This is a genomic window from Shinella fusca (assembly GCF_014203155.1).
GTDB lineage: Bacteria > Pseudomonadota > Alphaproteobacteria > Rhizobiales > Rhizobiaceae > Shinella > Shinella fusca.
Window position 1 is genome coordinate 55,591 of the sequence record NZ_JACHIK010000007.1, and the last position, 110,165, is coordinate 165,755.

The following is a 110,165-nucleotide window of genomic DNA, read 5'->3' on the forward strand; positions in this document are numbered from 1 at the left end:
ATCGCCTTGGCCCGGCGGCGGATTTCCGAAGGCATGCCCTCGACCGGCACGCCGAACATCTCGGAGGCCGTCATGGCATGGATGTCGATGCCGTCGGCGAAGGCCTGCTTCAGTTGCGGGATGTCTGCGACATGGGCGAGCACGCGCAGCTCGATCTGGCTGTAGTCGGCCGAGACCAGCTTGTGGCCGGGCGTCGAGATGAAGGCCGTGCGGATCTTGCGCCCTTCTGCCGTGCGCACCGGAATGTTCTGGAGGTTCGGATCGGAGGAGGAAAGGCGGCCGGTCGTCGTCGCGGCGAGCGCGTAGGACGTGTGCACGCGCTTCGTGTCGGGATGCACGAAGCCGGGCAGCGCGTCGGTATAGGTGGATTTCAGCTTGGTGAGCTGGCGCCAGTCGACGATCTTGCGCGGCAGGGGAAGGCCCTGCGCGGCAAGGTCCTCCAGCACCTGCGCGGAGGTCGACCATTGGCCGGTCTTCGTCTTGGAGGCGCCGGGAAGGCCCATCTTGCCGAAGAGGATGTCGCCGAGCTGCTTGGGCGAGCCGATGTTGAAGCGCTCGCCGGCAAGCTCGTAGATTTCCTCCTCGAAGCCTGCCGCGCCCTGCGCGAGCTCGCCGGAAAGGCGCGAGAGCACCTGCCGGTCGATGGTGATGCCGCGTTCCTCCATGCGGGCGAGCACGGGCACCAGAGGGCGTTCCAGCCGCTCGTAGACGGCCGTCATGCGCTCGGCCGCAAGGCGCGGCTTCAGCACATGCCAGAGGCGAAGCGTCACGTCGGCGTCTTCCGCCGCATAGGCGGTGGCGCGGGAGATGTCGACCATGTCGAAGGTCTGCGCGCCCTTCCCGGAGCCGGCCACCTCCTTGTAGGAAATCGGCTTGTGGCCGAGCCAGCGTTCGGAGAGCGTGTCCATGCCGTGCGTGCCCGCGCCCGCATCCAGCGCATAGGACATCAGCATCGTGTCGTCGAAGCCCTGAACGGTGATGCCGTGCCGGCGCATGACGAGGTAGTCGTATTTGAGGTTCTGCGCGACCTTGAGGACCGACGGGTCCTCCAGCAGGCCCTTCAGCCGCTCCAGCGCCGCGCGGATGGGGATCTGCCCATCGGCCATGCCGCCGCCGAGGAGGTCGCCGACGCCCGTCTTGTGGTTGAGCGGCACGTAGCAGGCGCGGATCACGGTGCCGGAAGGGTCCTTCGCATTGTCGGCGATGGCGAGCGAGAAGCCGCACAGTTCCGCCTGCATGGCGTCGAGCGAGGTCGTCTCCGTGTCGAAGCCGACGAGGCCGGCCTCGCGCGCGGCGGCGATCCAGCGGTCGAGCGCTTCGAGGTCGCGCACCGTCTCGTAGGTGGAATGGTCGATCGGCGCCGCCGAAAAACGCTCCGCGCGGCTCCTTGCCAGCGCTGTGGGCGAAAGGTCGCCGGCAACGGCGGCCGGCAGCAGCGTCGCGGCGGCTTCCGCCGCCGTCTCCGTGCCGTCGAGGGCGGAAGGCCGGCCGGCGGCCTCGCCCTTGTCGAGGTCCGGGCCGTGCGCCGCAGCGCCCCATTCCACCGGCACGCTCGCCGCCTCGATGGCGCCGGCGTCGCAGTCGCACGCTTCGGCCACGCGCCGCGTCAGCGTGGTGAACTCCATGGCTTTCAGGAAGGCGATGAGCTTCGGGCCGTCCTGCGGATGCAGGATCAGCTCGTCCAGCGGCGTGTCGAGGGGCGTGTCCGTCTTCAGCGTGACGAGCTGGCGCGAGAGCCGCACGAGCTCGCGGCTGGCGATGATGTTCTCGCGGCGCTTGACCTGCTTGATCTCCTCAGCGCGCGCGAGCAGCGTGTCGAGATCGCCGTATTCTTCGAGAAGCTGGGCGGCGGTCTTCGGGCCGATGCCGGGGACGCCCGGCACGTTGTCGGTCGAATCGCCGGTCAGCGACTGGAGGTCGATCATCTTCTCCGGCGGCACGCCCCATTTCTCGATCACCTCGGGAATGGAGATCTGCTTGTCCTTCATGCCGTCATACATCGAGACGTTCTCGGTCACGAGCTGCATGAGGTCCTTGTCGGAGGAGACGATGGTGACGTCCGCGCCGTCCTGCTCGGCAAGGCGGGCATAGGTGGCGATCAGGTCGTCGGCCTCGAAGCCTTCCTTTTCGATGCAGGGCAGGTTGAAGGCGCGGGTCGCGTGGCGGATGAGGCCGAACTGCGGAATCAGGTCTTCCGGCGGCGCGGTGCGGTTCGCCTTGTACTGGTCATAGAGATCGTTGCGGAAGGTTTTTGAGGAATAGTCGAAGATGACCGCGAAATGGGTCGGCGTCACGCCCACGTCGGTGTTGCGCGCATCCTTCAGGAGCTTCCACAGCATGTTGCAGAAGCCCGAGACGGCATTGACCGGCAAACCGTCCGACTTTCGGTTGAGCGGCGGGATGGCGTGGAAGGCGCGGAAGATGAAGCCGGAGCCGTCGACGAGGAAGAGATGATCACCTTTTTTCATGGGGTGAATGGATAGCGCGGGCGGCCTGTCGCGTCCATCTTTCATTGCGGGCGAAGGGTGCCCGGAAGCCTCACGCGAACGTTACCGATTTGTAATTTTCGCGGGCCTTCGAATCCCTTGAAAAGCCACATTCGGACCCACAGATATTCCTCATCGGCACCTGATCAAGCCGTGTCTGGCATAACGGCCTGTCCCCCGCCGCGCCAGACAAGGACAAAGGCCTTATCCCCCTCTCCGGGCCTTTGTCCAACATTTGCGAAGAAGCCGCCGCGACAAGCCTCCTGTCGTCGGCGGCTTCCCGCGTTTGAGGGGTTGCATCGCCTGCGATCCATCGTTGTCATCGTCTGAAAACCGGCATAGCTTCTTGCCATGGAGTTTGACCGGAAGGATTCGGCAGCCTACCTCGCCAATCTCCTGGCGAAGGGGGCCTCCCGCGCGCTGCAGGCGCGGGCGGACGGGGCCGGCTTTGCGCCCGGCCAGTTCCCGGTTCTGCTGGAACTATGGGGCGGCGACGGCCTCACCCAGCGCGAACTCCTCGACAGGCTCGACATCGAACAGGCGACCATGGCCAACACGCTTGCGCGCATGGAGCGCGACGGGCTTATCTCGCGCCGCCGCCACCCCCGGGACAGGCGTGCGCAGCTGGTTTTCCTGACGGCGCGCGGCAAGGCGCTGCGCGAGAGCGCGATGGCCGCGGCGAGCGCCACGGAGGACGCGCTTTTCCAGGGCTTCCGCCGCTTCGAGCGGGAACTCCTGCTCGAATACATGCGCATGGTGCTGGCCAATCTCGGACGCGACGTTCGCCCCTGACCGTCGCAGGGCCGTCATACGATTTGCCCTTGCCGACGGGATCGGTCTAATGTCGCCGCGAAAATCATTCTGATTTGCCGCATGCCGCCGCCGCGGGGCCGCCTTCGCGCAGCATGCATTGAAGGATACCGACATGACCAACATTCTGCCCGTCCTCGATCGCGCCAGCGCCGATATCCCGGCCAGCCTCGAACGCCTGTTCGAGCTGGTGCGCATCAAATCCATCTCCACCGATCCGGCCTTCAAGGCGGATTGCCGCCGGGCGGCCGAATGGCTGGTCAAGGAGCTGCGCTCGCTGGGCTTCGACGCGACGGTGCGCGATACCCCCGGCCATCCCATGGTCGTCGCCCACCACGAGGGTGCCAAGGCCGATGCGCCGCATGTCCTCTTCTACGGCCATTACGACGTGCAGCCGGTCGATCCGCTGAACCTGTGGGACCACGATCCCTTCGATCCGGCGGTGCGCGAGGTCGAGGGCGGCCGGCGCATCATCACCGGCCGCGGCACCTCCGACGACAAGGGCCAGCTCCTCACCTTCGTGGAAGCCTGCCGCGCCTACAAGGAAACCGTCGGCGCGCTGCCCTGCCGCGTCACCATCCTCTTCGAGGGCGAGGAGGAGTCCGGCTCTCCCTCGCTGAAGCCCTTCCTCGAAGCCAATGCCGCCGAGCTGACGGCCGATTTCGCCCTCGTCTGCGACACCAGCATGTGGGACGCCGATACGCCGGCGATCTCGGCGGGCCTGCGCGGCCTCGTCGGCGAGGAGATCGTCGTCAAGGCGGCCGACCGGGACCTGCATTCCGGCTATTTCGGCGGCGCGGCGGCCAACCCGATCCACATCCTCGCCGACGTGCTTGCGGGCCTCCACGACGAGACCGGCCGCGTGACGCTTCCCGGCTTCTACGACGGCGTCGAGGAAACGCCGACGCAGATCAAGGCCGCCTGGGAAAAGCTCGGCAGCTCGGCCGAAAGCTTCCTCGGCGAGATCGGCCTGTCGATCCCTTCGGGCGAGAAGGGCCGGTCCGTGCTGGAGCTCACCTGGGCGCGCCCGACCGCCGAGGTCAACGGCATCACCGGCGGCTATACCGGCGAAGGCTTCAAGACGGTGATCGCGGCGGAAGCCTCGGCCAAGGTCTCCTTCCGCCTCGTCGGCAAGCAGGATCCGGCGAAGATCCGCGACGCCTTCCGCGCCTATGTGCGTGCGAAGATCCCGGCCGACTGCTCGGTCTCCTTCCACGCCCATGGCGGCTCGCCGGCCATCCAGCTTCCCTACGATTCGGCTCTGCTCGGCAAGGCGAAGGACGCGCTCTCCGACGAATGGCCGAAGCCCGCCGTCGTCATCGGCATGGGCGGCTCGATCCCGATCGTCGGCGACTTCCAGAAGATGCTCGGCATGGAATCCCTGCTCGTCGGCTTCGCGCTGTCGGACGACCGCATCCATTCGCCGAACGAGAAATACGATCTCCGGTCCTTCGAGAAGGGCATCCGCTCCTGGGTGCGCATCCTTGCGGCGCTTGCCGCCCGTTGAGGGCGGACAGACGGGCCGGGCCGGCTTCGACCGGCCCGAAGCCCGCGGATGGGAACGGTACGCGATGGCATTGAAGACCGGGGGCAGGATGGAATGAAGCGGCTGGGGAAACTCTTCTGGCCGCTTGTCAGCACTGCGGCGATCGTCCTTTCCGTCTATATCCTCTACCGGGACCTGAGGGGTCTTTCGCTCGACGCGTTCATGGCGAGCCTCCAGGCGATCCCGCTGTCGGGCTGGCTGCTTTCCTGCCTCGCCACGCTCGTCGCTTACGCGGCGCTTGCCGCCTACGACCACCTGGCGCTGGAACATCTCGGCCACCGCATCTCGCTGTGGTTCATCACGGTCACCTCCTTCACCACCTATGCGCTGTCGCACAATATCGGCGCCTCGGTCTTCTCCGGCGCGCTGGTGCGCTACCGCGCCTATACGTCGAAGGGGCTTGCCGGCTCGGAGGTCGGCCTGCTCGTCGCCTTCTGTTCCTTCACCTTCGTCCTCGGCACCTTGATGCTGTTCGGCCTCGTCCTCGTCTTCGAGCCGCAGATCGTCGAGCGCTTCGCCGATTTCCTGCCCATCGAGGCGGCCTTCTCGACGGGGCTCTTCATCCTCGCGCTCGTCGCGCTCTATGTCGTCGGCAGCCTCGTCGGCTTCCGGCCGATCAACACGCGCTGGCTCAAGCTCGAATATCCGAAGCCCTCGCTCGCCTTCCGCCAGCTCGTCATCGCGCCCATCGAGCTCATCGGCGCGGCGGCGATCATCTATTTCGTGCTGCCGGCGGCGGGCAATCCGGGCTATTTCGTCGTGCTCGGCATCTTCCTCGCCTCCTTTTCCGTCGCCCTGCTCTCGCATGCGCCGGGCGGCATCGGCGTCCTGGAGCTCGTCTTCATCGCCGGCCTGCCGGACATGGACCCGGCGGCGGTGCTGGCTGCGCTCGCCGTCTTCCGCCTCTTCTACCTCATCATTCCCTTCGTCATGGCGCTGGTGGTCATCCTCGTCTTCGAGCGGCAGCGCTATCTCGCCCGGGCGCGTGAAACCGAAGATTGAAACGGGTGGATCCTTCCCGGTTCATTCCGCGTTCAGGCGAATGGTTTCATGCTATGAACCGTCTGAACAAGTGTGAGACGACAACCCAAGGGAGACCGACATGAAGATATCGATCAAGACGGGCCTTTCCACCGCGGTGGCGGTTGCCATGTTCGCCACGTCCTTCGTATCCGCACCGGCCTTCGCCATGCCGATGGCAAAGGTCGACGCGTCGCGCGCGTCCGACGTCGTGGACGTGCAGTATCGCCATCGCGGCGGCTGGTATCACGGCCATCGCGGCTACCGGCATTCTCGCCACGGCTACCGGCGCCATTCGGACGGCTGGTGGTATCCGCTGGCCGCCTTCGGCGCGGGCGCGATCATCGGCGGGGCAATCGCCAACGACGGCTATTCCCGTCCGCGCGAAGCCGGCATCAACCCGCGCCATACCGAATGGTGCTATGCGCGCTATCGCTCGTACCGGGCCTACGACAACACGTTCCAGCCCAATTACGGCCCGCGCAAGCAGTGCTATTCGCCCTACTTCTGAGGCGAGGATACGGGCGGCCTTCGGGCCGCCCGGTTCCGTTAAAATCGCCCGGAGCGCGTTCACCGCTTCTTAACGACCCCTTAAATCGCCGCATTTAAGGTCCACCGGACGGGCATATTCCCAGAGGGCTCATCCGACCGCTTATGGCAGGCAACCGAAAATCCCAGCGCATCGAACCGTCCTTCCACGAAAGCGAAGGGCGCGAGGACGACGATTTCCACGTCGGCGCCGACGATCGCGTGACCGGCGGCGGCGGGCGCAAGGGGCGGGGCAAGCCGGCGAAGGCCTCCCGCGGAAGGCGCGGCGCCGGCCGTCGGCGAGAACCCTCCCTTGGCTTCTTCGGCCTCGTGCGCAGGCTCTTCTACTGGTGCATCGTGCTGGGCATCTGGGGCGCCATCGGCGTCGGCGGGCTCGTGCTCTACTACGGCGCACGCATGCCGAGCGCCACGAGCTGGGCCATTCCCGCCCGTCCGCCGAACGTCAAGATCCTCGCGGTCGACGGCGCCATCATCGCCAACCGGGGCCTTACCGGCGGCGAGGCGCTCTCGCTGGAGGACATGTCGCCCTATATCCCGCAGGCCGTCATCGCCATCGAGGACCGGCGCTTCTATTCCCATTTCGGCATCGATCCGCTCGGCCTTGCCCGCGCGGTGATCACCAACATCGCCTCGGGCCGCACGGTGCAGGGCGGCTCCACGCTGACGCAGCAGCTCGCCAAGAACATGTTCCTCTCGCCCGAGCGCACGCTGGAGCGCAAGGTGCAGGAGGTGCTGCTTTCCCTCTGGCTGGAGCACAAGTACACCAAGGACCAGATCCTTGCGATGTATCTCAACCGCGTCTTCTTCGGCTCCAATTCCTATGGCGTGGAGGCGGCCTCGCGGCGCTATTTCAACAAGTCGGCGCGCGACGTGAACCTCGGCGAGGCGGCGGTTCTCGCCGGTCTCCTCAAGGCGCCGTCGCGCCTTTCGCCCGCCCGCGACCCGGAGGCGGCGGAAGCGCGCGCGCAGGTCGTCCTCGGCGCGATGCGCGAGGAGGGCTACGTTACCGACGCCGAGATCAAGACCGCCATGTCGCAGACGCCGGCGCGCGCCAAGCGCTACTGGTCCGGCGCCGAGCACTATGCCGCCGACATGGTCATGTCGCAGCTTCCCGGCATGATCGGCGACGTCACCGAGGACCTCGTCATCGACACGACGATCGACCTCGACCTCGAGAAGAAGGCCGACGAGGCCATCAAGGCGACGCTCGACAAGGACGGCGCCAAGCTCAACGCCTCGCAGGCCGCGCTCGTCTCCATCGACGGCACGGGCGCGATCCGGGCGCTGGTCGGCGGGCGCGACTATGCCGACAGCCAGTTCGACCGCGCCTCGAAGGCCAAGCGCCAGCCGGGCTCGGCGTTCAAGCCCTTCGTCTATGCGACGGCGCTCGAACAGGGCCGCTCGCCGCTCTCCGTGCGCAACGACGCGCCTGTGAAGATCGGCAAGTGGACGCCGGAGAACTACGACCAGAAATACCGCGGCGAGGTGACGCTCGCCAACGCGCTCGCCCATTCGCTGAACACCATCGCCGCCCAGCTCGTCATGGAGGTGGGGCCGTCGGAGGTGGTCAAGCTTGCCAAGCGGCTCGGCATCGAATCGGAGCTGCAGGCGAACGCCTCCATCGCGCTCGGCACCTCGGAGGTGACGCTGGTGGAGCTGACCTCCGCCTACGCCCCCTTCATGAACGGCGGCTACAAGGCGACGCCCCACATCATCCGCCGCATCTCGACCGCCGACGGCAAGGTGCTCTACGAGAACACCTACGACAACCCGCCGCGCGTGCTTTCACCGGAGATCGTCTCCATGATGAACGGCATGATGGAGCGCGTCATCACCGAGGGCACCGGCAAGAACGCCCGCATCCCCGGCTGGCAGGCCGCCGGCAAGACCGGCACGACCCAGTCCTTCCGCGACGCGCTCTTCGTCGGCTACACGTCCAACCTGACGACGGGCGTGTGGTTCGGCAACGACGACGGCAAGTCGATGCGGCAGGTGACGGGCGGCGGGCTGCCCGCGAGGGCCTGGAGCCAGTTCATGATCGCCGCCCACAAGGGGCTTTCGCCCTCGCCGCTCTTCGGCACGGGCATCGGCCAGACGCCCGCGAACGAGGATACGAGGCCGGCGCCGGAGGGCGACCAGCTCTTCGACATCATCTCGCGCACGCTCGGCACCGAGGAGCGGCCGACCGACACCGGCGCGGCGGTGGCGACCGGCGAAGGCGGCGCCGTGGCGGTGGACGACGGGCTCGTGCCGCCGGCCGATGTCGGCAGCCGGCGGCAAACCGGCACCCACCGCACGACCCTTCTCGACGTTCTTCTCGGAGGCTGACGCCCGGCGCCGTCTTGACGCCCGTCAGGAAGCCCACCACATTGCCGGCGGAGCGTGCCGCATCGCGGCCGGAACGCTGATTTTGCGCGCCTTGCGGCCCTTCGATGTCTTGCAGTCGTCCGGAGGGCTCCTTATATACGCCGCAAAGCTAAGGGTTTGCCCCTCGGCTTTCTGGAAGACCATACCATTAGGGGCTGCCGAACGAATGCCTGAATGGGTTCCGGCAGTTCGCTTGAAGGAGAGAATGACATGGCTAAAGTAATCGGTATCGACCTCGGGACCACCAATTCCTGCGTCGCCGTCATGGACGGCAAGGACGCCAAGGTTATCGAAAATGCCGAAGGCGCGCGCACCACGCCTTCCATGGTCGCCTTCACCGACGACGGTGAGCGGCTGACCGGCCAGCCGGCCAAGCGCCAGGCGGTCACCAACCCGGAAAACACCCTGTTCGCGGTCAAGCGCCTCATCGGCCGCCGCTACGACGACAAGACCGTCGAGAAGGACAAGGGCCTCGTTCCCTACAAGATCGTCAAGGGCGACAACGGCGATGCCTGGGTCGAGGCGCAGGGCAAGGATTATTCCCCCTCGCAGATCTCCGCGATGATCCTTCAGAAGATGAAGGAAACCGCCGAATCCTATCTCGGCGAGAAGGTCACGCAGGCCGTCATCACGGTTCCCGCCTACTTCAACGACGCCCAGCGCCAGGCCACCAAGGACGCCGGCAAGATCGCCGGCCTCGAAGTGCTGCGCATCATCAACGAGCCGACGGCTGCAGCGCTTGCCTACGGCCTCGACAAGAAGGACGGCAAGACCATTGCCGTCTACGACCTTGGCGGCGGCACGTTCGACATCTCGGTCCTGGAAATCGGCGACGGCGTCTTCGAGGTGAAGTCGACGAACGGCGACACCTTCCTCGGCGGTGAAGACTTCGACATGCGCCTCGTCGAATATCTCGCAGCCGAGTTCAAGAAGGACCAGGGCATCGACCTGAAGAACGACAAGCTCGCCCTGCAGCGTCTCAAGGAAGCTGCCGAAAAGGCCAAGATCGAGCTGTCCTCCTCGCAGCAGACGGAAATCAACCTGCCGTTCATCACGGCGGACGCTTCCGGCCCGAAGCACCTGACGATGAAGCTGACCCGCGCCAAGTTCGAAGCGCTCGTCGACGACCTCATCCAGCGCACCGTCGCGCCCTGCAAGGCAGCCCTCAAGGATGCCGGCGTCACGGCGGGCGAGATCGACGAAGTCGTCCTCGTCGGCGGCATGAGCCGCATGCCGAAGGTGCAGGAAACCGTCAAGCAGCTCTTCGGCAAGGAGCCGCACAAGGGCGTGAACCCGGATGAAGTGGTCGCCATGGGCGCGGCCATCCAGGCCGGTGTCCTGCAGGGCGACGTCAAGGACGTCCTCCTCCTCGACGTGACCCCGCTGTCTCTCGGCATCGAAACGCTGGGCGGTGTCTTCACCCGTCTGATCGAGCGCAACACGACGATCCCGACGAAGAAGAGCCAGACCTTCTCGACCGCCGAGGACAACCAGTCGGCCGTGACCATCCGCGTCTCGCAGGGCGAGCGTGAAATGGCTGCGGACAACAAGCTGCTCGGCCAGTTCGACCTCGTCGGCATCGCCCCGGCCCCGCGCGGCATGCCGCAGATCGAAGTCACCTTCGACATCGACGCCAACGGCATCGTGCAGGTCTCGGCCAAGGACAAGGGCACCGGCAAGGAGCACCAGATCCGCATCCAGGCCTCCGGCGGCCTCTCCGACGCCGACATCGAGAAGATGGTGAAGGACGCCGAGGCCAATGCCGAAAGCGACAAGAAGCGCCGCGAGGCCGTCGAGGCGAAGAACCAGGCCGAAAGCCTTGTCCACTCGTCCGAGAAGTCGCTGAAGGACTATGGCGACAAGGTCTCCGCCGATGACCGCAAGGCCATCGAGGATGCGATTGCCGCCCTCAAGACCGCCGTCGAGGCTTCCGAGCCCGATGCCGAGGACATCAAGGCCAAGACCAACACGCTCATGGAAGTCTCCATGAAGCTCGGCCAGGCCATCTACGAGGCGCAGCAGGCCGAGGCCGGCGCCTCCACGGACGAGGCCGGCGACAACGTCGTCGATGCCGACTACGAGGAAGTCAAGGACGACGACGACCGCAAGAAGTCGGCCTAAAGCCTCCTGAACTGCCGGCCGCGCATGGCGCGGCCGGTGCAACGGATAGCAAAAAGGCGGAAGTCAGCGCGAAGGGAAACAAGGCACCATGATCACTCCCGTTTACCGCGGTGGCGACATCATGGCCTTTCCTTCGCCCCGGCTTCCGCCTTTTCGCATGTGTAGCGCAAGGCAGTTCCGCAATAACAAGACCGTTCCCGCGAAACGGACGTGACCCGAATGGCAAAAGCTGATTTTTACGAGACGCTGGGTGTCTCCAAGACCGCCGACGAGAAGGAGCTGAAAAGCGCCTTCCGCAAGATGGCGATGAAATACCATCCCGACAAGAATCCGGGCGATGCCTCCGCCGAGCAGAAGTTCAAGGACGTCAACGAAGCCTACGAGATGCTGAAGGACCCGCAGAAGCGCGCGGCCTACGATCGCTACGGCCATGCGGCCTTCGAGCAGGGCGGCATGGGCGGCGGCTTCGGCGGCGGCGGTTTCGGTGGCGGCGGCTTTTCCGACATCTTCGAGGACATCTTCGGCGAGATGATGGGCGGCGGGCGCCAGCGGCGCTCTTCGGGCGGGCGCGAGCGCGGCGGCGATCTTCGCTACAACATGGAGATCTCGCTGGAAGAGGCCTATGCCGGCAAGACCGCGCAGATCCGCGTGCCGACGTCGATCACCTGCGACGTCTGTTCCGGCTCGGGTGCCAAGCCCGGCACCAGCCCCAAGACCTGCGCCACCTGCCACGGCGCCGGCCGCGTGCGCGCCGCTCAGGGGTTCTTCTCCATCGAGCGCACCTGCCCGACCTGCCACGGCCGCGGCCAGACGATCAGCGACCCCTGCACGAAGTGCCACGGCCAGGGCCGCGTCACGGAAGAGCGCTCGCTGTCGGTCAACATCCCGGCCGGCATCGAGGACGGCACGCGCATCCGCCTTGCCGGCGAAGGCGAGGCGGGCCTGCGCGGCGGGCCGGCGGGCGACCTCTACATCTTCCTGTCGGTCAAGCCGCACGAGTTCTTCCAGCGCGACGGGGCGGACCTCTACTGCGCCGTGCCGATCTCGATGACGACGGCGGCCCTCGGCGGCACCTTCGACGTGGCGACGCTCGACGGCACGAAGTCGCGCGTCTCGGTGCCGGAAGGCACCCAGGCCGGAAAGCAGTTCCGCCTGAAGGGCAAGGGCATGCCGGTGCTGCGCTCCGCGCAGGTCGGCGACCTCTATATCCAGATCCAGATCGAGACGCCGCAGAAGCTCACCAAGCGCCAGCGCGAGCTCCTGAAGGAATTCGAGGAGATCTCCTCCAAGGAGAACAACCCCGAATCTGCCGGTTTCTTCGCGCGGATGAAGGAGTTCTTCGAGGGGTGAACACCTTCGGGACGCGTCTTCCAGATGGAGCCGGGGTGCAGAGCACCCCGGCTTTTTTCATGCCGCGCGCAGGATGAAGTTCGCAAAGCGCTTCTGCACGAAGGGCGTGATGACGAAGACCATCGCGAAGACCATGATCGGTGCGATGAGCGCCGTGCGCTGCCAGGTCGTCCAGCCGTCGGTGAGCGGCAGCACGATATAGAGGATCGCGGTGATCAGCGGATAGACCGGCAGGAGCAGGGCGAGCGCGAGGTGCAGTTTCGAGAGCTTGCGGGGAGCGGGACTGGTCATGGGAGCAACCTTTATAAAAACGGAACGTTTCGTTTATATAGAAACGAAACGTTCCGTTCAAGCCCTTTCCGTGCTAGAAGCGGGAAAAAGGAAAAGGCCATGACCGAGACAGACGAAGCCAGCCCCGCCCGCCGCTCCATCGGCGCAACGCGCAATCCGGCGAGCCAGGACGCGATTCTCGCGGCCGCGGAGGCGGTGCTTCTGGAAAACGGGCTCGGCGGCTTCTCCATCGAGGCGGTGGCGCGGCGCGCGCGCGCAGGCAAGCCGACGATCTATCGCTGGTGGCCCTCGCAGGCCGCCCTTTTGTTCGACGTCTACCACAACCGCAAGCGCATCAATTTCATTCACCCCGACACGGGCAATGTGCGCGACGACCTGCGCGCCTATCTCTCCGGCCTGTTGCAGACATGGCGGGAGGGCGGCAGCGGCGAGGTCTTCCGCAGCCTCGTCGCCAAGGCGCAGGGCGAGCCCGCCGCGCTTGCCGCGCTTTCGGCCTATATGGCGGAGCGGCGCGAACAGAGCGGCAGGATCATCGAGAAGGCGCAGACGCGCGGCGAGGTGCGGGCGGACGTGGCGCCCACGCTGGTCCCCGAGTTGCTCTCCAGCTTCGCCTGGGGGCGGCTGCTCACCGAGCGGCTGGACGTTTCCGATGCCGAGATCGACGCGGTGGTCGATGCGGTGCTGTCCGGCATCAAGCCCTGAGGCTTCAATTATCGCCTTGCAGCAGCACCAGCGTCCCGTCGGCGTTCACCCGGGTCGTGACGCCCTCGTAGCTCTTCAGCCGCGGATGGCTCGTCTCGATCGGGTGGTGGTGCGTCGCCGTCATCACCGCGACATGGGCGCCCGCGCCTTCGCCCGCCAGGATGCCGGCCGGCACGTCCTCGAAGACGAGGCAGTCGGCCGGGTCGACGCCGAGCTTTCCGGCGCCGAGGATATAGCCGTCCGGCGCGGGCTTGCCCTTCGTGATGTCGTCGGCCGTCACGATGACGGTCGGCAGCGGGATGCCGGCGGCGGCAAGGCGGCGATGGGCAAGCGCCACCGGCGCGGAGGTGACGATGCCCCAGCGCCCGGCCGGAAGGGCGGAAAGGAAGGCGATCGCGCCGTCGATCGGCACGATGCCGTCCACGTCCTCCAGTTCGGCCATCTCCACCTCCTTCGCTTCCGTCACGGGATCGACGCCGGGCAGGCCGAGCCGCGTGATCGTGTCGATGCCGCGAACGCCGTGCATGGTCGGCAGGAAGGTGGCGACGTCCAGCCCGTGCTTCAGCGCCCAGCGCGTCCACACCCGCTCGGTGGCGGGGATGGAGTTGATGATCGTGCCGTCCATGTCGAAGAGGAAGGCGGCGAAGCTGCGGTCGAAGACGGGACGGGGGGAAGAGGACAAGGCGGAGGACCTGCTGGCTGGGAGGGGAGGACGCAAGGCGCGGGCGGGCCCTCCGCTTACCGCCTCCCGCCCGCGCCGGCAACCGCCCGCCCGTCCGCGCGATGCCGTTCCGGCTTTGCTGTTGCCCGATCCCCACGAATACTCTAGCTCTCAGCCCATGCCGCACAAGGTCTCCCTCTCCCGCCTCAAGCTCACGGATTTCCGCAACTATGCGGGCCTGTCGCTTGCGCTCGACGGCCGGCATGTCGTGCTGACGGGGCAGAACGGGGCGGGCAAGACGAACCTCATGGAGGCCGTCTCCTTCCTCTCGCCCGGCCGGGGCCTGCGCCGCGCGGCCTATGGCGACGTGCCGCGCGCCGGGGGCGAGGGCGGTTTTTCCGTCTTCGCCACGGTCGACGGCATGATGGGCGAGGTCGATATCGGCACCGGCACGGAAGGCGGCGAGGACGGCCAGGCGCGCAAGCTCCGCCTCAACGGCACGCCGGCACGGACGGTCGACGAACTGCTGGAGCACCTGCGCGTCCTCTGGCTGACGCCGTCGATGGACGGGCTCTTCACCGGCCCCTCGGCCGACCGCCGCCGCTTCCTCGACCGCCTCGTCCTCTCGCTCGATCCGGGCCACGGGCGCCGGGCGGCGGATTTCGAGAAGGCGATGCGCGGCCGCAACCGGCTGCTCTCCGAAGGAAGGCCGGACCCCGCCTGGCTGACGGCGCTGGAAAGGCAGATGGCCGAGCTCGGCATTGCCATGGCCCATGCCCGCCACGAGCTCGTCAGCCTCCTCTCCGGCCTCGTCGAGGCCGCGCGCGACGACGGGCCGTTCCCCTCCGCCACCATGCGCCTTTCCGGTTTCCTCGACGAGGAGTGGCAGCGGCCGGCCTACGAGATCGAGGAGATCTACCTCGCCCTGCTGCAGGAGGGCCGCTACCGCGATGCGGCTGCCGGCCGCACGCTGGAAGGGCCGCACCGCGCCGATCTCCTCATCCGCCACCGTGAGAAGGACATGGAGGCCGAGCGCTGCTCGACGGGCGAGCAGAAGGCGCTGCTCGTCGGCCTTATCCTCGCCCATGCCGGGCTCGTCACCGGCATAACGGGCCATGCCCCGGTGCTGCTGCTCGATGAGATCGCCGCCCATCTCGACGAAGGCCGGCGCGCGGCGCTGTTCGACCGGGTGGACGCGCTCGGCGGCCAGGCCTTCATGACCGGCACGGACCGGGCGATGTTCGATGCGCTGGGCGAGCGTGCGCAATTCCTCACCGTCGCGAACGGAGGCATCCTGCCATGACCGATCCCCTGAGCCCCGAAGAGATCGACCGCTACCGCCGCCACATCGTGCTCGCCGAGATCGGCGGGGCGGGGCAGCAGAAGCTGAAGGCCGCCAATGTGCTGATCGTCGGCGCCGGAGGCCTCGGCGCGCCGGTCATCCAGTATCTCGCCGCCGCCGGCATCGGCCATATCGGCGTCCTCGACGACGACACGGTCTCGCTCTCCAACCTCCAGCGCCAGGTGATCCACGACACCGCCGGCCTCGGCACGGCGAAGATCGAAAGCGCCGAAGCCGCCGTCGCCCGGCTCAACCCGCATGTGCGCTTTTCCGGCATGCCCGAGCGGCTGACGGCGGAAAACGCGCCGCGCCTCCTTGCCGGCTACGATCTCCTCATCGACGGTTCGGACAATTTCGACACGCGCTATGCGTCTGCGGACGCGGCCGAGGCCGCGCGCATCCCCCTCGTCACCGGCGCCGTCGGCCGTTTCGACGGCTCGCTGACGGTACTGAAGCCCTACGAGGCCGGCCCGGACGGCACGCTGAACCCCGGCTACCGCGATCTCTTCCCGTCCGCCCCGCCGCCCGGCGTCGTGCCCGCCTGCGCCGAAGCCGGCATCGTCGGCGCGCTGACGGGCGTCATCGGCACGCTGATGGCGATGGAAGTGATCAAGCTCGTCACGGGCGCCGGCGAGCCGCTGGTCGGCCGGCTGCTGCTCTACGACGGGCTGGCGGCGCGGTTCGAGACGCTGAAATACCGGCGGCGGAAGGGCTGATTGAATTTTGCGGGTGTAAGCGGCACGGCCGCCTATACCCGCCCCGGCAGCACGCGGTCCGGCGGGCGGTGGCCGTCGAAGAAGGTGCGGATGTTGATCACCACCTTCTCGCCCATGTCGATGCGCCCCTCGATCGTCGCCGAGCTCATATGCGGCAGCAGCACGACCTTGCCCTCGGCGGCGAGCTTCAGGAGCTTGGGGTTGACCGAGGGCTCGTGCTCGAACACGTCGAGGCCGGCCCCGGCGATGCGGCCCTCGCGCAGGCACTTGATCAGCGCCGCCTCGTCGATGATGCCGCCGCGCGCCGTGTTGACGATGTAGCTCGTCGGCTGCATCAGCTCCAGCCGCCGGGCCGAGAGCAGGTGGAAGGTGGCGGGCGTCGACGGGCAGTTGACCGAGACGATGTCGACGCGGGCGAGCATCTGGTCGAGGCTGTCCCAGTAGGTCGCCTCCAAGGCGTCCTCGGTGTCCGGGCGCACGCGGTTGCGGTTGTGGTAGTGGATGGAAAGGCCGAAGGCCTTGGCGCGCTTGGCGACGGCCGTGCCGATACGGCCCATGCCGACGATGCCGAGCCGCTTGCCCGAGATGCGCCGGCCGAGCATCCAGGTCGGCGACCAGCCGGCCCATTCGCCCTTGCGGTCGGTGAGGATGCGCGCGCCCTCGGCAAGCCGGCGCGGCACGGCGAGCATCAGCGCCATGGTCATGTCGGCCGTGTCCTCGGTCAGCACGTTCGGCGTGTTGGTGACGGTGATGCCCTTTCGCGCGGCCGCCTCCACGTCGACATTGTCGACGCCGTTGGAAAAGCAGGCGATCAGCTTCAGTTGCGGGCCGGCCTGCTCGATCAGCGCGGCGTCGATCCGGTCGGTCAGCGTCGGCACCAGCACGTCCGCGCTCTTGACCGCGGCGACGAGCTCGGGCTGGCTGCGCGGGGTGTCGTCGATGTTGAGTTCGGCGTCGAACAGCTCGCGCATCCGGGTCTCCACCACCTCGGGCAGGCGGCGGGTGATGTAGACCTTCGGTTTTTTCTTCTGCGTCATGGGATGTTCCGGCGTCCTGTTGACGGGTCCTTAACCAAGTTGGGCAAGGATTGCTTCATCAGGGGCATTTTCTACCAGACCCGGTCGCGAAGACAATCCGCCCTCTTGGCGGTTCCGGCGATTTGCCACCGCTGACCGGCCCGGCAGCCTGATGCCCTTTTCAGTCTAGTGCGGATTTTCCATGCGTAACCTCGTCGTGCGTCTCAGCCTCGTCGCCCTCGCGGGCATCCTCGTTTCCGTCGCGGGCATCGAATTCGCCCATGCCCAGGCGGCCAAGGGGCCGAGCGGCCTGCCGCTGCCCCGCTTCGTCAGCCTCAAGGCGAAAAGCGTCAACCTGCGCGTCGGCCCCAGCGTCGACTATGCGGTGGCCTGGCGCTATCTCAAATCCGGCGTCCCGGTGGAGATCGTCCAGGAATACGACAACTGGCGCCGCATCCGCGATGCGGACGGCACGGAGGGCTGGGTCAACCAGGCGCTGCTCTCCGGCGAGCGCACCGCCCTGACCGCGCCGTGGATGCGCGGCAAGGGCGAGGATATCTTCGTCAACATGCGCCGCGAGGCCTCCTCCAACAGCGCCGTCGTCGCCAGGCTCCAGCCGGGCGTCGTCGTCAAGGTCGGCGAATGCAACGGCGACTGGTGCCGCGCCGAGGTGGACGGCACGAGCGGATGGGTCGCGCAGGCCGAGATATGGGGCGCCTATCCGGGCGAAGCCTTCAAATAAGGCCGACCTTGCGGGCCTCTTCCGCAAGCGACAGCAGCGGGCGGGGGCCGACCTGCTGGATGACGAGGCCGGCGGCAAGGCTGCCGAGCCGGCCGCAATCGGCAAGCGACCGACCGGCCGTATAGCCGTAGAGGAAGCCGGCGGCATAGAGGTCGCCCGCGCCCGTCGTGTCGACGACGCTCGGCACGCTGATCGCGTCCACCTTCGTGCGCTCGCCCTTCGAGAGGATGACGGAGCCTTCCTCGCTCATCGTCACGGCGGCAAGCCGGCAGTCCTGCGAAATGCGCGCCAGCGCCTCTTCGAAATCGTCCGTCTCGTAGAGCGCCAGTGCCTCGGCCTTGTTGGCGAAGACGATATCGACCGTGCCCGAGCGCATGAGGTCGAGGAATTCGCCGCGGTAGCGGTGGACGCAGAAACTGTCGGAAAGCGTCATCGACATCTCGCGGCCATGGGCATGGGCGATGCGCGCGCATTCGCGGATCGCGTCCTTGGCGCGCGGCGGGTCCCACAGATACCCTTCGAAATAGGTGACCTTGGCCTCGGCGACGACCTTCTCTTCCACGTCCTCCGGGCCGAGCTCCACGCAGGCGCCGAGATAGGTGTTCATCGAGCGCTCGCCGTCCGGCGTCACGAAGATCATCGAGCGGGCGGTCGGCGGGGTGCCCGCGAGCGGCCTCGTCTCGAAATGGACGCCCTGCGCGCGGATGTCGTGGATGAAGATGTCGCCGAGCTGGTCGCTCGCGACCTTGCCGAAATAGGCGGCCCTGCCGCCGAAGCTCGCAACGCCCGCGCCCGTATTGCCGGCGCTGCCGCCGGAGGCTTCGAGCGCCGGGCCCATGCGCGAATAGAGCAGTTCCGCCCGCTCCGCGTCGATGAGGTTCATCGCGCCCTTGATGATGCCGTTGTCCGCAATGAAGCTGTCGTCGCAGCGCGCGATGATGTCGACGATGGCGTTGCCGACCGTCAGCACGTCGAATGTCGTCATGAGGGGGATTCCCTTCCTGGAAGGTGAGGAGACCGGGGCAGCCCCTCATCCCGCTGCCGCGACCTTCTCCCCGCAAGCGGGGAGAAGGGATTTGTGGACAACCTGTGCATCCTTTCCTTCACCCCGCTTGCGGGGAGAAGGTGCCGGCAGGCGGATGAGGGGCCGCCTGAACCGCTTCGTCAGTCCTTGGCGCGTTCCACGTAGGAACCGTCTTCCGTCGCGATGACGACGCGCGTGCCGGCCGTGATGTGCGGCGGCACCAGCGTGCGAACGCCGTTCGAGAGGATCGCCGGCTTGTAGGAGGAGGAGGCCGTCTGGCCCTTGACGACCGGCTCGGTCTCGACGATCTCGAGCGTGACGTGGCGCGGCAGGTCGATGGCGATGGCGATGCCCTCGTGCACCGAGAGCACCACGGTCATGCCTTCCTGGAGATAGACCTTCAGGTCGCCGATGTCCTCGGAGGACATGGTGAGCTGGTCGTAGGTCTCCGGGTTCATGAAGTGGTAGCCGTCGCCGTCTTCGTAAAGATAGTTGTGCTCGCGGTCTTCCACGAAGGCGCGCTCGACCTGCTCGGTCGTGCGGTAGCGCTCGGAGACCTTGGTGCCGTCGGAGATGCGGCGCATGTCGATCTGGGTGACCGGCGTGCCCTTGCCCGGATGGAAGTTCTGCGCCGTCAGCACGACATAGAGCTTGCCGTCGACGTCGAGCACATTGCCCTTGCGGACGGAAGAAGCGATGATCTTTACCATAAGTCTTCCTTGTAACTGAATGGATCGCGTCGTAGAGGACCCTCGCAAGGCGTCTTCCCGAGCGCTGGAAAAAGCGTTTTCGGGGCCGCAACTATCCTATATTCCGGCAAAAGACCAGACTTACCGCCGGTAAGGCCGAAGAAACCGTCACGGAAAAGCCATGAACCGCAAGCCCTCGCCCTGGTGGACGCCCGACGTCCATGCCGATCGCCGGCCGTTCCTGCTTGCAAGGAACCGCATCCAGGCGGCGCTCAGGGCATGGTTCGCCATGCGCGATTTCATCGAGGTCGATACGGCGACGCTCCAGGTCTCGCCCGGCAACGAGGCGCACCTGCACGCCTTCGAGACGGCCGCCATCGGCCATGCCGGCACGAAGACGCCGCTCTATCTCCACACCTCGCCGGAATTCGCCTGCAAGAAGCTGCTGGCCGCAGGCGAAAAGCGCATCGCCTGCTTTGCCCATGTCTACCGCAACCGCGAGCGCGGGCCCCTGCACCATCCCGAGTTCACCATGCTGGAATGGTATCGCGCGGGCGAGGCCTATGACGTGCTGATGGAGGATTGCGCGCTGATCCTCGCGCTTGCCGCCGAGGTGGCGGGCGCCCCGATGCTCGTCTGGCGCGGCGCAACCTGCGATCCCGCGCTCCCGCCGGAGCGGCTGACGGTGGCCGAGGCCTTCCGTCGTCATGCCGGCATCGACCTCCTCTCGACGTTGGAGCCGGACGGCGCGACGGATCGCGGCCGCCTTGCCGCCGCCATGCAGGCGGCGGGTCTTCGCGTTGCGGAAGACGATACCTGGGCCGACCTCTTCAGCCGCGTGCTGGTGGAGAAGGTGGAACCGGCGCTCGGCTTCGGCCGCGCCACCATCCTTTGCGAATATCCCGTGGCCGAGGCGGCGCTTGCCCGCCCCGCCGCGCACGACCGGCGCGTCGCCGAGCGTTTCGAGCTCTATGCCTGCGGCGTGGAACTGGCGAATGCCTTCGGCGAGCTGACGGACGCGGCCGAGCAGCGCCGCCGCTTCGAGCTGGAAATGGCGGAGAAGGCCCGCGTCTACGGCGAGACCTATCCGCTCGACGAGGATTTCCTCGCCGCCCTTGCCGCGATGCCGGAGGCGAGCGGCATCGCGCTCGGCTTCGACCGGCTCGTCATGCTGGCGACCGGCGCCTCGCGCATCGACCAGGTGCTGTGGGCGCCCGTCGCGGAGACCGCGCCATGACCGCCGCGCGCAGCCTGACGACGATCGGCGAGCTCAGCGCCGCCGGCCTCGTTCCCGAGGAGAAGCAGGCCGGCATGGCCGCCGTCGCCGCGCGCTATGCCGTCGCCGTCACCCCCGCGCTCGTCTCGCTGATCGACGGCGGCGATCCGGAAGATCCCATCGCCCGCCAGTTCATCCCCGACGCGGCCGAGCTCACCACCCTGCCGGAGGAACGCGCCGATCCGATCGGTGACCTCGCGCACAGTCCGGTCGAGGGCATCGTGCACCGCTATCCGGACCGGGTGCTCCTGAAGGCCGTGCATGTCTGCCCGGTCTATTGCCGCTTCTGCTTCCGCCGCGAGATGGTCGGGCCGGAAGGGCTCGGCACGCTCTCGGCAAAGGCGCTCGATACGGCCATCGGCTATATCGCCGGGCGGCCGGAAATCTGGGAAGTGATCCTGACAGGCGGCGATCCGCTCGTCCTTTCGCCGCGCCGCCTGCAGGCCATCATGGAGCGGCTGTCCGCCGTCCCGCATGTCAAGGTCGTGCGCTTCCACACCCGCGTGCCGGTGGTCGATCCCGCGCGCATCGACGCCGCGCTGGTCGAGGCCCTGAAGGCCTCCGGCAAGGCGACCTATCTGGCGCTCCATGCCAACCATCCGCGCGAATTCACCGCCGAGGCCCGCGCCGCCATCGCCCGCATCGTCGATGCCGGCATCGCGATGATCAGCCAGACGGTGCTGCTGAGGGGCGTCAACGACGACGCGGCGGTGCTCGCCGATCTGATGCGGACCTTCGTCGAAAACCGGATAAAGCCCTATTACCTGCACCATCCGGACCTTGCGCCCGGCACCGCGCATTTCCGCCTCACGCTCGCTGAGGGCAGCGCGCTGGTCGAGAGCCTGCGCGGCCGTATCTCCGGCCTCTGCCAGCCGGCCTATATCCTCGACATTCCCGGCGGCCACGGCAAGGTGCGAGCGGATTCCATGGCCGTCGAGGAGGCCGACGACGGCTGCTTCCGCCTGCGCGATTTTCGCGGCATGACGCATGTCTATCCGCCGGAAGAGGGGGCGGTCTAGCGCCGGTTCCAGTCTCGCCCTCTGTCGTCATCCTCGGGCTTGACCCGAGGATCCAGCGCCGCGCCTGGAGCGTGGATGGTCGGGTCAGGCCCGACCATGACGAAAAGAAAGCGTGTGCCGGGAGAACCGGCGAGGCGTATGCCGGCTCTCTCCGCCAGCCTCAAAACTCTTCCCAGTTCCCTTCCGCACCCGTCTCCTGCCGCACGCCGAGCGCGCCGGCGAGCTTTTCGCTGAGGGCGAGGGCCGGGGAACCGACCGGGCGGGAGGTGTTCGAGGCGGGCTTGACGTTCCACTGGCCGGGGGACTTGCGGGCGACCTTCGGTTCGGGTGCGGCCATGGCAGGCGGCGTCGGGGCGGCGGGCACGACGTGGAGGTGCGGCGCATGCATCGTGCGGCCGGCTGCCGCGCCGGCGCCGACATTGAAGCGGCCGATCAGCGCGTTCAGCGCCTGCACTTCCGAGGCGAGGCCGTGGCTTGCCGCCGTCGTCTCCTCGACCATGGCGGCGTTCTTCTGCGTGCCCTGGTCCATGGTGTTGACGGCGGTGTTGATCTCCTGAAGGCCGGTCGACTGCTCGCGGGCGGCCTCGACGATGGCCTGGACGTGGCCGTTGATCTCCTGCACCTCGGTCACGATGGTCTGGAGCGCGCGGCCCGTGTCGCCGACGAGCGAGACGCCGCTCTTGACCTGTTCGCCCGAGGTGGTGATCAGCGCCTTGATCTCCTTTGCCGCCTGCGCCGAGCGCTGGGCGAGTTCGCGCACTTCCTGCGCGACGACCGCAAAGCCCTTGCCGGCTTCGCCTGCACGGGCAGCCTCGACGCCGGCGTTGAGGGCCAGCAGGTTCGTCTGGAAGGCGATCTCGTCGATCACGCCGATGATGTTGGTGATCTCGCTGGAGGACTTCTCGATCTCCTGCATGGCCGCGACGGCGCGGCGCACGATCTCGCCGGATTTTTCCGCGCCCGAACGGGTGCGGGCGACGAGGGCACCCGCCTCTTCCGCCCGCTTGGTGGAATCCTTGACGGTCGTGGTGATCTCCTCGAGCGCGGCGGCGGTCTCCTCGACGGAGGCGGCCTGCTGCTCGGTGCGGCGCGACAGGTCGTCGGCGGCGGCGCGGATCTGGCTGGCGCCGGCATCGATCGCCCGTGCGTTCTCGCCGACCTCGCGCAGCGCGTCGCTGAGGCGCGAGACGGAGGCGTTGAAGTCTTCGCGCAGGCGGTCGAGATCGCCGTCGAACGGCTTTTCGATGCGGCAGGTCATGTCGCCCGAGGCGAGCTTGCCGAGCGCCTCGGCAAGGCTTGCGACGGCCTCCTGCACGCGGCCGCTGTCGCGCGTGCGCTCGGCCTCGCGGGCCTGGCGCTCGCCGTCGGCGCGGCGCCGGTCGTCCTCGCCCTGGCGCTCGAGGCGCTGGCGTTCGGCGGCATTGTCCCGGAAGACGGCGACGGTGCCGGCCATGTCGCCGATCTCGTCCGTGCGGTCGGCATGGGGAATGGCGGCGGCGGTGTCGCCCCCGGCAAGGCGCTTCATGGCGCCGGCAAGGCCGTTGAGCGGCTTCACGACGCGGCGGTTGACGAGGAAGATCGCGGCGATGGCAATGCCCATGGCGGCGGCGAGCGAAGCCCAGGTGAGCAGGAAGGCGGAGCCCTCCTCGGCGCGGGCGTCGAGGATCGTTTCCTCCGTCACCTTCTGCGTGCGGGCGACGAGGTCGTTGAGCGAGGCGGTGATCGCGTCGGCGCTCGCCTGCATCGGGCCCTTGTAGACCTCAAGAGCCGGCCCCTTGGCGGCGATGGCGGAGAACTGGATCAGCTTTGCGGATTCGTCGAGATAGGTCTTCAGCGCCGCCTTGATGCCGTCGATCTCGGCGGCCGCGTCCGCATCGCCGGCATTGGCCGCGGCGTAGGAATCGACCATGCCGGCAAAGGCGTCCGCCCGTTCCTTGATGCGCGCCTCGATGCGGCCGATCTCGTCGGGATCCATCGACAAGAGGTGCTCGGAATAGGTGGCGTTGAGATCGGAGAAGGCGTGGCTGAGCTGCAGAATGCCGCTTAGCTGCGGCATGCGTTCGCTGCCGATCCGCTCGATCGAGCCGGTCATCGCCGAGAGCGAGCGGAAGGCGACGACGCCCTGAAGGCCCCCGAGGACCACCATCAGAAGGAAGAGCGCGGGCAGGAGCCTGCTGATCCGGACATTGCGCATGACAGTTCCCTGATTTTTGGCCCGCGCGGTTGCGGGCATGTGTGCGCGGGAGTCTAGAAGCGGCGGTTTAACACGCGCTTAATGGAGACTGCCGCTGCCTGCCTTGCCGGCCGCTTTTCCGCATCCCATATGCTGGTCGAACAGGAGTTTTCGATGATCCTCGATGCCGCGCGGCTTTCGCTCGCCAATCTCTTCGCTCCCGAGACGCGGCGCGTCTTCTGGAAGGTGCTCGGGCTCACCGTGCTTGCCCTCGTCATTGTCTGGTTCGCGCTGCGGGAAAGCTTCATCGCCTTCGCCTGGCCGTGGCTCCAGGGCGTGCTCGTGCCGGACCTGCCGCAATGGGCCGGCTGGCTCACCTTAATTTTCGGCATCCTCGCCAGCATCGGGCTGGCGCTCGGCCTTGCGCTGCTGCTTGCGCCGGTGACGGCGATCATCGCCGGCTTCTTCCTCGACGACGTTGCCGAGGTCATCGAGAAGCGCGATTATCCGGCCGACGAGCCCGGCACGGCGCTGCCGCTCGGCCCGGCGATCCTCGGCTCGGTGAAGTTCCTCGGCATCGTCATCGCCGGCAACCTTCTTGCGCTTTTCCTGCTGTTCGTGCCGGGCGTGAACCTCGTCGCCTTCTTCGTCGTCAACGGCTACCTGCTCGGCCGGGAATTCTTCGAATTCGCGGCGATGCGCCACCGCCCGCCGGAAGAAGCGCGCCTCTTCCGCGCCAAGCATGCCGCAACGGTCCTTCTTGCCGGCCTCATGATTGCGGCCTTCCTCGCGATCCCCGTCGTCAACCTCCTGACGCCGCTCTTCGCCGCCGGCCTGATGGTGCATCTCCACAAGGCGCTTTCCCGCAAGGATCCGGGTTTTACGGCCTCCTCCGTCAGTCCGTAGCCCCGACGGCCTGCGGCGGCAGCTCGACGAGCGGTGCGGGCACGTCTGAGGTCTTCTCCGGCGACTTGCAGAGGTCGGCGATGACACAGTGCTCGCACTCCGGCCGGCGTGCCTTGCAACAGTAGCGCCCGTGCAGGATCAGCCAGTGGTGGGCGTGGTAGAGATATTCGTCCGGGATGATGCGGATCAGCTTTTCCTCCACCTCGTCCGGCGTCTTGCCGGGGGCAAGGCGCAGCCGGTTGGCGATGCGGAAGATGTGGGTGTCGACGGCAAGCGTCGCCTGGCCGAAGGCCATGGAAAGCACCACGTTCGCCGTCTTGCGGCCGACGCCCGGCAGCATCACCAGCTCCTCGCGGGTGCGCGGCACCTCGCCGCCGAACTTCTCCACGAGCATCCGGCTGAGCGCGATGACGTTCCTGGCCTTGTTGCGGTAGAGGCCGATCGTCTTGATGTAGTCGCGCACCTTCTCCTCGCCGAGCGCCAGCATCTTCTCCGGCGTGTCGGCGACCTTGAAGAGAGCACGCGTCGCCTTGTTGACGCCGGCATCGGTCGCCTGGGCGGAGAGCGCCACGGCGACGACCAGCGTGAACGGATTGACATGTTCCAGCTCGCCCTTCGGCTCCGGCCGCTGGATGGAGAAGCGACGGAAGATCTCCTTGAGCTCATCCTGTGAATAGAGGCTCTTCGGCCGCGCCGGCGCCTTTCGGGGCCTTGCGGCGGCAGGCGTTTTCTTTTTGGTCTTTCCGTTTTCCATGATGCTTCTATAGTCATTGGTCATGACGCAAGGCAACGCCGACTTCTCGATGAACGACCGTCCGGTCTTCTCCGCCGAGCTGCATCCCTACCGCTCGCTCGGGCGCAACGGGCACCGTGTGTTCTTCCTTATCGCCGGTGCGCTCAGCGTCGCGCACATGGCCGTCTTCCTGCTGTCCGGCGCCTGGCCGATCGTCCTGTTCTTCGGCGCGGATTTCCTCATCCTCTTCGGCGCCTTCTGGCTGAACAACCGGGCGGCGAAGGCCCGCGAGATCGTCTCGCTCTCGCGCACCAACATCTCGATCCGCAAGATCAGCCCGTCCGGCCGGGAGACGGAGCACGTCTTCAACCCGTTCTGGGCGCGCTTCCTCGTCTCGCGCAAGCCGAAGATCGGCATCACCGCCATGCATGTGCGCGGCAGCGGGCATGAGACCGATGTCGGCACTTTCCTGCCGCTCGACGACCGCGAGCGCTTCGCTTCCGCCTTTTCAGGCGCACTCGCGCGGGTAAAACGCGGCTACTAGCAGGCGTGCAGGAAACGGGTGGCGGGCGCGTTGGCGGCGTGCTTTTCTGGCGGCACAGGAGAAAACCGATGAACATTGCCGCGACCTTGAAAACCGACATCACGCCCGAAGGCGACGACTACTCGACCGTCCGCCGGGTCATCGAGATGATCACGGAGGATTATCGCGAGCAGCCGGGGCTGGACGATATCGCCGGCCGGCTCGGCCAGTCGCCGACACAGCTCCAGAAGACCTTCACCCGCTGGGCCGGCCTCTCGCCGAAGGCCTTCCTGCAGGCCGTCACGCTCGACCATGCCAAGCGGCTCCTGCGCCAGGAGGAATTGCCGCTCCTGGAGACGAGTTTCGAGGTGGGGCTTTCCGGCCCCGGCCGCCTGCACGACCTCTTCGTCACGCACGAGGCCATGTCGCCCGGCGAATGGAAGGCGCGCGGGGCGGGCCTGACGATCCGCTACGGCCTGCACCCCTCGCCCTTCGGCGGCGCGCTCGTCATGATCACCGACCGCGGCCTTGCCGGCCTCGCCTTCACCGACGAGCCGGACGGCATGGATGCCTTCGAGGACATGGCCTCCCGCTGGCCGAACGCCCATTACGTCGAGGACGTCGAGGCGACCGCCGCCTATGCGGAACGCATCTTCGATCCGAAGCGCTGGGACCCGAAGGCGCCCCTGCGTGTCGTGCTGATCGGCTCGGATTTTCAGGTCCGCGTCTGGGAGGCGCTGCTGCGCATCCCCATGGGCTGCGCCGTCACCTATTCGTCCATCGCCGAAAAGCTCGGCCAGCCGACCGCCTCGCGCGCGGTGGGCGCGGCGGTCGGCCGCAACCCCATCTCCTTCGTCGTGCCCTGCCACCGCGCGCTCGGCAAGAGCGGCGCGCTGACCGGCTATCACTGGGGCCTCACGCGCAAGCGCGCGATGCTCGGCTGGGAATCGGGCAAGGCCTGAAAAGGAAAGGGCGGCTAGAACGTCGGTTGCCGGGGGGTATCGGCAATCCGTTGTTCGGCGTATTTCGATGGCGGCAACCCGACAAAACGGGTGAAGGCCGTGCTGAAGGCGCTGGCGGAACCGTAGCCGACCTGCTCGGCTATCTCGTGCATTCCCGCGTTTCCTCGCCCGAGCAGGTTTTTGGCGAGAGCCATGCGCCATGAGGTCAGGTATTCGATCGGGGTAAGGCCCATCACGCGGCGGAACCGATGGAAGAAGGCCGAGCGGGAAAGCGCCGCCTCACGGGCCAGTTGCTCTACGGTCCACTCTTTCCCGGGGTCTTCATGCAACAGGCGGATGGCGGTCACCAGACGGCGGTCGCCCAGTCCCCGGAGAATTCCGCGCGGTGCGGTTTCGCCGACTGTAGAGCGCAGGGCTTCCAGCAATAGGACCTCCAGCAGGCGCGCCAGGATCATCTCCCGCGCGGGCCTCTCGGCGCGGGCTTCGTCGGTCAGAAGCTGAACGATGGACGAAAGTCTTTGATCGCCGCGGATATGCACGAGTTGCGGCATCAGCGAGACCAGCAACGTCGCGTCCGGCGATCCGAAGGTGAAGTGCCCGACGAGCAGCCGCGCGTTGACGGGGCCGCCTGGATTTCCGTGTCTGGTTTCTGCGGGAAGCATGGTGACGGTCAGCGGGTCGATACCTGTTTCGCTCTCTTTCTCAAGGCCCGACATGCTGAAGGAATAGGCTGCGGGAATAAGGACAAAATCTCCGCGCTGAAGAAGAAGCGCCTCGTTGCCCGACACCGCAAGACGCGAGGCCCCTTCCAGGATCACGCAATAAAACGGCTGCCCCGTTTCCGCGCGCTCGACGCGCCACGCGCCGGCGCCGCTGACGACCTTGGAATAGGGCGCGCCCGGCTGCAACAGGGCGACGATTTCTGCCAAGGGGTCGCTCAAAACGGTACTCTCGATAATAAATGCCGGATTTTCCATTATGGAAGATGCTGCCCGCCCCGTCTACCCTGACACGATCAATTCAGGCACGGGAAACGAATATGAAGTCTGTTTTCATCACCGGCTGCTCGTCCGGGTTCGGACGGGACACCGCAAAATTCTTCCTCGAGAACGGCTGGAAAGTCGTGGCGGCGATGCGGACGCCCGATGAAGGCATCCTGCCGCGTTCGGAGAACCTGAAGATTGTCGCATTGGACGTGAAAAATCCCGAGAGCATCCGTAGGGCGATCGATGCGGCCGGTCCGATCGACGTGCTGGTGAACAACGCAGGCATCGGTTGGCTGAACGCAGCCGAAGGGACGTCCATCGAAACGATGCGCGATCTCTTCGAAACGAACACGTTCGGAACGATCGCGATGACCCGGGCGGTATTGCCTCAATTCAGAGAACGCGGGGACGGGGTTGTTGTCAATGTCAGTTCAAGCGTGACGCTGAAGCCGCTACCGCTGCTCTCGATATACACCGCCAGCAAGGCGGCGGTGAACGCATTCACGGAATCCGTCGCGTTGGAACTCGCACCATTCAATGTGCGTGTCCGGATTGTATTGCCGGGGCGCGCTCCGGACACGCGCTTCGGCGACACCGCCCGGTCCCGCGTGCAGCGCCAAGGCGGCTTTCCTGATGCCTATGCCTCGGTCGTCGCGGGCGTCTTCGCCGCATGGGAGCAGCAGCAGTACGCGGAATGCACCCGATCGGCCGATGTCGTCGAGGCAATATGGCGTGCAGCAACCGATCCGTCATCGCCGATGCGCATACCCGCCGGCGCTGACGCCGTGGCTTTGTCTGCCTAACCGCAGCTTGTGGCCGGCTGGAGCGCTTGACCTTGCCGCGCCATCAAAAGCCGGCCTTCGTCATTTCGTGCCGTACATGCGGTCTCCCGCGTCCCCGAGGCCGGGCACGATATAGCCCTTCTCGTTGAGCTGGCGGTCGATGGAGGCGGTGTAGACCGGCACGTCCGGGTGATGGGCGCGGAAGCTCCTGATGCCTTCCGGCGCGGCGAGCAGGCAGAGGAAGCGGATGTTCGTCGCGCCGCGGCTCTTCAGCGTGTCGATGGCGGCGATGGCCGAATTGCCGGTCGCCAGCATCGGGTCGACGACGATGACGAGGCGCTCGGCGATGCTGTCGGGCGCCTTGAAGAAATATTCCACCGCCTCCAGCGTCTCGTGGTCGCGGTAGACGCCGATATGCGAGACGCGGGCCGACGGCACCAGCTCCAGCATGCCTTCGAGCAGGCCGTTGCCGGCGCGCAGGATCGAGGCGAAGACCAGCTTCTTGCCTTCGAGGACCGGCGCGTCGATCTCCTCCAGCGGCGTCTCGATGCGCGCGGTCGTCAATTCGAGATCGCGCGTCACCTCGTAGCAGAGGAGCGTGGAGATCTCGCGCAGCAGCCGGCGGAAGCTGCCCGTCGACGTCTCCTTCTTGCGCATGATGGTCAGCTTGTGCTGCACGAGCGGGTGATCGATGACTGTGACGCCGTCCATGGCCAACCTTCCGGAACTGAGTAAACGCCTCTTTTTCCACGGAACGGCGGCCCCCCGCAAGTGAAGAGAGCCGCGCGCCGCCAACATCCCCAGCTAGGACCGATCGACATTCAGCCCAATCCGGCCTGCAAATGGCGCTTTCCCGGGCTTCCGGTGCTCACGTACCGAAAGTACGCTGCGCTTCGGGTCCCGGAAAACCACCATTTTCGGCTCGGCCTGAGCTGAATGTCGATCGGTCCTAGAGGGCGGAAAGCAGCCTCTGCCGCGTCGGCTCGTCGACGAAGGCCGCCTCGATGGCCGTCCGCGTCATGCCGAGGATCTCATCGTCGCTGAAGCCCATGAGCGTGGAGGCGACCTCGTATTCGCGGGCGAGCGAGGTGTGGAAGAAGGGCGGGTCGTCCGAATTGAGCGTGACGCGCACGCCCGCCGCATGGAGCGCCCTCAGGGGATGGCTCTCGAAATCGGTAAAGACCTTGAGCGCGACGTTCGAGCCGGGGCAGACCTCCAGCACCGTGCCCGCGTCCGCCAGCCGCTTCACGAGATCGCCGTCCTCGATGGCGCGCACGCCGTGGCTGATGCGCGAGGGGCGGACATGGTCGAGCGCGTCGCGCACGCTGAAGGCGCCGGAGAGCTCGCCGGCATGGATGGTGATGCCGAGGCCGGCGTCGCGGGCGATGTCGAAGGCCCGCGTGAAGTCGGCAACGCGGTGCATGCGCTCCTCGCCGGCAAGGTTGAAGCCGGTGACGAGCGGATGCGGCCGGCGCGCGGCATATTCGGCCGCCTTCACCACCCGCTCCGGGCCGAAATGGCGGATGCCGACGATGAGAAGCCGCGTCTCGATGCCGGTCTTCGCCTTTGCCCGCTCCGCGCCCTCGGCAAGGCCGCGCACATAGGCGTCCGCGCCGATGCCGACGGCATCGCCCTGGTCGGGCGAGACGATCAGCTCGCTGTAGATCGCGCCGGCTTCGGCGATTTCCGCAAGATAGGTCTCGGCGAGCAGCGCATAGTCCTCCTCCGTGCGGAAGAGGTTGGCGGTCGCGTCGTAGCTCTGAACGAAGCTGGTGAAGTCGTGCCAGGCATATTCGCCGTTCCGGATGAAGGCGGAGGTGTCGACGCCGTAGCGCGCCGCCTGCGCCAGCGCGAGGGCCGGCGGCGTCGCGCCCTCGATATGGCAGTGCAGCTCGGCCTTGGGCATGGTTTTCGTCACAGGAAGCTCCTTCCGTGCGGGCCCGGCGCAATGCCGAGATGGCGGGCGACGGTCTCGCCGATATCGGCGAAGGTGGTGCGGGTCTCGATGAGGCGCGAGCGGATGCCGGGCCCGAAGCTCATGATCGGCACGCGCTCGCGCGTATGGTCGGTGCCGCGCCAGGTGGGATCGCAGCCGTGGTCGGCGGTAAAGATGACGATGTCGCCGGGCTTCAGCTTGCGGTCCACTTCCGGCAGGCGCCGGTCGAAGGCTTCGAGCGCCGCGGCATAGCCGGGGACATCGCGGCGGTGGCCGTAGAGCATGTCGAAATCGACGAAATTGGTGAAGACGAGGTCGCCGTCCTTCGCCTCGTCCATCACGCGCAGCGTCGCGTCGAAGAGCGCCAGGTTGCCGTTCGCCTTGGTGAGCGTGCCGATGCCCTGGTGGGCGAAGATGTCGCCGATCTTGCCGACGGCATGCACCGTGCGGCCGGCTTCCGTCAGCCGGTCGAGGAGGGTCGGCTCGGGCGGCAGCACGGAATAGTCGCGCCGGTTGCCGGTACGCTCGAAGGTCTGCGGCGTCTCGCCGAGGAAGGGCCGCGCGATAACCCGGCCGATGCGCCCGCCGGGCCGCTCGTCGAGGATTTTCCGCACCGTCTCGCAGAAGGAAAGCAGCCGGTCGAGGCCGAAATGGGTCTCATGCGCGGCGATCTGGAAGACCGAATCGGAGGAGGTGTAGCAGATCGGCTTTCCGGTGCGGATATGCTCCAGCCCGTGGCGGGCGATGATGTCCGTACCCGAGGCGTGGCAATTGCCGAGGATGCCGGGCACGTTGCCCTGCCTTGCGATCGCCTCCACCAGCTCGGGCTCGAAGGCGTCGCCCTCGGCGGGAAAATAGCCCCAGTCGAAGGTGACGGGCGTTCCGGCGATCTCCCAGTGGCCGGACGGGGTGTCCTTGCCGTTGGAGACCTCGCTTGCCGCCCCATGATAGCCGAAGACGCGCTGCGGCACGTCCATGCCGGGCGGGAAGCGGCCGGTGGCGGCGCGCGCGGCGTGCAGCAGGCCGAGGGCCGACATGTTGGGCAGTTTCAGCGGCCCTTGCCGGAGGCCGGGCCGATCGGCGGCGCCCGCCGCGCAGAATTCCGCGATATGGCCGAGCGTATCGGCGCCGAGATCGCCGAAGGCCGCCGCATCCGGCCCACCGCCGATGCCGAAGGAATCGAGAACGAAGAGAAAGGCCCGCGCCATGGATCACCTGTCGTCAGTCCGCATCCGCGTGACATCGCACAGGCCCTGCGAAGGGTTCAAGGAAAATCGCCGCGCCGGCCGGTCGGCCTCAGCAGCCGCTGCAGGCGATCGCGTCGCCGACGCGCTGGCGGAAATAGCTCGTCTTGGAAAGGTTGACCTCGTTGATCTGCGAGCTGAGGCCCGGCGCCATCAGGAGGATGGAATGGGGAACGACCAGCTCCGTGCGCACGATGAAGGTGCTCTTGGCGTCCATGTTCGACGGCAGCGTGACGGCGTCGCCCGAGCCGTAGGGCTTGCCGGCCTTCTGGTCGCGGGACCAGGCGACCGTCGCCTTGCCGTCGGCATCCACCGCGATGCCGGTGATCTTGAGCGAGTAGCCGGTGATCGCATAGGGCGCGAGCACGTTCTTCACGACGTCCTTCATTGTGTCCAGCGTCGCCGCCGTCGTCGTCTTGCTCTGCGTCAGGAGGTCGGAGACGGTGCTTGCCGCCCGGCTGACCTTGCGCGATGTGGCGACGGCGACGGAAATCTCGAAGGCGCCGATATAGGCCATGATGAGAATCGGCGCGACGATGGCGAACTCGATGGCGCCGACGCCGCGGCGGTCGTCGACGAAGCGGCGAAGCCGCAGGAGAAGGCCGCCGCCAGGCAGCGTCTTTCCGGTCCGTCCGGTTTCGGCAGGAGCGCCCATCACTGGTAATCCTCGTTCTGGACGACGGCCGTCGCGACCATCAGGTAGTTCTGCCGGGAGCCGTCCGCGGAGCGGACGCTGGAGAGCATGGGGCGCACGAGGTCCGTCACCACGTCCCAGCGATAATAGGCGCGCACGATGTTGATCGTCTTCTTGCCGCCGGGCTCGAACTTGAACGACGTGGTGTCGAGGTCGCCGTCGGTGATGGGAACGGCCTTCGGGATCTGCGCATAGGAAGAGAAGCTGCGCACGTCGATCCACAGCTTGTCGGGTTTGGCCGCCTCCGTCGCCGAGCAGGGCATCAGGATCTTGATCTCCTCGCAGAAGGCCTTGCGGAAATCCTCCTTGGACATGGTGGAGGTGATCGCGCCGGTGCGGATCTTGCGCGCCATGGTGTCGGTGGCGTTCGCCAGGAGCTGCTCGCCGGTGAAGGCCACGAAGGTCTCGATGGAGGCGAAGACCATGATGAAGAAAGGCAGCGCAAGAAGCGCGAACTCGATGGCCGCCGAACCGTCGCGGCGGGCGAGGAAACGCTCGCGCAGGTCCTTCATAGGCCGGCGGCGAGGAATTGCGTCATGACCGAGCGACATCGCGATCCATTCCCAAATGCTGGATATGGCGAGATTAGCCGGCAGACCCTTTACATTTCGTGTGCAAGGCAAGGAGGAATTGAACGGTTTCCCGCATCCGGACGCCGAATGCGGGACGGGCCTCAACCGCCGTTGGCGGTCTTGCTGGCATGGACCTCGCAATTCGGCGTGCAGGACAGCACAGAGCGGTCCGTCTGGCGGAAGACGCGTACCGTGTTGCCCTCGTCGATGGAGACGAGGACGCGCTCGTCGACGATGGCATTGCCGTCGGCATCGAGCAGGACGAGGTTGGTGGTGCCGAAGTTACGGCCGGTCAGCACGATGGTGTGCGCATCGGCCACCGTCGCGTCGGCGACCTCGGCATTGCCGACGATCACCTTGCTGACCGGACGGTCGAGCCTGAGGACGCGCGCATGGTCCATATAGACGCGCATGAACTGTTCCTCGGCGAAGGCCGTGCCCGTTGCCGAAAGGAGGGCAAGTGCGGCTGTCGCAAGCGTTGCTGCCCCAGCAGCGAATGTCCAGTGGCGTCCCATAAACAGTCATCCCGACAATGAATTGCCGCTAGCATCGCCGGGAATGGTGAATGAAGGTTTAAGGCAGGGGATCGTATTCCCGTTTCAACCCTGACGCTTATTGCAGGCCAAAAGCCTGGCTATACGCAAAAGCCGCAAAAAACGGGCCGATAAGGCCGAATTGACCGGATGGTAACCATAAATCCGGCCTCTGTCGGTTAGGGTTCCATTAACTGACTTCTTTAAGCCGATGGAAATGGCCTGCCTGTAGGTTGCAACCATCCGAACAACGGAAACAGTTGGCGGACGTGCTGAACCAACATCGTGGAGCTAGGAGAATACCATGACCAAGATTTTCGCTCGCCTTATGAAGGACGAGTCTGGCGCAACCGCCATCGAATACGGCCTGATCGCCGCCCTGATTTCCGTCGCCCTCATCACCGGCGCCACCGCACTCGGCGGCTCGCTGAACAACACGTTCATGAGCCTCAAGGACAAGATGCAGGCTACCGAGGGTGCATATGACTAATAGCTAGGCAACTAGCTAGTCAGCATTTGGAAAGCCGCCTGAAGGCGGCTTTCTGTCTTTCGCGCATTATCCATTCCGAAACCGATCAGGCGCATCATCTTGGAAAGCAGGAGACTGCCGTGACTCAGGCCATCATCTTCGTGGTTTTCCCGCTGTGCCTTGCCCTTGCGGCCTGCTCCGATTTCCTGACAATGCTGATTCCCAACCGGGTCTCGGCGATCCTCATCGCCTCTTTCCTCGTCGTCGCGCCGCTCGCGGGCCTCGGCCTCACGGAGATCGCGATGCACCTTGCGGCGGGGGCTGCGGTCTTTGCGGCCTGCTTTGCGCTGTTCGCCATCAACGCCATGGGCGGCGGCGATGCGAAGCTCCTGACGGCGAGCGCCGTCTGGTTCGGCCTCACCTTCTCGCTGGTCGAGTTCCTGATCTACGTGTCCTTCTTCGGCGGCCTCTTGACGCTCGCCATCCTGTCGCTGCGCTCGCACACGAACACGATCCTGGCGAGCGGCCTGCCGGTTCCCCAGCATCTGCTGACCGCCAAGAAGGTGCCCTACGGCATCGCCATCGGCGTTGCGGCCTTTGCGGCCTATCCGTCCTCGCCGCTGATGCTCGCCGTCCTCGGCGGCTGACGTCAACCGGGCGTTAACCATAGCCGTAAGGCGCTTATTAACCATAATTACACCATTGCCGGTCAATCTGGGCGGATAGGAGACTCCGCAGCTCAGGGAAACCACATGAAACCGGCGCGAATCATCATTCTGGCAGTGGCCGTCGTTTCGGCGGGCGTGGCAGGGCTGCTCGCCCTTCAGATCGCGCGCGGCGGCAAGCCGTCGATCGAGATGCAGAAGGTCGTTGAGCGCGAGCCCACCATCAACGTGCTCGTCGCCAAGGAAAGCCTGCCGGTCGGCGCGCGTCTCAATCCGGATGTCGTCGCCTGGGCGCCCTGGCCGCAGGGCTCCATCGTCGAAGGCTTCATCACCGATCAGAACCGGCCCGATGCCGTCGACAAGCTGAACGGCGCCATCGCGCGCATGCCGATCTTCAACGGCGAGCCGATCCGCCAGGAGAAGATCGCCGATTCCTCCAGCCGCATCATGTCCTCGCTGCTGCCGGCCGGCAAACGCGCCGTCGCGACGGAAATCTCCGTCGCCACCGGCGCCGGCGGCTTCATCCTGCCGAACGACCGCGTCGACGTGACCATGGTGCGCAAGAACGGCACCGGCGCCTATCTCACCGAAACCGTGCTCTCCAATGTCCGCGTTCTGGCGATCGACCAGCAGATCCAGGAGAATCCGGACGGCTCCAAGGCCGTCGTCGGCACCACCGCAACCCTTGAGCTCACGCCGGACCAGACCAAGGTGATGGCCGTCGCCCAGCAGATGGCAGAGCGCCTGTCGCTGGCGCTGCGCAGCGTCGCCGACGCCCAGGAGCCCGACAACACGGCTGCCGACTACCTGCTTTCCGGCGGCGACGGCTCGCCGGTCGTGCAGGTGATCAAGACCGGCGAAATCGTCACCGGCGCCACGTCCGCAACGCAGAAGTGATCAGGAGCTGACCCCCGTGTTTGGAATCGCAAGGACTTTTCGGGCTTCTGTCGCAGGCGGTGCGAGCTTCTGCCTCGCATTTTCCGGCCTGCCGGCGGCAATCGTCACCGGCGCCCCCGTCTCGGTCGCCGAGGCGGCCACCAGCTCCATCATCCGCATCCAGGAGAGCGGCCCCGGCGCGCGCAAGACGCTGAGGCTCGGCCTCAACAAGGCTCTCGTCATCGACCTGCCGAGCGACGCGCACGACATCCTCGTCGCCGATCCGGTCAAGGCGGATGCCGTTACCCGCACCTCGCGGCGCATCTATCTTTTCGGCAAGGAAGTCGGCCAGACCAACATCTTCGTCTTCGGCCCCAATGGCGAGGAGATCGTCAGCATCGACCTCAACGTGGAACGCGACGTGAGCGGGCTTCAGGCGAACCTGCGCCGCTTCATCCCCGATTCCGACATCCAGGTCGAGATCATCTCGGACAACATCGTGCTCAGCGGTTCCGTGCGCACGCCGCAGGATGCCGCGCAGGCGGTGAGCCTTGCGGAAATCTTCCTGAAGGGCGGCGAAGCGACGACCCGCAACATCACGGCGCAGGGCAACAACGGCGATGCGGCCATCTTCGGCGAGGCGCGCCAGAGCTCGCAGGTCGTCAACATGCTGCAGGTCGAGGGTGAGGACCAGGTCACGCTCAAGGTGACGGTCGCCGAAATCCGCCGCGAAGTCCTCAAGCAGCTCGGCTTCGACAACACCTTCAGCCGCGTCGCCGGGGCCTCGGGCTCCAATCTCGACGTCCTGACCTTCAACGCCGCCTCCGCCGGCCTCACCGGCTCGGTCGCCGGCAATATCGGCAAGTTCGGCATCGATATGGCGCTGAGCGCGCTCGAACAGGCCAAGGCGATCCGCACGCTGGCCGAACCGACTCTGACGGCCGTCTCCGGCCAGTCGGCCACCTTCAATTCCGGCGGCGAGCGCCTCTATACCGTCTCGGACGGCAATGGCGGCTACTCGACGACCACCTACCAGTACGGCATTTCCCTCGGCTTCACGCCGACGGTGCTTTCCTCCGGCCGCATCAGCCTCAGGATCCAGACGAAGGTCTCCGAGCCGACCACGGCGACGGGCGGGGCGGAATACCGCCGGCGCGACGCCGAAACGGTCGTCGAGCTGCCCTCCGGCGGCTCCATCGCGCTTGCCGGCCTCATCCGCGACGACGTGCAGCAGTCGATGAACGGCACGCCGGTCGCCTCGAAAGTGCCGATCCTCGGCGCGCTGTTCCGCCAGAAATCCATCGAGCGCAACGAGACGGAGCTGGTGATCATCGCCACGCCCTATCTCGTCAAGCCGGTGAACCGCAACGCGCTTGCGCGGCCGGACGACAATTTCAACCCGGCCAGCGACGCGGCGAGCGTCTTCCTCGGCCAGGTCAATCAGATCTATGGCCGCAAGAGCGACCTGCCCGCCCAGCGCTACGAAGGCAGCGTGGGCTTCATCTACAAATGATCGGGTGCGACGTGACGAAGGGACGGGCCCAGCCAATGGCAAATGAAATGCACAGCACCAGCAAGACCGGCCGCACCGCCGCGCTCCTGGCGATGGCGGTGGTCGCCGCGCTCGCCGCAGGCTGCGCGAACCCCGACCGCTCGACGACGGGCGCGCTGCCGGACGACTACCGCACGCGCCATCCCATCGTCGTCGGCGAGCAGGAAAAGACGATCGACATCCCGATCGCCACCGGCGCCTCCCGCCTGACCCGCGGCCAGAGCGAGGTGATCGCCGGCTTCGTCGACGGCTATGCGACGGGCGCCTCCGGCATCTTCCGCATCCTCGTTCCGGGCGACGCGCGCAATGCGGCGGCGACCGCCGTGACGAGCCGCGAGATCCGCAGGCTGGTTGCCCGCCGCGGCGTTCCCGCCCGCAAGATCGTCATGGAAAGCTATGTCGCCGGCGATCCGGCGGAGGCAGCGCCCATCCGCCTCAGCTACTACGCGATCACGGCCTCGACGCCGGCCTGCGGCCAGTGGCCGGAGGACCTAGTGGTCAACACGTCCGCCAACAAGAACTACTACAATTTCGGCTGCGCCACGCAGAACAACCTTGCGGCCCAGATCGCCGATCCCAACGACCTCCTCGGTCCGCGGCGCATGACGCCGGCCGACGCCACCCAGCGCGGCAATGCGCTGCAGCGTTACCGTGACGCCTATACCGAACTGAAGGACATGTGACGCCATGAGCACGGTCGACTACACCTTCACCAGCGAGGCCGCGCAGGAGACGGCGGACGAGGCCGTGCGCCCGACCGACCTCGAATCCGTGCGCCCGCTGCCGCGCATCTCCGTCCACGCCTTCTGCGAGAGCGAGGCGATGCTGCGCGCCATGGAGCGCTGCGGGCAGGACCGGCGCATGGCCAAGGTCAGCCTCAAGATATCGAGCGCCAGCATTGCGGCGGCGGCCAACATGTTCGCCTCCGCGCCGACGCCGAACCTCCTCATCCTGGAGACCTCGACCGAGCCGCGCGGCATCATGGAGGAACTGGCTCCACTCGCCGAGGTGTGCGATCCCTCCACCAAGGTCATCATCGTCGGCCGCTACAACGACATCCCGCTTTACCGCGAGCTCATCCGTAACGGCATTTCCGAATACATGGTCGGCCCCGTCGGCATGGCCGAGGTGCTGAACGCCATGGCGGCGATCTTCGTCGACCCGGAGGCCGAACCGCTCGGCCGATCGGTCGCCTTCATCGGCGCCAAGGGCGGTGCGGGCTCCTCGACCGTCGCGCACAATTGCGCCTTCGACATTTCCAGCCTGTTCCAGACGGAAGTGATCCTCGCCGACCTCGACCTGCCCTACGGCACGGCCAATATCGATTTCGACCAGGATCCGCCGCAGGGCATTTCCGAGGCGATCTACGCGCCGGACCGGCTCGACGAGGTCTTCCTCGACCGCCTGCTGACGAAGTGCTCCGAGCACCTGTCGCTGCTCGCGGCACCCTCCATGCTCGACCGCGCCTACGACCTCGAGCGCGGCTCCTTCCAGCCGGTGCTCGAAGTGCTCCAGCGCAGCGCGCCGGTCACGGTGCTCGACGTGCCGCATGCCTGGTCGGAATGGACGCGCACGCTCCTGTCGGAGGTCGACGAGCTGATCATCACGGCCGTGCCGGACCTTGCGAACCTGCGCAACGCCAAGAACATGCTGGACGCGCTGAAGAAGCTCCGGCCGAACGACAAGCCGCCACACCTCGTCCTCAACCAGGTCGGGATGCCCAAGCGCCCGGAAATCGCGCCCGCCGATTTCTGCGATCCGCTCGGCGTGGAGCCGGTGGCGATCATTCCCTTCGACGCGCAGCTTTTCGGCACGGCGGCCAACAGCGGCCGCATGATCGCGGAGATGGACAAGAAGTCGCCGACCGCGGAGACCTTCTCGCAGATCGCCCATCTGGTGACGGGCCGCGCGACGGTGAAGAAACCCAAGAAGGCCGGGCTCGGCAAGATGCTGGGCCTCCTCGGCCGCAAGTAAGTCCCGGGAGAACCCGGGGGCGATGCAACAGACTGGATGAAACGGCATGTTCGGCAAACGCGGCAATGAAGGTTTCGGCAAGAGCGGCACGGCGGGCCAGGCGCCCGTCGCCATGCCCGCGTCCGCCCCGACCATGACGGTGGAGCGGCCGGCGGCCGCCGCCGCGCCGGCACAGCCCGTCTTCGAGCCGGCGCCCGCGCCTGTCGCGGCCCCGACGCCGGCTCCCGCCGCGCGCCGCCGCGTGGCCCGCACCGAGGATTACTACGACACGAAGAGCCAGGTCTTTTCCGCGCTCATCGACACGATCGACCTGTCGCAGCTCGCCAAGCTCGACACCGAGAGCGCGCGCGAGGAAATCCGCGACATCGTCAACGACATCATCACGATCAAGAACTTCGCGATGTCGATCTCCGAGCAGGAGGAACTGCTCGACGACATCTGCAACGACGTTCTCGGCTACGGTCCGCTGGAGCCGCTGCTTGCGCGCGACGACATCGCCGACATCATGGTGAACGGCGCTGGCAAGACCTATATCGAAGTTGCCGGCAAGGTGCAGGAATCGGAGATCCGCTTCCGCGACAACGCCCAGCTCCTTTCCATCTGCCAGCGCATCGTCAGCCAGGTCGGCCGCCGCGTCGACGAATCGAGCCCGATCTGCGACGCGCGCCTGCCCGACGGCTCGCGCGTCAACGTCATCGCCCCGCCGCTCGCCATCGACGGCACCGCGCTCACCATCCGAAAGTTCAAGAAGGACAAGCTGACCCTCGACCAGCTCGTCCGCTTCGGCTCGATCACGCCGGAGGGCGCGACGCTGCTGCAGATCATCGGCCGCGTGCGCTGCAACCTCGTCATCTCGGGCGGCACGGGCTCGGGCAAGACGACGCTGCTCAACTGCCTGACGCGCTATATCGACGAGGACGAGCGGGTCATCACCTGCGAGGACTCGGCCGAACTCCAGCTCCAGCAGCCCCATGTGGTGCGCCTTGAAACCCGCCCGCCGAACATCGAGGGCGAGGGCGAGATCACCATGCGCGACCTCATCAAGAACTGCCTGCGCATGCGTCCCGAGCGCATCATCGTCGGCGAAGTGCGCGGACCGGAGGTCTTCGACCTCCTGCAGGCGATGAACACCGGCCACGACGGCTCGATGGGCACGATCCACGCCAACACGCCGCGCGAATGCCTTTCGCGCATGGAGTCCATGATCGCCATGGGCGGCTACACGCTGCCGGCCAAGACCGTGCGCGAGATCATCGCCGGCTCCATCGACGTCATCATCCAGGCCTCGCGCCTGCGCGACGGTTCGCGCCGCATCACCCACATCACCGAAGTGGTCGGCATGGAAGGCGACGTCATCGTCACGCAGGACCTGATGCGCTTCGAGATCCAGGGCGAGGACGCCAACGGCCGCATCGTCGGCCAGCACACGGGCACCGGCATCGGCAAGCCGCATTTCTGGGATCGCGCCCGCTATTTCAATGAGGACAAGCGCCTTGCGGCAACGCTCGACGCGATGGAAAAGCCGTAAGGGCAGATAGGCGCGCGGATGTTCGGGCTGGATATCAACATCGTTGCGATCTTCGCGCTGGCGGTGCTCTCGACCGCGGGCCTTGCCTACGGCCTGCTGTTCTCGCGCATCGAGGCGGAGAAGAAGACGGAAAGCCGCGTGCGCCGCGTGCAGGCCGCCGAGACCGACCAGGGCAAGGCCAAGGCTGCCCGCGACCGCATGCAGGAACTCTCCAAGCGCCGCAAGTCGGTGCAGGATTCGCTGAAGGACCTCGAAAAGAAGCAGCGCGAGCAGACCAAGCGCGTCGCCACCACGATGAAGGCGCGCCTGTCGCAGGCCGGCCTGTCGCTGACCGTCACGAAGTTCTACATCTTCAGCGCGATCTTCGGCCTGTTCGCCTTCGTGCTGACGCTTCTGGCGGGCGCGGGCCTTCTCGTCTCGCTCGGCGCCGCCTTCATCGTCGCGGCGGGGCTGCCGCGCTGGGTCGTCGGCTTCCTCGTCAAGCGGCGGCTCAACAGGTTCCTCGAGGAATTCCCCAACTCGCTCGACGTCATGGTCCGCTCCATCAAGTCGGGCCTGCCGCTCACCGACGCCCTCCGGCTGATCGCCGCCGAGGGACAGGAGCCGGTCCGTTCGGAATTCCGCCGCATCGTCGAGGCCCAGCAGGTCGGCCTCAGCGTGCCGGAGGCCTGCGCGCGCATGTTCACCAACATCCCGCTGCAGGAAGTCAACTTCTTCTCCATCGTCATCGCCATCCAGAGCCAGGCGGGCGGCAACCTCTCCGAAGCGCTCGGCAACCTGTCGCGGGTGCTGCGCGAGCGGCGCAAGATGCGCGCCAAGGTCAACGCGCTGTCGATGGAAGCCAAGGCCTCGGCCGCCATCATCGGCGCGCTGCCCTTCATCGTCGCCTTCCTCGTCTACCTTACCTCGCCGGAATACATCATGGTTCTCTTCCACGATCCGCGCGGGCACCTCATCCTCGGCATCTCCGGCATCTGGATGTCCATCGGCATCCTGGTGATGCGCAACATGATCAACTTCGACATCTAGGGGGCGGCCATGGTTGAAACGCTTACCAATCCGGCCATCCTGCTTCCCGCCTTCGTGATAATCGCGGTGCTGGCGACCTTCTACACGCTGGCGGCGCCCTATTTCGAGCGCGGCGACCTCAACAAGCGCATGAAGGCGGTGGCGCTGGAGCGCGAGCAGATGCGGGCGCGCGAAAGGGCGCGCCTCAATGCCGAGGCGAGCCAGAGCAAGGCCTCGCTGCGCGCCCAGCACAACACCTCCGTGCGGCAGGTGGTCGAGCGGCTGAACCTGCGCGAGGCGCTGGTCGACGCCAACACCGTCAACCGCCTGCGGCAGGCCGGCTACCGTTCGCAGAACGCGCTGAACATCTTCCTCTTCGCCCGTTTCGTGCTGCCCTTCGTGTTCCTGGCGCTTGCCGTCTTCTACATCTTCTATCTCGGCTTCCTCGGCGACAAGCCGCTGCCGATGCGCATCCTCGCCACCGTCGTCATCGCCTATATCGGCTTCTATTCGCCGAACATCTTCGTCTCCAACCAGGTGACGAAGCGGCAGAAGTCGATCCGCCGCGCCTGGCCGGATGCGCTCGACCTGATGCTGATCTGCGTGGAATCGGGCATTTCCATCGAGGTCGCCTTCAAGCGCGTCGCCGACGAGATCGCCATGGCCTCCTCGGAACTTGCCGAGGAGCTGGTGCTGACCACGGCCGAGCTCTCCTTCCTGCAGGAGCGCCGGCAGGCCTATGAGAACCTCGGCACGCGCGTCGGCCTCGACACGGTGAAATCGGTCACGCAGGCCCTCATCCAGGCCGAACGCTACGGCACGCCGCTCGCCCAGGCGCTGCGCGTGCTCGCGCAGGAATGCCGCGACCAGCGCATGAACGAGGCCGAAAAGAAGGCCGCCGCCCTGCCGCCGAAGCTGACGGTGCCGATGATCCTGTTCTTCCTGCCGGTGCTCGTCGCCGTCATCCTCGGCCCCGCCGGCATCCAGGTCGCCGACCGCTTCTGAACGAGACCCCATAAGACATGACGGAAAACGCCCCGGCCGAGGTTTCGGCCGGGGCGTTGGCGTCTTGGGAGGGACGCTTGGAGATCAGTTGGTGTTGTTGTCCTCGGCGGCGAGCTTCTTCCAGGCGTTCTGCTGGCTCAGCATGGCGCGCAGGTAGGCGACGTTCGCCTCGGCCTGCTGGGCGGTCAGCTCCTGCCGGGCGATGGTCTCCGCCTCCTGGAAGCGGCCCTGCAGGCCGACGGCCAGCGCAAGGTTCTGCCGCACGCTGCTGTCGGCGCCGGGCTGCTGGGCGGCCGAGCGCAGGTAGGTCTCGGCCGTCTTCAGGTCGCGCGCCAGAAGATAGGACATGCCGAGGTTGGAGAGCACCGAGGGCTCGTTCGGCTGGATGTCGAGCGCGGCGCGGTAGCGCTGGCGTGCCTCGCTCGAGCGGCCGAGCTGGTCGAGGATCGCCCCTTCGGCCGATTTCAGCCGCCAGTCCGGCCGGTCCGGCGTCTGTGCGCGCAGGATCGTATCGAGCGCCTGCTGGAGCTGGCCGGCGGCGGCCTGCGCCTTGCCGTAGGCTGCCAGCACCTCGCGGTCGTTCGGATTGGCGATGGCGACCTGCTGCATGACGGCGAGCGCCTGGTCGTTGCGCCCGTTCATGCGCAGGACGCTCGCATACTGGATGCCGATATTGCGGTCCTTGGGGTTCTTCTCGTAGGCCTCGCCGATCCGCTCGGCGGCCCCGCGAAGCTGCGTCGCGTTCATGGCGGCCACCGGCTCGGACTTCGGGATCGACCCCGTGGTCATGTTGCTCTTGCCCGCGCAGCCCGCAAGGGACAGGCCGATGAGGAGGCCCGCGCTCGCAAGGAGCGCCGGACGAAGTGACGAACCCTTAGGGCAAGCGGCCATGATCAGTCCCCGAAGCGATTTTCCCGCATGTCGCGGCGGTCAAGGAATCACGCCGCAATCTCCGCTCCAGCAATAATCTGTTAACCCTAACAGAGTGTTAATCGCCTGATTCTCAAGCTCGTCTGCAAAGGTTCCGCCATGGCCCCCTTCCAGTTCATCGACCGGCCCTCTCCCTTCAACACGAAGGGCGGCAAGACGCTGCCGATCTTCGCGATCACGCCGGCCCATATCGAGACCGGGTCGATCGACCCGATCGCCCTCGACTGGGCGAAGAAGGCCGGCTTCAAGGCCGAATCGGGCGCGCTGCTGATGGTGCCGACGGCGGACGGGCATCTCGGCGGCGCGCTCTTCGGCCTCGGCAAGAACCCGTCCGACGCGCCGTTCCTGACGGGCAAGCTCGCCCGCACCCTGCCGGCCGGCGACTGGCATATCGAGACCGCACCGTTGACGGCCAACCGCCTCGCGCTCGGCTACGGCCTCGGCAGCTACCGCTTTGAGCGCTACAAGGCCGCCGCCGCCGAGGCGCCGACGCTGCTGATCCCAACGGACGCGGACGCCGCCGACATCAAGCGCCAGCTCGCCGGCGTGTTCCTTGCCCGCGACCTCGTCAACACGCCGACCAACGACATGGGCCCGGATGCGCTGGAAGACGTCTTCCGCGCGCTCGGCGAGCACTACAAGGCGAAGGTCTCCGTCATCGCGGGCGACGATCTGCTCAAGGAGAATTTTCCGCTCGTCCACACGGTCGGCCGCGCGGCCGCGCAGGCGCCGCGCCTCCTGGAACTGCGCTGGGGCAAGAAGGGCCACAAGCGCGTGACGCTCGTCGGCAAGGGCGTGACCTTCGATACTGGTGGCCTCGACATCAAGCCCGCCTCTTCCATGCTGCTGATGAAGAAGGACATGGGCGGGGCGGCGAACGTCATGGGCCTCGCCCTGATGATCATGGACGCCAAGCTGAAGGTGGACCTGCGGGTCCTCGTACCCGTCGTCGAGAATTCCATCTCGGCGAACGCCTTCCGCCCCGGCGACATCTATAGGAGCCGCAAGGGCCTCACCGTGCAGATCGACAACACCGACGCCGAGGGCCGGCTGATCCTTGCCGACGCGCTCGCCTATGCGGACGAGGAGGAAGCGGACCTCATCGTCGACATGGCGACGCTGACGGGTGCGGCGCGCGTCGCGCTCGGCCCGGACCTGCCGCCCTTCTTCACCGACGACGACGACCTTGCGCACGACCTTGCCGAGGCGAGCCTTTCGGTGGACGACCCGATGTGGCGCATGCCGCTCTATGCCGGCTACGACAAGGACGTCTCCGCCCGCATCGCCGACCTCACCAACGCGCCCGCAGGCGGCATGGCCGGCTCGATCACCGCGGCGCTGTTCTTGAAGCGCTTCGTCACGCGCAACCGGCGCTGGGTGCATTTCGACATCTATGCCTGGGCACAGGCCGAGCGGCCGCATTCGCCGGTCGGCGGCGAGGCGCAGGCGATCCGCGCGCTCTACCACCACCTGCGCAAGGCGACCGCCTGACGGGACGCTTTCCTTCGGACGAACGATACGGTAGCGTAACGACAGCCATTTGCCCGGAGGAGCCGTGCCGGTAGATCTCACCCCATCGCAGGCGCTCGGCCTCTGGCATGAGGTGACGCTGCAGCAGGTCCACGAGGACGGGCGCGACCTGACGCTGCGCCAGCTTGCCATCCTCCTGGAAATCTACCTCGTGCCGCCGCCGCATACCGTGCGGGGGCTGGCCGCCAGGCTCGGCGTCACCAAGCCGGTCATCACCCGCGCGCTCGACACGATGGGCGAGCAGGGGCTGGTGACGCGGATGCGCGACGAGCGCGACCGGCGCAACGTCGTCATCAAGCGCACCGTGGACGGCGCGCTCTATCTCGAACGCCTCGGCGACCTCATCATCGCCGGAGGCCGCAAGCTCGCTCCGTGAGAAGACCATGACCGCCTTGCCAGACCGCCGCCTCAATGCCTACCGCCCCGACCTCGCCGAGGAGGCCCTGCGCGGCACCGTCGACGCCGCCCGCTACGTCTCCGGCACGCCGGCAACGGTCTCGGAGCCCGTCGTGCCGCTGCGGCCCCGGCCTGACGAGGCGGCCGGCATCGACACGCAGGTGTTGTTCGGCGAGAGCGTCACCGTGCTCGACCGGACGGACGGCTGGGCCTGGGTGAAATCCGCCTTCGACGGCTATGTCGGCTATGTCCGCGAGACGGCGCTGGCGTCCGGGACGGGCGCGCCGACCCATGTCGTCGCCGTCCCCCGCACCTTCGCCTATACGGGCGCGGACCTGCGCACCCCCGCCGCCTTCGCCTTGTCGATCGGAAGCCGGCTAACGGTTGTCGGCGAGAGCGAGACGCGCGGGACGCGCTACCTCACGCTCGAGGGCGGCCGGTCGGTCGTCGCCGGCCATTGCCTACCGGCCGGCGCGCCGGCGAGCGAGGACTACGTCTCCGTCGCCACCCGTTTCATCGAGACGCCCTATCTGTGGGGCGGGCGCTCGGGCTTCGGGATCGACTGCTCGGCCCTGGTGCAGCTTTCCATGATGATGACGGGCCGCACGGCGCCACGCGATTCCGACATGCAGGCCGCCGGCCTCGGCACGCCCATCGAACGGGGCGAGCTGCATCGCGGCGACCTCGTCTTCTGGAAGGGGCATGTGGCGATCATGGAGGACGAGGCGACCATCGTCCACGCCAACGGCCACACGATGAGCGTGGCGCGCGAGAACCTCGACGCCGCCATCGCGCGCATCGGCTGGCTCTACGAGCAGCCGACGGGCTATCGCCGGCCCTGAACGTCTCAGTAACCCGCGCTGCGGTCGACGAGATATTCCAGCGGCTTGCCGCTTTCCAGCCGCTCGATCTGCTCGCCGACATGGCGGAAGAGCGCCCCGACGTCGGAGGCGGCCGCGGCATGCGGCGTCAGGAACGCCTTGTCCATCGACCAGAGCGGGCTTTCGAGCGGCAGCGGCTCCTGCTCGAAGACGTCGAGCGAGGCGCCGTGCAGCGTGCCGTCGTTGAGGCTCGCGACGATGTCGGCCTCCACCTGGCTGCCGCCGCGCCCGCCGTTGACGAAGACCGGCGCGCCGAAGGGGCCCTTGCGGGAAAGGCGGGTGAAGAGGCCCGTGTTGAAGATGCCCTTCGTTTCCGGCGTCAGCGGCAGCAGGCCGACGAGGATGTCGGTCTTCGCCAGGAAGGCGTCGAGCCCGTTTTCATCATAGGTCTCGAAACCCTCGACCTTGCGGCCGCTCTTCGACCAGCCGATGACGTTGAAGCCGAGCGTCTTCAGCTTGGCCGCCGCATCCTGCCCGAGCACGCCGAAGCCCATGATGCCGATGGTGAACTCCTTCGCCTCCGGCTGGGCGAGCTCGCGCCAGACGCGCTTTTGCCGCTGCGCCTCGTAGGCCCGGTGCTGGCGCAGGTGCAGGAGGCATTGCAGGGCGACCCACTCGCTCATGCGCGTCGTCAGGGAGGGATCGACGAAGCGCACCAGCGGCACGTCCGGCAGGCCGGGCAGCGTCAGCACATGGTCGACGCCCGCGCCGCCGGAAAAGACGACCTTCAGGTCCTTCGCCCGGGAGAAGAGGTCGGCGCCCGGCTTCCAGACCACGGCATAATCGATGCCGGAAAGGTCGCGGTTGCGGCTTGCCGGATGGAGGAGGTTGATCACCTCGCGGTCCGGGAAGGCGCCCTTGAGGGCGGCGGCGACCTGTTCCTGGTCGAATTTGAGATCGATGATGACCGGGCTTTTCGTCGGCATGCTGGTTCCTGCTGCTATTGGCTGATCGTCTCGCTGCGGACGGCTTCGAGGTTGAAGGCGGCGGCCATCAGGGCCTTCGTGTAGGCTTCGCCCGGCCGCTCGATGATGTCGTTTGCCGGTCCCTTCTCCACCACGCGCCCGCTGCGCATGACGATGATGTCGTTGGCGAGCGCGCGCACGACCTTGAGGTCGTGGCTGATGAAGAGATAGGCGAGGTTATGCTTCGCCTGAAGGTCGCGCAGGAGCTCGACGACCTGCGCCTGCACGCTCATGTCGAGCGCGGAGGTCGGCTCGTCCAGCATGACGAATTCGGGCTTCAGCACCATGGCGCGAGCGATCGCGATGCGCTGGCGCTGGCCGCCGGAGAATTCGTGCGGGTAGCGCCACCTTGTCGAAGGGTCGAGGCCGGTTTCCTCCAGCGCGGCGGCGACGCGATGGTCGCGCTCGGCCTCGGAAAGCGACGGCTCGTGGATCTTCAGGCCCTCCGCGACGATGTCGGCGACGGACATGCGCGGGGAGAGCGAGCCGTAGGGGTCCTGGAAGACGATCTGCATGCGCCGGCGCAAGGGCCGCATCTCGGCGAAGGTGCGCCCGGCGATGTCCTGCCCGACGAAGGCGATGCGGCCCTTCGAGGAGATGAGCCGCGTCAGCGCAAGGCCGAGCGTCGTCTTGCCGGAGCCCGATTCGCCGACGACGCCGAGCGTGTGGCCGGCGCGCAGCTTGAGGTCGATGCCGTCGACGGCCTTCACATGCTCCACCACGCGGCGGAGAAAACCGGCCTTGATCGGGAACCAGACCTTCACGTCCTCCGCCTCGATGACGACGGGCTGGCTGTCGTCCGCGGGCCGCGGCGCGCCCTTCGGCTCGGCGGCGAGCAGGTGGCGCGTATAGGCGTGCTGCGGGTTGGTGAAGATCTCCTCGACCGGGCCGGTCTCGACGATCTGCCCCCTGGTCATCACGCAGACCCGGTCGGCGAACTTGCGCACGATGCCGAGGTCGTGGGTGATGAAGAGCATGGACATGCCGTGCTCTTCCTTGAGGTTTTTCAGGAGTTCGAGGATCTGCGCCTGCACGGTGACGTCGAGCGCCGTGGTCGGCTCGTCGGCGATCAGCAGTTCCGGGCGGTTGGCGAGCGCCATCGCGATCATCACGCGCTGGCGCTGGCCGCCGGAAAGCTCGTGCGGATAGGCGGCGAGCCGCTTTTCCGGCTCGCGGATGCCGACCTGGTTGAGCAGTTCGAGGATTTTCACGCGCGCGGCGGGGCCCTCGATGTCCTGGTGGAGCTTCAGGATCTCGCCGATCTGCCGCTCGATGGAGTGCAGCGGATTGAGCGAGGTCATCGGCTCCTGGAAGATCATGGTGATGTCGTTGCCGCGCACCGCGCGCAGCTCGGCATCGGAGGCGGAAAGGAGGTCCCTGCCGTTGAAGACGATCTCGCCGGAGGGGTGGCTAGCGGCGGGATAGGGAAGGAGCTTCAGGATCGAGTTCGCCGTCACCGACTTGCCGGAGCCCGATTCGCCGACCAGCGCCACGACCTCGCCGCGCCGGATGTCGAAGGAGACGCGGTCGACGGCGAGCGACGTGTTGCCGCCCTGATGGAAGGCGACGGAGAGATCGCGGACGGAGAGGATGGTTTCGGGAGCGCTCACCGGAAGGTCTTCCTCGGATCGAAGGCGTCGCGCGTCGCCTCGCCGACGAAGATCAGCAGCGACAGCATGAGGGACATGACGACGAAGGCGGTAAGGCCGAGCCACGGCGCCTGGAGGTTCTCCTTGCCCTGCGCGATCAGCTCGCCGAGCGACGGCGAGCCCGGCGGCATGCCGAAGCCGAGGAAATCGAGCGAGGTCAGCGTGGTGATCGAGCCGGAGAGGATGAAGGGCAGGAAGGTGAGGGTGGCGACCATGGCATTCGGCAAGAGGTGCCGCGTCATGATCGTCGCATTGCCGACGCCGAGCGCCCGCGCCGCCCTGACATACTCGAAGTTGCGTGCGCGCAAAAATTCCGCGCGCACCACGCCGACGAAGCCGACCCAGGAGAAGAGCAGCATGATGCCGAGCAGGATCCAGAAGCCGGGCGGCAGGATGGCGGCGATGATGAGGAGGATGTAAAGCACCGGCATCGAGGACCATATCTCGATGAAGCGCTGCATCAGGAGGTCCGTCCAGCCGCCGAAATAGCCCTGCACGGCGCCGGCCGAAACCCCGACGACCGCCGAGCAGATCGTCAGTGCCAGGCCGAAGAGCACCGAGATACGGAAGCCGTAGATGACGCGGGCGAGAACGTCGCGCGCCTGGTCATCGGTGCCCAGCCAGTTGAGGTTGTGCCAGTTGCAGTTGGGATCCGCCGCACCGTCCGGATAGCCGGCGCAACGCTCTTCTCCGCCCATCAGCCAGAAGGGCGGCGTCGGCGCGGAATGGGGGATGTTGGAATTGGTGGTGCTGTAGGAATAGCGGATCGGCGGCCAGATCATCCAGCCGTTCGCCTCGATCTCGTCGGTGATGAAATCGGAGCGGTAGTCGGTCTCGGCGAGGAACCCGCCGAACTTTTCCTCCGGATAGTCGATCACGACGGGAAAGAGCAGCTCGCCCTTGTAGGAGGCGAGGATCGGCCGGTCGTTGGCGATGAATTCGGCAAAGAGGCTGAGGACGAAGATGACGAGGAAGATCCACAGCGACCAGTAGCCGCGCCGGTTCGCCCGGAAATTCTCCCAGCGCCGCCTGTTGGTCGGCGAGAGCAGGCCCTTCCGCGGGGGAGCGACGGGGGGCGTGTCCGTGACGGCGCTCATCACACGTCCCTCCGCTCGAAGTCGATGCGCGGGTCGACCCAGGTATAGATGAGGTCGGAGACGAGGGAGACGACGAGGCCCATCAGCGAGAAGATGAAGAGCGTGGCGAAGACGATCGGATAGTCGCGCCGGACGATGGAATCGTAGCCGAGCCGGCCGAGCCCGTCGAGCGAGAAGATATATTCGATGAGCAGCGAGCCGGTGAAGAAGGCCGAGATGAAGGCGCCCGGAAAGCCGGCGATGATGATCAGCATGGCGTTGCGGAAGACATGGCGGTAGAGCACCTGGCTCTCGGTGAGGCCTTTCGCGCGCGCCGTCGTCACATACTGCTTCTTGATCTCGTCGATGAAGGAGTTCTTCGTCAGAAGCGTCGTCGTCGCGAAGGCGGAGAGCAGCAGCGTGATCAGCGGCAGCGTCATGTGCCACATGTAGTCGAGCGGCTTCTGCCACCAGGAAAGGCTGTCGAAATTGTCCGAGACGATACCGCGCAGCGGGAACCAGTCGAGGAACGAGCCACCGGCGAAGAGCACGATCAGAAGGATGCCGAAAAGGAAGCTCGGCACGGCATAGCCGACGATGATGATGCCGGAGGTCCACACGTCGAAGGCCGAGCCGTCCTTCACCGCCTTCTTGATGCCGAGCGGAATGGAGATGGCATAGGAGAAGATGAGGATCCACACGCCGAGCGAGATGGAGACCGGCATTTTCTGCGCGATGAGGTCGACCACCGAGGTATTGCGGAAGAAGCTCTCGCCGAAGTCGAAGCGCATATAGTCCCACATCATCGTCAGGAAGCGCTCGAGCGGCGGCTTGTCGAAGCCGAACTGCTTTTCCAGCTTGGCGATGAATTCGGGATCGAGGCCGCGCGCGCCGCGATAGGCGCCGTCGCCTCCGGTCTCCTGCGTCATGTCCGTGCCGCCGGAGAGCCGGTCGCCGGAGCCCTGGCTGGTGAGGTCGGCGATGACCTGCTCGACGGGGCCGCCCGGTGCGAACTGCACGATGGCGAAGGAGATCGCCATGATGCCGAAGATCGTCGGGATCATCAGCAGCAGGCGGCGCAGGATATAGGCGCCCATCAGCGCCCGCCCGCCGGCGCGTGCCGCCGGTCTTTCCGTCTTGGCCCAGTCCTGTCGGTCAAGCCCAACCCTTCCGTTCTGCCGCCGCGCGCGGCGGTGATTCGTTCCCGCCCATATGGAGCCGAGGACGCCGCACGGCGCAAGCCCCGGCTCATTTGCCGGCGTTCTTCGACCACCAGACATCCGGGAAGCCGAGCCCGTAATAGGGCAGTTCCTGCGGCCGGGCGAGCTGCTTCCAGTAGGCGATGTTGATCGTCTTGGAATAGAAGAGCGGGATGACGTAGTGGTGGGCGAGGAGCACGCGGTCGAGCGCCCGGGTCGTCGCCACCAGCTCGTCGCGGTTCGGCGCGAAGACGATCTTCTTGATCAGCTCGTCGATGGCCGGATCGGCGATGCCGGCATAGTTCTTCGAGCCTTCCTGCCCGACCGAGGACGAGCCCCAGTAGTCGCTCTGCTCGTTGCCGGGCACCAGCGACTGCGCCCAGATGCCGTAGATCATGTCGTAGTCGAAGCTGCGCACGCGGTTGGTGTATTGCGAGGCGTCGACCGTGCGGATGCGCGCGTCGATGCCGATCTTCTTCACGCTGTTGACGAAGGGCGTCACCGTCCGCTCGAAGGAGGGATTGGAGAGCAGGATCTCGAAGCCGAAGGGTTTGCCCGTCTTCGTCTCCACCAGCTTGTTGCCCTTGAGCTCGTAGCCGGCCTCCTTGAAGAGCGTGAGCGCCTTGCGCAGGTTCTCGCGCACCTTCTGCGGGTCGCCGTTGACGGGGTTTGTGTAGGGCGTCGTGAAGACCTCGGCGGGGACCTTGTCCTTCAGCCCTTCGAGGATTTCCTTCTCGCGGCCCTCCGGCAGGCCGGAAGAGGCGAGCTCCGTACCCCAGAAATAACTGTCGACGCGCTGGTAGGCGTTGTGGGCGAGGTTGCGGTTGAGGTCCTCGAAATCGAAGGCGTAGTTCAGCGCCTCGCGCACGCGCTGGTCCTTGAACTGCTCGCGCCGGAGGTTCGGCACGAAGGCCTGCATGACGCCGGTGGCGCGGCGCGGGTTCTCGATCTGCTCGCGCACCACGCGCCCGTCCTGCATGGCCGGGAAATCATAGGCCGTCGCCCAGTGGCTGGCGCTGTTGTCCTGGTAGAAATCGACGTTTCCGGCGCGGAAGGCCTCGAACTCCACGTTCTTGTCACCGAAGAACGTATAGGTGATCGTGCCGAAATTGTTCTGGCCGACATTCACGTTGAGGTCCTTGCCCCAGTAGTCGTCGCGCAGCTCGAAGCGGATGGAGCCGCCGGCCTGGAAGGAGGCGATCCTGTACGGCCCGGAGCCCATCACCGGCTCCAGCGTCGTGCGGGCGATATCGCGCTTGTTGCCCTTGGCGTCGGTGCCCTCCCACCAGTGTTTCGGGATGATCGGGAACTGGCCGAGGATATTGGGCAGCTCGTGGTTGTTCGTCTCGTCGAAGCGGAAGGTGACGTCGCGCTCGCCGGTCTTTTCGGCCGAAACGACGTGGCGGTAATAGTTGGCGAAGAGCGGATTGTGCGCCTTCACCATGTCGAAGGAATAGACGACGTCCTCGGGTGTCACCGGCTGGCCGTCCGCCCATTTCGCCTCCGCCCTGAGGCGGAAGGTGGCGGAGGAGATGTCGTCGGGATAGGAAACGCCCTCGGCGAGCAGGCCGTAGGCGGCGGTGATCTCGTCCTCGGCCGATTTCAGCAGCGTGTCGAAGACGAGCGAGGTCACGCCCGTCGCCGCCTCGCCCTTGGCGAGGACCGGGTTGAACGTGTCGTAGGTGCCGGTTTCCGAAAGCTTCAGCTCGCCGCCCTTCGGCGCGTCGGGATTGGCATAGTCGAAATGGGCAAAGCCGTCCGGGTGTTTCAATTCGCCGATCGTGGAAATGCCGGTGCGCCAGACGGGCGCCGCATCCTCGGCCCTTGCGCCCTGTGCCCCCGTGGCGCAAAGCCCGAGGGCGACCGCGAATACGACTCTTGCGAAGGCTGCCTGCATATGCCCGTTCCCTTTCGTTGCCATGCCGAAGCATGGGCGAGAGAATAGGCAAAATCCGGGCAATTGACAGCCTGCCATCAAAGCGGCGGTTTTTGCCGCACCTATGGGGGCCGATTCACGACTGCGAAAGGATGATCCTTTAACCTTTCGCAACGATTGCGACTTTCGAGACCGGACAATGCCTGCGCATCTTCCCCTTTCCCGCCTGAAAACCTCTCTTGCCGCCGCCCTGGCGCTCGCGACTCTCGCAAGCCCGCTTGCGGCAGAGGAGCGTCCCGCCAGGGAGCTCTTCGGCGCCCAGCGCCTGCCGGCGAAGATGGTCACGAGCCCCTACGGCTCCTATGCAAGGGGCTGCATCGCCGGTGCCGTGGCGATCCCCACGGACGGGCCGACCTGGCAGGCGATGCGCCTTTCGCGCAACCGCCGCTGGGGACACCCGGCCATGATCGCGCTCATCGAGCGGTTCTCGCAGGATGCGCGCAGCAAGATCGGCTGGCCGGGGCTTCTCCTCGGCGACATCTCCCAACCGCGCGGCGGGCCGATGCTGAACGGCCATGCCTCCCACCAGGTCGGGCTCGATGCCGACATCTGGTTCACGCCGATGCCGGACCATCGCATGTCCGCCGCCGAGCGGGAGGCGCTGCCCTTCACCTCCATGCTCGACAAGAGCAAGTTCCTGACTGTCGATCCGCGCCGCTGGACCGAGACCCGCGCGCGCCTCGTCATGATGGCGGCGAGCTATCCTGAGGTCGAGCGCGTCTTCGTCAATCCGGCGATCAAGAAGAAGCTCTGCGAGACCTGGCGGGGCGACCGCTCGGCACTCGGCAAGGTGCGGCCGATCTACGGCCACGACGAGCATTTCCACATCCGCATCAAGTGCCCGGAGGGCGCGGCCGGCTGCAAGCCGCAGGCCAAGGTGCCGCCGGGCGACGGCTGCGACGCCTCGCTCGCCTGGTGGTTCACCAAGGAGCCCTGGGCAAAGCCCAAGCCGAAGAAGGACGCCAAGCCCGTCAAGCCGCATTTCGTCACGCTCTCCGACCTGCCGAAGGCGTGCAGCGCGGTGCTGGCGAGCGATTCGCCCGCGTCCGAGGCGGAAGCGACCTATCGCGGCAACGGCGGCACGTCGACGGCGCTCGCCTTCTCCGCCGGGGCGGACGATGCGGGCCTTGCCGCCGGCATGGCGATGGACGCGGCGGTCGGCCTGCCGGCCATCGTGCCGATCCCGATCCCGCGTCCCATCCAGTAATCAGGGCTCTTCGTAGAGGCGCTGGCCTTCCCGCAAGGCCGCGTCGAGCCGCCCGCCCTCGGGGAAGATCGACAGCGTTTGCGGCTTCCCGACGCCGTCGACGAGCCGCGGACAGGTCTCGGCCGCGCCGAGCACGGTCGTCACCGGAATGACGCCGGCCCAGATCGGCAGGGCGAAATCGTCCTCGTCGTCGCCGACGCCCTTGGCACGCACCTTGGCGGCCGCCTCCTCGATGGGCATTTCGATGATCGTGGTCGCCTTCGCCTCCTGCGTCGTCAGCGGGCGCAGGAGCGCGCTGCGGCCGGGATAGAAGCGGTCGACGACGTCGCGCATCGCCTCGATCTTTTCCTCCGGGTCCTCCACCAGCCGCGCCGTGCCGAAGCACATGGCGGAGCGGTAGTTGGCCGAATGGTTGAAGCCGGAGCGGGCAAGCACCAGCCCGTCGAGATGGGCGACGGTGAGGCAGGCGGGCGTGCCGGCTTTCAAATGCCGCAGCATGCGGCTGGCGGACGAGCCGTGCCAGTAGAGCGTGTCGCCCCGGCGCCAGAACAGCGTCGGTGTCGCATAGGGCTGGCCGTCGATGACATAGGCGACATGGCAGAGCATGGCGGCATCGAGGACGGCGTGGACGGCGGCGCGGTCGTAGCTGGCGCGCTCGTGGAGGCGCTTGACGCGGTTGCGCGGGGTGACGGGGTAGGCGGTATCGGCGGTCATGCGGGGCTTGCCTTTCTCGAACGGTGCCGCCATGGTGCGCCATGGCATTGGATCGGAAAAGCACCAATAATGATGAAAAAATCCGGACCAATCGTCCGGATTGGTCGGCGCTCGTGCCCGTGCTGCCCGAAGCGGGCGGGCGCACGCCGGCGCTCTACCGGGAACTGCGGCGGCTGATCGAGACGGGCGCGGTGCCGCCCGGCAGCAAGCTGCCGCCGACGCGCGATCTCGCCCGGCGGCTGAAGGTCTCGCGCGGCAGCGTGGTCGCCGCCTTCGAGACGCTGATCGCCGAGGGCTACGCCGTTGCGCGCACCGGCGCCGGCACCTTCGTCGCCGACCGCGTGCCCAGCCTGAAGCCGGCCGCGCCCATTGCTGCGGAAAGCGCGGCACCGAGGCCGCCGCTGCCGGGCACGCTCGGCGTCGCCATGGCCGATGCGCGTACGCTCGGCCTCTTCCGCACGCTGCTGGCGCGCCACCTCGCCCGTCCGGGGCCGGAGCATTTCTCCTATGGCGACCCGCGCGGCGGCGCGGGCCTGCGCGAGGCGGTCGCGGCCTATCTGCGGCAGGCGCGGGGCGTGCGCTGCGAGGCGCGCTCGGTGGTCGTCACCACCGGCACGCAGCAGGGCATCGACCTCTTCATCCGCACGGCGCTTTCCCCCGGCGACCGGGTGATGATCGAGGATCCCTGCTATCCGAGCGCCCGCGCCGCCTTTTTGGGCAGCGGCCTTGCCGTCTCGGGCCTTGCCGTGGACGGCGAGGGGGCGGATATCGCGAAGGCGGTGCCCGGCGCGCGCGCCGTCTATGTCACGCCCTCGCACCAGTTCCCGCTCGGCGTGACGATGAGCATGCGCCGGCGCCTCGCCCTCATCGACTGGGCGCGCGAGACGGGCGGCTGGATCGTCGAGGACGACTACGACAGCGAGTTCCGCTTCGCCGGCCCGCCGCTCGCCGCCATGCAGGGCATGGACGGCAGCGGCCGGGTCGTCTATCTCGGTACCTTCTCCAAGGTGCTCTTCCCCGGCCTGCGGCTCGGCTATGCCGTGATTCCCGACGCGCTGCTCGAACCGCTCGTGGCGCTGCGCGCGCGCAGCGACCGCGGCCCGCCGACCCTGCCCGAGGCGGCGCTGGCCGATCTTCTCCGCGAGGGCCATTTCGCCGCCCATCTGCGCCGGGCGCGGCGGCGCGCCGAAGCCGCGCGCGATGCGCTGGTGGCCGGGCTCAGGACGGCGGGAGACCTCACGGTGGACGTGCCGGACCAGGGCCTCCACCTCGTCGCCGGCCTGCCCGCCGCGCTCGATGACGTGGCTGCGGTGGAGATGGCGCGGATGGCGGGGCTCGGCGCGCGGGCGCTGTCGGCCATGGCGGTCACCGGGCCGGCGCGGCAGGGCCTCGTCGTCGGCTTTTCCGGCTTTGCGCCGGAGGTGCTGCATGCCGCTGCGGCGCGGTTCGCCGCGATGGTCTAGGCGACGCGGCGGGCCTTGCCGGCGGCGATGGTCGCCACCCAGGCGCGGGCGAGCGCAAGGCCGGTGGCGTCGGCCGCCGGGCCCATTTCGGCGGCGTGGATTTCGCGCTGGTCGATCCAGCCGGGCGCAGTCTCGGCCATTACGGCGGGGAAGGTCCGCGCCCATTCGTCGACCACCGGGCGGCTCGCCTCGAAATGGAACTGCGTGCCGTAGACGGCGCGGCCGATGCGGAACGCCTGGTTCTCCGCCGCCGGGTTCGCGGCAAGACGCACGGCGCCCTCGGGCAGGGTGAAGGTGTCGCTGTGCCACTGGAAGATCGGGAAGGCGCCGGCGGCGGCCGACAGGACGGGATCGCCCGCGCCGTCCGGCGTCAGGGCGACGCTGCACCAGCCGAATTCCGGCGCCGCGCCGATCAGGTTCTCCGCGCCGTAGGCCCGGGCCAGCAACTGGCTGCCGAGGCAGACGCCGAGCACCGACTTGTCGGCATCGCCGAAGCGGCGCATCAGCGCGGCGAGCGCCGGCAGATAGGCATGGCGCTCGTCGTCGCGGGCATTCTGCGGCCCGCCCATGACGACGATGGCGTCGTGGCCGGCATCGTCCGCCGGCAGGGCCTCGCCCGCATGGGGGCGGCAGATGTCGAGTTCGGCGCCCGCTTCGTCAAGGGCGATGCCGATCTGCCCGAGCAGCGTCACCCTGTCGTTTTCCACCACCAGAACCCGCATCCGTCTCTCCTTCTGCCCGTCGCGCGAGACAACCACGCCGCCCGGCCGCGTTCAAGTGTCCCGGATGGAATAGGGCGGTGGTGTGCCGTGGGGCGTGGATCCTCGGGTCAAGCCCGAGGATGACGGAGAGGGGGAGAGGCTGCCCGTGCATCAAGCGACAGCATGCGGAACCGCTGCTTCCGTCCGCCATACCTTTCTTCTTTCGTCATCCTCGGGCTTGACCCGAGGATCCACACCGCACGGCACGCCGCCGCTGGCGTCAGGGGTAGATCACGCCCTTGCGCAGGATGATGTTGGCGTAGAGCCGCGGCTCGCTTGTCTGCACCAGCGTATGGGCGGCGCGCACGCGGTTGTAGAAATCCGCGCCGACGAGGGGCACGACATTGCGGTCCGGTTCGTGGCGGGCGCAGCAGTCGATCATCTCGCGGTGGACGGGCTCCAGCCGGTCACGCTCCTGGCGGAAGGTGGAGCGGAAGATCGCCTCCTCGACGAAATCGTCGACGGGCATCACCGAGAGGATGGCGTTCAGCACGGGAAGCAGCGTCACACCGTCGAGGCGGATCAGCCTACGGGCATGCTCGACGCCGGGATAGTTGCCGTCGACGATGGCGATCTCGTCGCCGTGGCCCATGGCGCGCAGCGTGGCGAGCAGTTCGGGGCTCAGGATGGGATCGATCCCTTTCAGCATTAGGCAAGCTCCTTGAAGAGGACGTTCTGGTCCGGAAGATAGCGGGAGAAGAGCGGCAGGCTCGCCCCGCCGATCGAGCGGGCGCTGCTGCCGACCGCGCCCTCGATGACCTCCGGCAGGGTGACGCCCTGCAGGTCGAGCCGGGCGATGGCGGCCTGCGTCGCCGCGACGACCCGCTCGCGCACCCAGCCGGGAAAGCCGCCGTCGATGACGACGGCGGAAAAGTCGATGACCGAGGCGGAGGCGACGACGGCCTGGGCGAGCGCGGCGGCGCTGTCCTCGATCCACAGTTCCAGCGGCACGCCGAAATCGATCCAGTCGTCGGGCGAGTACCAGAGCGGCTTGGGATCGATGCCGTGCTCGCGCAGGAGGTTTTCCAGCCGATAGATCGAGGCGATCTTGAGGAGCTGCACCGTCTGGCCGTCGCGGCCCTGTACGGGCAGCGGGCCGATGGCGCCGGCCGTGCCGGTGCGGCCGGTGAAGAGCGCCGAATTGAGCACCACGCCGCCGCCGATGAAGGAGCCGATGAAGAGATAGAGAAAATCGGGATATTGCGGGCCGCGGCCGAAGACGAGCTCGGCCGCGCAGGCACTCGTCGCGTCGTTCTGCAGCACCACCGGATAGGGCACGCGCGCGGCGATTTCCGCTTCGAGATCGAAGCCGCGCCACTGGTCCATCTCGGCCTGCGGCGCGCCGACCTCGCTCGCCCAGCTCCACAGCTCGAAGGGCGCGGCGACGCCGAGGCCGGCGATGCGGCCGCGCTCTTCCGGCGTGATCGAGGCCTCCAGCTCGGCAAGGCCATCTTCCACGAAGGCGAGCAGCGGGCCGGGCATGGGATGGGAGAAGCTGCGGCGTACCCGCCGGCGGATGCCGCCGACGAAGTCCATGAGGACGAGGTCGGCGCTGCGCCGGCCGATCTTCAGGCCGAGCGAATAGACGGCGTCCGGGTTGAGCCGCATCGGCACGGAGGGCTGGCCGACCCGGCCGCGCATCGGCTCGCCGCGCGTCAGCAGCCCCTCGGCCTCCAGCGCGCGCATGATGACGGTGACGGTCTGGGCGGAAAGGCCGCTGCGCCGGGCGATGTCGGCCTTGGAAAGGCTGCCGTGCCGGCGCACCAGCGACATGACGAGGCGCTCGTTGTAGGCGCGCACGCGCACCTGGTTGGCGCCCCCGCTCGGGTCGAGGATTTCGGCCGTCGCGGCGGGTGCCGTCGCGGCATTCTTCGTCATCGTCTCCTCCCGTGCCGTCCGGGCGTCCGGCGCCCCTTCGGTCTTTTATTGGCTGGCATCCGCCTCTTCCACCGGAAACGTCACAGCCCGGGCTTTTCGCCCCTGTTTCGTGAAAGCATGCCACATCGAATTAATAATTCAACTCGATTTATTTATTGACAGGCATTTCCTTTGGTGCTCTTTTTATCCCCGGAAGCACGGACGGCAGGAGGAGACCTGCGGCCCCTGCGACCGGATGGCCCCAGGAGAGGGGCGCATCCCGTTTTGTCCTTGGGAGGATCACATGAAGAAGACCATCGTTTCCGCCGCTCTCGGCGCGCTCGCGCTTGGCGTGGCCTTTGCCTCGCCGGTTTCGGCCGCCGATGTCAGCGCCTGCCTCATCACCAAGACCGATACCAATCCCTTCTTCGTCAAGATGAAGGAAGGCGCCGAGGCGAAAGCCAAGGAACTCGGCGTCACGCTGAAGGCCTATGCCGGCAAGATCGACGGTGATTCGGAAAGCCAGGTCGCCGCCATCGAGACCTGCATCGCCGACGGCGCCAAGGGTATCCTGATCACCGCCTCCGACACGAAGGGCATCGTCCCGACGGTCCAGAAGGCGCGTGACGCGGGCCTGCTCGTCATCGCCCTCGACACGCCGCTCGAGCCGATCGACGCCGCCGACATGACGTTCGCCACCGACAACCTGCTGGCCGGCGAACTGATCGGCAAGTGGGCCGCCGCCACGCTGGGCGATGCCGCCAAGGACGCCAGGGTCGCCTTCCTCGACCTGACGCCGAGCCAGCCGACCGTCGACGTCCTGCGCGACCAGGGCTTCATGAAGGGCTTCGGCATCGACGTGAAGGACATCAACAAGATCGGCGACGAGGACGATCCGCGCATCGTCGGCCACGACGTGACCAACGGCAACGAGGAAGGCGGGCGCACCGCCATGGAAAACCTCCTGCAGAAGGATCCGTCCATCAACGTCGTGCACACCATCAACGAACCGGCCGCTGCCGGCGCCTATGAAGCGCTGAAGGCCGTCGGCAAGGAGAAGGACGTGCTGATCGTGTCGGTCGACGGCGGTTGCCCGGGCGTGCAGAACGTCATCGACGGCGTCATCGGCGCGACCTCGCAGCAGTATCCGCTGATGATGGCGGCGCTCGGCATCGAGGCCATCAAGAAGTTCGCCGACACCGGCGAGAAGCCGCAGGCCACCGAAGGCAAGAACTTCTTCGACACGGGCGTCGCGCTCGTGACCGACAAGCCGGCCGCCGGCGTCGAATCCATCGACACCAAGACCGGCAAGGACAAGTGCTGGGGCTGATGCCCTGAAGCGCCGGCCCGGCATGACCGGGCCGGCCATCCGCCACGGACGGATCGGGTGGCGCGGGCGAACGGCCCGGCAAACGCACCCTTTGTTTTGACAATCGCGAATAGACGTGGGCACCTTTCCAGGGCGGGGGACGGCGGCGGGCCGCATCCTTCCGCAAGGGGAGGAGTGGCCGCATGACGCGGCGGGTGCGCGCAAAGCGGCACCGGCGATGCGTCCGTGTATCATTTCATCCGCAGATGCCGCGACGGTCGGCAAACGGAAGGGGAGGAACAGGATCATGAGCGAGACAACGACGGCCTCGCAGCCCCCGCAGGGCTCGCAGCCCCCGCAGGGTTCGCAACCTGCGCAGGAATTCGAGAAGGTGCTGACCGGCAGTTCCACGCAGGTCGCGTCCTTCGATACCCACGACAAGACACCCATCCAGAAATTCCAGCATTTCCTCCACGGCAGTCCTTCTGCCGTGCCGCTCATCGTGCTCGTCATTTCGGTGGCTGTGTTCGGCGTCCTGCTCGGCGGCAAGTTCTTCTCCGCCTTCACGCTGACGCTCATCCTCCAGCAGGTGGCCATCACCGGCATCGTCGGCGCGGCGCAGACGCTGGTGATCCTGACGGCCGGCATCGACCTCTCGGTCGGCGCGATCATGGTGCTGACCTCGGTCGTCATGGGCCAGTTCACCTTCCGCTACGGCCTGCCGCCGTCGCTCGCCGTGCTCTGCGGCTTCGCCTGCGGGGCGCTCTGCGGCTATATCAACGGCATCCTCGTCGCTCGCATGAAGCTGCCGCCCTTCATCGTCACGCTCGGCATGTGGCAGATCGTCCTCGCCTCGAACTTCCTCTATTCGGCCAACGAGACGATCCGCTCGCAGGACATCTCCGCGCAGGCGCCGCTTCTCCAGCTTTTCGGCGAGAACCTGCGCCTCGGAAACGCGGTCCTCACCTACGGCGTCGTCGCCATGGTGCTGCTCGTGGCGGTGCTCTGGTACGTGCTGAACCACACGGCCTGGGGCCGGCACGTCTATGCGGTCGGCGACGACCCGGACGCGGCGGAGCTTGCCGGCGTCAACGTCAAGCGCATGCTGGTCTCGATCTACACGCTCTCCGGCCTCATCTGCGCGCTGGCGGGCTGGACGCTCATCGGCCGTATCGGCTCGGTCTCCCCGACCGCCGGCCAGTTCGCCAATATCGAATCGATCACCGCCGTGGTGATCGGCGGCATCTCGCTCTTCGGCGGGCGCGGCTCCATCCTCGGCATGCTGTTCGGCGCGCTCATCGTCGGCGTCTTCTCGCTCGGCCTTCGCCTCGTCGGCACGGACCCGCAATGGACCTATCTCCTGATCGGCGTCCTCATCATCTCGGCAGTCGCAATCGACCAGTGGATCAGAAAGGTAGCAGGCTGATGGCACAGGAACCCATTCTCTCCGCCCGCGGCCTCGTCAAGCGCTACGGCCGCGTCACCGCCCTCGACAATGCGGATTTCGACCTCTATCCCGGCGAAATCCTCGCCGTGATCGGCGACAACGGCGCGGGCAAGTCCTCCATGATCAAGGCGATCTCCGGCGCCATCACGCCGGACGAGGGCGAGATCAGGCTGGAAGGCAGGCCCGTCACCTTCCGCTCGCCCATCGAGGCGCGCAAGGCCGGCATCGAGACCGTCTACCAGAACCTCGCGCTCTCGCCGGCGCTGTCGATCGCCGACAACATGTTCCTCGGCCGCGAGATCAGGAAGCCCGGCATCATGGGCAGCGTCCTGCGCAAGCTCGACCGCGGCGCGATGGAGAAATTCGCCCGCGACAAGCTCTCCGAGCTCGGCCTGATGACGATCCAGAACATCAACCAGGCGGTGGAAACGCTCTCGGGCGGCCAGCGCCAGGGCGTGGCGGTGGCGCGCGCGGCCGCCTTCGGCTCCAAGGTCATCATCCTCGACGAACCGACGGCCGCGCTCGGCGTCAAGGAAAGCCGGCGCGTCCTGGAACTCATCCTCGACGTGCGCCGGCGCGGCATCCCCATCGTGCTCATCTCGCACAACATGCCGCATGTCTTCGAGGTGGCCGACCGTATACATATCCACCGGCTGGGCCGGCGGTTGACGGTCATCAACCCGAAGGACTACACCATGTCCGACGCCGTCGCCTTCATGACCGGGGCAAAGGCGCCCTCGGAGGCCGTCGCCGCATGATATCGCCTGCCACGATCGTGGATGCACTCCAGCGGCGCGCGGGGAACGCGCGCCGCTTCCTCGTCGGTCTCGCCGGCCCGCCGGCCGCCGGCAAGTCGACGCTTGCCGAGGCGCTGCGGGAAAACCTCCTCGCCCGCGGCGAGAGCGCCGAGATCCTGCCGATGGACGGCTTCCACATGGATAACGCCATCCTTGCCGAACGCGGCCTCCTGCAGCGCAAGGGCGTGCCGGAGAGCTTCGACGGCCGCGGCTTCGTCGATATCGTCAACGCGCTGAAGCGGGCCGAGGGCGAGGTGCTGGTGCCGGTCTTCGACCGCTCGCGCGAGCTTGCCGTCAACGCCGCCCGCGCGATCCCGCTGGAGACGCGCTTCGTCCTCGCGGAGGGCAATTACCTGCTCTTCAGGGATGCGCCCTGGGACAGGCTCGACGGCGTCTTCGACTTCACCATCTTCGTCGGCCCGCCCTACAAGGTGCTGGAGGAACGGCTGCGCCAGCGCTGGCTGGGCTATGCGTTGCCGGCGGACGAGATCCAGTGGAAGCTCTACGGCAACGACCTGCCGAACGGAAAGCGCATCCTCGAGAATTCCCGGCCCGCCGACCTTCATCTCGACCTTTTCTGAGGCGATTGTCCTTCGTCGCCACGGGTGCTATCGCAGCCGTGAAGATAGGAAGTGACGCCCATGACCACAGAACTCACCATCCGCCGGCCGGACGACTGGCACCTGCACCTGCGCGACGGAGCCATGCTGGAAGGCGTGATCGGCGATACCAGCCGCCATTTCGCCCGTGCGATCATCATGCCGAACCTCGTGCCGCCGGTCGTCACCACCGCCGATGCCGGCGCCTATCGCGACCGCATCCTCGCCGCGCTGCCGAAAGGCGACCGCTTCGAGCCGCTGATGACACTCTACCTCACCGAGCACACCGACCCGGACGACGTGGAAGCCGGTTTCCGCAGCGGCCTGATCCGCGCGGTAAAACTCTACCCGGCCGGCGCGACGACCAATTCGCACGGCGGCGTGCGCGACATCGAAAAGGCGATGCCCGTGCTGGAGCGCATGGCGGAGATCGGCCTGACGCTCTGCGTGCACGGCGAGGTGACGACGCCGGAGGTCGATATCTTCGACCGCGAGGCCGTGTTCATCGAGACGGTGCTCGACCCGCTGCGCCGGCGCCTGCCGGAGCTGCGCGTGACTATGGAGCATGTCACGACGAAGAACGGCGTCGACTACATCAAGGCGTCGAGCGCGAACCTTGCCGGCTCGATCACCACGCACCACCTCATCATCAACCGCAACGCCATCCTCGTCGGCGGCATCAAGCCGCATTATTATTGCCTGCCCGTCGCCAAGCGCGAGGAGCACCGGCTGGCGCTGCGCGCTGCCGCCACGTCCGGCGACACGCGTTTCTTCCTCGGCACGGATTCGGCCCCGCATGTCGATCCGCTCAAGGAATGCGCCTGCGGCTGCGCCGGCATCTACACCTCGATCAACACGATGAGCTGCCTTGCCCATGTCTTCGAGGAAGAGGACGCGCTTGCGCGGCTGGAGGCCTTCGCCTCGCTGAACGGTCCGGCCTGGTACGGCCTGCCGGCGAACGAGGAGACGATCCGCCTCGTCCGGCGCGCCGAGCCGGTCGCCTTCCCGGCGAAGATCGAGACGGGCGCGGGGCCGGTGACGGTGTTCGACCCGATGTTCCCGCTGCATTGGGACGTCGCCTGACGCTATATGAAGGGGCGGGGCTCGCGCTTCAGCCCTTCCCAGCCCGAAAGGGCGAGCAGGCCGTCCGCATCGAGGATCTCGCAGCCCCGGTCCTGCCAGCGCATCAGCTTGCGGTCGGCGAGCTTGCGCAGCGTCTTGTTCGTGTGGACGAGCGACAGGCCGAGCGTGTCGGCGATATGCTGCTGGGTGATGGGGATGACACGCCGCCCGCCGGCAGCGCCCGTCGCGCGCGCCCGCTGGTGGATGAAGGACAGGAGATAGGCGGTGCGCTCCAGCGCCGTGCGCCGGCCGATACTGAGCAGGTGCTCGTCGAGGATGCTTTCCTCCTGCGCGGCGATCCAGGTGAGGTCGTAGGCAAGCGAGGCGTGGCGCTCGAAGAGCCTGCCGAGCTGGGCGCGCTCGAAGACGCAGAGCGTCACCGGCGTCAGCGCCTCCACCGAATGGTCCATCTCGCCCATCAGGCTGCCCTGGAGCCCGACGAGGTCGCCGGGGAGCACATAGTTCATGATCTGCCGCCGCCCGTCCGTCAGCAGCTTGTAGCGGAAGGCCCAGCCCGAGAGCAGGGTGAAGAGATGGGCGCTGTGCATGCCCTCCACGAGCACGGTCGCGCCGCGCTCGACCGAAAGCTCCCCGCGCTTGAACTGCGCGACGAAGTCCAGTTCCTTCGCTGAAAAATCCCGGAAGGTCGGAAGGCTCCTGAGGGGACATTGCTGGCAGGGCGTCTGCCATTTCGTCTGGTGTCCGCGCGTCGTCTCGCCTGCCATCGTGCCCCGTTCCCCGTTTCCCCCGGCTGGCGGGGGGAACGTCGCGGGACCGTCCTTGTTCCGCTCTTGCTATGTCTTTTTTAAATGACAGCAAAATGGCCCGGACACACAGTCCGCCTCCCGAACCGCCGCGATTTGCGGCGGTCCGCTATGGATAGGAGTGCGGCACCATGAAGACCGATCTTCCGCACATCTTGATCGCCGAGCCCGAATTCCTGATCGCGCTCGATGCGGAATATCTGATCAAGGCGGCATTCGATTGCCGCGTCACCCTGCAGCGGCCCGAACAGGTCGACCATTGGGATTTAGCGGCGCTTGCCGATGTCGATCTCTGCCTGCTCGACGTGCCGGGCGAAACCGCGGAAACGCTCGCGCGCATCCGGCGGCTGGTCGACAAGGGCGTGCCGCTGCTTCTGACGACCATTTCGGAGATCCAGCGCGGCGGCGTCACCGGCTTCGAGGTCGTCCCGGTCGTCACGAAGCCCTTCGAGGCGGAGACGCTGACCGCCCTGGTCAAGGCGCGGCTGCGGCCAAGGCCGCAACCGCTCGAGACGACGGATCAGAACTGACGGCCGAGCCTGGCGTCGAGCGAATGGCGGTTGGCGCCGCGCACTGCGAAGAAGAACAGGATCAGCGTCCACAGGATGGATTTCTCTGCGCCCATCAGGCCCTGATCCTGCACGATGCCGTGGAAATAGACGGTGACGGCGAGCACGATCATGCCGGCGAAGGCGGCCGGGCGGGTGAGAAGGCCGATGGCGATGAGGATGCCGCCGAAGAACTCGGTGGCCGAAAGCAGCGGCGACCAGAATGCGCCCGGATAGAAGCCGAGGCTTTCCACCATGCCGCTCGCGCCGAACGGATCGAGGATCTTGCCGTAGCCGTGCGTGGCGAGCAGCAGGCCGGCGGCAACGCGCAGCAGCGTCTCGGCCCCTTCGCCCAATGCCGAATAGACGCGCCCGAGGGCGGGCACGATGAGGCGGGGACGGTCGGTGGCGATCTCGGTCATGGAATCTCCTGTCGGAATGTTGCGTTCGCCCTCTCTCCGGCAGGCCGGTGACGGGGGCAAGACGGGCGCCGACAAAACATGATAAATTAAGTTGACTTTTTCGTGAGCGGATCGCAATCAGCCGCGTGCCAAAAGGCGCCGCCTGCTTTATGCTTTCCCGCCCACCATGGAGAGATGTCATGTCCGACGAAAAACCGCGCGTCTCGATCCTTTACTGCACCCAGTGCAACTGGCTGCTGCGGGCCGGCTGGATGGCGCAGGAGCTTCTGTCGACCTTTTCCGATGCGCTCGGAGAGGTCGCGCTGATCCCCGGAACCGGCGGCAATTTCGAGATCCGCGTCGGCGAGGTGCTTGTCTGGGAGCGCAAGCGCGACGGCGGCTTCCCCGGCCCCAAGGAACTGAAGCAGCGGGTGCGCGACGTCATCGAGCCGGGCCGCGACCTCGGCCATACCGACCGGGCGGACCACACGCAGGGCTGAAACGAAGACGGCGGGCCGAAGCCCGCCGCCGTTTGCATCCTTGCCTGCCGCTCACCGATAGGGCGAATGGCAGACCCGGTAGATCCCGCCGCCCGCATGGTAACGGTTGGTCGCGGGGTCGTAGGTGCGGTAGCGGTTGAGGCACCAGTTCACATGCGCCCGGCGTCCGCCGCCATAGTAGCGCGGCCGCTCCCAGCGGGGGCGATAGTAGCGCCGCTCGTAGCCGTAGTGCGGGCGGTAGTAACGGCGGTGGTAGTAGCGCGGCCGGCATCCGTAGCCGACGCAGAATTCCACCTGCGCCTGCGTGACGTCGCTCTTCGTCTGGACGTTCATGTCCGGCACGGCCAGCGGAACGGCCTCGGCCGCACCCATGGGCGCGACGGCGGAGGCGATCCCCATCGCGCAACCGAAAACAAGATTTCGAATCTTCGACATGTTGATCCTCTCTATCCTGGCGGGATATTTCCCTGTCACGTCCCTATCGCGTATTACGGGCGCACTTTTTGTTTTATTCGTGATCGCGCACATGGATCCATGGCGCGGCACGCGCCCGCAAGGGACAGGAGAGGTATCGAATGAGCCTGAAATTCGGAACCAGCGGCCTCAGGGGGCTTTCGGTCGATCTCGAGGGGCCGGCGACCGCGCTCTATGCGGCCGCCTTCGCCCGGCATCTCCTGCAGTCCGGCCTTGCCCGGCCGGGTGACGAGGTTCTGGTCGGCCGCGATTTCCGCGCATCGAGCCCGGCCATTTCCGCCATCGCCATCGCCGCGCTCCGCAAGGCCGGCCTTGCCCCGCGCGACTGCGGCACCCTGCCGACGCCCGCGCTCGCCCTGCTCGGCCTGAAGCGCCATGCGGCGGCGCTGATGGTGACGGGCTCGCACATCCCCGCCGACCGCAACGGCATCAAGTTCTACCGGCCGGACGGCGAGATCGACAAGGCGGACGAGGCCGCGATCACCGCCGCGGCCGCGTCGATCCGCGCCGAGGGCATGCCCATCGCCGCGCAGGAGACGGCGGAAGACCTCGGCGCTGCCGCCACCGATCTTTACGAGACCCGCAACCGCGCGCTCCTGCCGGAAGGCAGCCTTTCGACCCTGCGGGTCGGCGTCTACCAGCATTCCACGGTGGCCCGCGATCTCTTCGTCTCGGTCCTCACCCACTATGGCGCGGACGTCGTGGCGCTCGGCCGTTCGGAAACTTTCATTCCGGTGGATACCGAGGCGGTCTCCGCCGAGACCGTCGCGCTGCTGCAGGGCTGGGCGCTCGAACACGGGCTCGATGCGGTCGTCTCGGCCGACGGCGACGGCGACCGGCCGCTCGTTACCGACGAGACAGGCACGCCCATCCGCGGCGACCTCGTCGGGCTGATCGCGGCCCGCTTCCTCGGCGCAGAGGCGTTGGCCACCCCGGTCACCTCCAATTCCGGCATAGAGGCGGCCGTCACGGCCAGGGTGCTGCGCACCCGCGTCGGCTCGCCCTTCGTGATCGCCGCCATGAACGAGGCGGTCGCCGCGGGCGAAAAGGCGGTGGTGGGCTTCGAGGCGAACGGCGGCACGCTGACCGCGACCCCCTTTTCCGTCAACGGACATACGCTCGCCCCGCTGCCGACCCGCGACAGCCTGATGCCGATCCTCGCCGTCCTTTCGCTGGCGGCCGGCGGCAAGGCGCCGCTTTCGCAGATTACGCGCGGCTTCGCCCTGCCGGCCGCCGCCAGCGACCGGCTGGAGGATTTCCCGGTCGAGACGAGCGCCGAGCTGATGGCCGAGCTGCGCTCCGGGCCGGGCCCGCTTGCGGCCTTCCTCGCGCCGATCGGCGTGCCGGCGAAGACGAGCGACATCGACGGGCTGCGCGTGACGCTGGAAGACGCGAGCGTCATCCATTTCCGCCCGTCCGGCAATGCGCCGGAAATGCGCTGCTACGTGGAGGCCGCCGACGAGGCCGCCGCCGCCCGCCTCCTGGAGGCGGGGCTCTCGCGCATCCGTGCCTGGGCGGTGAGCCGCTGAGCGGCTTTTCGCCAAGCTGTTGCGAAAACTTCAAAAAGCCTGTTGACACCGGCGGGCGCTCCTTCTACATGCGTCTCCGTCGCCCAGATGGCGGAATTGGTAGACGCGCCAGCTTCAGGTGCTGGTACTCGAAAGGGTGTGGAGGTTCGAGTCCTCTTCTGGGCACCAAATTCCGTTCCGGTCTTTCCGGAACCTGCCAAAAAGCCCGGCTTGCCGGGCTTTTTTGTTGCCTGCGATTCGCCTGCCAGCGCGCTTTCGGCGAAACAGAATCTTTCCGGCGCACTCTTGCGTCGCCCGCGCGATGCGCACATAAGCCACGGGACGTTTTCTGCCTCTTTTCTCATCAGGATCATCGTGGCCGCCTCGAAGCACGATGCCCGCAAAACGGGCTTTTGGTCAAAATATCGGCTGTTTGTCCCCATCCTGGCCGGCGCCACCCTCAAGGAACGCCTGATCGGCTGCGTGGGCGCGCTGATCGGCATCTGCCTTACCGGCCTCGTCTGCGGCCTCGCCATGGGCGAGGGCCCGCATCTTCCGCTGATCGTCGCCCCGGTCGGCGCCTCCGCCGTCCTGCTCTTCGCCGTGCCCGCCAGCCCGCTCGCCCAGCCCTGGTCCATCGTCGGCGGCAACACCATTTCCGCCCTGGTCGGCGTCACCGTCGCCGCGCTCGTCACCGATCCGGCGCTCGCCATCGGCCTTGCCGTCGCGCTTGCCATCCTCGCCATGTCGCTCACCCGCTCGCTGCATCCGCCGGGGGGCGCCGCCGCGCTCACCGCGGTCATCGGCGGGGCGGCCGTCACCCGCGCCGGCTTCTGGTTCCCGCTCGTTCCCGTCGCGGTCAATTCGCTGCTTCTCGTCGGCGTCGGCATGCTGTTCCACCGGCTTTCCCGCCGGCAATATCCGCACCGTCAGACGGTCGCGCCCGTCAATGCGCACCGCACCGCCGATCCGCCGGCCGCCTTCCGCGTCGGCTTCAACACGGCCGATATCGATGCGGCCGTCGCCAGCCTGAACGAGACCCTCGACATCAGCCGTGCCGACCTCGACGCGCTGCTGCGGCAGGTGGAGTTGCAATCGCTCCTGCGCCAGCACGGCGAGCTCACCTGCGCCGACGTCATGTCCCGCGACGTGGTGACGACCGTGCCCGACGCCAGCGCCGAGACGGTGCGCGGCCTCCTGCTCGCCCACGACATCCGCACCCTGCCCGTGCTCGACGGCGAGGGCCGGCTTGCCGGCACGGTCGGCCTGCGCGAGCTTGCCGCCGCCGCGCCCGATGCCCGCCTGCCGGTCTCGCAGGCGGCGACGGCGAAGGCCGGCGACCCCGCCATCGGCCTCGTGCCGCGCCTGACGGACGGGACGATCCATGCCGTCGTCGTGACCGACGGCGACAACCGGGTCGTCGGCATCATTTCCCAGACCGACCTTCTGGCGATGCTCGCCAAGAGCCTCTCCGAGACCCGCCCCATACCCATGATGGCCGGCCACGGGCAGGGCATATGAAAGGCCGGTCCCGCAAGTTTTCCAGAAAGCATGAAAGATGAAGGAGTATTAGAATGGCGACTGTCGACGAGAAGCTCGAACCTGTGCTTGCCCAGGTCCTGAAGCGCAACCCCGCCGAACCCGAATTCCATCAGGCCGTGCGCGAGGTGCTGGAAAGCCTCGGCCTCGTCGTCTCCAAGCATCCGGACTACCTCGCCGACGCGCTGATCGAGCGCATCTGCGAGCCGGAGCGCCAGATCATCTTCCGCGTGCCGTGGGTCGACGACAAGGGCCAGGTGCAGATCAACCGCGGCTTCCGCGTGCAGTTCAATTCGGCGCTCGGCCCCTACAAGGGCGGCCTTCGCTTCCATCCCTCCGTCAATCTCGGCATCATCAAGTTCCTCGGCTTCGAGCAGATCTTCAAGAATGCGCTGACGGGCCTGCCGATCGGCGGCGGCAAGGGCGGCTCCGACTTCGATCCCAAGGGCAAGTCGGACGGCGAGATCATGCGCTTCTGCCAGTCCTTCATGACGGAGCTGCACCGCCACCTCGGCGAATACACCGACGTTCCGGCCGGCGATATCGGCGTCAGCGGGCGCGAGATCGGCTGGATGTTCGGCCAGTACAAGCGCCTGACCAACCGCTTCGAGGCGGGCGTCTTCACCGGCAAGGGCCTCAGCTACGGCGGCTCGCTGGTGCGCAAGGAAGCGACCGGCTACGGCGCGGTCTACTTCACCCGCGCCATGCTCTCCACCAAGGGCACGGATTTCGAGGGCAAGCGCGTCACCGTCTCGGGCTCCGGCAACGTGGCGATCTATGCCATCGAGCAGGCGCTCGACTACGGCGCCAGGGTCGTCGCCTGCTCCGACAGCAGCGGCTATCTCGTCGACGAGGAGGGCATCGACCTCGCCCTCGTCAAGGAGATCAAGGAAGTGCGCCGCGAGCGCCTTTCGGAATATGCCCGCGCCAAGGCGAAGGGCGTGCATTTCATCCCGGCCGGCAAAGGCTCGATCTGGGATGTGCCGTGCGACGTGGCGCTGCCTTGCGCCACGCAGAACGAGCTTTCCGGCAAGGATGCCAGGACCCTGATCGCCAACGGCGTGATCGCCGTCGCCGAGGGCGCCAACATGCCGTCGACGCCGGAAGCGGTGCGCATCTTCCAGGACGCCGGCGTGCTCTTCGGCCCCGGCAAGGCGGCCAATGCCGGCGGCGTCGCCACCTCGGCGCTCGAAATGCAGCAGAACGCCAGCCGCGATAGCTGGAGCTTCGAGCAGACGCGCGAACGGCTCGGCCAGATCATGCAGGGCATCCACGACCGTTGCGCCGAGACCGCCGATGAATACGGCGCCAAGGGCAATTACGTGCTCGGCGCCAACATTGCCGGCTTCATCCGCGTGGCCGAAGCCATGCGCGCGCAGGGCGTCATCTGATCGCACCTGCCGATCCTCATGCCGCAGACGGCCCCGGACCCGGTCCGGGGCCGTTTTCGTTGGCCGGGTCGAAGGCGCGCTCGTCAAGGCCGCCGGCAATCAGCCTGAAGACCGGGCGCACGTCGGCCGGAACGGAAGCGCCGGTCCCCGCCTGGAAATGCACCTTCTCCAGCGCCACCCAGTCGCGAATGCCCTCCGGCCGGTCGAAGGTCATGGCCTCGCCCTCGCGAAGGCCGACAAGCGCAAGGCCGTAGAAGGTGGTCACCGGCAGGAAGACGCCGCCCGGCGCATAGGTGCCGGGAAGGCAGATCGTGCGGGTATCGGTAAGCCCGCTTGCGCAGCGGAACGTGACGCGCGCGTCGATCGTCGCAAGATCGGCGGGGATGCGGCTTTCGGCCGGCAGGCGGCCTGCCGTCAGTTTCCGTTCGAGGAGCGCGAGCCATTCCGGCGTCAGCGGCGACCAGTCGCGCAGCATCCGTTCCAGTACATATCCGTCCCTTGCCGTCAGCGTTGCGGGATCCTGTCTCATAGCATTCTCCATCCTGCCCGCACGGGAGGCGGGGCATTCGACATCCATCATGGAGACGCCCCCTGGCCGCGGATGCGGCGCAGGGGGTCAGGATCCTGCGACGAGGCAACCTCCGATGCGTCCGGACTGGGAGAAGGAGAGGAATTTCATGGCGGCCGGTGCCTCAGGAGGCGCGGGCCGCATCCGGCGCGGCTTCGTGCACGGCGATCACGCTGAGGCGCCGGCCCTTGCCGTCGCGCGCGGCCCATTCGATCGACTGGCCGGCGGACATGCCGAGAAGCGCCGCGCCGACCGGCGTCAGCACGGAGATGCGCTGGCGGGAGATGTCGGCATCCTTCGGGAAGACGAGCTCGGCGCTCTGCGGCGCCTCGTCGTCGATGCGGAATTCGGCGACCGAGCCCATGCGCACGATGCCCGGTGCCATGCGCGCGTCGTCGACGATCTTCGCGCGGTCGAGCTCGGCGGCCAGCAGCTCGGCGGCCTGCGGATCGCGCTCGGCCAGCATGTCGGCAAGGTTGGAGAGCCGCGCATGCTCGGAGCGGGCGATGGTGATGGCGGGCAGGCGGCCCGCCCTGGTCTTGGTGGCGGTCATGGAAAACCTCATGGGCTCCCGCAGCCTGGGGATGCGGGCAAGGAATGAAAAAGAAGATGGTGTCGCGCTGGTCCGGTGCGGTTCGCCTGAAGAAACGGAACCGCTTTCGCCCCACGGCCGGGGCGCGACGCGGCCGGGCCGGGGGCTAGTGTCCTGCGAGAGGAAACAGCCGCTTCAGAAATCGGGCGATGGAGAGCGTCGTCGTCATGCCCCATGATGGGCCGCTGGCGGCGGTAAAGTCAAGCGCAAGGCCCTGCGACCGACTGGCGGTTTGACAGAAGCCAGTTCAGGGTCGATAGCTCGGCTATCCCTTAAGAATGGAGTGCTTGCCGATGATCGAGAGTCTGTTTGCCAACAACCGGGCATGGTCCGCCGAACGCAAGGCGGAAAAGGCCGACTATTTCGACCGTCTGGCCAAGCTGCAGGAGCCGGAATATCTCTGGATCGGCTGTTCCGACAGCCGCGTGCCGGCAAACGTCATCGCCGGCCTGGAGCCGGGCGAGGTCTTCGTCCACCGCAACGTCTCCAACCTCATCCATCCGACCGACCTCAACATGCTCTCGGTCGTCGAATATGCCGTGCGCCAGCTCGGCGTGAAGCATATCATCATCTGCGGGCACTACGGCTGCGGCGGCATCCGCGCGGCCGTCAGCGGCGAGCGCTTCGGGCTCATCGACCATTGGCTCCAGCCGGTGCGCGACGTCGCCGACCGTAGTTTCGAATGCCGCGAATGCGGGACATGGAGCGAAGGCGATCTCGACCGGCTCTGCGAGGCCTCCGTCGTTGCGCAGGTCGAGCGCCTCGCGCGCACGCCCACCATCCAGACGGCCTGGCAGGAGGGCCGCGAGGTCGCCATCCACGGCTGGGTCTACGGCCTGAAGGACGGCCTCCTCTCCAACCTCAACTGCACCGTCAGGGGAAACCGGGAGGGATAGATGCCCGTCAGGATCAAGCGCGTCTACGACGCACCAGCCAAGGAGGACGGCGAGCGCATCCTCGTCGACCGCCTCTGGCCGCGCGGCCTTTCGAAGGAAAAGGCGCATCTCGACGAATGGATGAAGGATATCGCGCCGTCGCCGGCGCTTCGCCAATGGTTCGGCCACAAGCCGGAGCGCTGGGAAGCGTTCCTGGCGCGCTACCGGCAGGAGCTGAAGGGCAATCCCCTGCTGGACGACCTCAGCCGGCGCGCGGCGGCGGGAACGGTGACGCTGCTCTACGGCGCGCGCGACGAGAAGCGGAACCAGGCGGTGGTGCTTGCCGGCATTCTCGGCGAGAAGCCGGGGGCCTGATTTCATTTGCCTGGGAAGGAAAACGGCGCGATCCTTGCGGATCACGCAGGGAGGCCGATGAGCATGGATGACGACGACGACAGACCCGCAACCTTCGCGTCCCCGGCCTGTTTCCTGCACGAGATCGATCCGGCCTATGCGGGCCTTCCCGGCCCGCTCGACCTTCAGGCCTGGCGGGACGTGAACCGCTGGCGCAAGAGTGAGCGCGAACGCCTCCTCGCCGAGCGCCTTGCCATTCCCGCCGAGGTGCGGGCGGGCCACGGCGAAGCCATCGCCGCCCGGGTCCTCGCCGAGATCGGCGATGTCGAGGGCCGCATCGTCAGCGCCTACTGGCCCTTCCGCGGCGAGCCGGATTTCCGGCCCTTCATGGAGGAGGTCGCGCGGCGCGGCGGGCGGACGGCGCTGCCCGTCGTCGTCGAGAAGGGGCGGCCGCTGGAATTCCATCTCTGGCAGGCGGGCGAGGCGCTGTCGCGCGGCGTCTGGAACATTCCCGTGCCGGCGGCGGCAAATCCCTGCCGGCCCGATATCGTCATCGCGCCGGTCGTCGGCTACGACCCGGCCGGCTACCGGCTCGGTTATGGCGGCGGCTTCTTCGACCGCACGCTGGCGGCGATGGCGGAGCGCCCGCGCGTCATCGGCATCGGCTACAGGAGCGCGCGGGTCTCGACGATCTATCCGCAGCTGCACGACGTCCCGATGGACATGATCGTGACGGAGGCCTGCACCGTCCGGCCTCAGGATTCGACCGTGCGCGCATTGACGTAGAGCGCCCGTCCGGCGAACCAGCCGTTCACCGCCGCGCCGAGGCCGAGCAGCACGATAAGCACCGCGCTCCAGGCGAAGCTGCCCGTCCAGCCGCGAATGAGGCCGACGATCAGCGGCCCGATGGCGGCGAGCAGGTAGCCGACGCATTGCGCCATGCCGGAAAGATGCGCCGCCATGTGCGGGTCGCGCGTGCGCAGCACGATGACGGTGAGCGCGACGGCGATCAGCCCGCCCTGTCCGATGCCCTGGATCACGGCCCAGAACCAGACGGACCAGAGCGGCGCGAAGAGGAGACCGAGCAGCGCGACGGTCGCAAAGCCGCAGAGCACGACGTTGATCAGCCGCTGGTCCCTGCCGCGTACGGCAAGGTGCGGGGCGACGAGGCAGGCGGCTGCCTGCACCATCACCGAGACCGAGACGATGGCCCCGGCGGTGACGCCGTCGAGCCCGCGTTCGCGCAGGATCGGCACCAGCCAGCCGAAGACGCAATAGGCAAGCGCCGATTGCAGGCCCATGAAGAGCGTGACGTGCCAGGCGAGCCGGTCGCGCCACAGCCCTTCCACGCGGAAGCCGGCGCGCTTGGCCTTGCTGCGCGAGGAGAGCACCTGCGGCAGCCAGAGCAGGCCGACGAGAAGGGCCGGCAGCGCCCAGGCGGCGAGCGCCCCGTCGAGCGAGCCGCCGAGCGCCTGCTCGATGGGCAGCGTCAGGCCGGCCGCCCCCGCGGCACCCGCGCAGAGCGCCATCGTGTACCAGCCGGTCATCAGCGCCGCCTTGTCGGGGAAGTCGCGCTTGACGAGGCCCGGCAGCAGCACGTTGCCGACGGCGATCGCCGCGCCGGCAAGCGCGGTGCCGAGAAAGAGCAGCGGAATGGAGGACAGGCCGCGCATCGCCGTGCCGAGCGTCAGCAGCGTGACGACGGCGAGCAGCGTGCGTTCCGTGCCGATGCGCTGGGCGACGGGCGCGGCCAGCGGCGAGAACAGGCCGAGGCAGACGACGGGGAGCGTCGTCAGCAGGCTGGCGCCGGTGGCGGAAAGGCCGAGCGTCTCGCGGATCTCCGGCAGCAGCGCCGAGGCGCTGGAGAAGACCGGGCGCAGGTTGAAGGCGATGAGGACGAGGCTTGCGCCGAGCAGGAACCGTGCCGCCGCGCTCTTCGGCAGGTGCGGTTCGGGTGCGGGCACGCTGTCGGCCTCGGCGTCGATGAGGTCGATGGCGCCGGGGTTGGTTTCGGGGGAGGGGGAAAGGGTCATGGGAGGAGCATCCGGTCGAGGGCGGAAAGGACGGGGGCCATGAAGCGGCGCACGGCGGTGTCTGCCGCCTGCGGATCGCCGCTTTCGATGGCGTCGACGATGGCGGCATGGGCGGCATCGTCGGGTTCGGGAAGCTCTTCGCTCAGGCTCGCCTCGATGGTCTCGGCGATGAGCGTGGAGAAGAAATCGTACATGCCGACGAGAACGGCATTCTGCGACGCGGCGATCACCGCCTGGTGAAAGGCGAAGTCGCGGGCGATGAAGCCCGCCTTGTCGCCGCCCTCGTAGATGCCGCGCTCGGCCAGGAGCGCGCGCAGATGCGCGACCGTTTCGGGCGTGCGGCGCAGCGCCGCCAGCCGCGCGGCCTGCGCATCGAGCGCAAGGCGCGCCTCGTACTGGTCGCGAAGGCCGGCGCGGCGCGCCATGGTGAGCGGACGAAACGCATCGGCGGCGGAAACCACATAGGTGCCGGAGCCCTGCCGCGTTTCGAGATAGCCCTGCGAGACGAGCGCGCGCACGGCCTCGCGCACCGTGCCGCGGCTGACGGAGAGCATGGCCGAAAGCCTCGCCTCGTTCGGCAGCTTCTCGCCGACCGCCCAGCGATGCGCGAGGATTTCGCCGCGGATGGCTTCGACGGCGGTGTCGGCGAGGTTCGTCTTGTTGAGAGGGTCCATGGTTCAAGTCATAAAGTCATCAGATGACTTTATGACTATTCCTCTTCGTATCCGCCGTCAAATAGAATCGGCCGGACCGCATCGGGTCCGGCCGATGAAGGCGCATTACTGCTTGCGCGGCCAGGTGTCGGCGAGGCGGTAGCCGGCCGGCCATGGATCGTCCGGGTCGAGCATCACCTGGCTCGTGCCGGTGACCCAGGCGCGGCCCGAGATTTCCGGCACGACGGCGGGGCGGCCGCCGACCGTGGTCTCGCCGAGGATGCGGCAGTCGAAGCGCGAATCGAGGATCGAATAGCCGGAGAAGGATTGTCCGACCTTGATCTCGCCGCGGGCGTGAAGCACCGCCATGCGGGCCGAGCATCCGGTGCCGGTCGGCGAGCGGTCGAGCTTTGCCGGCTGGATGACGACCGTATTGCGGCCGTGCAGCGCGCCGTCGCGCTCCTCGACCGGCAGCGTGAGCTGGCAGAAGGAGATGTGGTTCCAGTCCGGGTTTTCCGGATGGGTGAAGCCGAGCTGCTCGTTGGCCGCTTTCGTGATGCGGATGCCGGTTTCGGCGAGTTCCCGCGCCTCGTCCGGTGTCACGGAAAAACCGAGCGCGCGGGCGTCGGTCAAGACGAAGCTGTCGCCGCCATAGGCCGTGTCGACGGTGAGCGTGCCGAGGCCTTCCACCTCCAGCTTGGCGCCCAGCCTGTCGGCGAAGGAGGGCACGTTGGTGACGGTGATGCGCTCGGCCTTGCCGTTGCGGCAGGTGGCGACGACGTCCACGAGGCCGCCCGGCGCTTCCAGCACCATGCGCGTCTCCGGCTCGACCATCGGGATGATGCCGCTGTCGAGCAGCACGGTCGACACGCAGATCGAGTTGGAGCCGGACATCGGCGGCGTATCCTCGGGCTCCATGATGATGAAGCCCATGTCGGCGCGCGGGTCCTTCGGCGGTACGAGAAGATTGATGTGGCGGAAGACGCCGCCGCGCGGCTCGTTGAGTACGAAATTGCGCAGCGTCTTGTCCTCGGCGATGAACCTGCGCTGTTCCCACAGCGTCTTGCCGGGCGGCGGGGCGACGCCGCCGACGATGACGTCGCCCACCTCGCCCTCGGCGTGGCAGGTGACGATGTGGATGACCTTGCTGCTGCGCATGGCGCGACCTCCGCTTTCCCAATGTCGTACGCCGGCGGCCGGGCCGGCGCGGTTGTCTATTCATAGAAATATTGGATCCAATATACAATCCCGTTTCTCATCGGTTGTCCGCCGGGTCGCTCGGTTGCCCCGCCGCCGGTTTCGACCTATGACCATGGCTCCATTCACCGGGGTTGGACACGATGAAATTTGCTGCCGTCGATGTTCGGCAGGCCGCTTCGGCGGCCGACATCGTCTATGAGGCGCTGCGCAGGGCGATCATCGAGGGCGACCTTGCCGAGGGCGAGAACCTCCGGCAGGAAGAGATCGCGCAGATGTTCAACGTCAGCCGCATCCCCGTGCGCGAGGCGCTGTCGCGGCTGGAGCAGCACGGCCTCATCACCACGCAGCGCTACAAGGGCGCCGTCGTCGCCGGTCTTTCCATCGAGGAGATCGAGGAGATCTTCCAGTTCCGCGCCCTCATCGAGGCCGAGGTCATGCGGCTTGCCGTTCCCAATCTCGACCGTGCGACGCTGGAGCGCGCGCAGGCCTATCGCGACGCCTTCGACCGGGAGACGGACCCGCACCGCTGGGGCGAGATCAACCGGATGTTCCACTACAGCCTCTACGAGGCCTCGCACCGCCCCTATTATCTCCAGAACGTGCGCGCCTCGCTCGACAGGATCGACCGATACCTGCGCGCCCAGCTTTCCTTCACCGACGGCGTGCCGCGGGCCGGGCGCGAGCACGAGGCGATCCTTGCGGCCTGCGAAAAGGGCGACGCCGCTCTCGCCTCGCTCCTCACGCGCGACCACATCCTCGATGCCGGCCGCTCGCTGGTGACGTTCCTGCGCGGCCAGCGCGGTTGAGCGGGGCTTTTCAAGGCGGCGGCGCTTTTGTATAAGGCTTTCAAATCGATTTAAATTCCCCGGAAAACCGCAAGGAAAGCCGATGTCGCGCCGCAAATGCATCGCCCTCATCGCCCATGACGAGAAGAAGGACGACATGGCGGCCTTCGCCGCCGAGAACGAAGCCTTTCTCGCCGAAGCCCGCATCGTCGCCACCGGCACGACGGGCGGAAGGGTGCTGGAGGCCTGCCCCGGCCTCGACGTGACGCGGCTGAAGAGCGGCCCGCTCGGCGGCGACCAGCAGATCGGCGCGCTGATCGCGACGGGCGAGGTGGACCTGCTGATCTTCTTCGTCGATCCGCTGACGCCCATGCCGCACGACGTCGACGTCAAGGCCTTGATGCGCCTTGCCATCGTCTACGACATTCCGATGGCGCTCAACCGCGCGACGGCGGAAAGCCTGCTCGACTTTGCGGGCGATTGACGCCACCTTGGGCGGGGCCGCGCGCAAGCAGGTCCATTCATGTGAAAGAACGGGACAGTCCGATGGTAAGGCCGAACGACAACGACACGCATTTCCCCTTTCCCATCCTCGTCGGCGATATCGGCGGCACCAATGCGCGCTTCGCGCTGCTGGTCGATGCCTTCGCCGAGCCGAAGCTGCTTCCCATCATCCAGACCGCCGACTATCCGAACATCGACGACGCTCTGCAGCAATGCATCCTCGACAAGACGTCGGTGCAGCCGCGCTCGGCGATCCTGGCGCTCGCCGGCCCCATCGAGGGCGACGAGGTGCCGCTGACCAATTGCCCCTGGGTCGTGCGCCCGCGCGACATGATCGCCAATCTCGGCTTCGAGGACGTGCTGCTCGTCAACGACTTCGAGGCGCAGGCGCTCGCCGTCGCCTCGCTGGGTGACGGGGACCGCGAGAAGATCGGCCCCGGCATCGAGCGTCATTCGGCCTCGCGCACCGTGCTCGGCCCGGGCACCGGCCTCGGCGTCGCCGGCCTCGTCCATGCCCGCCAGAGCTGGATCCCGGTTCCGGGCGAGGGCGGCCATGTCGATGTCGGACCGCGCAGCGAGCGCGACTACCAGATATGGCCGTTCCTCGAACCCATCGAGGGCCGCATTTCCGCCGAGCAGCTCCTGTGCGGGCGCGGCATCATGAACATCTACCACGCCATCTCCGCCGCCGACGGCGTCGATGCGCCGCTTGAGACCCCGGCCGACGTGACGGCGAAGGCGCTCGCGCAGGAGGACCGCGCGGCCATCGAAACGGTCGCGCTGTTCTCCACCTATCTCGGCCGCGTTGCCGGCGACATGGCGATGATCTTCATGGCCAAGGGCGGCGTGTTCCTTGCCGGCGGCATCTCGCAGAAGATCCTTCCCGCCCTCCGCGGTCCGGAATTCCGCGCCGCCTTCGAGGACAAGGCGCCGCACAGCGCGCTCCTCCGCTCCATCCCCACCTATGTGGTCACCCATCCCGTGGCGGCGCTGGCGGGCCTTGCCGCCTTCGCGCGCATGCCGGAGCGATTCGGTGTTGCAACCGAGGGACGCCACTGGAAAAGGTGAGCCTTTCGCAAAGGTCTCGACGCTCCGCGGACTCGCCAAAGCCGGGTCCAGCCCCTATAGAGCGCCCTAGGGCCGGTCCGCCGGCCGCTGTCGAGACCGTGCAGGAAAGTCAGTTTATTGACCGATAAAAGTCGAACCGAGCGCCCGCCCGTCAGCTCCGACACCGTTACGACCGTGCTCAAGCGCGTCATCGCCGAAAACGGCCGCGAGCATCTGCGCGGCTATCTTGCGGCCATCGCCTGCCTCGTCGTGGTCGCGATGACGACGGCCTTCACCGCCTGGATCATGGAATCGGTCGTCAACGAGGCCTTCGCCAACAAGCGCGCCGACCTCGTGCTCATCATCTGCGGCGCGATCTTCGTTGCCTTCGTGCTGCGCGGCTTTGCGACCTATTACGAGGCCGTCATCCTCTCCAAGATCGGCAACAATATCGTCGCGCGCTACCAGCGCCGGCTCTATTCGCACCTGATGGCGCTCAGCGTCGGCTTCTTCAGCGAGTCGCGCTCGGCCTATCTCGCCGCCCAGATCAGCCAGAACGTCACCGGCATCCGCGACGTCCTCAACATGACGGTGACCTCGCTCGCCCGCGACGTGCTCACCCTCGTCGCGCTCATCGGCGTGATGATCTCCAAGGACTGGCTGCTGACGCTCATCGTCTTCGTCGTCGCCCCGCCGCTGCTCCTCGGCCTGCGTTACGTCTCCAAGCGCCTGCGCAGCGCGACGCGCGAGGCGGTCGAGCTCAACAGCCATGTGCTCGGCGCCATGCAGGAGACGATCCAGGGCATCACCATCGTCAAGGCCTTCACCATGGAGGACCAGCTTCGCGGCAAGGTCGAGGCGATCATCGACGAGGCGGAGCGCCGCTCCAACCGCATCGCGCGGCTGACCGAGCGCACGGCGCCGATGACGGAAACCTTCGCGGGCTTCGCCATTTCCGGCGTGCTCGCCTATGCCGCCTACCGCTCCATCTACGGCGACGTGATGCCGGGCGCCTTCTTCGCCTTCGTCGCCGCGCTCCTGATGGCCTACGACCCGGCGCGCCGCCTTGCGCGCCTGCAGGTCTCGCTGGAACGCGCGGCCGTCAATGCGCGCATGATCTACGAGGTCCTCGACCTCAAGCCGCGCCAGGCCGACCGGGCCGACGCGAAGCCGCTCGCCATCACCGACGCGTCGATCGACTTCCGCAATGTCCGCTTCGGCTATTCGGAGGGTGAGACCATCCTCAAGGGCGTGAGCTTCACCGCCGAGGGCGGGCGCACCACGGCGCTCGTCGGCCCCTCCGGCGCGGGGAAATCCACCGTCATCAGCCTCATCCCGCGCTTCTACGATCCGGCCGAGGGCGAGATCCTGATCGACGGGCAGGACATCGCCCATGTCACCAAGCAGTCGCTGAGAAACGCCATCGCCTATGTCTCGCAGCAGCCCTACCTCTTCGAGGGCACGATCCGCGACAACATCCGCTACGGCCGGCCGGAGGCGAGCGATGCCGAGGTGGAGGCCGCGGCCCGCCACGCCTATGCGCACGATTTCATCCTCGCCCAGCCGCTCGGCTACGACACGCCCGTCGGCGAGAACGGCGTGACGCTTTCCGGCGGCCAGCGCCAGCGGCTTTCCATCGCCCGCGCGCTGGTGCGCAATGCGCCGATCCTCCTCCTCGACGAGGCCACCTCCGCGCTCGACACCGAATCCGAGCAGGCCGTGCAGAAGGCGCTCGACGAGGCGATGAGCGGGCGCACCGTCGTCGTCATCGCCCATCGCCTTTCCACGGTGGTGCGGGCCGACAAGATCGTCGCGATGCAGGACGGCCGCGTCATCGAAGAAGGCACGCACGAGGAGCTTGCGGCCCGCGAAAACGGCCTCTACGCTCGCCTCAACAATCTTCAGGCGCCCGCCGTCAGCGCGGGCAAATAGTGCAGGGAAAGAACGAGATGAGCGGCACCGCAATGAAGCTGGTCGTCGTCGGCGCCGCCGGCCGCATGGGCCAGACGCTGATCCGCACCATCCACGCCATGGAAGGCGCGGCCGTCTTCGCCGCCGTCGAGCGCGAGGGCTCGCCCTTCGTCGGCCGCGATGCGGGCGAGCTTGCCGGCCTCGGGCCGATTGGCGTTCCCGTCACCGACAAGCCGCTGGAAGCCTTCCTCGAAGCCGAAGGCGTGCTCGATTTCACCGCACCGGCCGCCACCGTCGAATTCGCCGGCCTCGCGGCGCAGGCGCGCATCGTCCATGTGGTCGGCACGACCGGCTGCGCGCCGGCGGACGACGAGAAGATCCGCGCTGCCGCCCGCCATGCGCGGATCGTCAAGTCCGGCAACATGAGTCTCGGCGTCAACCTCCTCGGCGTCCTGACGCAGACGGCTGCCCGTGCGCTCGGCCCGGCCGACTGGGACATCGAGATTCTCGAAATGCACCACAAGCACAAGGTCGACGCGCCCTCCGGCACGGCGCTGCTTCTCGGCGAGGCAGCGGCGCGGGGCCGCGGCATTTCGCTTGCAGAGCATTCCGTGCGCACGCGCGACGGCCACACCGGCCCGCGCCCGTCCGGCGCCATCGGCTTTGCCACGCTGCGCGGCGGCTCGGTCATCGGCGAGCATTCGGTCTTGCTGGCCGGCGAGGGTGAGCTGCTGACGCTCTCGCACAGCGCGACGGACCGCTCGATCTTCGCCCGCGGCGCGGTGCATGCCGCGCTCTGGGCGCGCGAGCGCAAGCCCGGCTTCTACTCCATGCTCGACGTGCTCGGGCTCAACTGATCCAACATCGGAGACCTATCCCATGAGCGGAACCCTCGTCCTCGTTCGCCACGGCCAGAGCGAATGGAACCTGAAGAACCTCTTCACCGGCTGGCGCGACCCGGACCTCACCGCGCTCGGCATCGAGGAAGCCACGACCGGCGGCAAGGCGCTCGCCGAAACCGGCATCAAGTTCGATATCGCCTTCACCTCGGCGCTGTCGCGCGCGCAGAAGACGCTGCAGATCATTCTCGACGAGATCGGCCAGCCGGGCCTCGAGACGATCCGCGACGAAGCGCTGAACGAGCGCGACTACGGCGATCTCTCCGGTCTCAACAAGGACGATGCCCGCGCCAAGTGGGGCGAGGAGCAGGTGCATATCTGGCGCCGCTCCTACGACGTGCCGCCGCCGGGCGGCGAGAGCCTGCGCGACACCGGCGCGCGCGTCTGGCCCTACTACCTGACGGAGATCCTGCCCCGCGTGCTGCGCGGCGAGAAGGTGCTCGTCGCCGCCCACGGCAATTCGCTGCGCTCGCTGGTCATGGTGCTGGACCGGCTTTCGAAGGAAGAGATCCTGAAGCTCAACCTCGCGACCGGCGTGCCGATGGTCTACGTGCTCAACGCCGATTCCACCGTGCAGTCCAAGGACGTGCTCGGCGACATGTCCGGCGCGCATTAACCGGCCGTTTACCACGCCGTTCGAAGATCGTGGACCGGGGCGCCCTGCGGCGCCCCTTTTGCCGTCCGTTAGCCGGCGGCGTGCTATTTCGGGACAGATCCTTCCGGAGACCGTCCCATGTTCCTTCGCAGCCTCGTTCTTGTCGTCGGGTCCGTCGCGGCCGCGGCCGCCTTCGTGCCCGGCCTTGCGACGCGCTATCTCGAAACGGCCGCATCCGGCACGCCGCCCGCAAGGGTCGAGAAGGCTTCGGTTTCGGCGGGCCAGGATGCGGCGCGCTATACCGGCAACCGCAGCGCCGTCATCGCGGCCGATGCGGACGGCCATTTCACCGGCCTCTTCTCCATCAATGGCCGCAAGGAGGAGGGCATGGTCGATACGGGCGCCAGCATGGTCGCCCTCAACGTCTCCACCGCCCAGCGCCTCGGCATCGACAAGGCGGACCTCGATTTCCGCTACGCGGTCGACACGGCCAACGGCAAGGCGCGTGCCGCCTATATCCGCCTCGACAGGGTCGAGATCGGCCCGGTGCGCATGGAGAAGGTCGGCGCCATGGTGCTGGAAGACAAGGCGCTTTCCGGCACGCTGATCGGCATGAGCTTCCTCAAGGGGCTCTCGTCCTACAAGGTCGAGGACGGCAAGCTGCAGCTCACGCGCTGACGGCCTCGAGGATTTCCGGCGCGGCGGCCGGCGCTTCCGGCGTGGTCCGGTAGAGCGCGGCAAGCCGCATCGCCGCGCGCTCGGCGGCATCGGTGCTTGCCGCATGGACGCGGCCGATCTCCATGCCCTTTTCCACCTTCGTGCCGAGCGGCAGCAGGCGGTCGAAACCGACCCGGTGGTCGACGGTATCGTCCGGCCGGCTGCGCCCGCCGCCAAGCTCGATGACGGCAAGGCCGATGCCCCGCGTGTCGCAGGCGGCAAGGTAGCCGGCCTCGTCCGCAAGGACCGGGCGGATGACCGGGGCGGGCGAGAGATAGACCGCCGCCCGCTCGACGATATCAGCCGGGCCGCCGAGAGCGTGCACCATGCGCCCGAAGACCTCCGCCGCGGCGCCGCTCGTGAGCGCTCCCCTCGCCTGCGCGAGGGCCGCGGCGGGATCGGTCTCCAGCCCGGACAGCGCCAGCATTTCGGCGGCGAAAGCCAGAACGATGCGCTCCAGCCGCGTGCCGGCCTTCTCGCCCTTGAGGAAGGCGATGCAGTTTGCGATCTCCACCGCGTTGCCGGCGGCGTCCGCCAGCGGCTGGTTCATGTCGGTGATGAGCGCGGATGTCTTCACGCCCGCCCCGTTCGCCACCTCGACCAGCGAGCGGGCGAGCGTCTCGGCCTCGGCCATCTCCGTCATGAAGGCGCCGTTGCCGACCTTCACGTCCAGCACCAGCGATTGCAGGCCGGCGGCGAGCTTCTTGGAAAGGATCGAGGCGGTGATCAGCGGCACGGAATCGACCGTCGCCGTCACGTCGCGGATGGCGTAGATGCGCTTGTCGGCGGGCGCGAGGTCCGCCGTCTGGCCGATGATCGCGCAGCCGATGTCCTTCACCGTACGGCGGAAGATGTCGGCGGAGGGCATGATCGTGTAGCCGGGGATCGATTCCAGCTTGTCGAGCGTGCCGCCGGTATGGCCGAGGCCGCGCCCGGAGATCATCGGCACGGCAAGCCCGCAGGCGGCCGCGATGGGCGCCAGCATCAGCGAGACATTGTCGCCGACGCCGCCGGTCGAATGCTTGTCGGCGACCGGGCGGCCCAGGTCCGACCAGTCGAGCACGTCGCCCGAATCGCGCATGGCCAATGTCAGCGCCACGGTCTCCTCGCGCGCCATGCCGTTGAACCAGACCGCCATGGCGAAGGCGGCGACCTGCCCCTCGGAGACGCTGCCGTCCGTCACGCCGGCAACGAGGCGGGAAATCTCCTCGGGCAAGAGCGGCTCGCCATTGCGCTTTCGGCGGATCGTCTCCTGCGGCAGCATCTCAGTAGCTTGCCGGCGCGGCGGGCGCGGGCTGGCCGCCGAGCACGGAAAGAATGTCGCCCAGAAGCCCCGAGGCGCCGAAGCGGAAGGTTCTCGGCGTCGCCCAGCCTTCGCCGAGGATCGAGGCGGCGAGCGCCAGGTATTCGCCGGCATCCGCCACGGTGCGCACGCCGCCCGCCGGCTTGAAGCCGACCGGCCTGCCGCTCGTCTTGATGGCGTTCAGCATGATCTCTGCGGCCTGCAGGGTGGCGTTGACGGCAACCTTGCCGGTGGAGGTCTTGATAAAATCCGTGCCGGCGGCAATGGCAAGGTCGGAGGCCTCGCGGATCAGCGCCGGGTCCTTGAGTTCGCCGGTCTCCAGGATGGTCTTGAGCGTGACGGGCGGCGGGCAGGCGGCCCTCACGGCCGTCACCATCTCCGTCACGGCCTCTTCGTCGCCGGTGATGAAATCGCGGTACGGAATGACGAGGTCGATCTCGTCGGCGCCGTCGGCAATCGCCTGCTTCGTCTCGGCGACGACGTCCGCAATGGCCATGTCGCCCGAGGGGAAGTTGACGACGGTGGCGATCTTCACCGCATTGCCCTTGCTGAGGATGCCGCGCGCCTGAGCCACGAAGCGCGGCCAGATGCAGATGGCGGCCGTGGGCCCGAAGGGCGTCTGCGCCTGCCTGCAGAGCTTTTCGATGGCCGCCGCATCGCAGGTGTCGGTCAGATCGGTCAGGTCGAGCAGCGAGAGCGCTTTCTTGGCGGTGGCCTCATGCATGGTCGTCGTCTCCGCCCGCGATCATCTCGGCGAGGATTGCGGCGAGCCGCTTTCCGCCGACCGGGGCCATGTCCTTGGTTTCGTGATGGCTGAGTTCGCCGCCCGTCATGCCGGCGCCGAAATTGGTGATGACCGAGGCGGCGGCGACCCTGAGGCCGAGATGGCGGGCGATCAGCACTTCCGGCACGGTCGACATGCCGACGGCATCGGCGCCGAGCACGCGCGCCATGCGGATTTCCGCCGGCGTCTCGAAGCTCGGCCCGGAGAACCACATGTAGACGCCGCTGGAGAGCGGGATGCCGAGCTTTTCCGCCGCCCGCTCCATGCTTGCGGCGAGCCCGGCATCATAGGCATTGGTCATGCCGACGAAGCGGTCATCGCCGGCAAGGCCGATCAGCGGATTGGTGCCGGAGAAATTGATGTGGTCGGAAATGCGCATCACCGAGCCGGGCGGCATGTCGTCCCGCAGCGATCCCGCCGAATTGGTGAGGATCAGCGAGGTGACGCCGAGCCCCTTCAGCACCTCGATGGGCGTGCGCATGGCATTGGCGTCGCCGCTCTCGTAGTAGTGCACGCGGCCGGAGAGCACGATGACGGGGACGGCGCCCAGATGGCCGATGACAAGCTCGCCGGCATGGCCCGAGACGGCGCTGACCGGAAAGCTCGGCAGGTCGGAGTAAGAAATGCGCAGCGGATCGGTGATCGCTTCCACCAGCGAGCCGAGGCCGGAGCCGAGCACGATGCCGTGGCGCGGCGCGACGCCGCCGAGGCGCGAGATGAGGAGGTCGGTCGTCGTGGCGCTCATCCGATCACGTCCGTTGCAAAGCCATGCGGCAGAAGCTCTTCCATCGTCATGGTCTTCTTCACGCCGGTCTCGTCGCAGAGGTAGATCTGCGTTTTCGCCGAGGCGAATTCGGCGATCTTCTGCCGGCAGCCGCCGCAGGGCGGGCAGAGCGGCAGCTTCTCGGCAATCACCGCCATCTCGACGATCTTCGTCGCGCCGGCCATGATCATGTGGCTGATGGCGGTGGGTTCGGCGCACCAGCCCTGCGGGAAGGAGATGTTCTCGATATTGGCGCCGGCATAGATTCTCCCGTCCTCGGCACGGATGGCCGCGCCGACGGGGAATTTCGAATAGGGCGCATAGGCGTGGGCCATCGCCGCGCGCGCCGCCTCGAAGAGGTCGTGGGACATTTCTAGCGCTCCTTGACGTAGGGCACGCCGCCGGCCTTCGGCGGAATGGCCTTGCCGATGAAGCCCGCAAGCAGGATCACCGTGAGGATATAGGGCAGCGCCTGCATCAATTGTACCGGCACCTTGCCGATCAGCGGGAAGGCGTAGCCCTGGTAGCGGATGGCGAAGGCATCGAGGAAGCCGAAGAGCAGGCAGGCGAAGAGGATGTTCTTCGGCCGCCACTTGGCGAAGATGAGGGCGGCGAGCGCGATATAGCCCTTGCCCGCCGTCATGCCCTTGGTGAAGCCGGCATTGGCCGCAAGCGAGAGATAGGCGCCCGCCACGCCGCACAGGATGCCGCAGCAGATGACGGCGCGGTAGCGCAGCCAGATGACGGAGATGCCGGCGGTATCGACCGCGCCCGGATTTTCCCCGACGGCGCGAAGGCGAAGGCCGAAGCGCGTGCGGTAGAGGATCCACCAGCTCGCCGGCACCATCAGGAAGGCGAGATAGGTGAGGGGCGAGTGGCCGGAGAGGAGGTCGGAATAGACCTGCCCGAGGATCGGCACGTCGCGCAGGCTGTCGGCGAAGGGCAGCTTGATCGTGCCGAAGCGGCCGTCCGCCGAGAGCGCGGGCGTGCGCCCGCCCTGCTTGAACCAGGCCTGGCCGAGGATGACGGTGGCGCCGGCGACGACGAAGTTGATGGCGACGCCCGAGACGATCTGGTTGCCGCGCTGGGTGATCGAGGCATAGCCGTGCACCAGCGAGAGCAGCACGGAAATGAGGATGGCGGCAAGCAGCCCCATCATCACGGACTGGGTGATGTAGGCGACGGCGCCGGCGGCGAAGGCCGCGCCCAGCATCTTGCCTTCGAGGCCGATGTCGAAGACGCCGGCCCGCTCGGTGAAGAGGCCGGCGAGGGCGGCGAGGATCAGCGGCGTCGAGACGCGGACGGTCGACTGCGCAAGCTCGATGAAGACCTGAAAGAGTTCCATGGTTCAGGCTCCCTTGGTGGCGGCGACGTCGCTCGTCTTCGGCGAGAGCCCGAGGACGATGCGCGTGATGGCCGGGCGGAACATGTGCTCCAGCGCGCCGGCAAAGAGGATCACCAGGCCCTGGATGATGACGATCATGTCGCGCGAGATGGAGGGCATCTCGAAGGAGATTTCCGCGCCGCCCTGGTAGAGCATGCCGAAGAGGAGGGCGGCCGGGATGATGCCCGCCGGATGCGAGCGGCCCATCAGCGCCACGGCGATGCCGACGAAGCCGGCGCCCTGCACGAAATCGAGCTGCATGCGGAACTGCTCGCCCATGATCGGGTTCAGCGCCATCATGCCGGCGAGCGCGCCGGAGAGCATCATGGTGATGATGATGATCTTCGCTTCCTTGATGCCGGCATAGCGGGCGGCGGCAGGGCTGTGGCCCATGGTGCGCATCTCGTAGCCGAGCTTGGTGCGCCAGATCAGCACCCAGACGCCGAAGGAGACGAGAAGCGCCAGCAGGAAGGAGATGTTGAACGGCGCCGAGCCGACGGAAAGGCCGAAGATCGACATCAGCCAGTCGAGCTTGGGAAGCTGCCCACCCGCATCGAAGGTGCGGGTTTCGAGCGACATGGAGCCGAGCGGCTTGAACACCTTGTTGAGCAGGTAGTTCATGAGGCTGGCGGCGATGAAGTTGAACATGATCGTCGTGATGACGATATGGCTGCCGCGCTTGGCCTGCAGCCAGCCGGGAATGAGCGCCCAGAGCGCGCCGAAGAACGAGGCGCCGACGATGGCGATCGGGAAGACGAGATACCAGGGCAGCGTCCGGTCGAAGGCAAGGCAGGCGAGCGCCACGCCGATGCCGCCGATATAGGCCTGCCCCTCCGTGCCGATGTTGAAGAGGCCGCAATGGAAGGCGACCGCGACGGAAAGGCCGGTGAAGATGAAGGTCGTCGTATAGTAGAGCGTGAAGCCGATATATTCGCCGCGCCCGAAGGCGCCGTTGATCATGTGGTAGGCGGCTTCCAGCGGGCTTTCGCCGACGATGAGCACGACGAGGCCGGAGATCAGGAAGGCGACGACGAGGTTGACGAGCGGGATCAGGCCGTATTCGGCCCAGGCCGGCAGTTTCGCATAGGGTACGCTCATTCCGCGGCCTCCTTCGGGCCTTCCACGCCGGCCATCAGCAGGCCGAGTTCACCTTCGGATGCCTCGGGCGTGCGCTCGCCGACGATGCGGCCGGCGAACATGACGAGGATGCGGTCCGACAGCGCGCGGATCTCGTCGAGCTCCACCGAGACGAGCAGCACCGCCTTGCCCTGGTCGCGCATCTCGATGATGCGCTTGTGGATGAATTCGATGGCCCCGACGTCGACGCCGCGCGTGGGCTGGCCGATGATCAGCACCTCGGGGCCGCGCTCCATCTCGCGCGCCAGAACGATCTTCTGCTGGTTGCCGCCGGAGAAGTTGGCGGTTTTCAGCCGCGGGTTCGGCGGGCGGATGTCGTAGGCGGTGATCTTCTCTTCCGCGTCGGCGCGGATCGCGTCGACGTCGAGCAGGAAGCCCTTCCGGTATTTCGGATCGTCGTGATAGCCGAGGATGGCGTTCTCGCTCTCGTCGAACTTCAGGACGAGGCCGACATGGTGGCGATCCTCCGGCACATGGGCAAGGCCGCGCTTGCGCAGCGCCGCCGGGTCGGCATCGCCCGTCACGTCGATTGCGCTGCCGGAAAGCAGCACGGTGCCCGAGGCCGCCCGGCGGATGCCGGAGATCGCCTCCAGCAGTTCCGACTGGCCGTTGCCGGCAACCCCGGCGATGCCGACGATCTCGCCGGCGCGGATATCGAAGGAGACGTCGTCCACCATCGTCACGCCCCGGCTGTCGCGGACCGTGAGGTTGCGGACGGAAAGCTTGACGTCGGCGGGCTTCGCCTCGCCCTTTTCCACGCGCAGCAGCACGCGGCGGCCGACCATCAGCTCGGCCAGCTCCTCCACCGAGGTCTCCGTCGTCGTGCGCGTCGCCACCATCTCGCCGCGGCGCATGACGGAGACCTCGTCGGTGATCGCCATGATCTCGCGCAGCTTGTGGGTGATGAGGATAACGGTCTTTCCCTGCTCCTTGAGCTGCTGGAGGATGCGGAAGAGGTGATCGGCCTCCGCCGGCGTCAGGACGCCCGTCGGCTCGTCGAGGATGAGGATATCGGCCCTGCGGTAGAGGGCTTTCAGGATCTCGACGCGCTGCTGGATGCCGACCGGCAGCTCCTCGATAACGGCGTCCGGATCGACCTCCAGCGCATATTCCTTTTCGAGCCGCTTCAGCTCCGCGCGCGCCTTGGTGATGCCGGCATTGAGGATCTGGCTTTCCTCCGCGCCGAGCATGATGTTCTCCAGCACGGTGAAATTCTCGACCAGCATGAAGTGCTGGTGGACCATGCCGATGCCGGCGGCGATCGCCGCGTTCGGATCGCGGATGTCGACCTTGCTGCCGTCGATCAGGATGTCGCCGTGGTCGGCCTGGTAAAAGCCGTAGAGGATCGACATGAGGGTGGATTTGCCGGCGCCGTTCTCGCCGATGATGCCGTGAATGGTGCCCTTGCGGACCTTCAGGTTGATGTTCCGGTTGGCGTGGACGAGGCCGAAGCTCTTGTCGATGCCCTTCAGTTCGATTGCCAATTCGCTCATGACGATCCGCTCTTACGGGGATTTGGGGCCGAAGGGCCGCGCTTCCGGCCTATCGGCTCGTAGTCTTGTTGCTTCCGCCGCTCTTGTCCAGCCCGATTGCGGGCAGGGTCCCGCGCCGCTATAGCTCGTGCCGCCGCCTCTGACCGGCAAGGAGGACCATGCCCATGCCCGACCGTTCCGAAGAAACCCAGGCCGAGCGCATCGCCCGTCTGGAGGAGCATGTCGCCCATCAGGCCAACACGATCGAGGAGCTTTCCGACCAGCTCGCCGAGCAATGGCGGGTGGTCGAGCAGCTTCGCACAAAGCTCGACCGGCTGACGGAACGGTTCCTCGTGCTGGAAGAAGGGTCGCTGGAAGCCCCGGCCGTCACCCGTCCACCGCACTATTGAGGCCATGAGACGGAATCGGCCCGCCTGCTTGCGCAGACGGGCCGGTGATCTGGCCGATGCCGCTTAGTAGGGGCAGGTCTCGTCCGACATGTAGTCGTGGACCTGTACCGTGCCGGCGATGATGTCGGCGCGCGCCTTGTCGATGGCGGCCTTCATTTCCGGGGTGATGAGCGGGGCGTTGTTCTCGTCCATGGCGACGTCCACGCCGCCTTCCTTGAGGCCGAGCACGTTGATGCCGGGCTTGAACGTGTCGTTCTTGGCCGACATGAAGGCGTCGTAGACGGCAACGTCCACGCGCTTGACCATCGAGGTCAGCACCTTGCCGGGCTGCAGGCCGTTCTGGTTGGAATCGACGCCGATGCCGAGCTTGCCCGCGTCGGCCGCAGCCTGCAGGACGCCGACGCCCGTGCCGCCCGCGGCATGGTAGACGACGTCGGAGCCCTGGTCGAACTGCGACTTGGCGATCTCGCCGCCCTTGACCGGGTCGTTCCAGGCGTCCGGCGTCGTGCCCGTATAGGCTTCGAGCACGTTATAGTCCGGGCCGAGCGACTTGGCGCCGCCGATATAGCCGCAGGCGAACTTGTGGATCAGCGGAATGTCCATGCCGCCGACGAAGGAGACGGTCTTCGTCTTGGAGGCCATACCGGCGAGGATGCCGGCGAGCCACGAGCCTTCCTCTTCCTTGAAGACGACCGAGCGGACGTTCGGCTTGTCGAGCACCATGTCGATGATGGCGAACTTGGTGTCCGGATATTCCGCGGCGACCTTCTCGAGCGCTGCGGACCAGGAGAAGCCGGCCATTACTATGGGGTTGTTGCCGTCGCCGGCAAAGCGGCGCAGCGCCTGCTCGCGCTGGGCGTCGTTGGCGATTTCGAAGTCGCGGTATTCGATGCCGGTCTCGGTCTTGAACTTTTCCGCGCCGTTGAAGGCTGCCTCGTTGAACGACTTGTCGAACTTGCCGCCGAGGTCGTAGATGATGGCCGGCTTGATGTCCGCGGCGAGCGCGCTGGCCGACATCGCAGCGGTGGCAAGAAGGGTGAGAAGGGTTTTCTTCATTGTGCAGCCCTGTTCGCTATTGATCTTATAGGGACCTTCCGGGCGGCGCGTGAAACAGCGCGCACGGAGCCACCGACCCCTTTCCCTCGGGTCAGGCTGGCGGCATCCTTGCACGGCTGCTGGAAAAATTCACCAGAAATTTTTCAGTTGGTAAAAAATATGGCCGCTGCAGGCAAAGGGTTTCCCCTTCCGCTGTAGCGGCCATAACCTCTTGGAATAACGGCGCTATCAGCCGATGGCGCAGGAAACGCCCGTGCCGCGCAGGCCGCAATAGCCGCCCGGATTCTTGGCGAGATACTGCTGGTGCGCCTCCTCGGCGAAGTAGAACGGACCGGCCTCGGCGATCTCCGTCGTGATGCGGTCCGTGCGCCCGGCCGCCGTCAGCGCCGCCTGGTAGGCGTCGCGCACGCGGCGCGCCGTCTCAAGGTCGCCCGCGTCCCCGGCATAGATCGCCGAGCGGTAGGTCGTGCCGATATCGTTGCCCTGGCGCATGCCCTGCGTCGGGTCGTGCGCCTCGAAGAAGGCCTTCAGTAGGGTTTCGAGCGAGACCTTTGCCGGATCGTAGACGACGAGCACGACTTCGGCGTGGCCGGTGAGCCCCGTCGTCGTCTCGTGATAGGTGGGGTTCGGCGTGAAGCCGCCGGAATAGCCCGATGCCGTCACCCAGACGCCGGGGATCTGCCAGAGCAGCCGCTCGGCGCCCCAGAAGCAGCCCATGCCGAGGAGCACCGTGCGGTAGCCCGCCGGATAGGGCCCCTTTAGCGGATGGCCGTTCACGAAATGGGTTTCGGATGTCGCAATGGGCTCGTGGCGGCCGGGCAGGGCTGCCTCGGGCGCGGGCATGGCGGTCTTCTTGTTGAACATGTCGATCAGGAACATTCTGGCCTCCCTGGCCGGACTTGGAGAAACGGGCTTTACGCGGTGAAGCGGCCCGCGACGGGCGGCCGCCTGTAGGCGATCACCCAGAAGAACAGCGAAACGATAAGCAGCACGGCGAAGGCCGGCTGCGAAAGCACCCACATGGCCGCCGGATCCCACGCATAGGGAAAGTTGCGCATGATGCTGTCGGCGACGAGGGCGATCGTATCGGGGCTCGCCGTGCTCCAGGCGACGGCAAGCGGCGTCAGCACCGGCTCGGAAGCCGAGACCGACTGGATCGCGTCGATCGTGCCGGCCATGATGGCGACGACGAGGGCGAAAAGGCTGATGGCCTTGAGGACGAACCGTATCATCGCGCCCTCCCGGCGCAGCCCGCGAGCGGCAATTCCGCCCCGCTTTCTTCCTGCCTATAGATAGGAAGACGGCCGGCCTTGCGCAATCCTTCGCCGCAGCGCGGGAAATCCTTCAAGTTTCTGTCAGAAAGCGGTTGATCCCGCTGCAAACCTCGGTATATATCGCGCCGTCTCGCCGGAATGGAAACAGGAAAGCGATCCGCGCCGGACTGACCGCCGGCAGCGAGCGGACGGACAGGTGGCCGAGTGGTTGAAGGCGCACGCCTGGAACGCGTGTATAGGGGAAACTCTATCGAGGGTTCGAATCCCTCTCTGTCCGCCATCCCTTCCCAAATCATTGATTTTTAATGCGTGCCGTCAGCTCGACAGGCGCGGGGATTTTACCGTCTTGAGGAAGAGCGCCTTCATGGCCGCCTCGATGCCCTCGGTGGGGCTGACCTCGAAATAGAGGCCGTCGCTGGCGCATTCCTTCATCTTCGTGCCGATCTCGTTCTGGAAGGGCGAGATCCAGGTATTGTACCAATCGTTGGTGGGGAGCGGCAGGTAGGTCGTATAAAGGACCGCGATGCGGATGCCGCGCTTCTTCAGGGCGTCGCAGTATTTCGTGTCGATCGGCTCCTGGCAGCGGTTGCCGGTCAGCTTCTTCGTGCAACCCTTGGCCTTCTCGCTGTCGCCGACACCATCGGCGACGAAGAAGACGACCTTTTCCCGGCTCGCCGTGCTGCTGCCGTCGCCCGGATCGTCGATCTCGCCGCCGATCTTGGTGAGCGCATCGTCGAAACTGGTCTGCTGGTCGTTGTTGTAGCCCTGCTTGGGAATGCTCATGAGCTTGATGTTCGCCGTCGCCTTCTTCAGCGTATTGAGGTCCGACGTCAGCTTGGAGACCGTGAAGAGCTTCACGTCCGTCGCCGCCTCGCCGAACGTATAGGCGGCGATGCGGAACTGGTTGGCGTATTTCTGCGTGGCGACGGCCTCGTCCATGAGGGCCGCCGTCGCCTTCGCCACCACGTCGATGCGAATGGTCGCGCCGATCTTCCGGGCGAGGTTGTAGTAGCTGTTCTTGTCGTCGACGCCGTTGTTGACGATATGGCAGGCGAAGGCGCACTTGTCGGAAGTCGCCGCCACCATCTTGGCGACGTCGCCCGGCGTCGCGCCCACGCCCATCGAGGGCGTGTTGTCGAGCAGCATGTAGAAGTCGGTGAAGCTCTCCGTCTGGTAGACGGCCGTCGCCGTGCCGCTCACCGTGATCACGTCGTGGCCGATGATCCGCAGGAAGGTTGTCGGCACGGCGGCGGAGAAATGCACCGCGGACGACAGGTTGTTGCCCTTCTTGTTTACCGTGACGGCAACGTCCACCGGCGCCTGGAGAAAGGAATCGCTGCTCTGGGAGAGGAAAAGCTCGCGCCCGTCGGCGTTCGCGACCGGGACGTCGCCGTCCGCCGACATCTTGATCGCCGCCGCAACGCCCTTCGACTGCTCGGTGATCGCCCCGAGGGCTGCGGAATCGGCCGCGTCCATCAGCTGCGAGCGGATGCGCAGGGCATTGGTGAAATCGATCGCCATGCCCGCGCAGCCGAGGAGCGGCACCATGATGAGCGCAGTGAGAATCCCGAAATTCCCCTGCCTGTCGGATAGAATGCGGCGTGGCTGCAACGTCGTTTCCCCAATGCCCCGTCTTTGAAGCGGAGCATCGCATGAGGAAATGAACAATTAGTAATACTAATCCGGCCGCTTCGCACCCCGTCAGGAAACGACGGCGCGATCGGTGACGCGGCGCCAGTTCGTGCCGTCGCTGAAGGCGAGGACGGCGCCGCCCGACGCGTCTGTGACGTGGATGATCTGCCCCGCCCCGGCGCCGGCGGGCGGCAGGGCGGCGACCGTGTAGCCGGCGACCCGCACGGGCCCGGCGACATCGAGCCTGCAGACCGGCGTCGCGCTCAAGCCGACACCGAGGTTGCCGGTCGCCGCGTCCGCCCGCATAACTTCGGTAAAGGTGCCGCCGTCGGAGGAGACCTTGACGGTGAGATTGTCATCGCCGACGAGGCCGATCTCGGCGCGGCCGGAAAAGCCGGTCTGGAGCAGGAGCGAGGCGGTGTTGCCGGTGCCCGCCTTGTTGATGACCTTGCGGGCGTCGCCGCTGCCGGGCGTGACGTCGTCATGGCTGAGAAGCTCGGCATTCGCCTTGACGGCCAGCCGGTTGTTCGCGTCCGCGCCGGTGTTGATGCCGAGGGAGGGCACGTTGTCGCCCGAAAGCGGGATCGTCCGCCAGGCCGTGCCGTCGAACAGCAGGAACCGGCCGGTATCCATCGCGTAGGCAAGAAAGCCGGCGGCCGGCGGGATGGCCGTGAAGGCGCCGTCCTGGAAGACCGCGATATGGGTTTCGGCAAGGATGTCCCAGGCGGGGCCGGACCGGCCGGCGGGCAGGATATAGGCATCGCCCTCCGCCGGCGTGCCCGGTTCCCCGGTCGTCGTCGCGGACTTCACCGCGCATTGCACCACGGCGTCGAGCCGGCGCAGGCTCTCGTTGACGGTGACGTGCTTCTGGGCCTGCGACGGCATTACATAGCCAAGGCCGATGCGCGGCGAAACTTCTGTCATGTTCCTGATCCTCGATGACGTTGCGCGATGTCGCGGACTCTAGCATCGAGGGGAAAGGCGGGGACGAAGGGGGAAATTCCCGTCGTCAGGCGAGCCAGGCCGGCAGGCGTGGCGGCACGCGGCCGGTCAGCGCCGCCTCCACGCAATCGGCAAGGTTGCCGAAGCGCACGGTGCGGCCGGAAAGACCCGGGCCGTAATGGGCGTATTTGCCGGAATTGGTGATGAGCGCCCGCGTCTTCGTCGGGAAGACGGGCTCGGAGATCGAGCACCAGCAGAGGTCCGGCAGCACCTGCACACCGCTTTCCCGCAGCCGGGCAAGGACGTCGCCGGCTTCGGCCATGACGTCGCGGCCGGCGGTGACGATCACCGTGACGTCCCCGTGCCGCTTGCGGCCGGCAAGCGCGTCGGCGAAGGCGCGGCATTCGGAGGCCGAGGCATGCGGGCTGCCGATGGCGACGAGCTCGACTTCTTCGGGGCCGTCGTTGAACATCGTCCAGACGTCGATCATGTCGGCGCGGGTGATCGCCGCACGGTCGGCATCCGGCGCGGCGGCGCCCTCGGCCTCGGGCGTCACGCCCTCGATATGCAGCATGGGTGCGGCCGAGGTGGTGCCGAAGGCGGCGCAGAGGGCCTTGAGGTCGTCCCGCGTCGGTTTCGCATCGACAAGGCCGGTGAGGAGGGGGATGCGGTCCGGCGCGGCGCGGCCGGCGAGATAGCCGACCAGCGGCCAGAAGGCGTCGTCGATCTTCTCGGGAAGCTCCACCGCGATGACGCGGCTCGCCTTGCGGTGTTCGGCAAGATAGACGCCGGAAAGCGGCGCGCGGCCGGTGAGGGCGATGCAGAGGTCGAGGAAGTCCGGGTGCTTGGCCGTGCGCGCGCCGAGCACGGTGTTGGCGAAGATCACGGCATTGGATTCGGCCCAGGCGATCGCCTCGCCCGCCTTCGGCGCGCTGTCGAGCAGGTAGGGCGAGCAGGTAAAGGTCGGCCGGCAGCCCATGCGCACATAGGCGTCGGCAAGCCGGGCGGCCGGATCGCCGAAGTCGTGCGGCACGCCCTGCCTCTCCCAGTTGGCGCGGTCGACGGAAATGGCGTTCATCGTGGTCGGCACGCGCACCTTCGCGCCCATGTCCGCCATCTTCTCGGCAAAGGTCAGGTTGGCGGGGCTGGCATAGATGCAGCCGTCGATATGGCCCTGCACCACGTCGACGAGCTTTTCCGCGCCCTGCTGGGCGGCCATGGCGGCGGTGATGCGCATGGCGAGCTGCACGGCGATGCCGTCGCGGCCCTCCAGCATGGCGCGGTCGTCGCCGGTGAGGTCGAGCGCGGCGGTGGCGGGCGGGGAGACGGGGACCGTCAGGCCGTCGGCCTCGATGGCCGTGTCGCCTATCCTTGCCGACTTCGCCCGACAGAGCGTGTCGAAGGCATCGTGAGAGAGGCGCAGCACCGGCAGCGACTTGCCGAACATCTCGGCGGCGATGAGCGCGCCGAGGGTCAGCACGTCCTCCGCCTCGCTGAAGATGAGGGCCGCGGGCGCGCGGCCGGTCAGCGCGAGGTCGAGCAGCACGCCGGAGCCCGTGCAGGAGCCGCGGCTCGACGGCATCATCAGGATGCCGCCGGTGATCGTTCTGCCGTGCAGCGGATGGTGCACGTCGATGACCTTGCCGGTCGCCGGATCGACCCCGCCCCAGAAGCTCAGCGCCTCTCCCGCCGCGATGATCGGGCCGGCGGCGGTGCCGGCGAGGATGCTGCGGGCGGAAAGGTCGGCCATGGGACGGCTCCTAGAAGCGTTGCGGAGAGAAGGGGGCGATGTCGATGCTCGTCGGCTGCCCCGTCAGGAGCTCGGCGACGAGACGGGCGGTGCCGGCCGACTGGGTGAGGCCGAGATGGCCGTGGCCGAAGGCGTAGACGACGTTCGCCGTCGCGCGGGCGCGGCCGATGGCCGGCAGGCTGTCCGGCATGGAGGGGCGGAAGCCCATCCACTGCACGCCGCCGTCCGGCTTCAGGCCGGGCAGGAAGCGCCGCGCCTTCTCCAGCATGGCTTCCGACCGGCGGAAGTTCGGCGGTAGCTTCAGTCCGCCGAGCTCCACCGCGCCGCCAACGCGGATGCCGGTCGAAAGCCGGGTGACGACGAAGCCGTGGCCGCCGAAGGTGACCTGCGTGCGGAGGTCGAAGGCGTCCGCCGGCAGCGTCGTGTTGTAGCCGCGCTCGGTTTCGAGCGGGATGTTTTCGCCAAGGCCGCGCGCAAGAAGGTGCGAGAAGGCGCCGGCTGCGAGCACGACCCGCTCCACGCGCCGCGTGCGCCCGTCCGCGGTGGCGATCTCCACGCCGCCGTCTATGGCTTTCAGGCCGGAGACCTCGGCGCGCTCGATCACGCCGCCCCTGGCACGGAAATGGTCGGCGAGCGCCAGCGTGTAGAGCTTCGGGTCGGCGATGGAATACCAGCCGGGCGTGAAGGTGCCGTGCGTGAAGCGCGGGGCGAGGCCGGGCTGGATCTCCGCCATCCCGGCGGCGTCCATGTGGCGGAATTCGATGCCGTGTTCCGCGCGGGCCTTCCAGCCGGGCAGCGAGGTGTCGAGCTCGGCTTGGCTCTCGTAGACCTGGAGATTGCCTTCCTTGCGCAGCATGGACGCCGTGCCGGTCTCAGTGAGGAACGGTTCGAGCGCGGCCTTGGAAAGGTCCATCAGCGCCGTCTGCGCGGCGGTGGAAAGGGCGACGCGGCTCGCCGAGCAGGCGCGCCAGAAGCGGAACATCCACGGCGCGATCTGCATGGCATAGGACGGCGGTATGCTGAGCGGCCCGAGCGGGTCGAGCAGCCATTTCGGCGCTTTCCTCAGGATGCCGGGCGAGGCGAGCGGCAGGATGTCGGTGAAGGCGAAGGCGCCTGCGTTGCCGGCGGAGGCGCCCGCGGCGGGAGCCTCGCGTTCGAGGACGGTGACGGCAAGGCCGCGCGCCTCAAGCGCGATGGCGGCCGACAGGCCGACCACGCCGGCGCCGATGACGACGACGCCGGGCTCGATTTCGGTTTTCATGTTGGCCTCAGTGCGTTGCGGCGAGGAAGGTCTGGAGCTCGGGGTCCTTCGGCGCGTCGAACAGCTCTTCCGGCGGGGCGATCTCGGCCATCACGCCCTTGTGGAAGAAGGCAACGCGGTCGGAGACCTCGCGGGCGAACTTCATTTCATGCGTCACGCAGATCATCGTCATGCCCTCGGAGGCGAGCATGCGCAGCGTGTCGAGCACTTCGCCGACGAGCTGCGGGTCGAGCGCCGAGGTCACCTCGTCGAACAGCATGTAGGCTGGCGACATGGCGAGCGCGCGGGCGATCGCCATGCGCTGCTGCTGGCCGCCGGACATGCGGCTCGGATAGACCTTGAGCTTGTCGGCGAGCCCGACATGGCTGAGCTGCTTGACGGCCATCGCCTCGGCCTCGGCCTTCGACTGGCCGAGCACCTTGACCGGCGCCAGCATGACGTTCTCCAGCACGGTCAGGTGCGGGAAGGCGTTGAACTGCTGGAAGACGATGCCGAGCTTGCGCCGCAGCTTGTTGAGGTCCGTGCCCTTGGCATGGACGTCGGTGCCGTCGACGACGATGCGGCCGGCGTCGATGGTCTCCAGCCCGTTGATGCAGGTCAGCAGCGTCGACTTGCCCGAGCCCGAGCCGCCGATGATGGTCAGCACCTCGCCCTTCTTCACGGTGAGGTTGATCCCCTTGAGGACTTCGAGCTGGCCGAAGGATTTGCGGACGTTTTCGATCTCAATCATTGGGGGACCACCGTTTTTCGAGATACCCGCCAAGCCGGGCGACTGGGAAGGAGATGATGAAGTAGATGGCGCCGCAGATGATGAGGATGAACAGCGGCTCCTGAAGGCGCGTGACGAGGATCTGCGAGGCGCGCAGCAGCTCGATGAGGCCGAGCCAGAGCACGAGCGCCGAATCCTTCATGACGCCGAGCGTCAGGCCGATCCAGGCGGGCAGCGAGACGCGCGTGGCGAGCGGGGCCACGATGTAGCGCATGTCCTGCCACCAGGTGAGACCCAGCGAGCGGGCGGCGCGGCGCGTCGTCGCCGGCACGGAGGAGATGCCGCCGCGCACGATCTCGGTGCAATAAGCGGCCGTATAGAGCGACAGCACGACGCAGGACGTGGTGAAGGGCGGCCAGCCGAGCTTGAAGATAGACTGCGCCGCATTGCCGAGCACGAGCTGGATGAGCAGCGGCACGGAGCGGAAGACGTCGAGCAGGAAGGTCAGCGGGATCGACCAGTAGGGACCGGCCTGGTTGCGGATGACGCCGAAGACGATGCCGAGGATGGTGCCCGCGATGACGGAGACGGCGGTGACGGCGAGCGTCATGGCCGCGCCCTGCGCGAGGAAGCCGAGATCGGCCAGGGTGAGGGAGGTGTCGAACATGGCTTACCCCTCTCAGTAGCGGAACATGCGCGCGGCGAAGAGGCGCGCGATGAGCGTCACGGCCTTGGCGATGAGATAGTAGATCACCGCCGCGATCGCGAAGAATTCGAAGGTGCGGAAGGAACGGGCGTTCAGCTCCTGCGTGACGCCGGCAAGGTCGGTATTCATGCCGACGGTGACGCCGAGCGAGGTCATCAGGATCGCCCAGACCATCTGGTTGGTGGCCGGCAGGAAGGCGACGCGCAGCATCTGCGGCAGCACGATGTAGCGGAAGGCCTGCAGCGGCGTCATGCCGAGCGAACGGCCGGCGCGCGTCTGCGTGTCCGGGATCGCCTTCAGCGCGCCGCGGAAGTTCTCCGCAAGATAGCCGGCATTGTTGAAGGCGATGCCGACCAGAAGCGCCGTATAGGGGCTGAGGTGGATGCCGAAATTGCCGAGGCCGAAATGGGCCATGTAGATCTGGAAGAGCGCCGGCGTGTTGCGCGCGATCTCGACCCAGCCCGTGGCGAAGCCGCTCAAGGCGCGGTTGCCGGACAGGCGGAAGAGCGTCAGCGCCAGGGCGACCGCAAGGCCGACGACCATGGACAGGATCGCGATCTGCAGCGTGACCAGAGCGCCGTCCAGCATCTGCGGCAGCGCCTTGAACGCCTGGTTCCAGTGGAAGGAATAACTGATCATTGCCGTCTCACCCTTCGGAAACGAACAGCGGCGCGGGAGATCGTCCCGCGCCGCCGGGAAGCGGCAGATTAGCGATAAACGCCGTTGACGGACAGGGACGGAAGGTCGCCGCCGACCCACTTCTCGTAGAGCTCGGCGTAGCGGCCGGTACGGACCTGCTGGTTGATGAAGAGGTTCAGGTAGTTGATGAGGCCGTATTCTTCGCGGTTGGTGAAGAGCGAGACGTAGTCGATGTCGTAAGGAGCCATGCCGACGACGGAGATGCCGGCGAACTTGCCGCTCTTGACGTTGGACTGGGCAACCGTCGAGGTCGAGACGGTGGCGTCGATCTGGCCCTGGCTGAGCGCGAGGAAGACGTCGGCCTGGGTCTGGTACGGACGGAATTCCCCGGCGCCCCATTCCTTGACCGATTTTTCGAGCGCGATGGCCTCGAACGTGCCGGCGGTGGCGCCGACGGTCTTGCCCTTCATGTCCTCGAAGGACTTGATGCCCGACTTGTCGTTGGCGGTGACGGCCATCTGGAAGGCGAAGTAGGGGATCGTCATGCCGACGGTCTTGGCGCGTTCCAGCGTGTCGGAGGTCGAGGCGACGCCGACGTCGACGCGGCCGGACATCAGGGCCGGGATGCGTTCCGGGAAGGGCGTTTCGACGATTTCGGCCGTGACGCCGAGCGCCTTGGCGAGGTCGTTGCAGTAATCGACGTCGAAGCCGATCGGGTTGTTGTTCTCGTCGCGCGAGCCCATCGGCGGGAAGTCGAGGACGACGGCGCAGCGCAGCGTGCCGGACGAGATGATGTCGTCCAGCTTGTCGGCCTTGGCCGGGCTGGTCAAAGCGGTGGCGGCAACGAGGCCGAAGGCGAGGACCGAGGTCTTCTTCATAACTCTCTCCCTGGGTTGGTCTGTCGATCCACGCGGGCGGAGGTCCGTCCTGCGCCAGAGGCGTAAATCTCCTCTAAAATACAAGTAATATACAAAAAGTATATACCTGCGGCGAGAAAATGTGCGGAGCATGGCCGTTCCGTGACGGCCGCGCTCCGCAGGGGGCAGGCCCTTGACTTAGTTGAGGAAATCCTCCGGCAGCAGGCATTCCGGCATGTTCTGGTAGGAGACCGGGCGCAGGAAGCGGCGGATCGACAGGGTGCCGACGCTCGTCGCGCCGAAATTGGTCGAGGCCGGGTAGGGGCCGCCGTGAACCATGGAATCCACCACTTCGACGCCCGTCGGGAAGCCGTTGACCAGCACGCGGCCGGCCTTGCGTTCCAGCACCGGGCGCAGGCGCTTGGCGTCATCGAGGTCGCCGGCATCCATGTGGATCGTCGCCGTCAGCTGGCCCTCGAAGTTGCGGGCGAGCTTTTCCATCTCGTCCACCGAGGAGACGCGCACGACGAGGCCGAGCGGGCCGAAGACCTCTTCGGAGAGCGCATGGTCGGCGAGGAACTGTTCGCCGGAGATCTCGAAGAGGTTCGGCAGCGCCTCGCGGCCTGAGGACTGCGTCGTCAGCAGCGGCTTGACCGTGTTGCGGCTCTCGAAGCGCGCCTGGCCGTCGTGATAGGCCTTGGCGATGCCGTCGGTCAGCATGGTCTGCGGGCCGACCTTGGAGAGCGCCTCCACGGCGGCGGCCGTGAAGCGGTCGGCATCCGCGCCGTCCGTGACGACGGCGATGCCCGGATTGGTGCAGAACTGGCCGGCGCCCATGGTGAGCGAGCCCGCCCAGCCCTGGCCGAGGCCTTCCGCGCGGGCCTTCATGGCTTCCGGCAGCAGGAACATCGGGTTGACCGAGCCGAGCTCGCCGAAGAACGGGATTGGTTCCGGGCGGGCGGCGCACAGGTTGAAGAGGGCGCGGCCGCCGGCAAGCGAGCCGGTGAAGCCCACGGCCTTGATCAGCGGATGCTGCACGACGGCTTCGCCGACCTGGCGGTTGCCGCCCTGGATCAGCGAGAAGACGCCCGGATGCACGCCGGTCTTTTCGATGGCGGCAAGGACCGCCTCGGCGACGATCTCGCCGGTGCCCGGATGGGCGGAATGCCCCTTGACGACGACGGGGCAGCCGGCGGCAAGCGCCGCGGCCGTGTCGCCGCCGGCCGTCGAGAAGGCGAGCGGGAAGTTGGAGGCGCCGAAGACGGCGACCGGGCCGATCGGCCGCTGGATCAGGCGGATTTCCGGACGCGGCGCCGGCTGGCGGTCCGGCTGGGCGGCATCGAAGCGGCGGTCGAGGAAGTCGCCCTTCTCGATATGGTCGGCGAAGAGGCGGAGCTGGCCGGTCGTGCGGCCGCGCTCGCCCTGGAGGCGCGCGACGGGAAGGCCGGTCTCCTGCGTGCCGATCTCGGTGATGGCCTCGGCGCGGGCCTCGATCTCGTCGGCGATGGCGCGCAGGAAGGCGGCGCGCGTCGCACGGGAGGAATAGCCGTAGCTGAGGAAGGCTTCCTCTGCGGCCTCTGCGGCGCGGTTCACCAGCTCGACCGTGCCGACGGCGAATGCATGTGCCGGGCCATGGGCGGGAGAGGAGGTGAACGTGCCGTTGCCGTCCAGCCATTGACCGGCGACGAGGTGTTTACCGTTGGGAGTGAAAGCCATTTGACGTACCTTTCTCGGGGGATAGGGATTCGCCCGGCAGGAGAGGCGGGCGAATTGCACTTGTCGAAATCTTGTATACTCTATGTATGCAATTGTTCAATCGCCAACCTGCCGTGGTCGGCCAACCTGACGAGACGAAAATGACGCAAAGCTCCACCCTGACGATTGACGCCCTTCATGCGCGTGTCGAAGCGATCTTCCTGAAGGCCGGCCTCAATGCAGTGCAGGCCGGAGCGCTTGCCCGCGTCATTGTCGCCGGTGAGCGTGACGCCTGCAAGTCTCACGGGATCTATCGTATCGAGGGTGCGCTGCGCACCGTCAAGGCCGGCAAGGTCAGGCCGGATGCGGTGCCGGTGCTCGACCGCAACGAGGGTTCGGCCATCGTCAAGGTCGATGCCGCGGGCGGCTTTGCCAACCCGGCCTTCGAGCTCGGCGTTCCGGTGCTTGCCGAACGTGCCCGCACGCTCGGCATCGCCGCCCTCGTCATCAACGACTGCACGCATTTCTCGGCGCTCTGGCCGGAGGTGGAGGCGGTGACGAAGGAAGGCCTTGCCGCTCTCGTCATGTGCCCGAGCTATGCGACGGTCGCCCCCACCGGCGGCAGCAAGCCGCTGCTCGGCACCAATCCCTTCGCCTTCGGCTGGCCGCGCAAGGGGGCCCCGCCCTATGTCTTCGACTTCGCCACCTCCGTCGCCGCGCGCGGCGAGATCGAATTGCACCGCCGTGCCGGCAAGCAGCTTCCCGAAGGCTGGGCGATCGACGCCGACGGCAACCCGACCACCGATCCGGAAGCCGCGCTTGCCGGCGCCATGCTGCCTTTCGGCGGGCACAAGGGCTCGGCCATCGGCACGATGATCGAGCTTCTCGCCGGCATCATGATCGGCGACCTGACGAGCCCGGAAGTGCTCGACTATCTCGGCACGACGACGCTCGTCCCCTTCCACGGCGAGCTCATCATCGCCATGTCGCCGGAAGCCTTCGCCAAGGGCCGCCCGGGCGATCCCTTCGCCCGCGCCGAAGTGCTCTTCGAGGCCATCGTCGGCGGCGGCGCACGCCTGCCCTCCCAGCGCCGCTTCGCCGCCCGCGGCAAGTCGGAAGCCGAGGGCGTCACGCTGACCGCCGCCGAGGTGGAGCAGCTCGACCGCCTGCTGGACGAGGGCCTCGACGCGGTCAACTGACCGCGGCCCGGCCTCACCCCGCTCTCGGCGTCATCCCCCGGGCTTGACCCGAGGATCCACGCCCCACGACACGCCTTCGCCACAGGCAAAACAAAAAGGCCCTCCTTGCGGAGGGCCTTTCGCTTGGGAGGCGCGTAAATTTACGCCTTGTAGGTCTGCACGGCGCCGGGGAGCTCGCTCCATTCGGCATACCAGGTGTCGAAGAGCTTGAGCTGGCTTTCGACATAGCCGCGCTGGCTGTCGGAGAGCGCGTCGGTCTCGTTGAAGTGCAGCGTGTATTCCTTGTCGCCCTTCAGCACCATCATGTGCTTGAAGTAGAGGACGAGGTCCGGGCCTTCGTCGAACGAGGAGAGCACGCCGAGGGCCGATTCCAGCTCCAGCGCGCGGGCGCGGGCGTCCGCATCGCCCCGGGCGGCCGCCTGGGCGAGGTTGCACATGTGGAGGACTTCCTTCGGCAGCACGCAGCCGATGCCGGTGATCGCGCCGACGGCGCCGCAATTGACGAAGCCGTGGAAGACGCAGGTGTCGACGCCGATCATCAGCGAGACGTCGTCGTCCCGGCTGGTGATGTTCTCGGCCGCATAGCGCATGTCGGCAGCGCCGCCGAATTCCTTGAAGCCGACGAGGTTCTTGTGGTCCTGGCGCAGCGCGAAGAAGAGGTCGGCGCGCGTGGCGAAGCCGTAATAGGGGCTGTTGTAGATGACGGCCGGAAGATCGGGGGCGGCCGAGAGGATCGCCTTGAAGTGGTTCTTCTGGGCGGCGATGACGGAGCCGCGGGAAAGGACGCGCGGGATGACCATCAGGCCCTGCGCGCCGACCTTCTGGGCGTGGGCGGCATGCGCGACGGCCGAGGCGGTGTTGACGGCGCCGGTGCCGACGATGACCGGGATGCCGGCCTTCACGAGGCGTTCGACGCCTTCCATGCGCTGTTCGTCGGTCAGGAGCGGCCAGTCACCCATCGAGCCGCAATAGACGACGGCGGACATGCCCTTTTCGATCAGTTCCTTGCCCTTGCGCACCAGCGCGTCGAAGTCGGGCGTGCGGTCGTCCTTGCAGGGGGTCATCAGGGCGGGAATGACACCGGAAAAAATCTTGGCCTTCATGTCGATCTCCTATGGCGGGTTCGGTCGGGCGGTCGGCGATGCAAGGCCTCCCCCTCTCTCGACGATGGATATAGCATCTTGTATTTTATTTGTCGACAAGAAAAATACAAAAGCTCAAAGCGCGATATCGAGCCTGTCGTTCCGGCTGAAAAGCTTTTGCACCTGCGCGACGATCGCCTCCGCATGCGCCTTGCCGAGCCGGTCCGCCTCCTCGATGTCGCGCGCCTCGATGGCGGCGATGATCGCGGCATGCTCGTCCACGAAGCGCTGCGGGAACTGCTCTTCGTAGGACTGGTAATAGAGCTGCAGGATGCGACGGCCCTCATCGAGCAGCCGACGGAACAGGCTGGTGAAATAGGGATTGCGGCCGGCCTCGGCGATGGCGGCGTGGAAGGCGGCATTGGTGGCGATCATCGTCAGGTTGTCGCGCATGGCCAGCGCCGCCGCATAATCCTCGTGGAAGCCCCTGATGACCGGCAGGTCCTCGGGCCGGTGGTTCTGCGCGGCAAGCCGCGTCGTCACCCGGTACATCAGCACCAGCGCGTCGAAGAAGGTGTGGAGGTTGAGGAAATCGATGTTCGACACCATGGTCGAGCGGTTCGGCAGGGTCTCGATCAACCCTTCGCCGGCAAGCCGCACCAAGGCTTCGCGGATCGGCGTGCGCGACATCTTGAACCGCTCGGCAAGCTGCACCTCGTCGATGGGGCTGCCGGGGGCGAGCTTCAGGTCGAGGATCTGGTCGCGCAGGAGGTCGTAGACCATCTTCACGCCGGAGCCGCGCTTGCGTTCGGGCAGGGAATGGGAATCGGTGTCGGTCATCGAAAATCCTCTTGTCGACAAAAGAAATACAATTGTCCGCCGGCGCTATCAATCGTTTTAAGTGGGCCCTTTGGCGAAAGCGCCGTCAAGCCCGCCGGGCCGGCAGGCGACAAGAAGGATGGGGAAAGCCGCATGCGCGCAGCCCGTTCCGCGCCCCGCCGCGGGGAAGCGGCAGGGGGAGGCAGGGTTCGGTGCGGGCCGGTCAGAAAAGGGTTTCGTAGATTTCCGGCTTGAAGCCGGCCGTCAGCGCGCCGTCGCGGTCGAGGATGGGGCGCTTGATCATCGATGGCTGGGCCTGCATCAGCGCGATGGCCCTGGCGGCGTCGAGGTCCTGCTTGTCGGCGTCCGGCAGGGCGCGGAAGGTGGTGCCGGCCCGGTTCAGCACGGCTTCCCAGCCGAGCGCGCCGACGAAGCGCGTCAGGCTCGCCGCGTCGATGCCCTCGGCCTTGTAGTCGTGGAAACGGTAGGCGACGCCCCTGGCGTCCAGCCAGGCCCGCGCCTTCTTCATCGTGTCGCAGTTCCTGATGCCGTAGATCGTGACGGTCATGCGCCTCTCCTCATGCCCTGCCGCTCAAAGGCTCAGGAACTTCTCGATGACGGCATCGACCTCCGCCGTCTTCAGGCCGGCGATGTTGATGCGGCCGGAGGTCGGCATGTAGATCGCCTGCTCGGCGCGCAGCTTCAGCACGTCCGCCGCCTCCAGCGGCAGCAGCGAGAACATGCCTTCCTGCTCGCGGATGGCCGTCGCCACCTGCCAGCGGCGGGAAAGGCCGGCGGCAAGGCGCTCGCGGATGGCGGTGATGCGCAGGCGCATCGCTTCGATCTCCGCCATCCAGTCCGCCTTCAGCGCTTCATCGCCGAGGATCGTGCTGACGATGGCCGAGCCGTGGTCCGGCGGCATGGAATAGTTGACGCGGGCGAGCGCCGCGAGGTTGCTGCGCAGCGCCGGCACGGCATCGGCATTGCCGCAGGCGGCATAGATCGCGCCCGTGCGCTCGCGGTAAAGCCCGAAGGACTTCGAGCAGGAGACGGCGACCAGCATTTCCGGCACGGCGGCAAGCAGCATGCGCAGGCCCGCGGCATCCTCGTCGAGGCCGCGGCCGTAGCCCTGGTAGGCGATGTCGACGAGCGGCATCAGGCCGCGCGCGGCGATGAGGTCCGTGACGGCGCGCCACTGCTCGGCGGAGAGGTTCGCGCCTGTCGGGTTGTGGCAGCTTGCGTGCAGCAGCACGGCGTCGCCGGGCGCCGCGCCCGAAAGCGCCTCCACCATGCGCTCGAAGAGCACGCTCTGCGAGGGAATGTCGAAGAAGGGATAGGTGGCGATCTCCAGGCCGGCGGCCTGGAAGATGCTGGCATGGTTCGGCCAGGTCGGCATGCCGAGCCAGATGCGCTTGACGCCGAGGCGCACGAGAAGGTCGCCGCCGATGCGCAGCGCACCCGAGCCGCCCGGCGTCTGCAGGCCGGCGACGGCGCGTCCGCGTCCGGCTTCGCCCGCCGTCAGGTCCCACAGGCGCTCGAGGAAGACGGGGTCGCCTTCCGGGCCGACATAGGCCTTGGTCGGCTGCGTCTCGACGAGGCGGCGCTCGGCCTCCTTCACCGCGCGGAAGATCGGCGTCGCGCCCGTCTCGTCGCGGTAGACGCCGACGCCGAGGTCCACTTTGCCGGGCCGGGCATCGGCGCGGTAAAGGCCGATGAGGGCGAGCAGCGGGTCGTCGGGCTGGGGGGCGAGGGCGTCGAACATGGCCGGGATTCCTGTGCGGGGGTCTGTGCTGCAAGCGGTTTAGGCCAAAGTTCGCGCAAAATCGACAGGGATATTGCGCTAGTCGCGCAAGAAACGTCGCACCCCCCCCCCGGGTTTTGCGCGGAAGACGGGCATGGGCGGCACGCGCTGCCCCGATATTTGCGGAACCTTCCTGTCGCAGGGTGGTTGCCGGAAGGAAGCCGCCCCCCATATGATGACCGGGTGCCATGAGGAAGGTCCGTTGGACAGGAATGCCAAGATCGCACAGGCCGCGCTGCTGACGGCCATTCGCAACCGCCGCGGCCATCGGCCGCCGGAGAACAATCGCCCGGGCGACACCGTGATCGCGTCCTACAACGTGCACAAATGCGTGGGCGTCGACCGGCGCTTCGATCCCGGGCGCACGGCATGCGTGATCGCCGAGATCGATGCGGACATCATCGCCGTGCAGGAGGCCGACAAGCGGTTCGGCGAGCGCTCCGGCCTCCTCGACCTCGAAGCGCTGGAGCGCGACTGCGGCCTCGTGCCGGTGCCGATCACCGCGCTCTCCTCGACCGGCCACGGCTGGCACGGCAACATGATCATGATCCGCAAGGGGGCGGTCGGCGGCGTGCGGCAATTGAAGCTGCCGGGTGTCGAGCCGCGCGGCGCGCTGGTCGTGACGCTCGACCTGCCGCTCGGCAAGCTGCGGCTCGTCGCGGCGCATTTCGGCCTCCTCAGGCGCTCGCGCGAGCAGCAGGCGATGGCGATCCTCGCCTCGGTGGCGGAGGAAGAGGAAATGCCCACCCTGCTCGTCGGCGACCTCAACGAATGGCGTGTCGGCCGGCGGTCCTCGCTCGCCCGCCTCCAGCCGACCTTCGATCCGGCCTCCGGCGCGGTGCCGAGCTTTCCCTCGCGCTTTCCCGTGCTGGCGCTCGACCGGGCGCTCGGCCATCCGCACGACCTCGTCACCTCCGTGGAGGTGCACGACACGCCGCTCGCCCGC

The 110,165-nt window shown here is 67.1% G+C and carries 110 protein-coding genes and 2 tRNA genes (2 of these 112 only partly in view); 56 read left to right on the plus strand and 56 right to left on the minus strand.

Annotation, left to right across the window (positions count from 1 at the left end; all coding sequences use genetic code 11):
* A protein-coding gene (gene polA / locus HNQ66_RS11870) for a DNA polymerase I (RefSeq protein ID WP_184144366.1) crosses the window boundary here: on the minus strand, positions 1-2,468 show its 5' portion. The gene continues 520 nt to the left of window position 1, outside the view; the window shows 2,468 of its 2,988 coding nt (coding positions 1-2,468); the start codon lies at positions 2,466-2,468; its stop codon lies off the left edge, out of view.
* Positions 2,469-2,837: 369 nt separating this feature from the next.
* Here polA and HNQ66_RS11875 point away from each other — a divergent pair, with 369 nt between their 5' ends.
* The 7 genes from HNQ66_RS11875 to dnaJ all read left to right on the plus strand — a co-directional run bounded on the left by HNQ66_RS11875 (position 2,838) and on the right by dnaJ (position 12,249).
* Entirely contained in the window at positions 2,838-3,278 is a 441-nt protein-coding gene (locus tag HNQ66_RS11875) for a MarR family winged helix-turn-helix transcriptional regulator (protein WP_184144367.1), read from the plus strand.
* A 133-nt stretch (positions 3,279-3,411) separates the two neighbouring features.
* The gene (locus HNQ66_RS11880; protein WP_184144368.1) at positions 3,412-4,803 is read left to right on the plus strand and encodes a dipeptidase; all 1,392 of its coding nucleotides are present in this window, start codon (positions 3,412-3,414) and stop codon (positions 4,801-4,803) included.
* 93 nt (positions 4,804-4,896) lie between these two features.
* A complete protein-coding gene (locus HNQ66_RS11885; protein ID WP_184144369.1) occupies positions 4,897-5,844 on the plus strand; it encodes a lysylphosphatidylglycerol synthase domain-containing protein in 948 nt (315 codons plus the stop codon).
* A 100-nt stretch (positions 5,845-5,944) separates the two neighbouring features.
* A complete protein-coding gene (locus tag HNQ66_RS11890; RefSeq protein WP_184144370.1) occupies positions 5,945-6,373 on the plus strand; it encodes a BA14K family protein in 429 nt (142 codons plus the stop codon).
* 143 nt (positions 6,374-6,516) lie between these two features.
* Positions 6,517-8,739, plus strand: coding sequence for a transglycosylase domain-containing protein (locus HNQ66_RS11895; protein ID WP_184144371.1), 2,223 nt, complete (start codon positions 6,517-6,519; stop codon positions 8,737-8,739).
* A gap of 249 nt (positions 8,740-8,988) precedes the next feature.
* Positions 8,989-10,899 carry a molecular chaperone DnaK gene (dnaK, locus tag HNQ66_RS11900; RefSeq protein ID WP_184144372.1) on the plus strand — a complete coding sequence of 637 codons (1,911 nt, stop codon included), beginning with the start codon at positions 8,989-8,991 and terminating at the stop codon, positions 10,897-10,899.
* Positions 10,900-11,118: 219 nt separating this feature from the next.
* A complete protein-coding gene (gene dnaJ, locus HNQ66_RS11905) occupies positions 11,119-12,249 on the plus strand; it encodes a molecular chaperone DnaJ (RefSeq protein WP_184144373.1) in 1,131 nt (376 codons plus the stop codon).
* A gap of 57 nt (positions 12,250-12,306) precedes the next feature.
* On the opposite strand, the gene HNQ66_RS11910 is transcribed toward dnaJ, so the two are convergent.
* Positions 12,307-12,540 carry a putative antibiotic biosynthesis monooxygenase gene (locus HNQ66_RS11910; RefSeq protein ID WP_184144374.1) on the minus strand — a complete coding sequence of 78 codons (234 nt, stop codon included), beginning with the start codon at positions 12,538-12,540 and terminating at the stop codon, positions 12,307-12,309.
* Positions 12,541-12,639: 99 nt separating this feature from the next.
* On the opposite strand from HNQ66_RS11910, the gene HNQ66_RS11915 reads away from it, so the two are divergent.
* Entirely contained in the window at positions 12,640-13,242 is a 603-nt protein-coding gene (locus HNQ66_RS11915) for a TetR/AcrR family transcriptional regulator (protein WP_184144375.1), read from the plus strand.
* Between the two features lie 4 nt (positions 13,243-13,246).
* Here the strand turns inward: HNQ66_RS11915 and HNQ66_RS11920 are convergent, their stop codons facing one another.
* On the minus strand, positions 13,247-13,924 hold the full coding sequence (locus HNQ66_RS11920) for an HAD-IA family hydrolase (protein WP_246434290.1): 678 nt from the start codon (positions 13,922-13,924) through the stop codon (positions 13,247-13,249).
* Positions 13,925-14,081: 157 nt separating this feature from the next.
* On the opposite strand from HNQ66_RS11920, the gene recF reads away from it, so the two are divergent.
* Both recF and moeB read left to right on the plus strand, forming a co-directional pair.
* Complete coding sequence (recF, locus tag HNQ66_RS11925; RefSeq protein ID WP_184144376.1) at positions 14,082-15,206, plus strand: DNA replication/repair protein RecF; 1,125 nt, start codon at positions 14,082-14,084, stop codon at positions 15,204-15,206.
* The gene (gene moeB, locus HNQ66_RS11930; RefSeq protein WP_184144377.1) at positions 15,203-15,961 is read left to right on the plus strand and encodes a molybdopterin-synthase adenylyltransferase MoeB; all 759 of its coding nucleotides are present in this window, start codon (positions 15,203-15,205) and stop codon (positions 15,959-15,961) included. Before recF ends, moeB begins: the two co-directional genes overlap by 4 nt.
* Positions 15,962-15,993: 32 nt before the next feature.
* Here the strand turns inward: moeB and HNQ66_RS11935 are convergent, their stop codons facing one another.
* Entirely contained in the window at positions 15,994-16,998 is a 1,005-nt protein-coding gene (locus HNQ66_RS11935) for a 2-hydroxyacid dehydrogenase (protein WP_184144378.1), read from the minus strand.
* A gap of 181 nt (positions 16,999-17,179) precedes the next feature.
* Between HNQ66_RS11935 and HNQ66_RS11940 the strand changes: the two genes are divergently transcribed.
* Complete coding sequence (locus HNQ66_RS11940) at positions 17,180-17,719, plus strand: SH3 domain-containing protein (protein WP_184144379.1); 540 nt, start codon at positions 17,180-17,182, stop codon at positions 17,717-17,719.
* On the opposite strand, the gene HNQ66_RS11945 is transcribed toward HNQ66_RS11940, so the two are convergent.
* Both HNQ66_RS11945 and efp read right to left on the minus strand, forming a co-directional pair.
* Positions 17,712-18,704, minus strand: a complete 993-nt coding sequence (locus tag HNQ66_RS11945) for an adenosine kinase (RefSeq protein ID WP_184144380.1) — start codon at positions 18,702-18,704, stop codon at positions 17,712-17,714. The two genes, HNQ66_RS11940 and HNQ66_RS11945, sit on opposite strands and share 8 nt — an antisense overlap.
* Positions 18,705-18,883: 179 nt before the next feature.
* Entirely contained in the window at positions 18,884-19,453 is a 570-nt protein-coding gene (gene efp, locus HNQ66_RS11950) for an elongation factor P (RefSeq protein WP_184144381.1), read from the minus strand.
* A 160-nt stretch (positions 19,454-19,613) separates the two neighbouring features.
* On the opposite strand from efp, the gene epmA reads away from it, so the two are divergent.
* Together epmA and HNQ66_RS11960 are read left to right on the plus strand one after the other, a co-directional pair.
* On the plus strand, positions 19,614-20,669 hold the full coding sequence (gene epmA, locus HNQ66_RS11955) for an EF-P lysine aminoacylase EpmA (protein ID WP_184144382.1): 1,056 nt from the start codon (positions 19,614-19,616) through the stop codon (positions 20,667-20,669).
* Positions 20,666-21,727: a lysine-2,3-aminomutase-like protein gene (locus tag HNQ66_RS11960; RefSeq protein ID WP_184144383.1), complete on the plus strand. Its 1,062-nt coding sequence runs from the start codon at positions 20,666-20,668 to the stop codon at positions 21,725-21,727. The genes epmA and HNQ66_RS11960 overlap by 4 nt, the downstream gene beginning before the upstream one ends.
* A gap of 160 nt (positions 21,728-21,887) precedes the next feature.
* Here HNQ66_RS11960 and HNQ66_RS11965 read toward each other — a convergent pair whose 3' ends face one another.
* Positions 21,888-23,921: a HAMP domain-containing methyl-accepting chemotaxis protein gene (locus tag HNQ66_RS11965; protein ID WP_184144384.1), complete on the minus strand. Its 2,034-nt coding sequence runs from the start codon at positions 23,919-23,921 to the stop codon at positions 21,888-21,890.
* Positions 23,922-24,074: 153 nt separating this feature from the next.
* On the opposite strand from HNQ66_RS11965, the gene HNQ66_RS11970 reads away from it, so the two are divergent.
* Positions 24,075-24,806, plus strand: coding sequence for a sulfate transporter family protein (locus tag HNQ66_RS11970; RefSeq protein ID WP_184144385.1), 732 nt, complete (start codon positions 24,075-24,077; stop codon positions 24,804-24,806).
* On the opposite strand, the gene nth is transcribed toward HNQ66_RS11970, so the two are convergent.
* Entirely contained in the window at positions 24,796-25,560 is a 765-nt protein-coding gene (gene nth / locus HNQ66_RS11975) for an endonuclease III (RefSeq protein WP_184144386.1), read from the minus strand. The genes HNQ66_RS11970 and nth overlap by 11 nt on opposite strands.
* Positions 25,561-25,582: 22 nt before the next feature.
* Here nth and HNQ66_RS11980 point away from each other — a divergent pair, with 22 nt between their 5' ends.
* Together HNQ66_RS11980 and HNQ66_RS11985 are read left to right on the plus strand one after the other, a co-directional pair.
* A complete protein-coding gene (locus HNQ66_RS11980; RefSeq protein WP_184144387.1) occupies positions 25,583-26,083 on the plus strand; it encodes a DUF2244 domain-containing protein in 501 nt (166 codons plus the stop codon).
* A 68-nt stretch (positions 26,084-26,151) separates the two neighbouring features.
* Positions 26,152-27,024, plus strand: a complete 873-nt coding sequence (locus HNQ66_RS11985; RefSeq protein ID WP_184144388.1) for a methylated-DNA--[protein]-cysteine S-methyltransferase — start codon at positions 26,152-26,154, stop codon at positions 27,022-27,024.
* 14 nt (positions 27,025-27,038) lie between these two features.
* Here HNQ66_RS11985 and HNQ66_RS11990 read toward each other — a convergent pair whose 3' ends face one another.
* Positions 27,039-27,965, minus strand: coding sequence for an AraC family transcriptional regulator (locus HNQ66_RS11990; RefSeq protein ID WP_184144541.1), 927 nt, complete (start codon positions 27,963-27,965; stop codon positions 27,039-27,041).
* 98 nt (positions 27,966-28,063) lie between these two features.
* Between HNQ66_RS11990 and HNQ66_RS11995 the strand changes: the two genes are divergently transcribed.
* Positions 28,064-28,813 carry an SDR family oxidoreductase gene (locus HNQ66_RS11995; protein ID WP_184144389.1) on the plus strand — a complete coding sequence of 250 codons (750 nt, stop codon included), beginning with the start codon at positions 28,064-28,066 and terminating at the stop codon, positions 28,811-28,813.
* 60 nt (positions 28,814-28,873) lie between these two features.
* On the opposite strand, the gene upp is transcribed toward HNQ66_RS11995, so the two are convergent.
* From upp to HNQ66_RS12025, 6 genes are all read right to left on the minus strand, one after another.
* A complete protein-coding gene (gene upp / locus HNQ66_RS12000; protein ID WP_184144390.1) occupies positions 28,874-29,503 on the minus strand; it encodes a uracil phosphoribosyltransferase in 630 nt (209 codons plus the stop codon).
* A 238-nt stretch (positions 29,504-29,741) separates the two neighbouring features.
* The gene (locus tag HNQ66_RS12005) at positions 29,742-30,698 is read right to left on the minus strand and encodes an adenosine deaminase (protein WP_210308751.1); all 957 of its coding nucleotides are present in this window, start codon (positions 30,696-30,698) and stop codon (positions 29,742-29,744) included.
* An 8-nt stretch (positions 30,699-30,706) separates the two neighbouring features.
* Entirely contained in the window at positions 30,707-31,936 is a 1,230-nt protein-coding gene (locus HNQ66_RS12010) for a phosphopentomutase (RefSeq protein WP_184144392.1), read from the minus strand.
* Positions 31,937-32,024: 88 nt separating this feature from the next.
* A complete protein-coding gene (locus HNQ66_RS12015; RefSeq protein WP_184144393.1) occupies positions 32,025-32,627 on the minus strand; it encodes a TadE/TadG family type IV pilus assembly protein in 603 nt (200 codons plus the stop codon).
* Positions 32,627-33,217, minus strand: a complete 591-nt coding sequence (locus tag HNQ66_RS12020; protein WP_184144394.1) for a TadE/TadG family type IV pilus assembly protein — start codon at positions 33,215-33,217, stop codon at positions 32,627-32,629. Before HNQ66_RS12020 ends, HNQ66_RS12015 begins: the two co-directional genes overlap by 1 nt.
* A 122-nt stretch (positions 33,218-33,339) precedes the next feature.
* A complete protein-coding gene (locus tag HNQ66_RS12025; RefSeq protein ID WP_184144395.1) occupies positions 33,340-33,753 on the minus strand; it encodes a pilus assembly protein N-terminal domain-containing protein in 414 nt (137 codons plus the stop codon).
* Between the two features lie 322 nt (positions 33,754-34,075).
* Here HNQ66_RS12025 and HNQ66_RS12030 point away from each other — a divergent pair, with 322 nt between their 5' ends.
* The 9 genes from HNQ66_RS12030 to HNQ66_RS12070 all read left to right on the plus strand — a co-directional run bounded on the left by HNQ66_RS12030 (position 34,076) and on the right by HNQ66_RS12070 (position 42,848).
* Positions 34,076-34,261, plus strand: coding sequence for a Flp family type IVb pilin (locus HNQ66_RS12030; RefSeq protein WP_184144396.1), 186 nt, complete (start codon positions 34,076-34,078; stop codon positions 34,259-34,261).
* 119 nt (positions 34,262-34,380) lie between these two features.
* Complete coding sequence (locus HNQ66_RS12035) at positions 34,381-34,887, plus strand: prepilin peptidase (RefSeq protein ID WP_184144397.1); 507 nt, start codon at positions 34,381-34,383, stop codon at positions 34,885-34,887.
* Positions 34,888-34,992: 105 nt separating this feature from the next.
* Positions 34,993-35,802, plus strand: a complete 810-nt coding sequence (gene cpaB / locus HNQ66_RS12040; RefSeq protein WP_184144398.1) for a Flp pilus assembly protein CpaB — start codon at positions 34,993-34,995, stop codon at positions 35,800-35,802.
* A 16-nt stretch (positions 35,803-35,818) separates the two neighbouring features.
* Positions 35,819-37,294, plus strand: a complete 1,476-nt coding sequence (locus tag HNQ66_RS12045) for a type II and III secretion system protein family protein (protein WP_184144399.1) — start codon at positions 35,819-35,821, stop codon at positions 37,292-37,294.
* 47 nt (positions 37,295-37,341) lie between these two features.
* Complete coding sequence (locus HNQ66_RS12050; protein ID WP_246434291.1) at positions 37,342-38,016, plus strand: CpaD family pilus assembly protein; 675 nt, start codon at positions 37,342-37,344, stop codon at positions 38,014-38,016.
* A gap of 4 nt (positions 38,017-38,020) precedes the next feature.
* Entirely contained in the window at positions 38,021-39,307 is a 1,287-nt protein-coding gene (locus HNQ66_RS12055) for a CpaE/TadZ family protein (protein WP_184144401.1), read from the plus strand.
* Between the two features lie 46 nt (positions 39,308-39,353).
* Positions 39,354-40,835, plus strand: coding sequence for a TadA family conjugal transfer-associated ATPase (locus HNQ66_RS12060; RefSeq protein WP_184144402.1), 1,482 nt, complete (start codon positions 39,354-39,356; stop codon positions 40,833-40,835).
* 18 nt (positions 40,836-40,853) lie between these two features.
* A complete protein-coding gene (locus tag HNQ66_RS12065; protein ID WP_184144403.1) occupies positions 40,854-41,864 on the plus strand; it encodes a type II secretion system F family protein in 1,011 nt (336 codons plus the stop codon).
* 9 nt (positions 41,865-41,873) lie between these two features.
* A complete protein-coding gene (locus HNQ66_RS12070; protein ID WP_184144404.1) occupies positions 41,874-42,848 on the plus strand; it encodes a type II secretion system F family protein in 975 nt (324 codons plus the stop codon).
* Between the two features lie 84 nt (positions 42,849-42,932).
* Here the strand turns inward: HNQ66_RS12070 and HNQ66_RS12075 are convergent, their stop codons facing one another.
* Positions 42,933-43,637: a tetratricopeptide repeat protein gene (locus HNQ66_RS12075; protein WP_380779297.1), complete on the minus strand. Its 705-nt coding sequence runs from the start codon at positions 43,635-43,637 to the stop codon at positions 42,933-42,935.
* 240 nt (positions 43,638-43,877) lie between these two features.
* On the opposite strand from HNQ66_RS12075, the gene HNQ66_RS12080 reads away from it, so the two are divergent.
* From HNQ66_RS12080 to HNQ66_RS12090, 3 genes are all read left to right on the plus strand, one after another.
* Positions 43,878-45,269: a leucyl aminopeptidase family protein gene (locus tag HNQ66_RS12080; RefSeq protein WP_184144406.1), complete on the plus strand. Its 1,392-nt coding sequence runs from the start codon at positions 43,878-43,880 to the stop codon at positions 45,267-45,269.
* 64 nt (positions 45,270-45,333) lie between these two features.
* On the plus strand, positions 45,334-45,684 hold the full coding sequence (locus HNQ66_RS12085; protein WP_184144407.1) for a MarR family transcriptional regulator: 351 nt from the start codon (positions 45,334-45,336) through the stop codon (positions 45,682-45,684).
* Between the two features lie 7 nt (positions 45,685-45,691).
* Positions 45,692-46,546, plus strand: coding sequence for a C40 family peptidase (locus HNQ66_RS12090; protein WP_184144408.1), 855 nt, complete (start codon positions 45,692-45,694; stop codon positions 46,544-46,546).
* 5 nt (positions 46,547-46,551) lie between these two features.
* On the opposite strand, the gene HNQ66_RS12095 is transcribed toward HNQ66_RS12090, so the two are convergent.
* From HNQ66_RS12095 to HNQ66_RS12115, 5 genes are all read right to left on the minus strand, one after another.
* Positions 46,552-47,511 (minus strand): 2-hydroxyacid dehydrogenase, encoded by a 960-nt coding sequence (locus HNQ66_RS12095; protein ID WP_184144409.1) that lies wholly within the window; start codon positions 47,509-47,511, stop codon positions 46,552-46,554.
* Positions 47,512-47,525: 14 nt separating this feature from the next.
* Positions 47,526-49,160, minus strand: coding sequence for a dipeptide ABC transporter ATP-binding protein (locus HNQ66_RS12100; protein ID WP_184144410.1), 1,635 nt, complete (start codon positions 49,158-49,160; stop codon positions 47,526-47,528).
* Entirely contained in the window at positions 49,157-50,296 is a 1,140-nt protein-coding gene (locus tag HNQ66_RS12105; RefSeq protein ID WP_184144411.1) for an ABC transporter permease, read from the minus strand. Before HNQ66_RS12105 ends, HNQ66_RS12100 begins: the two co-directional genes overlap by 4 nt.
* Positions 50,296-51,372, minus strand: coding sequence for a microcin C ABC transporter permease YejB (locus HNQ66_RS12110; RefSeq protein WP_184144412.1), 1,077 nt, complete (start codon positions 51,370-51,372; stop codon positions 50,296-50,298). The genes HNQ66_RS12105 and HNQ66_RS12110 overlap by 1 nt, the downstream gene beginning before the upstream one ends.
* Before the next feature lie 151 nt (positions 51,373-51,523).
* Positions 51,524-53,395, minus strand: coding sequence for an extracellular solute-binding protein (locus HNQ66_RS12115; RefSeq protein ID WP_380779213.1), 1,872 nt, complete (start codon positions 53,393-53,395; stop codon positions 51,524-51,526).
* Positions 53,396-53,549: 154 nt separating this feature from the next.
* Here HNQ66_RS12115 and mepA point away from each other — a divergent pair, with 154 nt between their 5' ends.
* Complete coding sequence (gene mepA, locus HNQ66_RS12120) at positions 53,550-54,617, plus strand: penicillin-insensitive murein endopeptidase (RefSeq protein ID WP_184144414.1); 1,068 nt, start codon at positions 53,550-53,552, stop codon at positions 54,615-54,617.
* Here mepA and HNQ66_RS12125 read toward each other — a convergent pair whose 3' ends face one another.
* Entirely contained in the window at positions 54,618-55,331 is a 714-nt protein-coding gene (locus HNQ66_RS12125; RefSeq protein WP_184144415.1) for a pyridoxamine 5'-phosphate oxidase family protein, read from the minus strand. It abuts the gene before it with no gap.
* Positions 55,332-55,444: 113 nt separating this feature from the next.
* Here HNQ66_RS12125 and pdxR point away from each other — a divergent pair, with 113 nt between their 5' ends.
* Positions 55,445-56,794 carry a MocR-like pyridoxine biosynthesis transcription factor PdxR gene (gene pdxR / locus HNQ66_RS12130; RefSeq protein WP_343059490.1) on the plus strand — a complete coding sequence of 450 codons (1,350 nt, stop codon included), beginning with the start codon at positions 55,445-55,447 and terminating at the stop codon, positions 56,792-56,794.
* On the opposite strand, the gene HNQ66_RS12135 is transcribed toward pdxR, so the two are convergent.
* The 3 genes from HNQ66_RS12135 to HNQ66_RS12145 all read right to left on the minus strand — a co-directional run bounded on the left by HNQ66_RS12135 (position 56,791) and on the right by HNQ66_RS12145 (position 59,433).
* Entirely contained in the window at positions 56,791-57,516 is a 726-nt protein-coding gene (locus HNQ66_RS12135; protein WP_184144417.1) for a type 1 glutamine amidotransferase, read from the minus strand. The genes pdxR and HNQ66_RS12135 overlap by 4 nt on opposite strands.
* Positions 57,517-57,775: 259 nt before the next feature.
* Positions 57,776-58,204 (minus strand): RbsD/FucU family protein, encoded by a 429-nt coding sequence (locus HNQ66_RS12140; RefSeq protein ID WP_184144418.1) that lies wholly within the window; start codon positions 58,202-58,204, stop codon positions 57,776-57,778.
* A complete protein-coding gene (locus HNQ66_RS12145) occupies positions 58,204-59,433 on the minus strand; it encodes an ROK family transcriptional regulator (protein ID WP_184144419.1) in 1,230 nt (409 codons plus the stop codon). Before HNQ66_RS12145 ends, HNQ66_RS12140 begins: the two co-directional genes overlap by 1 nt.
* A gap of 283 nt (positions 59,434-59,716) precedes the next feature.
* On the opposite strand from HNQ66_RS12145, the gene HNQ66_RS12150 reads away from it, so the two are divergent.
* The 5 genes from HNQ66_RS12150 (at position 59,717) to pyrC (ending at position 64,647) form a co-directional block, all read left to right on the plus strand.
* Positions 59,717-60,742 (plus strand): sugar ABC transporter substrate-binding protein, encoded by a 1,026-nt coding sequence (locus HNQ66_RS12150; protein WP_184144420.1) that lies wholly within the window; start codon positions 59,717-59,719, stop codon positions 60,740-60,742.
* Positions 60,743-61,028: 286 nt separating this feature from the next.
* Complete coding sequence (locus HNQ66_RS12155; protein WP_184144421.1) at positions 61,029-62,147, plus strand: ABC transporter permease; 1,119 nt, start codon at positions 61,029-61,031, stop codon at positions 62,145-62,147.
* Positions 62,147-62,926 (plus strand): ATP-binding cassette domain-containing protein, encoded by a 780-nt coding sequence (locus tag HNQ66_RS12160; protein WP_184144422.1) that lies wholly within the window; start codon positions 62,147-62,149, stop codon positions 62,924-62,926. Before HNQ66_RS12155 ends, HNQ66_RS12160 begins: the two co-directional genes overlap by 1 nt.
* Complete coding sequence (locus tag HNQ66_RS12165) at positions 62,923-63,546, plus strand: nucleoside triphosphate hydrolase (RefSeq protein ID WP_184144423.1); 624 nt, start codon at positions 62,923-62,925, stop codon at positions 63,544-63,546. The genes HNQ66_RS12160 and HNQ66_RS12165 overlap by 4 nt, the downstream gene beginning before the upstream one ends.
* Positions 63,547-63,606: 60 nt before the next feature.
* Positions 63,607-64,647, plus strand: coding sequence for a dihydroorotase (pyrC, locus tag HNQ66_RS12170; RefSeq protein WP_184144424.1), 1,041 nt, complete (start codon positions 63,607-63,609; stop codon positions 64,645-64,647).
* A gap of 2 nt (positions 64,648-64,649) precedes the next feature.
* On the opposite strand, the gene HNQ66_RS12175 is transcribed toward pyrC, so the two are convergent.
* Positions 64,650-65,411: a Crp/Fnr family transcriptional regulator gene (locus tag HNQ66_RS12175; protein ID WP_184144425.1), complete on the minus strand. Its 762-nt coding sequence runs from the start codon at positions 65,409-65,411 to the stop codon at positions 64,650-64,652.
* Positions 65,412-65,581: 170 nt separating this feature from the next.
* On the opposite strand from HNQ66_RS12175, the gene HNQ66_RS12180 reads away from it, so the two are divergent.
* Entirely contained in the window at positions 65,582-65,980 is a 399-nt protein-coding gene (locus HNQ66_RS12180) for a response regulator transcription factor (protein WP_184144426.1), read from the plus strand.
* On the opposite strand, the gene HNQ66_RS12185 is transcribed toward HNQ66_RS12180, so the two are convergent.
* Complete coding sequence (locus HNQ66_RS12185) at positions 65,971-66,420, minus strand: DoxX family protein (RefSeq protein ID WP_184144427.1); 450 nt, start codon at positions 66,418-66,420, stop codon at positions 65,971-65,973. The genes HNQ66_RS12180 and HNQ66_RS12185 overlap by 10 nt on opposite strands.
* A 179-nt stretch (positions 66,421-66,599) precedes the next feature.
* Here HNQ66_RS12185 and HNQ66_RS12190 point away from each other — a divergent pair, with 179 nt between their 5' ends.
* Positions 66,600-66,899 carry an Rdx family protein gene (locus HNQ66_RS12190; RefSeq protein WP_184144428.1) on the plus strand — a complete coding sequence of 100 codons (300 nt, stop codon included), beginning with the start codon at positions 66,600-66,602 and terminating at the stop codon, positions 66,897-66,899.
* Positions 66,900-66,950: 51 nt separating this feature from the next.
* Here the strand turns inward: HNQ66_RS12190 and HNQ66_RS12195 are convergent, their stop codons facing one another.
* A complete protein-coding gene (locus HNQ66_RS12195) occupies positions 66,951-67,334 on the minus strand; it encodes a BA14K family protein (protein WP_184144429.1) in 384 nt (127 codons plus the stop codon).
* 140 nt (positions 67,335-67,474) lie between these two features.
* Here HNQ66_RS12195 and HNQ66_RS12200 point away from each other — a divergent pair, with 140 nt between their 5' ends.
* The 4 genes from HNQ66_RS12200 to gdhA all read left to right on the plus strand — a co-directional run bounded on the left by HNQ66_RS12200 (position 67,475) and on the right by gdhA (position 71,811).
* Positions 67,475-68,902, plus strand: coding sequence for a phosphohexomutase domain-containing protein (locus tag HNQ66_RS12200; RefSeq protein ID WP_184144430.1), 1,428 nt, complete (start codon positions 67,475-67,477; stop codon positions 68,900-68,902).
* An 81-nt stretch (positions 68,903-68,983) separates the two neighbouring features.
* A tRNA-Leu gene (locus HNQ66_RS12205) sits at positions 68,984-69,070 on the plus strand.
* A 186-nt stretch (positions 69,071-69,256) separates the two neighbouring features.
* Positions 69,257-70,402 (plus strand): HPP family protein, encoded by a 1,146-nt coding sequence (locus tag HNQ66_RS12210; RefSeq protein ID WP_380779198.1) that lies wholly within the window; start codon positions 69,257-69,259, stop codon positions 70,400-70,402.
* 53 nt (positions 70,403-70,455) lie between these two features.
* Positions 70,456-71,811: an NADP-specific glutamate dehydrogenase gene (gene gdhA, locus HNQ66_RS12215; RefSeq protein WP_184144432.1), complete on the plus strand. Its 1,356-nt coding sequence runs from the start codon at positions 70,456-70,458 to the stop codon at positions 71,809-71,811.
* 16 nt (positions 71,812-71,827) lie between these two features.
* Here gdhA and HNQ66_RS12220 read toward each other — a convergent pair whose 3' ends face one another.
* Both HNQ66_RS12220 and rnk read right to left on the minus strand, forming a co-directional pair.
* Positions 71,828-72,340: a GreA/GreB family elongation factor gene (locus HNQ66_RS12220; RefSeq protein ID WP_184144433.1), complete on the minus strand. Its 513-nt coding sequence runs from the start codon at positions 72,338-72,340 to the stop codon at positions 71,828-71,830.
* Positions 72,341-72,503: 163 nt separating this feature from the next.
* On the minus strand, positions 72,504-72,932 hold the full coding sequence (rnk, locus tag HNQ66_RS12225) for a nucleoside diphosphate kinase regulator (protein WP_184144434.1): 429 nt from the start codon (positions 72,930-72,932) through the stop codon (positions 72,504-72,506).
* 332 nt (positions 72,933-73,264) lie between these two features.
* Between rnk and HNQ66_RS12230 the strand changes: the two genes are divergently transcribed.
* The 3 genes from HNQ66_RS12230 (at position 73,265) to HNQ66_RS12240 (ending at position 74,986) form a co-directional block, all read left to right on the plus strand.
* A complete protein-coding gene (locus HNQ66_RS12230; protein WP_184144435.1) occupies positions 73,265-73,867 on the plus strand; it encodes a carbonic anhydrase in 603 nt (200 codons plus the stop codon).
* Entirely contained in the window at positions 73,868-74,221 is a 354-nt protein-coding gene (locus HNQ66_RS12235; RefSeq protein WP_184144436.1) for a DUF488 domain-containing protein, read from the plus strand.
* Positions 74,222-74,284: 63 nt separating this feature from the next.
* Positions 74,285-74,986, plus strand: a complete 702-nt coding sequence (locus tag HNQ66_RS12240) for a 5-formyltetrahydrofolate cyclo-ligase (RefSeq protein ID WP_184144437.1) — start codon at positions 74,285-74,287, stop codon at positions 74,984-74,986.
* Here the strand turns inward: HNQ66_RS12240 and HNQ66_RS12245 are convergent.
* The 3 genes from HNQ66_RS12245 to HNQ66_RS12255 form a co-directional block, all read right to left on the minus strand.
* Entirely contained in the window at positions 74,956-76,233 is a 1,278-nt protein-coding gene (locus HNQ66_RS12245; RefSeq protein ID WP_184144438.1) for a CynX/NimT family MFS transporter, read from the minus strand. The genes HNQ66_RS12240 and HNQ66_RS12245 overlap by 31 nt on opposite strands.
* Positions 76,230-76,907: a FadR/GntR family transcriptional regulator gene (locus tag HNQ66_RS12250; RefSeq protein ID WP_184144439.1), complete on the minus strand. Its 678-nt coding sequence runs from the start codon at positions 76,905-76,907 to the stop codon at positions 76,230-76,232. Before HNQ66_RS12250 ends, HNQ66_RS12245 begins: the two co-directional genes overlap by 4 nt.
* A gap of 105 nt (positions 76,908-77,012) precedes the next feature.
* Positions 77,013-78,044 carry a trans-3-hydroxy-L-proline dehydratase gene (locus HNQ66_RS12255; RefSeq protein ID WP_184144440.1) on the minus strand — a complete coding sequence of 344 codons (1,032 nt, stop codon included), beginning with the start codon at positions 78,042-78,044 and terminating at the stop codon, positions 77,013-77,015.
* Between the two features lie 182 nt (positions 78,045-78,226).
* Between HNQ66_RS12255 and HNQ66_RS12260 the strand changes: the two genes are divergently transcribed.
* From HNQ66_RS12260 to HNQ66_RS12290, 7 genes are all read left to right on the plus strand, one after another.
* On the plus strand, positions 78,227-78,892 hold the full coding sequence (locus HNQ66_RS12260; RefSeq protein WP_184144441.1) for a GntR family transcriptional regulator: 666 nt from the start codon (positions 78,227-78,229) through the stop codon (positions 78,890-78,892).
* A gap of 82 nt (positions 78,893-78,974) precedes the next feature.
* Complete coding sequence (locus tag HNQ66_RS12265) at positions 78,975-79,355, plus strand: methylglyoxal synthase (protein WP_184144442.1); 381 nt, start codon at positions 78,975-78,977, stop codon at positions 79,353-79,355.
* A gap of 62 nt (positions 79,356-79,417) precedes the next feature.
* Entirely contained in the window at positions 79,418-80,443 is a 1,026-nt protein-coding gene (locus HNQ66_RS12270; RefSeq protein ID WP_184144443.1) for a glucokinase, read from the plus strand.
* Positions 80,444-80,560: 117 nt separating this feature from the next.
* Positions 80,561-82,354 (plus strand): ABC transporter ATP-binding protein, encoded by a 1,794-nt coding sequence (locus tag HNQ66_RS12275; protein ID WP_184144444.1) that lies wholly within the window; start codon positions 80,561-80,563, stop codon positions 82,352-82,354.
* A gap of 17 nt (positions 82,355-82,371) precedes the next feature.
* The gene (gene dapB, locus HNQ66_RS12280; RefSeq protein ID WP_184144445.1) at positions 82,372-83,190 is read left to right on the plus strand and encodes a 4-hydroxy-tetrahydrodipicolinate reductase; all 819 of its coding nucleotides are present in this window, start codon (positions 82,372-82,374) and stop codon (positions 83,188-83,190) included.
* A 22-nt stretch (positions 83,191-83,212) separates the two neighbouring features.
* A complete protein-coding gene (locus HNQ66_RS12285) occupies positions 83,213-83,848 on the plus strand; it encodes a 2,3-bisphosphoglycerate-dependent phosphoglycerate mutase (protein WP_184144446.1) in 636 nt (211 codons plus the stop codon).
* 117 nt (positions 83,849-83,965) lie between these two features.
* Entirely contained in the window at positions 83,966-84,505 is a 540-nt protein-coding gene (locus tag HNQ66_RS12290; protein ID WP_184144447.1) for a TIGR02281 family clan AA aspartic protease, read from the plus strand.
* Here the strand turns inward: HNQ66_RS12290 and deoA are convergent.
* The 7 genes from deoA to HNQ66_RS12325 are packed head-to-tail and all read right to left on the minus strand — an operon-like array spanning position 84,495 to position 91,408.
* Positions 84,495-85,808 carry a thymidine phosphorylase gene (gene deoA, locus HNQ66_RS12295; protein WP_184144448.1) on the minus strand — a complete coding sequence of 438 codons (1,314 nt, stop codon included), beginning with the start codon at positions 85,806-85,808 and terminating at the stop codon, positions 84,495-84,497. The genes HNQ66_RS12290 and deoA overlap by 11 nt on opposite strands.
* A gap of 1 nt (position 85,809) precedes the next feature.
* Complete coding sequence (deoC, locus tag HNQ66_RS12300; protein ID WP_184144449.1) at positions 85,810-86,571, minus strand: deoxyribose-phosphate aldolase; 762 nt, start codon at positions 86,569-86,571, stop codon at positions 85,810-85,812.
* Positions 86,564-87,376 (minus strand): purine-nucleoside phosphorylase, encoded by an 813-nt coding sequence (locus HNQ66_RS12305; protein ID WP_184144450.1) that lies wholly within the window; start codon positions 87,374-87,376, stop codon positions 86,564-86,566. Before HNQ66_RS12305 ends, deoC begins: the two co-directional genes overlap by 8 nt.
* A complete protein-coding gene (locus HNQ66_RS12310; RefSeq protein ID WP_184144451.1) occupies positions 87,373-87,765 on the minus strand; it encodes a cytidine deaminase in 393 nt (130 codons plus the stop codon). The genes HNQ66_RS12305 and HNQ66_RS12310 overlap by 4 nt, the downstream gene beginning before the upstream one ends.
* Before the next feature lie 2 nt (positions 87,766-87,767).
* The gene (locus tag HNQ66_RS12315) at positions 87,768-88,739 is read right to left on the minus strand and encodes an ABC transporter permease (protein ID WP_184144452.1); all 972 of its coding nucleotides are present in this window, start codon (positions 88,737-88,739) and stop codon (positions 87,768-87,770) included.
* 3 nt (positions 88,740-88,742) lie between these two features.
* Positions 88,743-89,876, minus strand: a complete 1,134-nt coding sequence (locus HNQ66_RS12320; protein ID WP_184144453.1) for an ABC transporter permease — start codon at positions 89,874-89,876, stop codon at positions 88,743-88,745.
* Positions 89,873-91,408 (minus strand): ABC transporter ATP-binding protein, encoded by a 1,536-nt coding sequence (locus HNQ66_RS12325; RefSeq protein ID WP_184144454.1) that lies wholly within the window; start codon positions 91,406-91,408, stop codon positions 89,873-89,875. Before HNQ66_RS12325 ends, HNQ66_RS12320 begins: the two co-directional genes overlap by 4 nt.
* Before the next feature lie 164 nt (positions 91,409-91,572).
* Between HNQ66_RS12325 and HNQ66_RS12330 the strand changes: the two genes are divergently transcribed.
* On the plus strand, positions 91,573-91,797 hold the full coding sequence (locus tag HNQ66_RS12330; RefSeq protein WP_184144455.1) for a SlyX family protein: 225 nt from the start codon (positions 91,573-91,575) through the stop codon (positions 91,795-91,797).
* Between the two features lie 63 nt (positions 91,798-91,860).
* Here HNQ66_RS12330 and HNQ66_RS12335 read toward each other — a convergent pair whose 3' ends face one another.
* From HNQ66_RS12335 to HNQ66_RS12345, 3 genes are all read right to left on the minus strand, one after another.
* Positions 91,861-92,853: a BMP family lipoprotein gene (locus tag HNQ66_RS12335; protein ID WP_184144456.1), complete on the minus strand. Its 993-nt coding sequence runs from the start codon at positions 92,851-92,853 to the stop codon at positions 91,861-91,863.
* Between the two features lie 228 nt (positions 92,854-93,081).
* Positions 93,082-93,732, minus strand: a complete 651-nt coding sequence (msrA, locus tag HNQ66_RS12340) for a peptide-methionine (S)-S-oxide reductase MsrA (protein ID WP_184144457.1) — start codon at positions 93,730-93,732, stop codon at positions 93,082-93,084.
* Positions 93,733-93,767: 35 nt separating this feature from the next.
* Complete coding sequence (locus HNQ66_RS12345) at positions 93,768-94,085, minus strand: hypothetical protein (protein ID WP_210308749.1); 318 nt, start codon at positions 94,083-94,085, stop codon at positions 93,768-93,770.
* Between the two features lie 232 nt (positions 94,086-94,317).
* Here HNQ66_RS12345 and HNQ66_RS12350 point away from each other — a divergent pair.
* A tRNA-Ser gene (locus tag HNQ66_RS12350) sits at positions 94,318-94,407 on the plus strand.
* Between the two features lie 35 nt (positions 94,408-94,442).
* On the opposite strand, the gene HNQ66_RS12355 is transcribed toward HNQ66_RS12350, so the two are convergent.
* From HNQ66_RS12355 to HNQ66_RS12395, 9 genes are all read right to left on the minus strand, one after another.
* The gene (locus HNQ66_RS12355) at positions 94,443-95,738 is read right to left on the minus strand and encodes a TadE/TadG family type IV pilus assembly protein (protein WP_281396983.1); all 1,296 of its coding nucleotides are present in this window, start codon (positions 95,736-95,738) and stop codon (positions 94,443-94,445) included.
* Between the two features lie 90 nt (positions 95,739-95,828).
* The gene (locus HNQ66_RS12360; protein WP_184144458.1) at positions 95,829-96,683 is read right to left on the minus strand and encodes a DUF2793 domain-containing protein; all 855 of its coding nucleotides are present in this window, start codon (positions 96,681-96,683) and stop codon (positions 95,829-95,831) included.
* Positions 96,684-96,768: 85 nt separating this feature from the next.
* Entirely contained in the window at positions 96,769-98,451 is a 1,683-nt protein-coding gene (lhpI, locus tag HNQ66_RS12365) for a cis-3-hydroxy-L-proline dehydratase (RefSeq protein WP_184144459.1), read from the minus strand.
* A 10-nt stretch (positions 98,452-98,461) separates the two neighbouring features.
* Positions 98,462-99,712 carry an NAD(P)/FAD-dependent oxidoreductase gene (locus HNQ66_RS12370; protein ID WP_184144460.1) on the minus strand — a complete coding sequence of 417 codons (1,251 nt, stop codon included), beginning with the start codon at positions 99,710-99,712 and terminating at the stop codon, positions 98,462-98,464.
* Positions 99,713-99,719: 7 nt separating this feature from the next.
* A complete protein-coding gene (locus HNQ66_RS12375; RefSeq protein ID WP_184144461.1) occupies positions 99,720-100,442 on the minus strand; it encodes an amino acid ABC transporter ATP-binding protein in 723 nt (240 codons plus the stop codon).
* Positions 100,435-101,088: an amino acid ABC transporter permease gene (locus HNQ66_RS12380; protein ID WP_184144462.1), complete on the minus strand. Its 654-nt coding sequence runs from the start codon at positions 101,086-101,088 to the stop codon at positions 100,435-100,437. The genes HNQ66_RS12375 and HNQ66_RS12380 overlap by 8 nt, the downstream gene beginning before the upstream one ends.
* Before the next feature lie 12 nt (positions 101,089-101,100).
* Complete coding sequence (locus tag HNQ66_RS12385) at positions 101,101-101,766, minus strand: amino acid ABC transporter permease (protein WP_184144463.1); 666 nt, start codon at positions 101,764-101,766, stop codon at positions 101,101-101,103.
* 68 nt (positions 101,767-101,834) lie between these two features.
* Positions 101,835-102,644: an ABC transporter substrate-binding protein gene (locus HNQ66_RS12390; protein ID WP_184144464.1), complete on the minus strand. Its 810-nt coding sequence runs from the start codon at positions 102,642-102,644 to the stop codon at positions 101,835-101,837.
* Positions 102,645-102,821: 177 nt separating this feature from the next.
* Entirely contained in the window at positions 102,822-104,339 is a 1,518-nt protein-coding gene (locus HNQ66_RS12395) for an aldehyde dehydrogenase (NADP(+)) (RefSeq protein WP_184144465.1), read from the minus strand.
* A 140-nt stretch (positions 104,340-104,479) separates the two neighbouring features.
* On the opposite strand from HNQ66_RS12395, the gene HNQ66_RS12400 reads away from it, so the two are divergent.
* Entirely contained in the window at positions 104,480-105,517 is a 1,038-nt protein-coding gene (locus HNQ66_RS12400) for an Ldh family oxidoreductase (protein WP_184144466.1), read from the plus strand.
* 140 nt (positions 105,518-105,657) lie between these two features.
* Here HNQ66_RS12400 and HNQ66_RS12405 read toward each other — a convergent pair whose 3' ends face one another.
* The 4 genes from HNQ66_RS12405 to HNQ66_RS12420 all read right to left on the minus strand — a co-directional run bounded on the left by HNQ66_RS12405 (position 105,658) and on the right by HNQ66_RS12420 (position 109,180).
* Positions 105,658-106,620 (minus strand): dihydrodipicolinate synthase family protein, encoded by a 963-nt coding sequence (locus tag HNQ66_RS12405; protein WP_184144467.1) that lies wholly within the window; start codon positions 106,618-106,620, stop codon positions 105,658-105,660.
* A gap of 114 nt (positions 106,621-106,734) precedes the next feature.
* On the minus strand, positions 106,735-107,439 hold the full coding sequence (locus HNQ66_RS12410) for a GntR family transcriptional regulator (RefSeq protein WP_184144468.1): 705 nt from the start codon (positions 107,437-107,439) through the stop codon (positions 106,735-106,737).
* Positions 107,440-107,641: 202 nt separating this feature from the next.
* A complete protein-coding gene (locus tag HNQ66_RS12415) occupies positions 107,642-107,986 on the minus strand; it encodes an ArsC family reductase (RefSeq protein WP_184144469.1) in 345 nt (114 codons plus the stop codon).
* A gap of 24 nt (positions 107,987-108,010) precedes the next feature.
* Complete coding sequence (locus HNQ66_RS12420; protein WP_184144470.1) at positions 108,011-109,180, minus strand: amino acid aminotransferase; 1,170 nt, start codon at positions 109,178-109,180, stop codon at positions 108,011-108,013.
* Between the two features lie 241 nt (positions 109,181-109,421).
* On the opposite strand from HNQ66_RS12420, the gene HNQ66_RS12425 reads away from it, so the two are divergent.
* A protein-coding gene (locus HNQ66_RS12425) for an endonuclease/exonuclease/phosphatase family protein (RefSeq protein WP_380779164.1) crosses the window boundary here: on the plus strand, positions 109,422-110,165 show its 5' portion. Its footprint extends 99 nt past the window's final position; 744 of the gene's 843 nt are visible here — the first part of the coding sequence; it begins with the start codon at positions 109,422-109,424; its stop codon lies off the right edge, out of view.

Coding starts and splice junctions, on each gene's coding strand:
- HNQ66_RS11875 (WP_184144367.1), top strand. CDS start 2,838: ATGGAGTTTGACCGGAAGGATTCGGCAGCCTACCTCGCCAATCTCCTG.
- HNQ66_RS11880 (WP_184144368.1), top strand. CDS start 3,412: ATGACCAACATTCTGCCCGTCCTCGATCGCGCCAGCGCCGATATCCCG.
- HNQ66_RS11885 (WP_184144369.1), top strand. CDS start 4,897: ATGAAGCGGCTGGGGAAACTCTTCTGGCCGCTTGTCAGCACTGCGGCG.
- HNQ66_RS11890 (WP_184144370.1), top strand. CDS start 5,945: ATGAAGATATCGATCAAGACGGGCCTTTCCACCGCGGTGGCGGTTGCC.
- HNQ66_RS11895 (WP_184144371.1), top strand. CDS start 6,517: ATGGCAGGCAACCGAAAATCCCAGCGCATCGAACCGTCCTTCCACGAA.
- dnaK (WP_184144372.1), top strand. CDS start 8,989: ATGGCTAAAGTAATCGGTATCGACCTCGGGACCACCAATTCCTGCGTC.
- dnaJ (WP_184144373.1), top strand. CDS start 11,119: ATGGCAAAAGCTGATTTTTACGAGACGCTGGGTGTCTCCAAGACCGCC.
- HNQ66_RS11910 (WP_184144374.1), bottom strand. CDS start 12,540: ATGACCAGTCCCGCTCCCCGCAAGCTCTCGAAACTGCACCTCGCGCTC.
- HNQ66_RS11915 (WP_184144375.1), top strand. CDS start 12,640: ATGACCGAGACAGACGAAGCCAGCCCCGCCCGCCGCTCCATCGGCGCA.
- recF (WP_184144376.1), top strand. CDS start 14,082: ATGCCGCACAAGGTCTCCCTCTCCCGCCTCAAGCTCACGGATTTCCGC.
- moeB (WP_184144377.1), top strand. CDS start 15,203: ATGACCGATCCCCTGAGCCCCGAAGAGATCGACCGCTACCGCCGCCAC.
- HNQ66_RS11935 (WP_184144378.1), bottom strand. CDS start 16,998: ATGACGCAGAAGAAAAAACCGAAGGTCTACATCACCCGCCGCCTGCCC.
- HNQ66_RS11940 (WP_184144379.1), top strand. CDS start 17,180: ATGCGTAACCTCGTCGTGCGTCTCAGCCTCGTCGCCCTCGCGGGCATC.
- HNQ66_RS11945 (WP_184144380.1), bottom strand. CDS start 18,704: ATGACGACATTCGACGTGCTGACGGTCGGCAACGCCATCGTCGACATC.
- efp (WP_184144381.1), bottom strand. CDS start 19,453: ATGGTAAAGATCATCGCTTCTTCCGTCCGCAAGGGCAATGTGCTCGAC.
- epmA (WP_184144382.1), top strand. CDS start 19,614: ATGAACCGCAAGCCCTCGCCCTGGTGGACGCCCGACGTCCATGCCGAT.
- HNQ66_RS11960 (WP_184144383.1), top strand. CDS start 20,666: ATGACCGCCGCGCGCAGCCTGACGACGATCGGCGAGCTCAGCGCCGCC.
- HNQ66_RS11965 (WP_184144384.1), bottom strand. CDS start 23,921: ATGCGCAATGTCCGGATCAGCAGGCTCCTGCCCGCGCTCTTCCTTCTG.
- HNQ66_RS11970 (WP_184144385.1), top strand. CDS start 24,075: ATGATCCTCGATGCCGCGCGGCTTTCGCTCGCCAATCTCTTCGCTCCC.
- nth (WP_184144386.1), bottom strand. CDS start 25,560: ATGGAAAACGGAAAGACCAAAAAGAAAACGCCTGCCGCCGCAAGGCCC.
- HNQ66_RS11980 (WP_184144387.1), top strand. CDS start 25,583: ATGACGCAAGGCAACGCCGACTTCTCGATGAACGACCGTCCGGTCTTC.
- HNQ66_RS11985 (WP_184144388.1), top strand. CDS start 26,152: ATGAACATTGCCGCGACCTTGAAAACCGACATCACGCCCGAAGGCGAC.
- HNQ66_RS11995 (WP_184144389.1), top strand. CDS start 28,064: ATGAAGTCTGTTTTCATCACCGGCTGCTCGTCCGGGTTCGGACGGGAC.
- upp (WP_184144390.1), bottom strand. CDS start 29,503: ATGGACGGCGTCACAGTCATCGATCACCCGCTCGTGCAGCACAAGCTG.
- HNQ66_RS12005 (WP_210308751.1), bottom strand. CDS start 30,698: ATGCCCAAGGCCGAGCTGCACTGCCATATCGAGGGCGCGACGCCGCCG.
- HNQ66_RS12010 (WP_184144392.1), bottom strand. CDS start 31,936: ATGGCGCGGGCCTTTCTCTTCGTTCTCGATTCCTTCGGCATCGGCGGT.
- HNQ66_RS12015 (WP_184144393.1), bottom strand. CDS start 32,627: ATGGGCGCTCCTGCCGAAACCGGACGGACCGGAAAGACGCTGCCTGGC.
- HNQ66_RS12020 (WP_184144394.1), bottom strand. CDS start 33,217: ATGTCGCTCGGTCATGACGCAATTCCTCGCCGCCGGCCTATGAAGGAC.
- HNQ66_RS12025 (WP_184144395.1), bottom strand. CDS start 33,753: ATGGGACGCCACTGGACATTCGCTGCTGGGGCAGCAACGCTTGCGACA.
- HNQ66_RS12030 (WP_184144396.1), top strand. CDS start 34,076: ATGACCAAGATTTTCGCTCGCCTTATGAAGGACGAGTCTGGCGCAACC.
- cpaB (WP_184144398.1), top strand. CDS start 34,993: ATGAAACCGGCGCGAATCATCATTCTGGCAGTGGCCGTCGTTTCGGCG.
- HNQ66_RS12050 (WP_246434291.1), top strand. CDS start 37,342: ATGCACAGCACCAGCAAGACCGGCCGCACCGCCGCGCTCCTGGCGATG.
- HNQ66_RS12055 (WP_184144401.1), top strand. CDS start 38,021: ATGAGCACGGTCGACTACACCTTCACCAGCGAGGCCGCGCAGGAGACG.
- HNQ66_RS12060 (WP_184144402.1), top strand. CDS start 39,354: ATGTTCGGCAAACGCGGCAATGAAGGTTTCGGCAAGAGCGGCACGGCG.
- HNQ66_RS12065 (WP_184144403.1), top strand. CDS start 40,854: ATGTTCGGGCTGGATATCAACATCGTTGCGATCTTCGCGCTGGCGGTG.
- HNQ66_RS12070 (WP_184144404.1), top strand. CDS start 41,874: ATGGTTGAAACGCTTACCAATCCGGCCATCCTGCTTCCCGCCTTCGTG.
- HNQ66_RS12075 (WP_380779297.1), bottom strand. CDS start 43,637: ATGACCACGGGGTCGATCCCGAAGTCCGAGCCGGTGGCCGCCATGAAC.
- HNQ66_RS12080 (WP_184144406.1), top strand. CDS start 43,878: ATGGCCCCCTTCCAGTTCATCGACCGGCCCTCTCCCTTCAACACGAAG.
- HNQ66_RS12090 (WP_184144408.1), top strand. CDS start 45,692: ATGACCGCCTTGCCAGACCGCCGCCTCAATGCCTACCGCCCCGACCTC.
- HNQ66_RS12095 (WP_184144409.1), bottom strand. CDS start 47,511: ATGCCGACGAAAAGCCCGGTCATCATCGATCTCAAATTCGACCAGGAA.
- HNQ66_RS12105 (WP_184144411.1), bottom strand. CDS start 50,296: ATGAGCGCCGTCACGGACACGCCCCCCGTCGCTCCCCCGCGGAAGGGC.
- HNQ66_RS12110 (WP_184144412.1), bottom strand. CDS start 51,372: ATGGGCGCCTATATCCTGCGCCGCCTGCTGCTGATGATCCCGACGATC.
- HNQ66_RS12115 (WP_380779213.1), bottom strand. CDS start 53,395: ATGGCAACGAAAGGGAACGGGCATATGCAGGCAGCCTTCGCAAGAGTC.
- mepA (WP_184144414.1), top strand. CDS start 53,550: ATGCCTGCGCATCTTCCCCTTTCCCGCCTGAAAACCTCTCTTGCCGCC.
- HNQ66_RS12125 (WP_184144415.1), bottom strand. CDS start 55,331: ATGACCGCCGATACCGCCTACCCCGTCACCCCGCGCAACCGCGTCAAG.
- HNQ66_RS12135 (WP_184144417.1), bottom strand. CDS start 57,516: ATGCGGGTTCTGGTGGTGGAAAACGACAGGGTGACGCTGCTCGGGCAG.
- HNQ66_RS12140 (WP_184144418.1), bottom strand. CDS start 58,204: ATGCTGAAAGGGATCGATCCCATCCTGAGCCCCGAACTGCTCGCCACG.
- HNQ66_RS12145 (WP_184144419.1), bottom strand. CDS start 59,433: ATGACGAAGAATGCCGCGACGGCACCCGCCGCGACGGCCGAAATCCTC.
- HNQ66_RS12150 (WP_184144420.1), top strand. CDS start 59,717: ATGAAGAAGACCATCGTTTCCGCCGCTCTCGGCGCGCTCGCGCTTGGC.
- HNQ66_RS12155 (WP_184144421.1), top strand. CDS start 61,029: ATGAGCGAGACAACGACGGCCTCGCAGCCCCCGCAGGGCTCGCAGCCC.
- HNQ66_RS12160 (WP_184144422.1), top strand. CDS start 62,147: ATGGCACAGGAACCCATTCTCTCCGCCCGCGGCCTCGTCAAGCGCTAC.
- HNQ66_RS12165 (WP_184144423.1), top strand. CDS start 62,923: ATGATATCGCCTGCCACGATCGTGGATGCACTCCAGCGGCGCGCGGGG.
- pyrC (WP_184144424.1), top strand. CDS start 63,607: ATGACCACAGAACTCACCATCCGCCGGCCGGACGACTGGCACCTGCAC.
- HNQ66_RS12175 (WP_184144425.1), bottom strand. CDS start 65,411: ATGGCAGGCGAGACGACGCGCGGACACCAGACGAAATGGCAGACGCCC.
- HNQ66_RS12180 (WP_184144426.1), top strand. CDS start 65,582: ATGAAGACCGATCTTCCGCACATCTTGATCGCCGAGCCCGAATTCCTG.
- HNQ66_RS12185 (WP_184144427.1), bottom strand. CDS start 66,420: ATGACCGAGATCGCCACCGACCGTCCCCGCCTCATCGTGCCCGCCCTC.
- HNQ66_RS12190 (WP_184144428.1), top strand. CDS start 66,600: ATGTCCGACGAAAAACCGCGCGTCTCGATCCTTTACTGCACCCAGTGC.
- HNQ66_RS12195 (WP_184144429.1), bottom strand. CDS start 67,334: ATGTCGAAGATTCGAAATCTTGTTTTCGGTTGCGCGATGGGGATCGCC.
- HNQ66_RS12200 (WP_184144430.1), top strand. CDS start 67,475: ATGAGCCTGAAATTCGGAACCAGCGGCCTCAGGGGGCTTTCGGTCGAT.
- gdhA (WP_184144432.1), top strand. CDS start 70,456: ATGGCGACTGTCGACGAGAAGCTCGAACCTGTGCTTGCCCAGGTCCTG.
- HNQ66_RS12220 (WP_184144433.1), bottom strand. CDS start 72,340: ATGAGACAGGATCCCGCAACGCTGACGGCAAGGGACGGATATGTACTG.
- rnk (WP_184144434.1), bottom strand. CDS start 72,932: ATGACCGCCACCAAGACCAGGGCGGGCCGCCTGCCCGCCATCACCATC.
- HNQ66_RS12230 (WP_184144435.1), top strand. CDS start 73,265: ATGATCGAGAGTCTGTTTGCCAACAACCGGGCATGGTCCGCCGAACGC.
- HNQ66_RS12235 (WP_184144436.1), top strand. CDS start 73,868: ATGCCCGTCAGGATCAAGCGCGTCTACGACGCACCAGCCAAGGAGGAC.
- HNQ66_RS12240 (WP_184144437.1), top strand. CDS start 74,285: ATGGATGACGACGACGACAGACCCGCAACCTTCGCGTCCCCGGCCTGT.
- HNQ66_RS12245 (WP_184144438.1), bottom strand. CDS start 76,233: ATGACCCTTTCCCCCTCCCCCGAAACCAACCCCGGCGCCATCGACCTC.
- HNQ66_RS12250 (WP_184144439.1), bottom strand. CDS start 76,907: ATGGACCCTCTCAACAAGACGAACCTCGCCGACACCGCCGTCGAAGCC.
- HNQ66_RS12255 (WP_184144440.1), bottom strand. CDS start 78,044: ATGCGCAGCAGCAAGGTCATCCACATCGTCACCTGCCACGCCGAGGGC.
- HNQ66_RS12260 (WP_184144441.1), top strand. CDS start 78,227: ATGAAATTTGCTGCCGTCGATGTTCGGCAGGCCGCTTCGGCGGCCGAC.
- HNQ66_RS12265 (WP_184144442.1), top strand. CDS start 78,975: ATGTCGCGCCGCAAATGCATCGCCCTCATCGCCCATGACGAGAAGAAG.
- HNQ66_RS12270 (WP_184144443.1), top strand. CDS start 79,418: ATGGTAAGGCCGAACGACAACGACACGCATTTCCCCTTTCCCATCCTC.
- dapB (WP_184144445.1), top strand. CDS start 82,372: ATGAGCGGCACCGCAATGAAGCTGGTCGTCGTCGGCGCCGCCGGCCGC.
- HNQ66_RS12285 (WP_184144446.1), top strand. CDS start 83,213: ATGAGCGGAACCCTCGTCCTCGTTCGCCACGGCCAGAGCGAATGGAAC.
- HNQ66_RS12290 (WP_184144447.1), top strand. CDS start 83,966: ATGTTCCTTCGCAGCCTCGTTCTTGTCGTCGGGTCCGTCGCGGCCGCG.
- deoA (WP_184144448.1), bottom strand. CDS start 85,808: ATGCTGCCGCAGGAGACGATCCGCCGAAAGCGCAATGGCGAGCCGCTC.
- deoC (WP_184144449.1), bottom strand. CDS start 86,571: ATGCATGAGGCCACCGCCAAGAAAGCGCTCTCGCTGCTCGACCTGACC.
- HNQ66_RS12305 (WP_184144450.1), bottom strand. CDS start 87,376: ATGAGCGCCACGACGACCGACCTCCTCATCTCGCGCCTCGGCGGCGTC.
- HNQ66_RS12310 (WP_184144451.1), bottom strand. CDS start 87,765: ATGTCCCACGACCTCTTCGAGGCGGCGCGCGCGGCGATGGCCCACGCC.
- HNQ66_RS12315 (WP_184144452.1), bottom strand. CDS start 88,739: ATGGAACTCTTTCAGGTCTTCATCGAGCTTGCGCAGTCGACCGTCCGC.
- HNQ66_RS12320 (WP_184144453.1), bottom strand. CDS start 89,876: ATGAGCGTACCCTATGCGAAACTGCCGGCCTGGGCCGAATACGGCCTG.
- HNQ66_RS12325 (WP_184144454.1), bottom strand. CDS start 91,408: ATGAGCGAATTGGCAATCGAACTGAAGGGCATCGACAAGAGCTTCGGC.
- HNQ66_RS12330 (WP_184144455.1), top strand. CDS start 91,573: ATGCCCGACCGTTCCGAAGAAACCCAGGCCGAGCGCATCGCCCGTCTG.
- HNQ66_RS12335 (WP_184144456.1), bottom strand. CDS start 92,853: ATGAAGAAAACCCTTCTCACCCTTCTTGCCACCGCTGCGATGTCGGCC.
- msrA (WP_184144457.1), bottom strand. CDS start 93,732: ATGTTCCTGATCGACATGTTCAACAAGAAGACCGCCATGCCCGCGCCC.
- HNQ66_RS12345 (WP_210308749.1), bottom strand. CDS start 94,085: ATGATACGGTTCGTCCTCAAGGCCATCAGCCTTTTCGCCCTCGTCGTC.
- HNQ66_RS12360 (WP_184144458.1), bottom strand. CDS start 96,683: ATGACAGAAGTTTCGCCGCGCATCGGCCTTGGCTATGTAATGCCGTCG.
- lhpI (WP_184144459.1), bottom strand. CDS start 98,451: ATGGCCGACCTTTCCGCCCGCAGCATCCTCGCCGGCACCGCCGCCGGC.
- HNQ66_RS12370 (WP_184144460.1), bottom strand. CDS start 99,712: ATGAAAACCGAAATCGAGCCCGGCGTCGTCGTCATCGGCGCCGGCGTG.
- HNQ66_RS12375 (WP_184144461.1), bottom strand. CDS start 100,442: ATGATTGAGATCGAAAACGTCCGCAAATCCTTCGGCCAGCTCGAAGTC.
- HNQ66_RS12380 (WP_184144462.1), bottom strand. CDS start 101,088: ATGTTCGACACCTCCCTCACCCTGGCCGATCTCGGCTTCCTCGCGCAG.
- HNQ66_RS12385 (WP_184144463.1), bottom strand. CDS start 101,766: ATGATCAGTTATTCCTTCCACTGGAACCAGGCGTTCAAGGCGCTGCCG.
- HNQ66_RS12390 (WP_184144464.1), bottom strand. CDS start 102,644: ATGAAGAAGACCTCGGTCCTCGCCTTCGGCCTCGTTGCCGCCACCGCT.
- HNQ66_RS12395 (WP_184144465.1), bottom strand. CDS start 104,339: ATGGCTTTCACTCCCAACGGTAAACACCTCGTCGCCGGTCAATGGCTG.
- HNQ66_RS12400 (WP_184144466.1), top strand. CDS start 104,480: ATGACGCAAAGCTCCACCCTGACGATTGACGCCCTTCATGCGCGTGTC.
- HNQ66_RS12405 (WP_184144467.1), bottom strand. CDS start 106,620: ATGAAGGCCAAGATTTTTTCCGGTGTCATTCCCGCCCTGATGACCCCC.
- HNQ66_RS12410 (WP_184144468.1), bottom strand. CDS start 107,439: ATGACCGACACCGATTCCCATTCCCTGCCCGAACGCAAGCGCGGCTCC.
- HNQ66_RS12415 (WP_184144469.1), bottom strand. CDS start 107,986: ATGACCGTCACGATCTACGGCATCAGGAACTGCGACACGATGAAGAAG.
- HNQ66_RS12420 (WP_184144470.1), bottom strand. CDS start 109,180: ATGTTCGACGCCCTCGCCCCCCAGCCCGACGACCCGCTGCTCGCCCTC.